The sequence below is a fragment of the Paenibacillus sp. FSL P4-0184 genome (assembly GCF_038004625.1).
Lineage (GTDB): Bacteria > Bacillota > Bacilli > Paenibacillales > Paenibacillaceae > Paenibacillus_AQ.
In genome coordinates, this window is the sequence record NZ_JBBORN010000002.1 from 230,687 (window position 1) to 346,029 (window position 115,343).

Sequence of the window (115,343 nt, forward strand, 5' to 3'; positions counted from 1 at the left end):
CAGGAGCAGATGCGGCATATCCAAAAATATCTACGGATACACGAACACCAAGTGGAGCAAGCTCTGCTTTTGCGTATTTTACAAAATTAGAAATGATATCTACGCGAGAATCACTGGTTTTTGTGTATTTAAGTGTGTCAGCACGTTTTTCGAAACCTTCAGGAAAGCGCACATAGTCGAATTGAATTTCTTTAAAGCCGAGTTTGACAGCTTCTTTGGCAATATCGACATTGTACTTCCAGACATCTTCATTATAAGGATTAACAAAGCTATCGCCGCCTTTATTCTTCCATACTGTGCCGTCTGCATTAACAAAGGATAATTGCGGGTTCTTTTTGGCAAGTATAGAGTCCTTAAAGACAACAATTCGAGCGATAGGATATACATCATGTTTATTCAATCTTTCCATCAGTTTGTTGATGTCGCCAATAAATGGCTGCGGATTACCAAGTTTCTGAAGTTCTGGATTATCGGTTTTATACGTGATGTAACCTGCATCATCCTTAATGTCGATGACCATAGAATTTAGTTCCGTCTGATCAAGTAAAGAAAGAAGCTTTTCCATTCGTTCTCCACCGGCACTGTATGCGGTAACATAGATGCCTTTTACTTTTGGCGCATCCGGCTGAGGATCTGCGTGTAGCATGCTTTGTGAGTCATTTGCTTCTGCTGTAGCATTTGGAGCTGGAGTTGAACCATTTGAATTATTATTTTGCGCAGCGATGATGGGGGGATTCATGGCGGACTTCAATGCAATTGCCACTTCAGCGTCATGTTGATTCTGTTGCACGCCTACACTTCCCAAGGCCATCATCAGTAGAGCCCAGGTGATGTTCATTCGTATTCTCTCCCTTTATGTACATTTCCTAAATTATATAGGAACGGTTGCTTCTAAAAAGAACAGTGTTGTAATAATGTTAGCTCAGATCGGGTCTGAAAAACCATCCTTGATGTATATAACCGGGACGCACAGATTCTAAACGTATTGTTAAAAAGTAAATGCCGCCTCAACACGGCAACATGGCCGAACTTAAGGCGGCAACTATCAAGACTTCTCTTGCGGCTTACTCATTGAAGATACGCAGAATTCTGATGTTCACAGATACTGTAATGGATGATATCCATGGCATCTGCAGGTTCCAAAATACTAAGCCCGTCACGCAGAACGATTACGGAATTTAATTCGTCCTGTTTGAGAAACGGCATCATATCAGGATACCACCTCATGACGATTGCTGACAGCTTTACCGTTTCCATTTCCACAAAAATCACCCTTTCCTTTTTCGATAGGTCTGAATGGAATTCAGTAATCATCGGAAAACGAAGTGCTTGGAAAAAAGAGGGGTAAATCTCAATCTTTATGAAATTGTTAGGGTTCTGCGTGATTATAATATATCACAATTCTGTGATTGGTGCATTTTCCAAATTAATACTTTTCATTGCCGATTTTATCTTTTTCGGAAGGAGCCCATAACACCAACTGTCTCGACAATATTTACAAATGCTTGAGGATCTGTCGTGCGGATAATACGTTGCAGTTCAGCAAGTTCGTAGCGGGTTGTTACTGTCATTAGCATGTCCTTTTCAACATGAGAATAAGCGCCTTCTGTTTTAATCTTTGTGACACCACGTTGAAGCCCCATTAGATGCTGAAGGAGCTCATCTGTACGATTTGTTACTATATATACGGTTACCTTTAAATGGCTGATGTGAATCATGTCCAGTACCTTACCAGTTACATATATAGATACCATCGATGCAAGAGCCAAGTTCCAGTTGTTATCAAAATATGCCGCGGCAAGAATAACGAGTCCGTTTAAGCTAACCACCACGTTTCCAACTGGGAAATCGCGGAATTTAGTGATGATGGATCCCAGGATATCAAAACCTCCGGATGAACCACCTGCACGGAAGCTGAAGCCACAGCCAATACCAACCAGCACGCCACCAAATACAGAAGAAAGCAGCATATCAGTAGCTACCAAATATTCGGGAATGATCGTCAAGAACCAGGTTGTTGCCACAACGGATAACATGCTTAGCATAATAAATCTCCGGCCTAGCTGGAACCAACCAGCTACAAGCAATGGAATATTAAAGAGAAAGTACAAGAGGCTTATGTTTAGTGGTGTAAAGTAACCCACTAACATCGAAAGCCCGGATACTCCTCCGCTGAGTAAGCGATGAGGGATTAGAAAAAGATTAAATCCACTGGCGATCAACGCTGCCCCAAAAATAACTGCAATACAATTCCAAATCTGTCTTAACAAGCAAATCCACCTCTATAAATAAATTTAAAAATAAACCATGTATGCAATGAAAAGAAAGGAACCCACTGGTATTCCTACTTAGAGTTGTGATATAATGTACAGGATATTCTTGAGTAGGACGTTACAATGGTATTTTTGCATTGCATCGGATGTAAAGCTACAGTTGCTCAGGTACAATGAAGTACCTGATGAAAGGGAGGCTTTTCGTCCCAAAAGCGCTATATCATGCAGAAAAAAGAGCATGATTGGACAGCATATAAATGTGTTTACCGCTACTTAAGAATACAGACAAGCATGTGGAATGTCCACTGTATAGAAGGAGCATGAATAATTTGAAAACATTCGCAGAATTTGGCTTGGAGCCAAAAGTGCTACAAGCAATCACAGAGTTAGGATTTGAGGAGGCAACACCGATACAGGAGCAGTCAATTCCATTGGCATTGACTGGGTCGGATCTGATCGGTCAAGCACAGACTGGTACAGGTAAGACTGCTGCTTTTGGTATCCCCCTCATTTCGAAGATTAATCGCGAAGACGAAAAAATTCTGGCACTTATCATGGCACCAACACGTGAGTTGGCCATTCAAGTATCAGAAGAAATCGGTAAGCTAAGCCGTTTTAAAGGTCTTCGTTCGTTGGCAATTTATGGCGGACAAGATATTGGTCGCCAAATCCGTGGTCTTAAGAAGAAACCACAAATTATTATTGGTACACCTGGACGTTTGCTTGACCATATCAACCGTAAAACCATTCGTTTGGATGATGTTCAAACTGTTGTATTGGATGAAGCAGATGAAATGCTGGATATGGGCTTTATGGAAGATATTCAGACAATCCTCAAGCTCGTTCCTGAAGAGCGTCAAACTATGTTGTTCTCGGCTACAATGCCTCCAAACATTCAACGTCTTGCACAGCAATTCCTGAACAACCCGCAACACGTCTCCGTTATTCCGAAACAAATCAGTGCTCCGCTGATTGATCAAGCATATGTTGAAGTACCTGAACGTCAAAAGTTCGAAGCGCTTAGTCGTTTGATTGATATGGAATCACCTGAGCTTGCAATCGTGTTCGGACGCACGAAGCGCCGGGTTGATGAGCTTGCAGAAGCTTTGCAAAAACGTGGATACTCTGCTGATGGATTGCATGGTGACCTGTCTCAGAACCAACGTGATGCTGTAATGCGTAAATTCCGTGATGGCAGCATTGATGTGCTGGTAGCTACTGACGTAGCGGCTCGTGGTTTGGATGTATCCGGCGTTACTCATGTAATTAACTTTGACTTGCCGCAAGATCCAGAAAGCTATGTACACCGTATCGGTCGTACTGGTCGCGCTGGTAAAGAAGGTACAGCTTGGTCTTTCGTTACTCCACGCGAAATGGATCACCTGCATTTGATCGAACGCGTTACTCGTCACCGTATTACTCGTAAACCATTGCCAACTATGGCTGAGGCTATTGAAGGTAAACAACGCGTAACAGCAGAACGTTTGCTTGAAATGGTTGAGAACGGTGAATTGAATGAGTACAAAGGTATTTCTATTCAATTGCTTGAGCAATATGATTCCGTTCAATTGCTGTCAGCTGCAATGAAGCTTCTGACTGGTGATAAGAAGGATTCTGCAATTGAATTGACTCCTGAAGATCCAATCCGTGCTAAACGTCGTGGCGGTAAGAACGACATTCGCAGTGGCCGCAAACCTAATGGTGGTTATGGTGGTAACCGTGGTACTTCCGGTGGCAGCACTGGTGGATACCGTGGAAACCGTGACAACAACGGTGGCGGAAGTCGTGGTGGCTACAGCAGCGGTGGCAGTAACTATGGTAGTGGCAGTGGCGGTTATGGCGGTGGCTATAAAGGCAACCGTGATGGCGCAGCTAGCCGTGATGGTGGAGCGAACCGCAGTGCGGACCGCAAACCATCTACTCGCCCAAGCAGCACAAGCACGCGTCCAGCAAAACGCGAAGATTTCGATAATTAATACTTGATCAGAACCCGCGGGGGATGATTTATCAAAATATAAGAAGACGAGATGCCGAATAGCGGTTCTCGTCTTCTTTTTGCTGAAATATAAGGGTGTTTATTGAATTAGCAGCTTATTTAAATGAAAGTACGAGTGATGATAACGAGCAGGATAAACAATACGAGGATCGTACCAGTGGAAGTCCAGCCGCCGTAGCCAACAGGTGAGGACATATAATAACCTCCTTTAGAATGTGGTGATTTTGGAAATTCTTATGGTCACAATCCCAATATATGGACTTTATAGACTTAATGTATAGACGATGACCTAGAATTCAGAAAGTTGGGCTATGGAAAAGAGTAGGTCAAATGAGGTATAGTTAAGATAAGCAGTATGCAAGAGACAGAGGAGGAAGGGAATTGGAGTTTAAAGGAGCAATGGGTGGTTTATACCGCATCACAGAATGGATTACACGTATCGCAGCTAGTAATATCTTATGGGCACTATGTTCCGCCCCGTTTTTATTTTTTGGATTGATGAAATTGATGATGCTTGGGACAAGCTCAGGTGGAGTAAATGAGCAGCTCACATTGAACTGGGCTATGGGGATTCTGGCGCCATTTACAGTATTTCCTGCTTCGGCGGCTTTATTTACCGTTGTGCGCAAATGGGTTATGGGGAACACGGATGTAGGAACTTTTCGTACGTTTTTTCAGGGGTATAAAGAGAATTATTTAAAAAGTATGCTCGGTGGAATTATCTACACATTGATGTTCGTTATTATGTACGTCGATGTAACGGTTTACATGACACAAATGCCTAACTTCAGAATTGTTGGTATTTTGATGTTAGTGCTCATGATTATTTTATCGGTGTCCATGTTTAACTTCTTTTCTATTGTCGTTCATTATCAAATGAGCTTTAAACAAGTGATGACTAACTCAATATTGCTGACTATAGCACGTCCAATTCGCGTGTTCTCAACTTTGATTGCAGCTGCAGTGCTAGCTTATATTGGTCTTAGATATCCAGCGCTGTATTTCATCTGTATTCCAACGTTGATTGCGATGGCTGCTTTCTTTAACTTCTATGCTACCTATAATAAACTGCAATTGCAGGTGGAGCAGAAGAAACTGAAAGAGGAAGAAGAGCGAGAAGCTGCTTTGAACGATCAAGAGGATGACGACGATGACGATGATGATTATGAAGATGATGTTGAGGATAAAGATGTAAAACGTATTTAACAAAGACGAGTATTAAACATTGGAAATCGTCAGTAATTTAATTCCAGTGTAAAATAAAGCGCATACAGGTTTACTTTTTCGTTAAAACGCAATATAATAATAACAAATCCTGCGATGTTCGTTACGGTTGCTCGTTGTTTTGAACCAATGATAATGTCTTGGGAGATCTACACGAAGCGCAGCTGAACAGCCCTGTCTATATGACTTGGGGAATTCAAAAACGTTTTCTGCGATCACCCACCTGCTCTAGCAGGTTCAGAAGACACTGTAGCCGGACGGCATAAGCGGGTTTTCTATTGTTTAGGCCAAAGCGCCCTGTATCCCGTGAAAGTTGGGAACGGGCGCTTTTTTGTGTGTCTGGAACAAGGAGAAAGTGAGTAATACCCTTTTGTTCCTGAGACAAGAGTGTTACACTTAGAATAATGAACTTGGGATTTGTAGAGGGGGAAGAATTTTGTCGTTAAAAAGAACCTTGGTCGGTTTATTCCGTAGTCATGATGGAACAAGCGACCGCGCAAAAGATCCGACATTAAAAACGCGTTATTACAATCTTACGAAAGACAAAGCTTGGGAGGAAGTTTCATCAACGCTTAAGAAGATTCCTGGATTCAAGGTGCTTCATGAAGTGGAGTCAGTAGGTGAGATCACTCTGGAGAAGAGAACGGCATTCGGCCGTACACTGGACATTACTGTCTCTGTGCTCAATACCACACCTGTTCGTTGTGGCGTAGATATGTACTCTGCATCTAGAGGTTCGCTAGGTGATTTGGGTGCTAATTACCGTGTCATTCAGCGGTTATATGCATCTTTGGACAAAAAATTAGGAAAATACAAAGCAGACTAATTTTCAGAGATTCTTACTAAACCTTCTTACTTAGGGATTGTATGAATGCGTTTACGCAAATGTTGACTGCTCTGGATATTATCGATAAATCTTTCTATTACAAAAAAAGCGGGAGAAGGATGGACCTTCTTCCGCTTTTTTCAAAATATAAGAAAGTATAAGTTCTACACCTATACTTTATGTCTTATATTTCTCGCATAAACACATTGTCGCCCTTGTAAGGACGACAAAGGCATTTATGCTCGCAGTGATAAGTAAGTATTGTCGAAAATGGCCGCTAACTTACTGTTCTAGAGAATTAGAGCAAGCTCTTCACAGCAGCTATAGCATCTTCGTAATTAGGGTGCTCAGTCATTTCACTCAAATATTCAACATAGGTGAGTGTGTTGTTCTTGTCTAGCACAAAAATAGAACGCATATCTAACCGGAATTCTTTGATTAGTACGCCATAAGCTTGTCCGAATGAGGCTGCTTTGTGATCGGATAGAGTGATTACGCGATCGATCCCTGCAGCGCCACACCAGCGGGCTTGAGCAAATGGTAGGTCCATACTTACCGTGAGGATAACTACATCGTCACCTAGCTCTGCAGCTTCGCTATTGAACCGGCGGGTCTGTGCATCACATACACCAGTATCTAGAGAAGGTACAACACTGATCAGCTTGATTTTACCGGCATAATCACTAAGAGACACTTCTTCCAGTAGATTCTTACTTAGAACAAAATCAGGAGCGGGATCACCAGCTGTAAGCTTGGGTCCTACGAGAGTGATGGGGCTGCTTTTGAAAGTAGCTACGCCTGTTCTTTCTTGCGTCATATCCTTGTTTTCCTCCTCGAATTGTAATATTGGCTCTTACTGCCACAATAAATTATAATCTTATTTACAGGGAGATGTCCAACAGAGCAAGATATAAATGTAAAGGGATGGGTGTAATGATATTTATTCGGTATGAAAATTGGAAAAGTTATCTCCGGTATTACCCGGTAACATGTCTTCTCATTGTAGCTAATGTGATTATGTTTATGCTCATGGCGTTCAATGGTGGATCCACCAATATACAAACACTTGTTAATTTTGGTGCTATAGTTGATGTTAGCCCGTATAAAGAGGAACTGTGGCGTTATGTGGCGGCTATTTTTTTACATAATGGGTTTTCCCATCTATTCTTTAATAGCTTCGCTCTACTGGTATTTGCACCGCCTCTGGAGCGCCTGCTTGGCTGGTGGCGATATGCAATTCTTTATGTGGTAGGTGGAGTTCTTGCGAATTTTCTAACGATTGCAATCAGCAGTCGCTCGGTATTAGAGGTAGGTACGGTCTCGGTAGGTGCTTCTGGAGCAATCTACGCCGTCTATGGCGCATTTTTATACATTGCTGTTATTCAACGGGCGATGATGGACGAAGGCTCACGAAAGACGTTATACGGTTTGCTTGTAATCGGGATCATAATGTCGTTTGCAACACCAAATGTGAATTGGGTTGCGCATATCGGAGGCTTGGTTTCTGGCTTTTTCCTATATGGACTTATTATTCGTATATTTAAAAAAAGCCTAAGACAGGGGCGATGATGGAGTGGAGCTAAGACAGCTGCAATATTTTCTAAAGGTAGCCCAAAAAGAACATGTAACAAGAGCGGCGGAGGAACTTCATGTAGCGCAGTCTGCGGTAAGCCGTCAGATTCATCAATTGGAGCAAGAGCTTGGGGTTGACTTGTTCATGCAAAAAGGGCGTAATTTGCAGCTTACGCCGGTTGGACAGCTCTTTTGCAAGCGGGTGGATAGTATTCTTAAGGAATTGGAACATTCGGTAAATGAAGTGCATGAATTTCTAGATCCGGAACGTGGAGAGATTCGTATAGGGTTTCCTCACAGTCTTGGAACGCATCTTATCCCGACTATCGTTGCAGAATTCCGCCAGCACTATCCCCATGTTAAGTTTCGCTTTAAGCAGGGCTCTTACCCTTCGCTGATAAAGGACGTATTATCTGGAGAGGTGGATTTAACATTTATTTCGCCTTTTCCGGAAAATGATGAGCATGTCTCTGGAGATATTGTTATGACTGAAGAGTTATTTGCAATACTTCCTCAGAATCATCAGCTGGCAGGAGAATCTGAGATCCGACTGGAGCAGCTTCAAAATGAAAAGTTTGTTCTATTCAGTCAAGGTTATTCTTTGAGACCGATCGTTTGGCAAGCGTGCTTGCAGGCGGGATTTCAACCACAGATTGCATTCGAAGGTGGGGAGACTGATACCATACGTGGTTTAGTGGCGGCAGGGATGGGTGTAAGCCTTCTGCCGGAGATGGCGTTCTATCAGACGAATCCTCTCCAGCCAGCTCAGGTAAGGGTTGTGGAGCCTGCTGTGACGAGGACGGTTGGTTTGATTTACCGAACAGATAGTAAGTTGCCGCTGGTTGCACGTTCGTTTCGGACTTTTTTGATATCCTATTTTAAAGCGAGGCAAAATAATACCCCGGTTGGCACTTAGCCTTCCGGGGTTTCTTTTTGTGCTGTATTGTTGTATTAGTCGCGGTTACCTAAAAAGACGGTAATCAAACGAAGCAGTTCGAGTAAGGAGACTAGCGCGGCGGCAACGTACGTTAATGCAGCTGCGTTTAGGACTTTGGCTACTCCGCGTTCCTCTTCGTTACGAATGTAGCCTTGCTCTACCATGACTTGACGTGCCCGGTTGCTGGCATTGAACTCAACTGGGAGTGTCACAAGCTGGAAGGCAACAGCGGCCGAGAAGAAAATGATACCAAGGCCTACAAGATTAAAGTAACCGAATATAAATCCTGCCATAAGCATGAATGGTGCTATACCTGATGCAAAATTAACTACTGGGAACATCCGGTGACGTAGTGTTAACATAGGATAACTTACTTTATGCTGAATGGCGTGACCCACTTCGTGACAAGCGACTGAGACTGCTGCGATAGAACTCTCATAATAAACAGGCTCAGATAAGCGTACAACTCTGTGAATCGGATCATAGTGGTCAGAAAGCGTACCTCTTACAGGCTCAATCGGAACATCGTGAAGTCCATTCGCGTCGAGCATGCGTCTAGCTGCTTCATATCCTGTCAGACCGTTTAAGTTGGCGACCTTGGACCATTTGCTGAATGTCCCTTTAACTCTGAACTGGGCCCATAATGAAAAAATAAAAGCGATAATTACTAATAGATACATTCCCATAGCTGCATTCCTCCACTGTATTGTAAATATGGTATTTACATTGGCGGTCCTTGCGTAAGCAATAGAAGCCGAATCGCCTCCATGCAGGCCACTCCTTGTGGGAGTAAGTTAGAGAGCGCGCGTTTGGCCTGTCCCGGCTTCAGACCGCTTATAATGGGTTCAAGTGCCTTTACTTCACGTTCTAGTCGTTGCATATGCTGCTCAAGCTCGACTAATTTATCAGATACGTCAGTTTCAGGAGTAGCCTCGCTCCATTTGCTCATCATGGATTTGATTTCTTCCAATGAATACTTGTCATGCTTTAATTGATTAATACGTTCTAAGTCGACCAAGGTTTCATGACTGTAAAGTCGGTAATTTTTGGTGCTTCTTGACTCTGGGGAGATTAACCCCAATTTCGTGTAATAATCAATGGTGCGCTCACTGATGTGAGCAGCCTTAGCTAATTCTCCAATTCGATATAGAATCATATCCCCATGCTACCTCGCCTCACTAATCGAATTCAACTGTCCATAAAGGATAGTCGTCTCCTATATTGGTGGTTTCTATTATGCTATCTGTAATGATAACAAACTGTAAACCATACAGTCAAACGTCATACTTTCATAAAGTATATGCATTAAAGAGAGGTTAATTCATGAAATGACATGCGTTGTTTATATACAATACACTCAAACTCCATGTGATATCAAATTTGAATCGATTATGTTCATTAATAAATCCTAACGATAAACATGACATTTAATGTTATGTTTATTGGAGAATCAATAAGGATGATTCGATAAAAAAGTAATATTAGAGCGGATCTTCACGTAGTTATTTCAATGAATTCATAGCTGTTTGGGCCTAAAATACTGAGATAGTCCAAGTGTACCATGGAGAATTTGTGAGTTTAGTGAAAATAAAATATAAACATTCCCAAAAATAGTCTTGTCAATTTACCTGACTTCTGATTATAATGACATTAAGAGTTTCACGCTTTGTTAGAAAATATAACATCGGGGAGTGGGGTAAAAATGAAAAAGAAATGGTTGATGATGTTACTGGCCATGATTACGCTGATGGTTTATCCGGTAAGTGCTTTTGCGGCGGACGGTCCAACAAATGCAGATTTGCAGGTCGGATTGGATACCGCGTTTACCTTCCTGGCATTCATCTTAGTTTTCTTTATGCAAGCAGGGTTCGCGATGCTTGAAGCAGGATCAGTTCGAATGAAGAATGCAGGTCACGTAGCCGGTAAGACGGTACTGACACTAGCCATTGCGAGTGTATGTTTCTGGGCTGTTGGCTTTGGACTTGGCTTCGGTAACGGTAACGGCTTCTTCGGTACTACAGGCTTCTTGTATGGCGGAGATTCAACAGCATCTTCATTTGAATCACTTGCATTTTCTGATGTTACTTTAAATGTTAAATTCTTGTTCCAAATGGCGTTTGCAGCAGTTTCCTTAGCTATCGTATCTGGAGGCATGGCAGAACGTGCAAAGATCAGTGTGTACATTATATTCGGAATTTTATTCTCAATCGTAATTTATCCTGTCGTAGCACACTGGGTATGGGGCGGCGGCTGGTTGGCTGAGCTGGGAATGCAAGATTATGCAGGTTCCACGGTTGTCCATCTTACAGGTGCCACTGCAGCGGTAGTAGCAACCATATTGCTTAAGCCACGACTTGGTAAGTTTAATAAAGAAGGTAAACCTGTTATTATTCCAGGTCATAACCAAGTATTTACTGTACTCGGTGTGATTATCCTCTGGTTTGGTTGGTTCGGATTTAATCCAGGTAGTGCTTTGTCCCCAATGGGAGGTTTTTTCGGTCATGTAGCATTAACCACTAATATCGCAGCAGCAGCAGGCGGTTTGGCGGCATTAATTGCTTCTTGGTTGTATTTTGGTAAATCTGATATTCCAGCAATGCTGAATGGTGTTCTAGCTGCATTGGTTGCGATCACTGGTGCATGTGCTTACGTTGAACCATGGGCGGCAATCATTATTGGTTTAGTAGCGGGTGCGTTCACATTCATGACTTCCCAATGGCTGGAACGTGCAGGACTTGATGATCCAATCTATGCTTTCTCGGTACATGGTATTGCGGGAATGTGGGGCGCGGTTTCCACGGGTCTATTCGCTGCACCGGATCTTATTACTAAAGGTGCTTTGGTAGGGGAAGCCGGATTGTTCTACGGTGGAGGTTTCCACCAGTTGGGTGTTCAAGTGCTTGGGGTAGTAGGAACATTTGCTTTCGTAGCCGTGCTTTCATTCATTATCTTATATGTAATGAAGGTAACAACAGGACTTCGTGTTACGGAAGAAGAAGAATTGATGGGCCTGGATATCAGTGAGCATGGTACTTACGGATACCCTGAACAAATGAAATTAATTGCAGAATCGGAATCCAAAACCCTTAAACAATAATATGAATCCTCAGATAGGGAGGCGGACCGTGTGGCTTCGATGGAGTTAACAGATAGGTATGATGAAGAAAGCTTTAGGACCATCGTTTTAGCCGGTTCGCCACAGGAACTTAGGGAGAGGCGAATTGCCTGCCAAAGTATTCTACTGGAACAGTTGAATGTAATTCCGATTGAGGAATGGATGTTTCGTGTGAATACAATGCATGATCTTATTGCAGAGACTGCAGTACTAATATGTGAGGCGCAGATGAAAGAGGCGGGCTATGGCCCGCCTCCCTGTGCTTATTCATTTATTGTGTTTGGCAGTAGTGGAAGGCAGGAAGCTACACTGTGGAGCGATCAGGATAATGGTTTGATCGTTGATGGTGAACCGGATGGGGAGAAGAATAGATACTTTGAGTTCTTTGGAATGATGTTATCCGATCTGCTTGAAGAAGTAGGATATGAGAAATGTGCAGGCAAGGTAATGTGCTCCCAAGGGATGTGGAGGAAGACGTTATCGGAATGGAAGGAGCAGCTGAAGGAATGGAGAACCCAGTTGGAATGGGAGCCAATTCGGTATCTTATCATTTCTTCAGATATGCGCCATGTTGTGGGAAGTACGGAGTTATCAGCATTGTGGCAAGAGGCTTTTTATGAGGGTTTTATTGACAATGAGGAGTTGTCTGTGGCTGTTCTTCGCAATACAGTCCGCCATAAAGCGACTTTAAATCTGCTGGGACAGGTGTTAACAGAGCGCTTTGGGGATTATGCAGGTGGATTTGACATTAAGTATGGAGTCTATATCCCGGTAGTGAACATTGTTAGACGCTTATCGTTATTGCATCATATTAGAGCTAGCTCGACCTTAGAGCGAATTGAAGAGCTTGAAAGACTTCACAAATATCAACATCTGGATGATATTCGGCGAGCTTTCTTATTGGCGATGCGGATGCGAGTGAACACGCCATTTAGTGTCCAGAATGGCTTGTTAATCAGCAGTGATTATATTGCTGAGAGTGAACTGAAGAATAAGCAGCTATTGTCTGAGCTGCGTGAAAGTCTGCTGCTTGTTAGACGCCTTCATCGGGCGTTGCAGCGTCAGCTCCGCTCAGCGGAAAGGTGGCGAACATGAGGGAGCCAAGCAAGAATGGAGGATTCTGGAACAACCTGAGACAAGGTGGAATGCCGTCGGCAATCGCTTCGATGAGAGGGGGAGAAACTGCTCATCAGACTGCGCAGCAAATGGCCTATATCCGATCTCTCATGCGTGAGAAGCGTCGTCCTGAGGTGCTGCGTACTCCGCTGTCTGAACTGGAGACGGTTATATTTGATTTAGAGACGACGGGATTTTCTCATCAGCATGGAGATGAAATTATGTCGTTTGGTGCAATTAAGGTTGTTGGAGAGGAAATTAAGGAAGATGAATGCTTTTACACCTTGGTGAATTGTCAGACGGCAATTCCAGAAGATATTACGAGGTTAACAGGGATAACGGAAGAAATGACACAATCCGCCCCTTCCTTAATTGATGGCCTTCATAATTTCATGTCCTTTGTGGGGCAAAATGTGCTAGTGGCACATGCAAGCTCGCATGATAAAGCTTTTCTCAATGCCGCGCTATGGAGAACTTCTAAAGTTCAGCTTACACACCGGGTGCTGGACACGATGATGCTTGCACGTTGGCTTGAGCCGCAGCGAAATAACTATACACTCGATGAACTGTTATTTGTTCATGAAATTCCGATTCATGGACGTCACAATGCATTAGAGGATGCCAAAATGACAGCCCGGCTGTGGGTGGCTTATCTTCGCGAAATTTCGGAGCGGGGCCAAGTAGATACCTTAGGCGATTTATATGCTTATTTAAGTAGAACGTGAAGCGGGGCTTGAGATAGTTCAGGGAAAGGGAAAGATGTTCCTTGTTCATTTGAATACCGCTCAATATAAAATCCATTCAGAAATGGAGAGCAGCTATCTTCAGGTCTGGGAGAACCAATAAGGTAGACCTTAAATTCAGGTCCAAGTGCTGCTAATCCTTTATAATCGGCAACCGAAGGTATAGGTTCTGAATTTGGGTGGGAATGAAATAAACCGATGAGTGTCGGCTCATTGTAAAGAACATGAATCCATTCTTCAGGGTGGGGAGTGAATGTGTGCAGCGGGTCTGGCGCTACGTTGCGCATAGGTACGTAAGTATCGATGAGCATGCCACCCGCTGCGGCAGCACCCAGCAGGACTCCGCATGCTTCATGCGGGTAACTGGACAGCAAGTGCTTCCCCAGTGCTTGCTGTACGGAATATTTCAGTCTTATAGGCTGGACATTTCCCTGTAATGCTGCCATTTGTTCACCCCTCTCTCTTCATTAGGGTTTCGTCGCTGACGATACCCTCTTTTTATTTTTCTTTTTGTCTAAAAAATGGATGGTTTGAAATTGAAGTTAATGAGGGTACAATAGTAGAAAACTATTCCATTCGAAAAGGAACAGATCCCTATGAAAGCAGTAAATAAATTGAATATCACGATAGTGATTCTTATTGTATGTGTAGCTGTGTTTGCGGTGTGGCATAATCGTGAGCCGAAGGCTACCGCTGTTTTTGGACAACAAGATGAGCCGCCAATGAAAATAGGACCTAAGGCTGGACTGCTCGCTCCCTCATTTTCACTCCAAGGAACGGATGGGACTACATATGTAGTTGACGGGCCGCGCGAGAAGGCAGTCCTCGTTAATTTCTGGGCTTCATGGTGTGATCCCTGCAAGGAGGAAGCTCCGGAGCTTAACACCATGGCCACTAAGTATAAGGATGTTCTAGATATTTACGGTATTAATGTGAGTAGTCAGGATTATAAACCCAATGCAGAACGTTTTATTAAGAAATACGGTCTTGTGTTCCCGGTTATGTTTGATGTGAAAGATGAGGTGTACAGCAAATATAACGGGGCAGTATTTCCTACCAACGTGCTTATTGACAAGAATGGAGTGATCTCAGAGATTATTCTGGGCATTCTTAGTCCGGAAGAACTGGAGAAAAAAATTATCAAGCTTACCGAATCATAAAGGATCTACACCAAAGAATTATAAAAGGCCCCCTTCATTACAGTTAAACTGTTGAAGGGGGTTCTTCGTCATATGAATGCTTATGAAAGGTATGAATTAATGATTTACCAGGCCTCTAGGTTCAGTACTTCCAGACTGTTCATTTTCCAGCGAGAGTTGATTCAGAAGTGCGTAGCGCATACTGTCAACAAGCGCTTCCCAGCTGGCTTCAATGACGTTACTGGAGACGCCTACCGTACTCCAAGTGTCTGTGAAGTTCTTGGATTCAATCAATACCCGTACTTTCGCAGCAGTCTGATCCTGTTCATCTATAACACGGACTTTATAGTCGGATAGATGCATTTCCTTCAATTGCGGGAAGTAGGTCTGCAGCGCTTTACGAAGAGCGTTGTCGAGTGCATTGACCGGACCGTTACCTTCAGCAGCGGTATAAAGGTTCTCATTGCCAACCTTCAGTTTAACGAAGGCTTCAGATACAACTGGATGCTCTGCGGTTTTTTCGACTAACATCTTGAAGGATTCAAAGGTAAAGGTTTCGTTCATCTCGCCAGTAGCTTCCCGAAGCAATAGCTCCAGCGAGGCATCGGCACCTTCAAATTGATACCCCTGATGCTCCATCGTTTTGATCTTCTCGATCACCCGGCGAGCTTGCTCGCTGCTTGGATCCAAATTTAAACCCATATCTTGCGCCTTGGAGAGCACATTGCTCTGTCCAGCCAGTTCAGAGACCAGCACACGTTGTTTATTCCCGACAAGCTCAGGAGCGATGTGCTCATAGGTCCGTGAATCACGCATGATAGCGGAGACATGGATTCCACCTTTGTGTGCGAAAGCTGCATTTCCGACATAAGGTTGATTTACCGGCAGATTAACATTGGCAACTTCACTAATATAGCGTGCTGTGTTCGTAAGCTGCGGTAAAGAATCACCAGGAATACAGTGGTATCCCATTTTGAGCTGAAGGGTAGGGATGATGGAACATAAGTTGGCATTGCCGCATCGTTCGCCGTAACCATTAATGGTACCTTGAACTTGCCGTGCTCCAGCACCGATGGCGCTAAGTGTATTAGCTACCGCCAGCTCACAGTCATTGTGAGTGTGAATTCCGAGATTTGCTCCAGGTAGCTGCCCAGCCAGAGCGGTAACAATCTCATGAATTTCAAAAGGCAATGTTCCACCGTTGGTATCGCACATTACAAGCCAATCTGCTCCGGCTTCCCGGGCTTTGGACAGAACGGCTGCTGCATATTCAGGATTGTTCTTGTATCCATCAAAGAAATGCTCGGCATCAAAAATTACTTCAAGGCCTTTTCGTTTCAAGTAGGATATGGAGTCGCCAATCATGGCGAGATTCTCCTCAAGCGTAGTCTGTAATGCAGTGTGTACATGAAAATCCCAAGACTTTCCGACGAGTGTAGCAGCAGGAACTCCTGCATCAATCATACGTTTTAAATTGTCATCGTTTTCGGCCAAGGAATTCTTCCGCCGTGTGCTGCCGAACGCTGTGATTTTGGCGTTCAGATGAAGCTCCTTGACTCTTTTAAAAAATTCAATGTCTTTATTGTTGCTTCCCGGGATGCCACCTTCAATATAGTGCACACCCAGATCATCGAGCTTCTTGGCAATCTTCAGCTTGTCGTCAGCCGACAGACTGATGCCTTCACCTTGGGTGCCGTCGCGTAATGTAGTATCGAAGATGGAGATGGACTTAGACATGAGTGTCCTCCTAAAAGTTTTGTAAGCTTCGTCTTCCGGATTCACTTCGTGCAAAACTCACATCGGAAGCATTGGCAAGGGAAATGAATTTATACATTATAGCATTTTTACGCGGGAATGTAACAAAGAACTTTACAGCCTCTTAAGTTGACCTAACCGCAGCGGAGAGGTATTCTAAATTGGACAATAGAGACCCTGAGGATAAGAAGGTAGATATTGTGCAGAATGTTGATCAGTATTATCCAACGAGTGGCAGGGTTATCCTGCATGTGGATATGAATGCTTTTTATTGCTCGGTACATGAGGCAGAGGATCCTGACCAATTCAGGGGTAAGGCTACTGCGGTTGCGGGTAGCGTTGAATTACGGAAAGGGATTATTGTTACTTGTTCGTATGTCGCCCGCAGATTGGGGATCTCGACGGGTATGCAGGTTCAGAAGGCGCTTCGTATTTGTCCATCGCTTATCGTTATTAAGCCGGAATTCCATTTATACCGCAAATATTCTAATGCGTTTATGCAGATTGCTTATAGCTATACACCATTACTGGAAGCAGTGTCGATAGATGAATGTTACTTAGATATAACTGGCTCCAGGCAATTCGGTACGCCTATGGAAATTGCGGAAACTATTCAGCGCCGTATAATGGAAGAATTGGGCTTGCCATGCTCCATTGGTATTGCTCCAAATAAGCTCCTGGCGAAGATGGCTTCGGATTTAAAAAAGCCAAATGGTATTTCGGTGCTGCGGCTGCGGGATGTACCTAAGATTTTATGGGATAAGCCATGTAATGAAATGTTCGGTATCGGTGGAAAAACGGCAGAGAAGCTCCGTAAGCTGGGAATTTACAGCATTGGTCAATTAGCGGCGTCTGATGAGAAAATGCTGGTTGAGAATTTTGGAGTTATGGGCTCCTGGCTAAAGCGTGCAGGGAACGGCATCGATCATGGGATAGTAAATCCTGAGAGAGAGCAAAGTAAGTCGATCGGACACACCACTACACTGCCGCGGGATGTTATTGGCCTTGCTGAGGTACGCCCCATTCTGCTGAATCTAAGTGATCAGGTAGCGCGGCGCTTGCGAAAGCAAGGGCTTGTGGCTTCAGGTGTGCAGCTTACCATTCGGACACCGGATATGAAGACCATTACTCGTTCGCGGCAGCTTGAGGCGCCTTCAGAGAGTGGAGAAGATATCTACAAGTCTGTCTGTGATCTTTATGTTCGACATTGGAATGGTGAGAAGCCCGTTCGACTGCTTGGTGTGACCTTGCAAGGATTGATCGCTAAAGAGGATTCTGCAATTCAGCTGGATTTGTTCGATTACGAACAGCAGCCTAAGAAAGAGTCACTGACCAAGGCTATGGATATGCTTCGCAATAAGTTTGGTGAAAATGCAGTTTTGACCGCTGGGATGTTAAGTGACACCCATTCTGCAAGGCTCCGTAATCATAAGGAACGAGGCACCTCACTGCAAAAGGATAATCTGTTGTCTGTTGAGTCAGATAAAGATTGAAAAAACGTGTCGAAATTGATACTATAGAATGCGTCAGAAATGCAAACGTATTGAAAATCAATTGAAATTGTATTCTTTTTATATTAATATGAGAAAAATAAGACGCTGGTTCAACAGCGCAGCATTGCTTAACGGGAGGCAGAGAAAAAAATGGCTAAGTACACTTGGGTCGAAAAAGACACTTGTATCGCTTGTGGTGCATGTGGCGCAACGGCTCCTGATATTTTTGATTACGATGATGAAGGTTTGGCAGAAGTTATTTACGAAAATGACAGAAACTGCGGTGTGACAGCGATTCCGGACGATTTGTTTGATGATCTCCAAGATTCCTGTGATGGTTGCCCAACCGACTCCATTAAAATTGCGGACGAACCTTTTAACAAAGAAGGTTAATTACTCGATAAAGAGTAACGTGCGACACCAGATAAAGACATCTTCTGCGAACATTTTGTTCGGCTAGGGATGTCTTTTTTGCTGTGTCTGACCGATATTAATAAAGTAGGAATTATAAACTCTCGGAGGTTCCGATGAAGAACTCACAGCACCTCAAAGCATATGTACAGATGCACCCAGATAACAAAATGGCATGGTACTTGCTGGGGAAGGAATACTATAAGAACGGTCAACATGGAAAAGCTAATTATTGCTTCAATCAGGCTGGTGAAGTGTATGAGGCTTTCGAGCATAGTAAGGTACCTGCTGAAATGCTGCGCGAATACGAAGATGGATTGCTGCAAGCGAGTCGCCAGCGTGAGCGTGGCCAACAAAGATTGAGATACATATCACTGGCGCTAATGCTTCTTATACTGTTATTGGTACCTTCAGCAGTGGCTCCGGGTATTGGTGTTACTGAAGAACAAGAAGTCCTTCAAGACACGGCAGCTCCAGAAGTCAAAGATCTGCCAGATCCAAAAGTCTCCGTCCAAGAGTCAGTTATTGAGGCGAAAAAAGTGATGTATACAGCGCAAGAAAATGCAACTGAGGCTTCGCAAGGAAAGTTAATGGCGAAAATGCTAATGCGTAAAGAACCTTTTGAAGCTGCTGCGTTAGGGATGGAGCGAGAGGGAAAATGGCTGCTCTGGAAAGAAAAGCTTCCGCTAAATTTCACACTGCAAAAGAATGGAAAGGGACGGATGGTATATCAGTCTTACGATCCTAAGGTATGTGCATGTGAGCCGCCAGACCAAGGGCAACTCGCCAAGGATGGAGCAGAATGGCAGGGTGACCAAGAGGAGCTCGCCACACTATGGAGTGCTATTCGGGCTTATCAAGATGCTAAAGGGAAGCTTCCAGATACATTAGCGGATTTGACACGATCTTTTCCTGAGAACTGGATAGGTGGGACGACCACCGTCATGAAGCGGGAATTCAGCCCTCTTAAAGCGGTGGCTAAGAACAAGATGGCACCGGGAACAGAAGACATAGCGGAGCCTTCAAGCTCATCTAACGATGGTGTGAGGACTATACCGACAGCATTAAGTGTGAGTGGAAGTGTTGCGAGTGACGTTCCTTTTTTTGATCAGCCGTTGAGGGTCGTTGTGGATAAACAAAATCACCGGTTGGCGGTAGTCAGCGGTTCTATTATTCTACGAAATTATGCGGTAGGACTTGGCGGAGATAAGACACCAGAGGGGAATTTCGTGATTACAGATAAAGTCGTCAATCCAAATGGTCGAGATGATGGGGATTTCGGCAGCAGAGGGCTTCAACTTTCGGACAGTAATTATGCTATTCATGGTACGAATGAGCCTGACAGTGTTGGTAAGGATGAATCCCTTGGATGTATTCGAATGGGCCGAGAAGATGTGGAGGAACTCTTCGCGCTGATTCCTAAAGGTACAACAGTAGTGATTAGTAAAGGGGTTCTGCCTGAAAAGCAGCTTGTGCCGGCTAAACGCTTCAGCTCTACTGCTAAGCATGATCAGACCAACCCCCACAAAGTATACCACTGGCTGAATTAGTTTCCTGCAACGATAAACAGAACGATGATTAGAAGAATTAGTAAAGTTAAACTGACGCCAATCCACATTAGCGCTTTACGGTTAACTTCTTCTTTCTTTTGCTGCAAAGTTGGTGGTTTACGTTTAGTAGACATACTGGGCATACCTTCTTTCTCTCTTAATCGCTGATTACACCTATATTGTAATGCGTTTACAACAAAATTACTATACTCTGCGTTATGTACTCAATATACTCGCACTGTAAAATACTTTTCTTTTGTTCAAGAAAAGGCTAAAATTAAGAAGAAACCTACAGAAACGGGTAGACACGTGGATTAGTGAAGTACCCCTTAAGGAGCGAGAACGGTGTTGTATCGTAATTTTGGTAAACCAATTTTTTTCAAGATTGATCCTGAGAAGGCTCACCATCTCGTCATAGGTGGATTGGATAAATCGTCATCAGTGCCAGGTGGAAGCGCGGCGCTACGTTTAATGTACGGAGTTCCTGAAACGGCGGATTTAGCGGTTGATCTGTTTGGCACGCATTTCCCGACGCCAGTTGGACTTGCTGCAGGTTTAGATAAAAATGCCGATGCGGTAGTCGGATTCTCTTCGATCGGGTTTGGATTTATGGAAGTGGGCACGGTTACTCCTAAGGGTCAACCGGGTAATGATAGCCCTCGTTTGTTCCGTCTTCCTTCGGATGAAGCGCTGATTAATCGAATGGGCTTCAATAATGAAGGGGCTGATGCTATGGCACAGCGTCTGAAGAAATTAAAGAATCGGAGAATTCCTATAGCAGTTAATATTGGCCGGAATAAGATAACTAGTAATGAAGCGGCTCATGAAGACTATCGTCAGTGCATCCGTACGCTTTATCCGTACGGTGATTTTTTTGTGGTCAATATCAGCTCGCCGAATACACCTGGTCTTCGCAATCTCCAGCATGGCAGTGAATTATCGTTCCTGCTGGCTCAAGTGAAGGAAGAAATGGAGATTCAGCGTAAAGCGACCGGGATTACCAAAAGCTTGTTGGTCAAGATAGCACCAGATGTAAGTGATGAAGAGCTGGAGTATATGGTTCAGACACTGACAGAAGCTGGTATGGATGGTATTATTGCTACGAATACTACATTGAACCGTGATGGACTTAGTCATGAAAAGGCTAATGAGACGGGGGGCTTAAGCGGTAAACCGCTGCGGGACCGCTCAACGGAGATCATTCGCAGTATTTATCGCCAGACGGAAGGAAAGATGCCGATCATAGGATCAGGCGGCATTTTCACCAGTCAGGATGCGTATGACAAGATAAGAGCAGGTGCGAGTCTGGTCGAAATTTATACAGCTCTCATCTACGAAGGACCGGAGGTTAACCGCAAATTGCATGCCGGATTACGGCAGCTATTACGGCGGGATGGATTCAGTCATATCTCTGAAGCAGTGGGCGCTGATCATCACTGAAGGAGACGAAAGGACAGGAGGACGAAGGCGATGGACGGCAGGGACTGGGGAACTTTTTTGCTTCCATATGAACAGACTGTGGAAGAATTGAAAGTTAAATTCAAAACAATGCGTTCGGAGTTGAAGAAAAGAGAGGAATACACGCCGATAGAATTCGTAACGGGGCGTGTAAAGCGGCTGTCAAGCATTCTGGAAAAGGCTAAACGGCTGAATGTGAAGATGGAAGATCTGGAGACGGGGATTGAAGACATTGCAGGAATTCGGATCATGTGCCAATTCGTGGAGGATATCCGCAGAGTGGCCGAATATATCCGGGCCCGTAAGGATCTTGAAGTACTCTATGAGAAGGATTACATCACTAATTATAAAGAGAGCGGCTACCGCAGCTTCCATATGATTATTAAATATCCTGTGCAAACAGCGCTTGGCCAGAAAATTGTGCTCGCGGAGATCCAAATTCGTACGCTAGCTATGAATTTCTGGGCTACCATAGAGCATTCCCTGAACTATAAATATCGGGAGAGTCTACCCGATGAAATGCGTGTTCGACTAAAGACGGCAGCTGAAGCAGCATCGATCCTCGACAGTGAAATGTCCAGTATTCGGGAAGAGATTCTGGAAGCACAGAAGACATTCGAGGAAAACTCGAATATGACCACTCAGATTCTCAAGGCCATTCATCAATTGTATTTCTATCACTTGGTGAATGAGGCTATAGATACGCAGGCTCGCTTTAACGAAATATGGCAGGTTCAGGATATGGAAGCGATGAAGGAACTTCTAGATCATGTGCGGGGACTTCTTTCCGCAGCTAAAAAGGATAGTTTGCCGGATGGCTTATGAACCATTGTACTTGGAATACCTAGTGTACTTTAATCGTGACAGGGATTATTTCGAATGTCACGAGGTACTCGAAGAACTGTGGCTTGCCCAGGAACGAGATCCTTTGTACAAAGCACTTCTCCAAGTAGCGGTAGGGTTATACCATTTTCGCAATCAGAATGTGCGCGGTGCAGCTATTATGCTGAGTGGTGCTTCTGCCAAACTGGAAGAATATCCAGCAGCGACACTCGGCATTAATCTGGCGAAACTCGTGGAGGAAGTGAAAGATTATGTTCGGCGCTTAGCATCATATGATGAGCGGCCATTTTCTTATTACGATCTGACCATAGAGATTGTTGATCCGAGTCTAGCGGACCAAGTGGAGAATGCAGCTGTAGCTATCACACCGAATAACCCTCAACGACGTGGTCCTCAGAGACCGACATCCTTTCATCGTAAGTAAAAGATCCTCTATATATGAGTATTGTATAAGGGACACCCGTAGGGGTGTTCCTTGAATCTTTAAACACCTAAATTTTTGCAATACTATCAGGAGGACGGCATCATGGCGGCACAATTGCCCAGTTCTTTCAGCGAGCGTATGATGGACATGCTGGGAACAGATTATAATCAATTTGCGGATTCTTATAAGGAAACCCCATACGGAGGCGTCCGTGTTAACACCTTGAAGATTTCCGTGGAGAGCTTAAAGGCTCTTTCTACTTTAGGACTGGAACCCATTCCTTGGTGTCCGACAGGATTTTATACTGAGAATGGGGCTAGACCTGGTAAACATCCTCACTACCACGCAGGTTTGTATTACATTCAAGAGCCGAGTGCGATGGCACCTGTGGAATTGCTTAATATTGAACCAGGTGATCGTGTACTTGATTTATGTGCCGCCCCTGGGGGGAAATCTACGCAGATTTCAGCCAAGCTGTTAGGGGAAGGATTGCTGGTTAGTAATGATCTTCATCCAGAACGGACTAAAGCTCTAGCCAAAAATCTGGAGCTGTATGGGGTTCGTAATGGTATTGTTTTGAACGAAAGTCCAGATCATATCGCGGCTGCATTCCCGCTTTTTTTTGACAAGATCTTGATTGATGCTCCCTGCTCTGGTGAAGGGATGTTCCGTAAAGATGAAGACATGGTAAAGCAGTGGGATTCAGGTACACCTGCCAAATATGCTTCCATGCAGCGGGATATTTTACGTTCTGCTGCAACAGCATTGGCATCGGGAGGTACACTTGTCTATTCCACCTGTACCTTTGCTATAGAAGAAAATGAGGAAATTATAGCGGAGTTTATTTCTGAACATCCACAGTTCTCAGTGGTAGCGGTAGGAGGTACAGGCTCATTCGCTCCTGGCTTCGGAGAACTCTCAGGTACAGCAAGACTGTGGCCGCATAAGGTGAAAGGCGAAGGACATTTCATGGCTGTATTGCAACATGGGGGAACTAAGCGCTCAATGGAGGAACGTGATCACTTAGAGGTCAAGTTAAACGAATCTGCAAGAGCAAGAACTACTACTCCAAAAAGTGCAGCACACGTTAAATCATCCAATAAATCAGAAGGAAGACGGGGGAAAGAAGGGAAACCCTCTCACAAACCTACTGGTGGTGCTGACCGTGGTCGGCAAGTTTCAGGTGACGAGCAAGCTTTGACTGCGTATGGAAATTTTGTGCGAGATCAGCTTGGTTGGGAACCGCAAGGATATCCGGTTCTGTTCGGTGACCATCTGTACATTTCTCCACTTCCTAAGGAAAGACTAAATGGATTAAAGACGATCCGCCCGGGATGGTATGTAGGACAAATCCGTAACGGAAGATTTATTCCAGGGCATCCAATGGCTACAGCTTTGCATCCGGAAGAAAGCTGCCGAAGTGTCTCACTCTCCAGTACGAATCATGAAGCTATTTCCTATCTTAAAGGAGAGACGTTGTCGATTTCTCAAGAACGTCTCTCTATTAGAATAGGAAGTGCCCAAAAGGGATACGTTCTGGTCTGCATTGATGGCTACAGCGCAGGCTGGGGTAAGTGGCAGGATGGCATACTCAAGAACGAATATCCCGCAGGCTGGAGGTGGATGTAACAATGAGCCAATCAGGTAAGCCCGCCAAAAAACAACGATTAGATAAAGTGTTGTCCCATATTGGAGTGGGGTCGCGCAGTGATATCCGTAAACAAGCTAAACAAGGCTTAATATTGGTGAACGGGACAGTGGTAAAAGATAGTGGGTTCCATGTGGATCCTTATGCCGATAAAATAGAGGTAGCGGGAGAGGTTGTTACCTACCGTGAATTCATATATCTTATGATGAACAAACCCCCGGGTGTCCTGTCAGCTACGGAGGACAAGCGGGATCGGACGGTTTTGGATCTTTTAAAGCACGAATATGCACAGTTTGAACCGTTTCCTGTAGGAAGGCTAGATAAGGATACTGTGGGACTGCTGCTGCTCACTAATGATGGGAAGCTTGCCCATGAATTGCTGTCGCCACGTAAGCATGTCCCGAAAACGTACGAGGCAACCATCGAGGGCGATGTAGACGCGGATGATGTCGCGGCTTTTGCAGCAGGGGTGGAGTTGGAAGATGGCTACGTTACTTTACCTGCACACTTAACCATTCTTGGAAGAGAGCGCGGCAGCAAAGTGATTTCCCATATTTCACTTATCATCACTGAGGGGAAATTTCATCAGGTGAAGCGTATGTTTCAGGCGGTAGGCAAAAAAGTCACTTTTCTGAAACGTGTATCTATGGGAGAATTGAAGCTGGATGAAAGTCTGCCGCTGGGAGCTTGTCGGGAACTGACGTTAGAGGAACTGGCACTCTTAGGCACAGAATCATCTCAAGGATAATATAGAAAAAGAAAGACAAGGATGGTGGAGTATGAGATACAAACTGATTGCACTAGATGTGGACGGTACGCTATTAAATGATGATCACCACTTAAGCTCTGAGAATAAGGAAGCTATTGCTGAGGTTACACGTCTTGGCGGTCAAATCGTATTGTGTACGGGACGCAGTCCACAGAACTCGATTCCTTTCATGGAGGAAATGGGGCTGACTGGTTACGTGCTTGGTCACAATGGAGCAGCGACGGTACGAGTGGAAGATCGAGAAGTGCTGCATCAATATGGTATGGATGCACGTGGTCTTGACCCCTATATTGACTATTGCCGTAAGCACAATATTCATTATGATGTGAATACTGCTTTTGATATGTATGTTGATAATGTAGAGAATCTGACTAAAGAAGCTAATTATATGTATGAGCACTTCCGTATTGTGCCAGCGACGCTACCAGCCTGGGAAGATTTCCGTGAACCGGTTGTTAAGTTTACTGTATTTACACAGCCAGAAATCCTTGACGAAGCTGAACGTGAATGGCGTACTTGGGCTCCTGAGTACAATATTTTGCGAAGTGGTGAATTTTTCGTTGATTTGATGCATCCCGAATCTTCTAAGGGCAACGCATTAAGAAATCTCGCTGTGAAGCTGGGAATTCCGCAAGAAGAAGTCCTCTCAATCGGTAATTATTTTAATGATATTTCAATGCTTACCTATGCGGGGATGGGCGTGGCGATGGATAATTCTCCTGTAGAGGTAAAAGCGGCAGCGAATGCTGTTACGGGTTCGAACAACGAGCATGGTGTGCGTGATGCGCTGGTTAAATATTGTTTATCCTAATAATGGAAAGCATAAAGCGGACTTGAGTCCGTTCTATGCTTTTTTTGTTATGAAGGAAATAAAAGAGATACATAACAGAATTGATTCTATCCAAAAATAACCCGCCCTTAGGATTAACTAGAAAGGGCGGGACAATAGATTAACTTCCTGTATTAAAGTTTAATTTCCTCGTTCCGGCTAGGATCGCTATATTTATAGATACCAGGGTTCAGTTCAATTTTTTCGTCGAAAGGAATATCTTTGTAGCTATCAATATTAGTTCCTGTAGATATCATGCCCTTAGGTGTAATTTCAGGCACCACTTCTTTGCCATTAATCCGTAACGTAGTTTGGTTAACGCTTTTGAAGTGAGGAGATTTGGATGATGATTCAACAATCAAATTTTCGCCTTCAGTATAGTACGTGAATTCAATTTCTAATCCATCGACATCAAGTGAAGTGAACTGTTTTTCTTCTTTAGGTTTGTTTATTGTGATCCAATTCTTGCTGGTATCACGTTTCTCAATGACAGCATCCTTTAATATAAGTTTCATTGGAACATCGGACCAGTCGTTATACCATTCCGGAGATTCGAATTGAAATAAATGCTGGTAGCTTTCGGAATGATCTCCTTTCAAATTCCAACCCCCAGTGATTGTTTTATCACCTATAACCAACTGAGCGGTATTATAGTGGACAATTCCCTTTTTAAGCGAATCATTTTCATCTATTAGAATTTGGATATCCAAAGGGGTAACCACTAGCTGATCTAAGGTTATACCGGTCTTTTCTTGAAATTCAGGACTGTTATACAGTTTCTTAGTGTAAATCGCTTCACTTGCTTTTTGTCCATCTGCTTTAAAATCGAACTTCCACGTACCTGAAATTCGTTTCGCTTCTTCAATGTAACTAAAATGAAGACTAGCTTCCTTCCAATCTGATTCAGTTATATTGAAAACCTGTTCAATAAATAAATCCGATCCTTCGTTAGGCATGATGGTTGGAATTGCCTCATTCTCTTGACCAGCAGTACTAACTACCAAATGTGGGTTACCCCATCCTAAGTCAGCTGGTGATGCAGCGACTTTGTAACGGATAATGGTTTGATTGGAAACTTGTCGAACGGATTCGATTTGAATGCTTGGGTATTGCTTAACTCCCGTATCAATTGTATCTCCTGCTTGATGATTAGATTGTAAGGGAATATTCCGATCACTGTAAAAAATGAGATTCCGTGCTTCAAACCTGTAGTCCTTTTTATCATCCTTTAATGTATCAGGTGTCTCATATACTCCAATGAGTTTCTGGCTTTCAGGATCGTATTCTAAATAACCGTATACCTTTGCCTTGGCACCGGATTCACTAGTCATAGTGTTTTCTTCTGTAGCAAATCCAGTATATTGGGATAGATCAGATTTAGTATCAAGTGATAACAGCATTTTCATTTTTTCTCCGTCAGTTACAACACCGTTCAAATTCATTGTTACTCCTGAACTGGAAGCTTGAAGATTATACTGTTGACCGATGCCATTATTTAATGCATTGCTCACACTTCGACCACCAATTTTATCCCAATTAATCGTCATACTAGCGAATACAGGAATGGCTACAAGTAAGAGGCAAGAGAAGACAATACTGATAGGAATAACCTTTTTATTAGACCTAGGAGTATTCTGGGAGGAATGCAGATTTCTTTGACGTGTATATGCTTCTTGTTCTATGGCAGTCCACATCAAATCATAATCCGGTCGGGGAATATGTTTATCTTTTTCAATATAGAGACTCATTACTATTCAGCTCCTTTAGTTGGGTTCCACCCATTCTATTTAGTATTTTAAGTCCCTTGTTCAGTCTGGATTTTACAGTTCCTTCGGGTATGCTCATAACTTTAGAGATCTCGGGTACAGTCAATTCGTTTATAAAACGAAGGACTACTACCATTCTGATTTTGTCAGAAAGCTGACTGTATAACCCTTGTAATTCTTTTTTAGTTTCCTGTCGATCCAAACGTTTTTCTACAGGGTTTGATTCCTCAGACCTGGATAGTAAATAATTACGTACTTCTTTCATCCACCCCGTCTTACGCCTTTTGATCACACTGTTGCACTCATTCGAAGCAATTCGTAAAATCCAAGCTTTCAAGTTTCTTACCTTCGACTTATCCGCTAAGATAACTTTTACAAATACCTCTTGGGAAATATCCTCCGCATCTGCCTGATTTTTCATTAAGTAGTAACAAAAATAATATACTTGTTCTTTATAGAGCTCGAAAATTTCCCGGTCACTCATTTTGCTGCACCCCCTGTCTTTGCTGTTCTCATTAATAAGACTTATAAGCGTATGTAATCGTTCATTTTTCATTTTGATTGTAGTATTTCTTCTGAGTATCATAGCGAATTCGAATGGAAGATAAGTCGTTTACAGGTAATTATAACCATGATAAAATTAGCGGTGGGACATGCGTCCGTAATCTATAAAACTAATTGAATGTCCGCGTTAAAGGTAAAATCATCGAAAGATGATGACACAAAGCCATGGGTCTAAAGCCTTTCGACAGAAGGAAATGATCGCCAGGCCGCCATAGGGATGTCTTATGAAGCATAAAGGATAGCTCTAAGAATATGTAGTCTATTTTGAGCTCTTTTATTATTTCGACCTATACGGCGTTACATTATCGCAAGGGGCCGAAAGGGGAAGTACATGAACAGTTTTTTCAAAACAATAGGTACTAGTTTGGCAGTAGGTGCTTTATTGCTGTCCGGAACGATCGGATGGATGTCTAATCCTGAAGTCGTGTCTGCAGCTACCACAACAGCAGTAACCGCGGATCAAATGATTAGCAAAGTAACGGCAGCCTCTAAAGCAATAAAGAATTTTCACTTAGATGTGATCAAAAAACAGGATATTCAGAGCGGTGGGGTACGTATCAGCAACACTAACACACTGAAGCTGGATATTAATCGACTGCCGAATTTTGCTGCAGCTGGCACCGTTGATAGTAGTCTTTTAGATACATCGTACAGTCTATATGCCAATGACAAGGAGTTTTACTATCTTGTAGACGGAAGTGAACTGATCGATGAATCTGAAGATGAAGGTTACGACGATGACGGCGAGCCAATCGATCCCGATGCACAGTATTGGATTGCACTGGAGAAGATGGAGTGGGATTCTTTTTACTCCAAAGGTCAATACGATCCTGTTTCCATGCTTGATTCGGTTAAAAATTATAAAAAATCTATGAAAGTCAGCACTGCTGGCGCACAGACTGTCCTGCAGTTCACGGTAACTGATCCGACAGCAGCTAAGGGAATAATCAAACTCTATGACCAGGAGAACCTATGGGATGGAGAGACTGTTCAACCTAAAAGCGTAACTTGGAAATTATTCGTTAATACTAAGACCTGGCAAACGGAAAAGCTGACAGTCGATCTGAGTTATGTACTGACAAGTGACGGAGAAAAAGATACATACAACACGAAAATCGAAGCTAAATATTCCAAGAATAACAAAGGTACAACCATTGTAAAACCGGCCGAACTAGAATAATAAGGTCGATATCATATTGAGCAAAAAGCGCTGTTCTGTAGAACAGCGCTTTTTGCTGTATTCTCTATTTTAATAACGTTTCTATTCCCTCTTTAAGATTGATGTCGTATGCTTCAACATTCGATTCATGAGATTTCGCCGCTCTGTTTTTATGTCGGTGTCGCTTCTCTTTAATGCGTCGCGGATGGGGATGATCTCTGTAATTTTCCTGCCACTTTTTATTCTTCGATCTACACAAGTCGGGATGTAACCTACGTTAGTTATACTCGTGTTTCCTTTTTCATCCTTCTTTATTTTAAGCGTAAGTATGATACCGCTTTGTGTATAAGGAATATTCATTAGTTTAGTAGAAACAAAATTCCCCAATGAGTAAATAACGAATTGTTTTTTTCCACGAAGCGCTAACGGTTGAAGAACATGTGGGTGAGACCCCAGTATGATGTCGGCGCCATTTTTAAAGAAGAGATTGACCAGCTCTTTTTGCCTCTTGTTTGGAGTGTAACGATATTCGCTTCCGAAATGCAGATAAATCAAGACTAGATCGACTTTCTTTTTTAAATCTCGAATCTCCTTAATGATCTTGGGCGTAGATATCCGATTAACCAGCCACGGCTTACTCACTGGTACAGGAATTCGGTTAGTTCCTGCTGTGTAGGAGAGGATGCCAATCGTAATTCCTTTGACGTTTTTAATAAGTGTTCTCTTGGATTCTTCTAATGATTTAGCTGTTCCCGTGTGGTCGATTCCATTACGGTCCAGAACTCGTAACGTCCGAACCAGACCCGGGGCACCATAATCCATGCAATGATTGTTGGCCGTTACTAATACGTCGAATCCGGCTTCCTTAAGTGCAGGGGCCAGTTCGTCTGGACATTTGAATATCGGACCGCCTGATCGGGGGCTTTTCCGGCATTCGGGGCCGCTTCCAGCAAAGGTGGTTTCGAGATTGCCAATCGTCAAATCAGCCTGTTTCAGATAAGGAGCTACTTTTGCAAACAGGGGGCTGAACGAATAGGTTCCGTCAGGCTGTTTAGCATCCGAAATAATATAACGTTTGACCATTAGATCTCCCACAGCAGCTATTTGTATTTCAGTCATGGATATCCACCTTTTTATTATTTTCATTAGGATATGGCATAAAGTTGTTATGGGTTATTCTTTCTTTAAGGCGAAGTGCAAACATTTGTGTGGCTTTTTATTTAAAATGTGACCCAACGCATAATCACTTTATTTAGATCGTCTAAATTTAAGGTATTCATTTTTTTTTTTTTTAACTTTTATAATTTGATTCAAATCCTCTTTTTTGTTTGGCAGCCATAATAAAATAAGGTTGTTGATAAACATTATCAATCAAACATTGGAGGTTAAAGAAATGAGTACACAATTCAAAAAAATCGCCGAGGATACTTACTGGATAGGTAAAATCGATAACCGCCAGGTTCCATTTCACCGCCTGATTCTGGCAAAAGGAACTACCTATAATTCTTATTTATTAAAAACAGGTAAGCCGACTGTCATTGATACCGTAGATATGGAATTCGGACGTGAATATGCCGAGTGTCTGGGTGAAATGATTGATCTTCTAGATATCCATTACATTGTAATTAATCATACAGAGCCTGATCACTCTGGTGGACTGGCAGCACTCGCCGCCAAGGCTGCAAATGCCACGATCGTATGCACCGAGATTGCTGTTCCCGAATTGCAGGAAATGTACAAGCTTCATAGCCGGAACTTCCTGGTGGTTAAAGACGGAGATAAGCTGGATATTGGCGGGAAAACGCTGCTGTTTAAAGAAACACCGTATCTCCATACCGCTGAAACGATGATAACCTATTGTATCGAAGATCAAATTTTATTTCCTTGTGATATTTTCAGCACGCATGTTGCGGTGGAAAATCTATTCAGCGATGAAGCCGGGTTTGATATTACGGAAGATTTCCAGGGCTATTACGCAGCTATTATACATCCTCATAGAAGATATGTAAGAACACTGTTAGAGGCGGTTAAGGATCTTGAGATCCGGATGATCGCTCCTTCCCATGGGTTTGTGATCCGGGAGGACATACGTAAATATATCGAGATGTACGCCACATTGAGCCGCGAAACGACGCAAGGAAAAAAGGCAACGATCGTATATACCACCATCAAGAACAGTACTAAGAAGATGGCCAAAATTATACAAGATTGCTTGCAGGAAAATAATATTGAGACAGAGGTCTGGGATGCAGATAAAAACAGTGCCAGCGATATTCTGAACAGCATAACGTCAGCAGACGCTGTCTTTATCGGCAGCTCCACTAAATACGCAGATATGATCGGGAACCTAGAGAATATTCTGAAAGAATTGCACCATATGAACCTGGAAGACAAGCTTGCTGCCGCCTTTGGCTCCTACGGTTGGAGTGGCGAGGCTATTGAGGTTATTCAGGATTATTTGAACGGAACAAACATGATGGTGCAAAGTACTTCGGAGGTTATTAAATCCACAGGGATGACACATGTAGAGTTTCCTGTAAGAATCAGATTTTCCCCAAAAGAGCCGGAGAAAGTTCAAAAAATTAAAAATGCGGCCGAATTTGTATCAGATTTGCTACTCAGTTCATTTTAGGGGGAGGAATATTGGATGACGAAACATTACGTTATTGTTGGCAGCGGAGTAGCCGCCGTCCATGCCGCCAAAGCTATCCGTGATCAAGACGCAGAATCGGAAATTACGATACTGGGAGAGGAAAACCAACTCCCCTACAACCGGATTAAGCTGACCAAAGGGCTGTTTACCGACCTGCACAGTGAGAAGGTGCTGATTAAAAAGGAAAAATGGTACCGCGATAATCGTATATCCGTAAAAACCTCGACCCGAATCCGTTCTGTCCACCCGGACCGGCAAATTGTTGTGACAGAAGATGGGCAGAGTGTTTTTTATCATAAGCTTTTACTGTGTATGGGAGCGAAGAATCTTACACTTTCCCTCGAGGGCTCCGGCCTGAATAATGTTCATACCCTCCGGGACATGAATGACGCGGACAGATTGAAAGAAAACCTGCAGGATGGCAGCCATGTAGCCGTAATCGGTGGGGGAGTGCAGGGAATCGAAACCGCTTGGGCGCTGCATGAAGCTGGATATCAGGTAACGGTGATCGAAGCTTTTCACCGATTGATGGGTAGACAACTTGATGAGAAATCCTCACAGCTACTTAAGGAGAACCTTGAAGAAGCAGGTGTGAAGGTTATTCTTCAAGCTGATGTAGCGTCTATAACAGGAACTGAATATGTTACCGGAATTACGCTGGATGACCAATCTCATTTTTCCTGTGACCATGTAGTCTACTCCATTGGTATTGTACCGAATACGGAACTGGTAAGTGGCTCGAATATTCAAGTCCGGCAGGGCATTATCGTTAATGAACAAATGCAAACAAATGATCCAAATGTGTACGCTGCTGGAGATGTGGCTGAAATTAACGGGCATGTGGAAGGACTGTGGGGCGGAGCGATTGAGCAGGGCCGGATTGCCGGCAGTAATATGGTCGCCAATCTGACGGCGTATCGTAGAGCTGTTCCGGTTACCTTGTTTAACGCCTTTGGTATCTCTTTATTTTCGATAGGCGACGTAGATGAACGATATTGCGATACGGTGGTGAGCGGAGATGACAATGGGGCGTATACGCGTGTCTATGTGAAAGATAACACAATGATTGGTGCGATATCCTGGCAAGGGGCAGCTGCTTCTCTGGGGTATAAAACCGCTGTGGAGCAAGGCATCCCCCTTATGGGGGTCGATGTTAACGGGAGTAGCATAGTGGAAATTATGGCTGAAGTTCAAACCAGATTGAACTAAACTATTAACTTTTTAGGAGATGACAAAGATGAAAAAATATATCTGTCTACCATGTGGTTATATTTATGATCCGGCAGTAGGCGATCCCGATGAGGATGTTGTTGCAGGCACTGCATTTGAAGACTTGCCTGAAGATTGGGTCTGTCCGGTATGCGGTGAAGATACCAGTCATTTTGCGCCGGTTGAAGACAAAAAACTTCTGTATCCTAAAGGAAAATAGGAGTTGTACAAAAAAATGAACAACAGGGGGAAGTTATGAAGGAGTATTCTTGCCAATACGCTGCTGAACCTTGTACCCGCAAGGTGCCTATTTTTGCTGCGTTAAGCGATGACGATCTCTCCCGGATCAGCGCCATGATTAAGCATCGTAAGTTCACTAAAGGTCAACCTTTAATTCTGGAAGGGGCGCCGTCAGATACGCTCTACATTATTCAGCGAGGGCATGTTAAATTATCCAAAACAACTCCTGAGGGCAAAGAACAAATTTTGCACATCTTAACGAACGGAGACTTTTTCGGGGAACTGAGTATTTTTAACAGCGATGAGTTGAGTAACTTCAGTGCTTATGCTCTGAAAGACACTAACATTTGCATGCTGACCCGAACGGATATGGAGCGGCTGATGAGGGATAATCCGGATATTTCGCTCAGGCTACTGAAGAGTGTGACCAAAAGACTAGCCCATACGGAAAATCTGGCGCAAAGCCTGGCAACCAAAGATCCCGAAATACGAATTGCTTATATGATCATGGAACTCAGCGACAAATATGGTAAGCAGCGTGGCGCTCATATTCATATTGACCTTCCGTTGTCTCGTGAAGAGCTGGCCAGTTATGTTGGGGTCACCCGCGAAACCATTAGCAGAAAATTCTCAAGGTTTGAAGATTCAGGTCTTATTGAGCTAATCGGAAACAAGCAAATGCTCATTATAGATCCAGCCGGTTTGGAGAGTTATATGGGGTATTAAAATAGTAATTAAAAATCTAAAATGATAAAGCGGCATTTCTACCATAGATTATGGTAGAGATGTCGCTTTTATTTCAGGGGCTCGCTTGAATTGCAGCTCGATTATTACTGGTTATACCCTAAAGAAAACACAAGCTCACTCATAGAAACCCCATATTGCAAGCGCTTTATTGTAGGTAGAATGAGGTTAGATTCATTCACTATTCGAGGAAATGGAGGAAAGCTGATGCCACATATTGAGATTAGGATGTACGAAGGCCGAACGAGTAAGCAGAAGGAGGAGATCGTTACTGTATTCACGCGGGAGTTATCCCGAATTATTGAACGGGAGGAACAGTTTATTACCGTCGAATTTCAAGAAATTCCCTTAGATGAGAATGCTCCAGCGAACCTGCTGAAAAAAGGACCTATAGGAAACGGTTATGAAGGCTAAGTTAACCGGGATTGACCTTATTAACTACAAAGCCGACACTAGAAGGTCCCTGCTATCAAACATGTGGAAATTCAGAGCGCTTTATGTGATCGCGATCCCCGGGATTTTGTACTTTATCATTTTCAAGTACTTGCCGTTGGCCGGGTCAGTGATTGCGTTTCAGAACTACAACATTTTTAAAGGCTTTACAGGCAGTGAATGGGTGGGGCTTGAGCACTTTAAGACCATGTTTCAATACCAAGATTTTGGAAGAATCTTAAGCAATACGATCCTGCTAGGCTTGTATGATCTCTTATTTGCCTTTCCGGCTCCGATATTGCTTGCGCTCCTGTTAAATGAGCTACGGCTTGTGTTTTATAAACGTTTTTTGCAAACAGTGGTTTATATGCCCCATTTCTTATCCTGGGTAATTGTGAGCGGCATCGCCTTGGGCATCCTCTCCCCTGGAACGGGGATTGTGAATCAAGTTTTACAAACCTTCGGCTTTGAACCGATTTATTTTCTTGGTGAAAATTCATACATCCGCACGATTTTGATCAGTTCCGGTATTTGGCGAGATTCCGGGTACGGTACGATTATTTATCTGGCCGCGTTGGCAGGAATAAACCCAGATCTTTATGAGGCTGCTGAAGTAGACGGAGCCGGACGCTGGAAACAAACCTTATCCATTACGCTGCCGTCTCTGATACCGACAATTATGATTTTGTTCCTTCTCCATATCGGGAGATTTCTTGATCTTGGCTTCGAGCGGGTATGGGTATTCCTGAACGCGCTTAATACCGGGAACGGGGAGATTCTGGACACTTATATCTATAAGGCGGGGCTGCTGTCTCAGCAATACAGTTATACAACAGCAGTGGGGCTATTCAAGTCGGTAGTTGGACTCATTCTGGTGCTCATCGGCAACATTTTGAGCAAGAAAACAACCGGTGAATCGCTGTATTAATCGCTCTTTATGGAGGTAGGGATGATGAAAGTACGCTATACTCGCGGCCAGAATCTATTTAATGTATTCAATCTTTTGTTTCTGACCACCCTAGCTTTGGCTATGTTTCTGCCGTTTCTGAATGTAATTGCCCAGTCTTTTAGCAGCTCTGAAGCAATTATTAATGGCAGTGTAGGTTTGCTGCCAAAGGAATTCACAGCGATTAATTATCAGTACGTTTTCAGCGATCATGCCATTTGGCGGGCGTTTGGTGTCTCTGTCTATATTACGGTACTGGGCACTGCCATCAATCTGATTGCAACAGCGTCTCTTGCTTATCCGGTGTCGCGACCGGAATTTGTAGGACGCAAATACATCGTCATGATAGTATTGTTCACTATGGTATTCAGCGCCCCTCTTATTCCGAACTTTATCCTGATCAAAAATTTAGGGCTTATGAACTCCCTGTGGGCACTCATGATACCTGGCGCCATCAGTGCTTTTAACTTTTTCGTGATGAGAAGTTTCTTTATGCAGCTCCCTCAGGAGCTGATAGATTCCTCCAGAATCGACGGGTGTGGCGAGCTGCGGATCATCATCAATATGGTACTGCCGTTATCCAAACCAGTAATGGCCTCATTGGGGATTTTCTACGCCGTCGGACACTGGAATACGTACATGAGCGCTCTGTATTATATCAACAAGCCGGCCTTATGGCCTCTGCAGGTGATGCTGAAGAAGCTCTTCGAGACGGATGATATCAGCGTTGACCCGGCTTCCTCAGTCTATAGTTCTTTGGCTCATACTTCACCTGAGGGCATCAAAATGGCTGTTATCATTGTCGCTACTATTCCGATTATCATGATTTATCCGTTTCTTCAACGCCATTTTGTTAAAGGAATGATGGTCGGATCCGTCAAATCCTGATCTAATATAGTGTGGTAGAATAGGAACGCGTTAAGCGAGACGAATCGGAAGGTGGTATCCATGGATGAGATGTGTATTAATCGTAGACGACGAGCCCATGATTCGAAAGGGACTGTCTATCATGATCCAGCAATGCAGCGAGCATCCGTATAATATCAAGCTGGCTCAGAATGGCGAAGAGGCAATTCAGCTCATTATGGAGGAACAGCCGGATTTTCTTTTTACAGATATCCGTATGCCCAAAGTAGACGGACTGGAGTTATGCCGGCGGTTGTCGGAGATGGGGACGGATATTCAGACTGTTGTCATCTCGGGTTATGGGGATTTTGAATACGCCCGCCAATGCGTGTCCTATGGAGTGAAAGAATATCTCCTGAAACCCGTGAGCAAAGGGAACCTTCAAAATGTGATCGCCAAACTGGAAGCGTATAGAAAGAAGCTGGAGAGTTTTGTTTCTGTCGCTAAGCTTGATGAATGGGTCATGGGTATGGATGATGCCATCTGGACCTTGGATAAAGAAAGGTTGTACCTTGTACTACAGGAATGGGAAACTGACTTCCTCCAGCGCAAGATGAGCCGAAGTCAGCAAAAAGAGCTTCTGGAAGAGGGCTACGCCTTGCTCGTGAAGAAGCTCCTTGTCAATTCGGTCATACCCGGTAAAAGCGTGTTAAACTTGTCCGCAGCAGCTGGACCTGAACAGTTATTCCACTGCTTCGCAGAAGCGTCAGCAGCTATTTTGGAAGAGCTCCGTAGAAAGCGCAAGGGCAAAGCGAAGGACCCGATAGAGGAAGCTAAAGCATTCATCGAAAAGCATCTCGCCCAGGAAGTATCGCTGGAGGAGGTGGCGGAAGTGCTTGGTCTAAATGCCTCTTACTTCAGCCAGATGTTTAAACACTCGACGGGAGAGACCTTTGTACATTACCGCATTAAACGTAGGATGGAGAAGGCCAAAAGGTTGCTTGCCGATGCAAGCTTTCGGATAACCGATATTTCCTATGAGGTCGGGTATGCAGACCATCCTCATTTTACGAAGACATTTAAAAAGTTTACCGGGCTGGCTCCTTCTGAGTATCGCAACCAGCTGGGGATCGATTGATGAGAAAAAGTCTGTCGAACAAGTTGTTTGCCTCCTTTTTGACCGTCATTCTTCTCTCCTTGTCCATGGTTGGATTTATCTCCTATTTTCAGGCTTCGGCTGAGCTGGATAAATCTTCAGAGAAGTCCATTGCCCAAGTCATCCGAAGCGCGTCCTATCAAACAGATCTGTATTTGCAAAATTATGAAAAGGCTAGCGACTCCATCCTGTCCTACAATCAAGTCAAAGAGTTCCTGGATATGGACCCGGAGGATAGCTACTCCTACTATCAATATACGAATGACATACAGAAGTATTTGTTTCGATCTTTGTTTATTCTGTATCCCCAGATTAATCTGATGTACGTTATCGGTGAACAGGGCAAGGCCATTAGCGACGATAACTTAAATCAAGCGCATAGCCTGAAGTTTCATCCGCAGGAACGCTACCGCTTCTTAAGCGAACATACGCCGGAGAGCGGCCGCATCACCATTCTCAACACGAATCTGATGAATGAAGGGGATAAGAACATTATTACAATGGTCCGCCGGATCAGAGGAGTCGCTTCCTATCGCCCGAAAGGTATAGTAGCCATTGAATTTAAGGCAGAGGATCTGGCCCGCATATGGGAACCTCTTGATCTGGGACAGGGCGGGTCCTATTTTATCATGGACGAATTCGGTAAGCTCCTATACCGGGCAGAAGGAAACAAGAACTATCCTGAGTTATCTGCTGAGCACATTCAGAACGTATTTCAACACCCAAATGACTCTGTCATGGAAAAGATAGGCGGGAAAGAGTATTTGTTCGTGTCGAGAAAATCCGATTATTCCAATTGGCAGCTTGTAGTATCCATACCGGTTGGCGAGCTACGCAAGCCTATTTCTACCATTCGTACGACCACACTGGTGGTGGGGGCTCTTACGCTTGTTGGCACACTATTGCTTGCCATCTGGTTCGGACGATCCATCACGAAGCCGATCCTGATTCTTAAGGAAGGGATGAGGGAGACGGAAAAAGGCAAGTGGCGCAGGCTTGAGATGAACGGTCGTCAGGATGAGCTGGGGGGATTGATGCGTAGCTACAATCTCATGGTGACCCGGTTGTCTGAAATGATTGAGCGGGTATACGAAGCGGAGCTTACAACCCAGAAGGAGGCTCTGGAGCGTCAACAGGCTGAATTCCAAGCACTCCAGCTGCAGATTAATCCACACTATCTATATAACACTTTAGAGACTATTAAATGCTACGCGGTTGTTCAGGATTCGGATGAAATTACAGAAATAGTGGAAGCTATGGCATTTATGCTGCGCTACTCTATTCAAACCAACCTGGAGGAGATTAGAATTGCCAATGAGCTTAATCATGTATTGAGCTACATGACAATTCTCAAACACCGGATCGGCAGGGAGTTCGAAATCGACGTTGTGATTCCACCGAAGCTGCTACTGGCTAAGATGGTCAGGCTGACACTTCAGCCCTTGATCGAAAATATTTTTCAGCATGCATTTCCCGAGGGAATTGAAGACAGGCATTATATTCGAATTGACGCCAGAATTGAGGGAGATCGGTTTCTAGTTTTCGTAGAGGATAACGGAGCAGGGATGTCACGTGAACGGCTTGTTAAACTTCGTGAGAAGCTGAATCTGAATCAGCTGGCGGATACGGAAGGAGATTCCCTCTATCATACCGGTGGGATCGGGCTCATGAATGTGCACCGGAGAATTCAAATGGTGTTCGGTGAACAATACGGATTAAGCGTCGAAAGCGTGGAGAATGAGGGAACTCGGTTGATCTTATCCATGCCTGCGGAGTGAGAAAATAGATATGTTCAGACAAGACTATTACTAGGAGGAAATTAGCAATGAAAATTGACTTAACGGGTAAAATTGCGCTTGTTACAGGGTCCAATGCAGGGATAGGCCGGCAAATCTTGCAGACCTTGGCTGCTTCCGGCGCAAAAGTGGTTGTAAACTATTTGCTTGGTTCTGCGGAGGAGACGGTCGAAGGAATCCGTCAGGCCGGAGGAGAAGCTTATGCTTTTCAGGCAGACGCAACAAGTCCAGCCCAACTGGACAATATGGTGAAGGAAATAGAGGAGCATTTTGGCGGAACCATCGATATCCTCGTCAACAATGCGGGCGGTATGATCAATCGGGTCCCCAATACTGAAATGAACGAAGAACATTACAATAAGGTAATGGACGTCAATTTTAAATCATGCGTGTTTGCCTGTAAAGCTGTAGCAGCGGGAATGATTGCCAAGAAAAGCGGAAAAATCATCAATGTATCTTCCCTCGCGGCACATGACGGCGGCGGACCGGGGGCTTCCGTTTATGCAGCAGGTAAAGCTGCAGTATGGTCTTATACCAAGGGACTTGCCAAAGAGCTGAGTCCTCACGGAATTAATGTAAACGCTATCTCGCCCGGATTTATCGGTCAGACCGCTTTCCATGCCACCTTTACCGCGGATGCGGCAAGACAGGCGACGATTGCGAAGATTCCGCTGGGCCGGGAAGGTGTCCCACAGGATGTGGGCAATGTGGCACTCTTCCTCGCTTCAGAGCTGTCGGATTATCTGACAGGCGAAATTATTGAAATTAATGGAGGCTTGTTCATGCGATGATGAACCTTAAGGAGAAAGCAGATACTTTTTCCTGGGTTGGTCTCGAGGTGGATAAATTGAAAATGGAGCTGGAACCCTTCTGGAAAGAAGAGATTCTGCTCCCGACAGAACCCGGTGGTTGGTGGCACCAATATGTGTGTCCCCAGCATCATACTGAGCTAATCTTCGATGCTATGGAGCAAGATGCGGTTGTCTTTTCTTGCCCGAAGGGCTGCAAGCTGGAAGGTGAACCCTACCGGGGAGCATGGTTGGTATACCGGCATCAGGCGATGGCGCGATATGCACTGCATGCTGCCGCGGTATTCGCCGCAGACGGGGAAGACTTCTATAGCGGCTTAGCCCAGAAGATTCTTGTCGGATATGCAGAGCAGTTCCCCTTGTATCCGGTACATCCGGATGCTCAACCCTGGATGCTCAGTGGCCGTGCCTTTCATCAGGCGCTGACAGAGGCTATCTGGTCCACCACGCTTATTCGGGCCTATCTGCTGCTTGTGGATCATGGAGTAACGTTCACTGGGGAGGAAGAGGTAAAGCTGCAAGTGTTCTTCTCGATGCTGGAGGAGAGTATGGAGCAATACCGCCACATCCTCATTTACGAGAAGAAGAATGCAGAGAACAATTATACCGCATGGCTGAACGCTAGCCTGGCTTGTGTATATGCCGCCAAAGGTACCAGAGAAAAGCTTGCTTCTTTGCTGGAGGGAGAAGGCGGATTCTATCATCATCTGTCCATTGGCGTTAAACCAGATGGCTTTGAATTTGAGGGCAGCACGTACTACCATATTTTTGTATTGCGGGCGTATCTCATAGCAGCCGAGATGTCCGGGCGCTTCGGGGTTGACCTCTATGCTGCCAAAGGTGATCAAGGACAATCTATCCGTGGCATGTTTCAGTTGCTGGTAGAGCTTAGCGGCGATAACGGGGAGCTTCCGGCCGTACATGATGGTCCTTATGCGCGCGTGCCTTTCGCCCGAGAAATTGCTGAAGTATTTGAAATAGGAAGTTCGGTTTACAAAGAACTTAACCTCCAGCCAATACTGGCGAATGCTTATAGGTATCTATACGGGCAGGGAGAACGGACTGGTCTGGAGGCGGTGCTGTACGGAGTAGGTGAGAGTAGGGCGCTTCAATCCACTTATACGGTGAGGGACTCTGTCCTACTGTCGGATTCAGGATTTGCCGTGCTCCGCCACCCTGGCAATCCGCTGTCCGTTCTGGCAGACTTCGGTGAGCACGGGGGATCGCACGGGCATTTTGATAAGCTTCATATCACGATTATGCACCGATGGGGGGAGGTTGCTCCCGAGCTGGGCATGGTTCCTTATGGATCTGTTTTGCGGAAGGAATGGTATTCCGAAACCGCGAGCCATAACACGGTTACCATCGGAGGTCGCTCCCAAGCTCCACATAAGGGAAGCTGCTGTCAATTCCGTCAGGAAGGCAATGCTACGTACTTATGGATTCGCTCAGACGGCGCCTATGAAGGAGCTGTTCTAGACCGGCATCTTGTATTGGCCGACTGTTGGCTGCTGGATTGGTTTCATGTTGAGCAGGTGACGGAGCGGGATCAGGAAGTAGACTTATGGTTTCATCCGACGGGACATTTGCTGTTACCGTTCGCCCCTCACCTTGTCCAGAGGGACTTTCCGACACTCCTTGGTCTGGAAGCGGGTTATGGCTCAGTAGAAGTACTGTCCGTAATGAAAAATGAGACGGATTGTGCGTTAAATACGGAGTGGAATATCCGTTATGATGGAGTGAGCACCGACCGGGAGTATGAAGTATCCACGAGTACCCTACTGGCACCCGGCTCCATTATGCATGAAATTTGCACACCGGGTAATGCCGAAGACCCGAGTAGATTGCTACGAGGTATTATGCTTCGGCACAAAGGTCCGTCGGTTGATTTTATTACGGTTTATCGGGACGGTCACGAACCTGCTGTATTGAAGCTTGTGAGTCAAGCGGGCGAACCGCCCCGAATCCAAATAGCAACAACTGGGCAACGAATTGACTATTGCCTTGACCCTAAAGCGGGACTGATTCAGGAAGAGTCCCGGAATACGGAGGAGTAGAGATGTTAGAACCTTTATTTCAACCTACCAGCGGCCTACTTGACCTGTCTTATGGACCAGATGAACATACAGATGTTGGAGAGAATCCTCCGCGGTTTACTTGGATGCCTGCTTGCCTGGAAGAGAGTATGTATGAATTGCAGATCTCCTCAAACTCAGAATTTGAACCTGAAGGCACGTTGACCTACAGTCGAATTCCCTATAATTTGTTTACCCCGGATAAGCCGTTGGTGCCCGGCTCGTATTATTGGCGATACAGTCTTATTGGGGAGAATGATATCCGTTCCGAGTGGAGTAAAGTAAGAGCTTTTGTGGTGGAGGATGACTTGCCGTTAACGCCACTGCCCTCCCGAACAGAACGATATTCAACTGTTTCCGCCAACCATCCGCGGCTTTGGCTTCAAGCGGAACAACTTCCGTCTTACCGGGAAGTTGTCCGCCAAGACCCCATTTCCACAGGCTGGGATGACTTCCTGAAGCATTCCGTTCTACCCTGGACAAAGCGCGAGCTTATTCCCGAGCCTGCACCGTATCCAGATAATAAGCGTGTCGCCACACTATGGCGGCAGATGTATATGGACTGCCAGGAAGTTTTCTATGCTGTCCGGCATCTTGCTATAGCTGGAGTTGTGTTGGAGGACGAGGTGCTTATCGCCAAAGCTAAAGAGTGGCTGCTTCATGCTGCTAGCTGGAACACGGATGGTACCACCAGCCGGGATTACAATGATGAATGCTCCTTTCGCATAGCCGGAGCGTTGGCATGGGGTTATGATTGGCTTCACGGCTCTCTTACGGAAGAAGAACGCCTTAAGGTAAGGCAGGCGCTACTGCGAAGAACCGGGCAGATCGCATTCCATGTCATCGAACGTTCCCGAATCCATCAAGTTCCTTATGACAGCCATGCTATCCGCTCTTTATCCTCTGTACTCGTCCCCTGTTGTATTTCCATGTTGGGTGAGGAGGAGAAGGCGCAGGAATGGCTTGATTATACGCTGGAGTACTTCTCCGCCATGTATACCCCATGGGGTGGCAAAGACGGCGGGTGGGCGGAAGGTCCGATGTATTGGACCACTCAGATGGCGTTCGTTACGGAGGCGCTCAATTTAATTCGCAAATACATGGCAATCAATTTCTATGACCGTCCTTTCTTTCGCAAAACCGGTGATTTTCCGCTCTATTGCTTCAGTCCTGATACCGTGAGGGCCAGCTTCGGCGATCAATCGTCGCTGGGAGATCCGGTCAATCTCAAGACGGGCTTCAATATCCGCCAATTTGCCGGTTTAACCGGAAATGGGCAGTACCAGTGGTATTTTGAGCAAACTAAGGAACTGAACCCTGATACCCAGATGATCTTTTATAACTACGGCTGGTGGGATTTCCGGTTCGATGAGATGGTTTATCGCACGGATTATCCGCAGATTTCTTCAGAGCCACCGGTGGCTGCAGAACCTCTGAAGTGGTTTCAGGATGTAGGATGGGTGGCCATGCATCATCGGATGGAGGATCCGCAGGAACATATCATGCTGTTGACCAAGAGCAGCCGTTACGGCTCTGTGAGCCATAGCCATGGGGATCAAAACGCCTTCCTGCTGCATGCCTTCGGCGAGCCCTTGGCTATTGAAAGCGGTTATTACGTTGCATTCAACAGTACGATGCATATGCAGTGGCGCAGGCAGACCCGCTCCAAGAACGCAATTCTTATTGACGGCAAAGGCCAATATGCTGGCACGGACAAGTCGAAGAACATGGCAGCCTACGGCAAGGTGTTGAAGGCGTACAGTACGCCCGGAATCAACTACACGCAAATGGATGCCACCGAAGCCTACCGCGAGAATGTACCCTATATCAAGCGTTATGTGCGGGAAATCCATTTCTTTGATAGCGCTTACTTTGTTATCACAGACAGTGTTGATCTGGAACGTCCAGGAAAATTGGATTGGCTGTTTCATACGCTTTATCCTATGAAGCTGAAGGATCAATCCTTTAAAGTAAATGGCAAAAAGGCTCAAATGGCGGGCAGATTTGTCTATAGTTCTTCGGGGGAAATGACACTTAGCCAAAACAATCAATTTACCGATGTAGATCCCAAGGAATGGGAAGGGCTGCCCGAGCATTGGCATTTGACTGCCTCTACCCAAGAGGCTGTAAGTCATCGGATCGTCACTCTTCTAATTCCCCAACAATCGGGAAGCCGGGATTACGTATCGTACTTTATGGACGATCAAGACCATGGGGTGCATGTCTATTTTACGAATCAGGGGATTACCCACCGTGTAGAGATTCCAAAAGCTTATTAGTCTTAAAATATCTTCATTTTATGTATGACACCCCATTGTACAAGGAGAGGGTTATATTATGAAAAAATGGATTGGCATCTGTCTGGCTACCTTAATGGGTGCTACCGTTATTGCAGGTTGCTCGAACAAGGACAAAGAAGAGACTGCCGGAGGTTCGTCAAATACGCCGCAGAAAACTGAATTCTCGATCTCGATGCGGACGCTGGCTTTTAACTATGTGGAGAAATCCCCCGACTTGAATAAGGACAAATGGGTGAAAAAGCTGGAGGAGATGACAAACACAGACTTGGATATTGTGTTGGTTCCTCATAAAGAGTTCGAGCAGAAAATGGTGCAGATGTTCGCCACTAATGATATTCCGGATGTCGTTCAAGGCTCGGGCGGCGTAAATGGCAAGGAAATGGCTGGTTCCGTTGAAGCTGGTGTGTTCATGCCCTTGGATGATCTGCTGCAGCAAAACGGCCAGAACCTTTTGAAAGTAATCCCGAAGGAAGCTTGGGAGAACGTCACCTATCAAGGAAAAATTTACGCAATACCGGAGTTTCTGTCCAATCCATCCCGCCGTGCGACTTGGATTCGTAAGGATCTGCTGGATCAAACCGGCTTGCAGATTCCAAAAACGGTTGATGAGTACTTGAATGTGTTACGTGCCTTCAAAAAGCTGGGGATAGAGAACCCTTATATGGGCCGTCAAGATTTCAAATATGCTGATGCGTTCTTTGGCGCTTATGATGTTTTTCCGTACCTGACTATGTTCGAGGAAGTAAATGGCCAGATTCAGCCGAAGTTTATGGATAGCGAAAATATGATGAAGGCGTTACAAACCTACAACACCATGTATACAGAGGGTTTGATCAACAAAGAATTCGCTACTATCAACCCGACCAACTACAAGAATGCGATCCTCTCAGGCAAAGCCGGTATGTGGACGATGAATGCAAACGAACTTCTACAATGGGAGCAGCAATTGAAGGCTTCAACGCCATCCGCCAAGCTGGAGATTATTGCTTCGCCAGTTGGACCTGACGGAAAAGGGGGTTCCTATTTGTACGGCTCCGCTACGCGCACCTACTTTATCAAAGAGGGGACGAAGAATGCTGCGGATATTGTGAAATTTTTTGACTGGATGCTGAGTGAAGAGGCAGAAACCTTCTTTACCTTTGGGATCAAGGATGAAACCTATAAGGAAGAGAACGGCAAAATCGTATACACTTCTCCTACGGATTCCGTTGCTGTAGATGAGGAGCGTTACCGTCAGTCTTTCCTCTGGTTGGTGCAGGATACTACGTATAACAAGGGTGCCCTTAATACGACAGAAGAAGGCAGAAGCTTGATCAATGTATATGATACTATTCTGGCTAATGAAGGCCGTGATGGAATTCAATTCGACCCGCGGCTTGATGCCTTGGTGAAGAATCCAGACATTGCACCTAACTCGGACACTGCTCCTCCGGTGCTGCTGACGCATATGGTAAAGATGGTATATGGGAAGGAGCCTATCAGCGACTGGCCGAAGGTTGTAGAAGAGTGGCTTTCCAAAGGCGGCAACGATGTCATCAAAGAAGCTACAGAAAAGTATAATAACAAAGTAGGCGTTACCATGCCACGCAGATAAATTTACCTTCCTGAGGAGCTGACGGTTAAACCGGGCTCCTCTTAAGGTTATAGAAGACGCAAACCATACATATTGAAGTGAGATCAGTATAGAATAGTTAAATATAAAGTTGACCTTCCAGTTCGTTAGATTTTGTTGTAACAATAGTACTGAAAAGGTATTATTAATAAGCAATATATTACATTTTTGAGAATTGACATGGCTTTTCATAGAATACTAGAGGAGTGTGAATGATGTTATCAACTACAGAGCTTAGCAAGCTGCACGAAGCGAATTACAGGGAGGATCGTTTAGAGGCACTTAATCATTTTTATGAGGATCTCTGTAATAAGAAAGTAGCCGATGGCTATATTTATTCTCTTAGTCGTTATGGAAAAATATTTGCTAATGGAGCGGGGGGACGCTTCAGTTACGAAGAAGATAGCGACCAAGAATTAAAAACGGATACTATTTTTCGAATCGCTTCTATTACCAAGCTGTTTACGGCAACAGCGATCTGGCAGCTGGCAGATGATGGCAAAATTTTTATGGGACAACCAGTTAGTTCTATTCTTCCGGAGTTTGATGCCGATCCTTTTAAGCCGATTACAATTGCTCATTTACTGACGCATACCTCCGGCATCGCACCTGATCATGGCACTATAAGTGATACCTACTATAAAAGTGCATGGTGGTATATTTATGAATCAGAGCTTGGAAAAGAAAACTGGATTAAAGCTGGACTTTCCTATGGCATTCGTTTTCCGGTAGGGACTCAATGGATGTATTCCTCGTTCGGATACGTGGTTCTTGGTGCAATTATTGAGAAAATAACAGGTGTTTTTGCAGAAGATTACATATTGGACAACATTGTAAAACCGTTAGGCATGACAGATACTTTCTTTGATATTCCGCCTGAGAAAGCTGGTAGGATCGCTATTCGTTCGGAAGAAGCCAAGGAATATCTTCAGAAGCTGCAAAACGGGGAAATTACGGATGAAGAACAAAGGTCTGAGGAAGAAATCAAGACTCCCGGAACGGGTGGGGGAATGTATTCAACCGTTAATGATCTACAAAAGTTCGGAATCATGCTGCTTAACCATGGGGAATACGAAGGTGGTCATATCTTAAGTCGGATGGCTGTTCAGAGAATGACCAAGCGGTTCAATTCTGAAAAACTTCCAAACTACGCATGGGGAGATGGAGGAGCGGATAGACCATACGGTCTTGGGCCAGACCTTCGCTATAATGAAAGTACATCTTATTCTGAAGGCACTTTTTTTCACGAAGGATGGGGGTCTTGTTCTTTGGTCGTTGATCCGGTAGAAAAGCTAATTGCCGTTTGGTATATCCCTTTTCATAAAAATATATGGGACGGTAGAGGGATTTTCGGTACAAACAATGTGATCTGGTCCGGACTCGAATAAGAATAAGATTATATGTTGTGAGATATCAAAGATAGGCAGGATGTGACTTATGTTTGAGAAGATAAAGCACCGCTTTCGCGTTATGAGAGCGGTTGCTTTTGTTACTTATAAGGAATGGAGTGCGTACAGAACGCATTCGATGGTTTCTATTTTTGTAGGCCCGGTATATTTTTTAGTGCAGTATTATATATGGAGCGCTGTTTATAGCGGGGAATCCTCTATTAACGGGATGTCGCTCTCTCAGATGCTCTCTTATTTTTGCGCCACGATGTTGATCAACTACTTGACCATGGATTTTGCCGATTGGAACTTGCAAATGCTCATTCGCACCGGGAAATTCATTACGTTCTCTTTAAGACCAATGAATCATATGTTCTATGCATTGTCTCAGAAGGCGGGGCATAGGGTACTTGGACTTCTATTTGAATTTATACCCTGCTTTATGATTTTCTTTTTTATTTTTCATATTGATGTTTTGCCAGCAAATTTACTTTATGCAATTCTTTCGATAGCAATGGCTTTTATGATGAATTTTTTTATCCATTATAGTATTGGAATGGTCGCCTTTTGGATGGTGCAGTCCTCTAGTATTCGTAACTTTTTTAGTCTTTGCGAGGGGATATTCTCAGGATCGCTGATTCCATTAGTCTTTTTTCCAAAATCCTTACAGATGGCTTCCTTTTTCTTACCGTTTCAATATACGACCTTTCTGCCTGCAATGGTCTATACAGGTAGCTATACTTTAGCTGATATAACCTTACCTATTCCCCAAGTTTTGTTGTTGCAGCTTGTAGCCGTTATTATTGCCGGAATAGTCTGCCGGGTGCTGTATGCGGTATCGCTTAAGCATTTTACGGGGGTGGGCGCATGAAACGTATGTATCTAATATACAAAACTTGTATGAAGGCGAATATAGCTTCTGCTATCACTTATCGTGTTAATTTTATTCTTAATAGTCTTATCATGCTTATAGGGAATGTGTTGTTTCCTCTAGTAACAGTATTCATTTATAATTCGAATGCTTCATTTGAAGGATGGACCTTTAAAGAGGCACTATTAATTCAATCTGTCTTCATTCTGTCTACGGCTTGTGCCGGGATTTTTTTCAACGGAATCATGTGGAATACGATGTCCCATGTAGTGGAAGGAACGTTGGAAGTGGTATTAATTAAACCAACCTCGAGCCTTTTTCTGCTGTTGGCCAGATCTTTTGAGTTCGAAAGTATCGGGCTTTTAGGTGGAGGAGTAGTCATGTTCGTATACGCACTTAGCGGAATCGATGGGATGACCATCGGCTCTTGGTTATTGTTCCTGTTGTTGTTTGGCGCAGGTCTGCTTGTTATGTTCGGCGTGGCGCTCATTGTGGCAGCAATTTCCTTCAAATGGGTAGCGAATTCCCGCTTGCCGGAGATGTTTGAGAGCATTAAGTCTTTTGGGCGTTATCCAGGGACGATTTTCCCTAAAGCAGTCGTAGCCGTAAGTTCTTTTCTTTTTCCGGTTTCCATGATTGCTTACTTTCCAGCATCTACTCTGATTGGACGATGGGAAGCCTATTTTTTTATAGCGATTATCCCTTGTGTGCTATTTGCTGCCTTCGGAATTTGGCTCTATACGTACATGCTTCGTAGTTACAAAAGTGCCGGAGGATGAATTTGTATGAAGGAGAATTACATTGGACATTATTACCGTCAAGAATTTAACTAAGCAATATGAAACGTATCACCGTGGACAAGATGCAAAAAGCGTATTTAAAAGTTTGTTTCACCGTGAAAAATCGATTATCACCTCTGTAGAAGATCTTTCGTTCAGTGTTGGAAAAGGAGAGATCATTGGCATTTTGGGTCCAAATGGTGCGGGGAAATCTACGACTATTAAAATGCTGACAGGTGTTCTCTATCCCACATCGGGAGAAATAAATGTTCTAGGATACAACCCTCATAAGCAAAAAAATCAATATGTAAAACAAATCGGAGTACTGTTCGGACAGAAATCGCAGTTAATATGGGACATTCCTCCTTTGGATAGCTTTTATATGAACAAGGAAATTTATGATATTCCTACGAATGACTTTCGTACAAGACTAGATCGATTTGTAAGTATGTTTGAGATTGGTGATATTATCACTAAGCCTACGCGCACCCTTTCACTGGGAGAACGAATGAAATGCGAGTTTATTATGGCAATGCTTCATTCTCCGCCAGTGGTTTTTTTGGATGAGCCGACGATCGGGCTGGATGTTATAGCTAAACAAAGAATCAGAGAATTCATTAAGCAAATGAATCAGGAAGGCACCACATTTATTCTAACGACACATGACTTGGAAGATGTGGAGCGTTTGGTGCAAAGAGTACTAATTATTCATCAAGGTAAAAAAGTATATGACGATAAGTTCTCCGAACTTCGACTTCATCTAGGCGCTAAAAAAGTGGTCAGGCTTTCTGCAGCTACAACGATTGGAGATATTGACCTGCCTGGGACTCTGATATCGGAAAGAATATCGGATTACGAAGTGGAATTAGAGATCGATACCAAGCAGTGTAAAATGGGTGAGTTTCTTCATATTCTTAGTGAAAAGGTAGAGATTCTTGATATATCCATTAAGGAGATCCAAATTGAAAAGATCATCAGCTCCATTTATGAGATGGATATGGGATAATATTTTTAAGCTTGGGAACGGATCATTTGCAGATTCAGATCTAGCATTGACCATAACTTTTCAGTAATTTCTTTTGCAGAACAAGGATTACTATGGGTAAACCACCATTCAATCACTCCGACAGTTGCCGAACTCAAAAATTGTACGGATATATCCTTACTTAACTTATCTAGGTTTAAATTGTTTTCTAAGAATTGTGTTTTGATTTGATTATTTATCATATCTTGTAATTGGTTTCTAAAGGAGAGCAAAGCTTTGTTTCTTAATAAAGTCTTATAAAAGAGAGCATTCTCCTCCAATTGTTCCAGCGTGCGGAGTAATGATGCCTTAGAGGGATTGGGTTCGGTTTCATCCTCCACTGCGGAGCAGCTTTCGATTAGTTGCTGGAGCTGAGCCGCCAGGCATTTATCCATCAGGTCATATTTATCCGCATAATGGGAATAAATCGTTCCGCGGTTTACATCAGCGCGCTCTGCGATTTCGTTAATCGTTATTTTTTCAAAATCTTTTTCAGCCATTAGTTGAATTAATGCATTCATGATGGCTGTTTGGTTTTTTTTAATTCTTCTATCCATGGTAATACTCCCTTTTTATTAAACAATGTATTGTATTTTGTTGAAAAACCAACAAAACCGATCAAACTAACGATTGAACCCTATCTGAGATGTGATAATCTGATTTTATCGAACAGATGATCGAAATTCAACAAATGTCTAAAAAGGGATAGAGGAGTTAAATATGAGAATATTAGTTTTCGGAGCGGGAGTTTTAGGCAGCTATCTTGCACATGTCCTGGTGCGTGGGGGAAACGATGTCACAGTGCTTGCCAGAGGGAAGCGTGCAGAGCAATTGACGAAAGACGGTCTTGTACTTCGCCATTATTTTCAATGTAAAAACACTATGGATTCTGTAAAAGTCATCTCAGAGCTTCAACCGGATGATCTCTATGATCTTATTTTTGTTGTTATGAAATATAATGATTTTCCATCTGTGTTACCTATTCTAGCTGAGAATCAGAGTCTGAATATAATTCTTGTGGGTAATAATGGCGATGCTCACGAAATGCAAAAGGATCTTCAGGAAATGAGCGATGTAAGAAAAAATATACTCTTTGGATTTCAGCTTAGCGCAGGAATTCGTGAAGCGAGCGGTCGAGTTATCAAAATACACGCAGGTGGGCAAATGGTACTTGGCAGTCTTGACGGTGAGATCCCAATAAAACACTTACTGGAAAAAGCGTTTGAGAACGCTAAGTATAAGCTAACTTATCATGAGGATATGGATGCTTGGCTCAAAAGTCATATCGTGCCTATAGTGGCTTTGAACTCCCTTAATTATCTTCATGACGGGGATTTAAAAAAGGTATCTAAAGATAAGAAGCTATTAAAACAAGCCATTTCAGTAATGGACGAAGGGTTTCAAATGATGGAGAAGCTAGACTATACGATCACTCCAGCAGGTCAAGTTGACTTTATTCGAAAACATAAACAGAGTGTATACTATGGTCTGAAAATAATTCATAAATTACCCTTTATGAAATTTGTAGATGGTTCTTTCAGCGAAATTGCAGCTTTGTTTAATTCGTTTGATAAATTGAAACAACAAGCAAACATTGCGACGCCCCATTGGGATCAACTTCAAAAACAAGCGATCTCGAAGTATAATGCAAAATAATCTTTTTTGGGAGGTGTACAATCGATGACTATATATTTTATACGGCATGGAATAGATGATGAAGGCTATCGTGGGGGGTGGAGTCAACGTGGACTTGTAGTAGAGGGCTATAGACAAGCCGAACGACTTGGTTGTTATCTTAAGGAAAATCAGTCTAGCTTTAACATCACTCGTATCCTTAGCAGTGATTTGCAGCGTGCGTTAGATACAGCAAATGAGATCGCCAGAGCGCTAAGCTTGCCTGTTGAAAGCAGTCAGTCTTGGAGAGAAACGAACAATGGTGTAATCGCTGGAATGCCCCATGAAATTGCAAATGAACGATACCCGGGTCTCTATTTCTCAGCATTAAGAATGGATGAGAGATTTCCAGGAGGAGAGAGCCCACAGGATTTTTTTACGCGAATTAATACAAGTTTCTCAAAACTATGTAATGAACTGGAGAGTACTGATCCAAAAGAAAATGTAATTGTGGTTACGCATGGTGGCGTAATTAATATTATTTATCATATTTTAAAAGGGCTAACGTGGACCAATAAGAATGCCCATTCCCCGACTTCATATACAAGTATTCATAAAATAGAGTATCAAGTAGATAAGTGGGTAGTTACAGCTGAAAATCTTACGGAACATATATCAAGTGATCAGGCTGCTGGTTTGTCCAATTGATTGGGAGGTACAAATATGGGATTATTGAATGCACTGATCGATCAAGCCAAGAACCCGAGAGGATTCGTGGGGAATATCATGATCAAGATCATGAACCGGGCACATTCCAGCATAACAACGTGGGGGCTTAAAAAAATAGAAGTGATGAACAACGCACCTATTTTGGACATAGGCTGTGGTGGCGGTCAAACTATACATATGCTTGCAAAACATAATAAATATCAGGAAATCTACGGCATAGATTATTCTCAGCAAGCTGTGGAGACATCCAATCAAAAAAACAATGAGGCTGTTGCCGCAGGTAAGGTGAAGATTAGTCAGGGAGACGTATCGGCTTTACCGTTCAATGATGAATTTTTCGGGACGATCACGGCTATTCAGACGCATTATTTCTGGCCAGATCTTGAACAAAATATAAGTGAAGTGTTTAGGGTGCTGAAGTCAGGCGGAACGTTTGTTATTATTTCTGAGGTCTATAAAATCAATTATCACATGAAACAATACACAAAAAACGAAGAGATAAATCAGTTATTTCGGAAAGTTGGCTTTCAAACGGTAAATATTCACGAGAACAACAAATGGAGATGTTATGCTGGAAAGAAATAAAGCGGCCGCACCGCCCTACACAGGACGACACAGCCGCTTTAATTTCACCGTCTAATTAGCCGGATTGGTATTAAACGAACAACGAACGGGAAATGATTACGAGCAAGATAAAAAGTACCAAGATCGCTCCAGTCGAAGTGAAGGCTCCTCCATGAAATTCACCCATGTTAATTCCTCCTTACCATATATCTTTGTTCTCAAGTGCTGCGGCGGGTGTCGCAGCTTTCTGAGATAATGACATCATATGCCAAAGTGGACTGGATGTACTGGTCTATGGCCTATTGCTCGTCAATATGGGCTTTTAAGATGCGAAGTCCTTTAGGAAGATGATTCTTAAGTTGGCCTGCACTTGCTTTGCCCCAACTTATCGGCAATCCATCTAAAGTTACAAGTGTCCATCCATGTAATTCCACCGGCACTGGTAAGCTTTCTCCCCGGAGCCAAGCATGTATTTCCAGCCCCCCACTACTGAGATCAAAACTACGTGTTACTTGTGTGTGCTGAATCGCCATCGCAAGGGCGTGAGCAGGCTCAATCCGATTTTTCTTCAAATGGGCAATATGTAACCCGGCTCTTGGAATACGCAAACCATCCAGAAGCCCAGTATGGAGGTTGCCATTAAAGGATTCAGGCAGTAAATAAAGGGATTCTCCGAATAGCAAAGGGACGCCTTGATATGAGAAACCAGGAAGCTCTAACGAAGCCCAGTCTTGGAATAACTGGTATGCATCGCGAACGGAAGAATTAATTTTTGGGTTGCTTTTGCTTCGACGCTTTTTGGTGCTGCGTTTGGCGTCATCGTTAACATCGTTTTCGGTGACACTGTGCTTACGTAGGAGTGCAACAAAGTGGCCTTCGCCTTTTTCTAAATGTGGCCAAAGGCGCTTGTGGGTGATTAATTCCATATCGGGGTAACGATCCGTCAATCGGGCAATGATCTCCTCATTTTCTTGACGGTTAAAGGTGCAAGTAGAGTAGGCTAGAGTCCCCCCAGGCTTAAGCATAAGGTAGGCGTCTTGCAGGATGTCCCATTGTCTCGCCGCACACATAACCACATGGTCAGGAGACCACTCTTGAACGGCATTTGGATCTTTTCGAAACATGCCTTCTCCTGAGCAAGGAGCATCCAGCATAATTCGGTCAAAAGCAAGTGGAAAGCGCGAAGACAGCTGCTCTGGCGTTGCACAGGTTACGAGGGTATTCTTAATGCCTAAACGTTCTACGTTCTCTGCAAGAATTTTTGCGCGCTCTGAATGGATCTCATTAGAAATTAAGAGGCCTTGTCCTTGCATTAAACCAGCGATATGCGTAGTTTTACCCCCAGGAGCTGCTGCAAGGTCGAGGACGGTTTCACCGGGTTTAGGTGCCAGCAGTTCAGCTGCGGACATTGCGGAAGGCTCCTGAATATAATATAGTCCAACAGCATGGTAAGGGTGCCTGCCTGGTCGAGCGGGCTCTTCATAATAATAACCATCAGGGCACCATGGGATAGGTTTCAGATCAAACTGTGAGACTGTGCGTTCTACTGCGACTTGACCTGAATCTGAGATACTTTTCAATGGATTAAAGCGAAGTCCCTGCGTTCGTGGAGCTGAATAACTTTCTAGAAAAGCATTTGCCTCTTGCCCCAGCATTTCTTGTATATATGCGGTGTAAGAGGCAGGCAGCTGTTCTTCCTTCATAGATCATTCTCCTTTTTCTTAGTTGCTGTTTCATGTTTATACCGATAAAATCAAGGTATGGGGAACGTAATCGTACCTGAAATTCTACATATACACAACTATATCATAATTGCCAAGTCTTACTGTACGTAAGGCAATTGTAAAGGGGATGTACCATATGAATTTGCTGCAAGCGCTCTTCTTCCCACCGGAGCAACCCGGTGGTGTATCGTCCATGATCCCTTATCTTCAGGAAAGGTTCCGTTCAAGCCGCTGGGAGATGGATTTGTTTTGGTTACCTAAGCGGATTCGCAACAAGGGACATGAAGAAGTCATATTCGAGACCTTTGATTGGACCCGGTTTGGCGAAAGTCAGATCGTTCAGAAATATATTCAGACCTACCGTGATTATCTATGGTGGACTAAACTACGAATGAGCAAGACATATGATCTTATCCATTCCCATCATCCAATTGCTGGTTTAGCAATGAAAAAAGTATTTCCAAATACTCCGTTAATTCAAACCTTACATTCCAGTTATGAGCGAGAGCTGATTCTGAATGGAGCTATTTCTGAAGGTGGGCTGGAACATCAGTTTCTAGTTTCGCTATACCGCGAACTTGAGCATGTTAGTGATCGGTTAATGACTGTGTCGCAAGCTTTTGCAGAGTATGTGGCGCCTTATATTCTAGATCCTTCTAATATAGGAGTAATACCGAATGGTTTTGATGAGAAAAGGTTTAAGCCAGTCCCGCATGACAACGCTGTACCACAGCTAGTGACTGTGACACGTCTAGTTCCAGCCAAAGGAATTGATACTTTACTCAAGGCCTGTGCTGAGCTTAAAAATCGCGGCCATGAATATGTACTGCATATTATTGGAGATGGACCTTCCCGTGCGGATTTGGAAAACATGGCTAAGCAATTAGGGATTTATAATGAAACAATTTTTTATGGATATACGCTTCATCCGGAAGAATTCATGCCTTTCTTTGATATTTTCGTACTGCCTTCTCGAGCGGAGGCCTTCGGATCGGTGTTTGCAGAAGCAGCGCTTAGCTGCTTGGCTTTAGTTGGGACGAATGTAGGCGGGATACCGGAGCAGATTGAAGATGGTGTGAATGGCCTGCTCGTCAGTCCTGATGATGAGATTGCTCTTGCTGACGCTTTAGAGAAGGTGATATCTGATCCGGCTTATCGTTATGAGCTTTCTCGTTCAGCTTGGGATAAAGCGAAAAGCTTGTACTCGCTGACTCGTGTCGCTAATGAACTTAAAAAGACATACTTACAGTATCCCTCAGGAACGAAGGGGTGAGCAGCTATGATTCCATTTCGATTTCTACATGCTGCTGACTTACATCTGGATAGCCGTTTTGCTGGGCTGGCGCATATTTCGCCAGCCATTCGTTCTTATTTACGTGAGTCAACCTTCGCCGCCCTTGGGCGGCTTGTCCGCGTTGCCATCCAAGAGAATGTTGATTTTATCGTCATCAGTGGAGATGTATACGATGTTTCTGACGCTTCCTTACAGGGTCAACTGCGATTTCAGGAAGCACTCAAGGAACTGGGTCAGCAAGGAATACACGTGTTTCTGATCCATGGCAATCATGATCCACTTGACGGATTGCGTCTGACTACAGAAATGCCCAGCCATGTAACCGTGTTTGGAGGAGAGAAGCCAGATCTCGCTACGGCTTACCGTCGCAAAGATGGTCAAGAAGTGGCTATTGTTAGTGGAATCTCCTATCCGACTGCGAAAGTTACGGACAACACTGCAGTGACCTTTTCTCGAAAGCCTGGCAGCCGTCTGTTTCATATTGCTATGCTGCATGGGAATGTAGACGGTGATTTACTGCACGAGACGTATTCTCCTTGCAGTCGTAGGGACCTTATCGAACGGGGTTTTGATTATTGGGCACTTGGACATATCCATAAACGTAGTGTATTGCATGAAAAACCGGCGATTATATACCCGGGCAATATACAAGGACGTAGCATTAAGGAAACCGGACCAAAGGGTTGTTATGTTGTGGATGTTGATGAGGCTGGAAGTGCCACGCCCCATTTTCATGAGCTTGATTATGTTCGCTGGCAGGTACGGGATCTGTCCATTGAGGGATTGAGTAATGAAGCAGAATGGATACAAAGGGTGGAGCAGGAGATTGACGATATCAAGGAGGAGCTCCCGGAGCTGATGTCAGTGGTCAGATTTCGTCTGATCGGACGCGGGGACGTACATAAAGTATTAGCTGAAAAAGGAGCGGTAGAGGATCTGCTGTCTGAACTCCAGCGCCGTGAGGCGGTACGTGCTGAGCGTAAAGATTATAAGGGACTTGTCTGGGTGGAAGGATTCGCTGTAGAATCCGGGTTAGCTATTGACCGTGAACGGTTATTAGAGGAGGATAGCTTTCTTGGAGAAATGCTGCGAATTACAGAGCGTACGGAACATTCAGCAGAAGCGCTTGAAGAATTAATAAACAGTGCGCTTAAGCCGCTCATGGAGAATCAGGAGCTGCGACAGCTGCTCTCGGTGACAAGTCAAGAGGAGAAGCTAAGTTGGCTTCGTAGTGCAGCAGAACAGGGAATCACAATGCTCGGTGGAATGGAGGGTGCTCCAGAAGATGAGAATTGAACATTTGCAGATCCATGGCTTCGGACGTTTGCATAACCGAGAGATTGAACTATCGGAAGGAGTTACTATACTCTATGGACGTAATGAAGCAGGAAAAAGCACGACGTTACAGTTTATTCGCTCCATGCTGTTTGGAATTCCAAGTCGTGGTAACCCTGCGGAGAGGTATGAACCTATGCAAGGCGGATTACATGGGGGAATACTGAAGGCACGTGATAGTAATGGTGCCCTGTGGACCATTCGTCGCCATACAGCTGGTGGTGAGGGCTCAGGAAGAAATGAGAAACTGAACATCACGGTTAACCATCCGAATGGAACAACGCAAGAGCTAGGGCAAGCTGAAATGGAGCGTCTTTTGCTTGGTGGTATCTCTCGGAGCATGTTCCATCAATTGTTCGCGGTCTCTCTCGATGAACTGCAGGAGCTTGCTGCGCTTCAATCAGAAGAGATGGGCAGCTTTCTCTTTCACGCGGGTATGGGCGGTGGTGGAACGATCATGCGGGCGGAACGCCGATTGGTACAGGAAGCTGAGAAGCTGTATAAACCTCGGGGCAAGCTTCAGGAAGCTGCTAAAATCGTTCAGGCTATTGAGAAACTAGAGCGTCAGATGGCGGAGAGCCGCTCTTATCTTCCACGTTATAATGGTAATATAGCAGCTTTAAAGGTTACGGAATCTGAGCTAGATCAACTGGACCAACAACGTAAGCTTACTGGAGACAAGCTCGTGATGCTTCGCAAAGCTCAGGATGTTCGTGAATTGTGGTTAAAATGGAGCGATGCGCAGCTCGAGCTGCAAGACCTGCCAGTGATTACAACCTTTCCTGAAGATGGAGCGATTCGCTATCAGGCGCTTGAAGGTGAAATTCGGAATGCTCAGGGAGCAGTAACTCGTTATGAACGTCTGCAAAGTGAGCTTACGGCTGAGCTGGCGCAGAATCCGCCGGATGCGTTGTTAACAGCGCAGGGGCCTGCCCTGGAGCGGCTGGATCGCCATCGGAGCAGCTATGAAAACCTGCGATCGGAAAGAGAGCGGCTAGAAGGTGAATTGACCGCGCTGAATGAGCATGTGCAGCGAATTCTGCGAGGCATTGATGTCAGCTGGAGCGCGGCAGAGCTGACTGCATTTTCGGGTGCAGCGGCGGATCGTGAAGCTGCACGGAGGTTTGCGGCGGCGTTCGCAAGTTATGATCGCCGCATGGAAGCGGAGGGCGCAGCGCGGCAGACGCTGCGTTCCCGCTTGGCCGCTGCCTCAGCTTCGCTGCAGGCAGCAGAACGGGCGCTGGCGCGTGAACACGCAACCGGCGCCGAATCTTTTGCGCAGCTGGCTCCGCGCAGCGCCCGAGAAGTGCTGCAGCTGTGGGACGAGCTGCAGCAGGCGGCCGAGCGCTGGCGCGAAGCGCAGCTCAGCGAAGGGCCGCAGCGCGGCCCCGGCGCCGGAAGTGACGGCCCTAGCGCGCAGCGCATGGCCGCGCTCTACCGGCGCCTGCTGTGGGCTGGGGCAGCACTAACCGTGCTGCTGCCCACAGCGCTGTGGCTGACCGGTGCTCCGCCGGTCAGCGCAGTGCTCGCGATCGGCCTGCTTGGCGCGGCCGATCTGGCCCTTTGGGCCGGCCTCAGCGGAGCGCGCCGGCCGGAAGCGTCCCCGCCAGGGCATAGCGGGGACGTGGGCACAGCCGCAGCCGAGATGCTGCGGCTGCGGGGGCAGCTGCTCTCCGGGGCGGAGCCGGAGAGCGCTATGCCGGGGCGGCGATCGGCCGCCCCGGGGTCCAGCCCTGACGCAGGCGGGCTGGAAGCCTCCATGAGGGATCTTCGCAGGCTCATGGAGGCTTGGTCAGCTTGGCGGCAGCGCATTGAACGCTATGCCGCCGAGCGGGATGCCTGCCGCACGGAGCTGGAGACGCTGGCAGGCCAAGAGAAGCTGCTCGCGGAAGAAATGAGCCTGGCGGAGACGGCTTTTACGCAAACTGCTGAGCACTATGAAGAATGGCTGCGTGAGCGCAGATTGCCCGAAGGGTTGTCTCCGGAAGGGCTGCCGGATATCTTCGCTATGGTGGAGCAGGGGAACGAACTGCTGCGCCAAGAGAATAAGCTCTCTTTACGACTGAAAGAGCTGGAAGATGAGTGTAACGTATTCGAGGAGGAGCTGCTTACTCTCATTTATGAATCTGGTACTGACCCTTTAGACGAGTCTGGCGTAGCGGCAACTAGCTTTGATATGGATCCGCACGATGGACAGCGACGATCTGCACTAACTTTACTAAGCTGGCTGGAACTTCGAAAAAGAGCTTGGGATGAACTGAAAAAGGACCTGGTTCGCCGGGAAGGCATTCAGTCACGGTTACAAGAGCTTCTGGAAGAGCTTAAGGAGAGCCATAGGGTATTAGGTGAGTTAAGAGAACAGCGTGACCACCTGTTGGACGAAGGCGGAGCAACAGGCGGGGAGGATTTCTTAAGGAGATCGGCTGCTGTACAGCGGCGTAGTGAGCTGAATAAATCCATTCGCCAGTGGGAGCTAGCCATGTTTGGAGGCTGGGAGGATGAGCGAGTTAACGCCTTGCAGTTATTATTAGATCATCATGATGCTTCAGCACTCCAGAAGGAACGTACGGCAGCTGAAGAGCTAGCTGAACGGGAAGAAGAACTGTGGAACACCCTGCTGGAGCAACGAGGAAAGCTGCTTCAGGAAAGGGAGTATTTGAAAGAGCGTTGTATGGAGGACTCTGTTATTCAGCAATTGGAAGAGCAGAGAGCTGCTCTGCGAATCGTGGCTGATAAGTATGCGGTAGCAGCATTAACTGCTGAATTAATCGGAAGAACCCGCCGTATTTATGAACAGGAGAAGCAACCGCAGGTACTTTTGCTTGCATCTGACTATTTCTCCAAGCTGACCGAAGGGGAATACAAAAGAGTAGTTATGACTCTAGGTCATAAAGAACTAAAAGCGGAACACAAAGATGCTGGACTGCTGGACAGCGGTCTGCTCAGCCGTGGGACGGCAGAACAGTTGTACCTTTCCATCCGCTTGGCACTTGCAGAGACGATGTCTCGGCAAGTATCGCTGCCACTGCTGTTCGATGATCTATTCGTCAATTTTGACGAGGCTCGTCTTCATGCTGCGCTTTCACTGCTTGGTGAACTGTCGGTCTCCCGCCAGATTGTGATGATGACCTGTCACAAGCATGTGGCGGAAGCGGCAGCACGAATCATTCCAACAGCAGCAGTTATTTCCGTGTAACTGGTTTTATGGATACAAGGCTGTTCCCTTTTCCACTCGAACCCGATGAAGAATCGCTACGTGGTGGAGTAGACCATGGCGTACGTAGTAGCATGACAGCCCAGACCATCGACAAAGCTCCGAAGATCGGGTAGAACACGGAGAGTAGAGAGCTAAAGCCAAATTGGCTAAGTAAATAACAGACAAACATCAGAATCGGCGTAATCAATGCGGGTTTAACTGGAATTCGTTGTTTAAGCTGCATGGTGACACCATAAATGTCGGCGACAAAAGTGCTAAAGATCTCCAAAAAGATCAGCAACAAATATATAGTTTGTACTACAGTACCCAACCGGATGGCGATGTTGCCCATAGGGATTTCAAATTGGAGAATATCAGGCATCTGGGAGCTCATCGCGAAATGTGCGGCGATCAACATAAAGCCGATTCCGGCACCACCAATAATACCGCCCCAGACAAGAGATTTTTCTTCATCCGTATGTCGAGCCATGGGAACTAATACGGCTTGAGCCATACCTAGATTGAAGGCGGTGTAGAGCAACGGCGACATCCAAGCGCCAAAGATTGTCCGATCCGTTTCTAGGAATAAGAACCGCTGAGCTCCTGGAATTTGAAAGGTATTAAAAATAATGATGAGTGACAGCGTAAGCATTAATGGGACGATCAGACTGTTCATTTGCAGAATACCGGAAATTCCCCGTTTAAGCAGAAAATAAGAACCAACCAGCGTGAGTATTAGCCCTGTTTGATAATGAAATCCAAGATGCTCTTGAAAAATAGCGCCCGCGCCTGCAAGCATAATACTGTTGACACCGATTAAGATGACCATCGTGAACAAACTGATGGTGCTTCCGACTTGGTCGCCGAAGAGGTGTCGGTTAAAGTCTTCATAAGACTCTGCTTCTATGCGCCGAGCGATGACCATCATTTTCGTACCCAGCCATATAAACAGTATAGTAGAGAGCAGGATGGTCAGGACTGCCCAGTGTCCGTAACGAGTGAAGAATTTTAATATTTCTTGTCCGGTGGCGAATCCGGCTCCTACAATGGTGCCAATGTAAGTGAATGCGATCTGTAATGTTCGGACATGTGATTTCATGGCTCCCCTCCTAATAGTTTTAAGAACAAAAGAAAAATCATAATGCGTGCTATGCAGGATTGCCTTGTGCACTCTATATAGTACAGGTTATGATGAGGATCAGTAGGACATGACTTCCGTGATTCATTTGTACGGAACGTCTGCGATTATAAAGGGTATTGGAGGTTCAAAGTCATGGAAGTGTTGAAACAGCGGATTTTGGAGGAAGGTGTCGTCGTTTCGGATGAAGTGCTGAAGCTGGATGCACTGTTGAATCATCAGGTAGATCCGCAGCTTACGATGGAAATGGGACGGGAGTTTGCCGGGAGGTTTGCGGACTGCGGAATTACACGTATTGTGACCGTGGAATCCTCGGGCATTGCCGTGGCATTTGCCACCGCATATGAGTTAAAGGTGCCGTTAGTTTTTGCACGTCGCAAAAAAACACTGTTAGCAGATCCGGACGCACTTTGTGAAAGAGTTCCTTCTTTTACGAAAGGTATTGTTACCGACATTATGTTGTCTCGCCAATTCATCTCTCCAGAGGATAAAATCCTCTTTATCGATGATATTATTGCTAATGGTGATGCAGCACGTGGATTGATTAAGATCATCGAGCGCTCTGGCGCTGAGCTGGTAGGTCTTGGCGTTGTAGTGGAAAAAAGCTTTCAGGCTGGAGCTCGGACGATCAAAGAACAAGGCATCCGACTGGAGTCACTCGTAAGAATTACTTCTCTTAGTGGAGGCACCATTGAATTTGGGGAATAACCCGTTTTTGAGATAAGAACAGGCCTATTTTTCAAACAACTGCTTTTCACCCTATTGATTTTCCTTTATAATAAAATCAGACATAGGGAGGAGGCGTCACAATGGGGAAAGAACCGGTGACTGAGCAATTTTTTATTGATAAATTAACCGAGGCCAAGGATCACTTCGAGCGTGCGCTGGATTGCAAACACACGGAATTCGACGATCTGTATCCCTATATGATTGAACATCCTCAGTTTTTTTGGTACAAACGCTATGTAGCTTGGTCAGAACTTCTGACAATCAAAGGTTTATGTGAGGAACTTTCCTTCCCTTGGAGGGAGAAATTCACAACAAACCAAGTGGAGTATCTGGAGCAACGTGTGATGTCCGCTAAAGTTCTTGATTTCTGGTTTGAGAAGAATGAAGCGCTGATATAAGAATGCTTTAGTAGACATGCAATTGGTCAATTACTTATACGAGACCCAGATGATTTTTCATTTGGGTCTTTTTTCTGGAAATATAAGAAAGTATATATTCTATGCTATACTTTATCCTTATATTTCTCGCAGAACGGATTCTTGCAAGCGATATTTTTTATCGCTCCTTCGGAAGCATTGCGCCCTTTAAAGGAGGGCGTATCCGTTTCTGCTTGATGAAAATAGGATAAGCTATACAGAGGGAGGAATTCATGATGATTAGCGATGAACAATTGGATGCATACCGAATTTCCGGCGAGAAAATTCGTGTGGTGCGGGACGGCATAGAAAGTAATGATGTAAAAGGGATTGTTCTGGCTTGGGATGATTCACAGGTGATGATACGTCGTCAGAATAGACGAGTAGTAAAGCTGGATCGGAATTATTTATTCCAACCCTTCAGCGAACCAAGGAAAGAACCTGATAATATATAGTTTCCGCAGCAAAAACAGCTCCTTACCCAAATTGGGTGGGGAGCTGTTCTGCTTACATATATGCCTCTGACGGATTAAATACTTAAAGCTAGTTGGGAGTCACTTTCTTCTCTGGAGAGTATGGAGAGCTCTGTGGACAGTCCGAGATACGCACGCATTCGCAGCATCATCTCTCTACGGAATCCTGGCCATAATATATTTATCTCACCTTGATATCCTCTACAGGAGTACAAGGCCTCGACTCCTCGTTGATCTTGGCGAACGGTTGTGATCTTCAGATCACGTGAGCTCAATTCACGCGTAACCTCTTGAAGCATTAGTGAGGTCTTCTTAGTGGCACCAGATAAGAGCTCCATATAAAGCTGAGGGGTCTTAAATAGACCACTTTTGCTGATTACACGGCAGTCACGCTCGAAAACTTTATGAATAAACGTTAGCAGCAAATAGCTTCTGACAAGGGACAGTTCTTCTTTAGTAACATCTTCATCAACAATGGATGTCTTCAACTTCGTAGTCGCCATTATAAATCACCTCATTTATATTATGCGAACTTTTGTTCTTATTATACCTTATATTCGGAATTAAAAGCAATAATTATCCATAAAATAATGATCGATAAGAAAAGCTGGAAAATATATTGACGCTTTAATCTCAGCATGGTATGATCTATCTTGTGACCGCAAGTTTGATATGTAGTCATTATGATGTGCGGTCGTGGCGGAATTGGCAGACGCGCACGGTTCAGGTCCGTGTGGTAGCAATATCGTGGAGGTTCGAGTCCTCTCGACCGCATCACAAGAAACTCCCTTGAGAAATCAAGGGAGTTTTTTTTGTGAATATAATTAATCGAAGGTAACTTTAGCATACTCGTATCTAGATCGATAAATATCGAATTAACCCTAATAGAGCGAAGGCGAGCAAAACTGTTCCAGCACCAATGCCTGTAATTGCACTGTTTGCGACCTTAAGTTTTTTAGATATGAACAGTGATACGATAGAGATTGCAACCAGAAGGGCTGCTAAAAGGTATAAACTGAAATCGTTAAACACACTTTTTAAGCCAATAAAATGAATCCCTACAATAAAGGCAATCCAAGGAGCAACATAATCATTATACTTACATTTCATCAATATAGAAGCTCCAGCACCAGCCAACAATAATTCAATATAGACAGAAATTAGATAATTATCAAAAGAGGTCTTGTCATTTAATACGGAGGGAGCATCCCAGTTCGTCACACTTAAATAGACACCAATCAAGCAGACGAGAAGGGATACACCAGAAGCTATGCCAATATATTTTCGCCAGCTGGATCTGGGGTTTTCTTGTGCCCAACCAAACCAACTAAAACTAAACATACCGAATATAGAAGCATACATGGCGTAATCCCTCACATAATCCATACAGTACCCCCTATAAATATTAACAATATTCCAGGCAGAGTCTTATACTGTAGACTTCCGAAGCATCCAAAACGATAAGAGTGCATACAAGACCGTCAAGGGCATACTCCACAAGGCAAGTTCAAATGCGGTATGGCTAGCCAACCAATTAAATACATCTACCCACCACTGATAATATGTCATTAACAATCCAGCGACACTGTACAGAATAAACATGACTGCCGCGAAAATGAACAGGCCACTTCTACCAAATCTACGGAAGATGCTGGATATAACAAATCCCCAATAAAACATATGCAACAAGATCATGAAATAGATCCACAGCTGCTCTAGGACAGTACCATCATTCAAGTATGGTAGGTGAAAATAATGTAGCTGCACACCCCATCCAGATGTTAATTTGGTTTCTACAATAGATAGCAGGAACAGAAGAAGTGAGAAGCCGGCACTTGTTATAACGGCCATCAAGGATGTGCCGAAGAAATAATCTGTCCTCCGTAGGCTTAAGCCCAAGGCAAAGGGGAAAGTCTGTACTAAAATGATGATACCTATGACAAACATATAAATAAAGATTGAGACTAGACCGCCGGTATACATTGGTTCTTGCAGGAAAAAAGCTATGACAAGATTAACCAAAAAGCTGGACAATAATATAATCCAAGGCATAAACAACCAAAACCATTTATCCTTGTAGTGCATTTTTAATATCCCTGTCATTTGGTTCATTGCACTGCAACTCCCTTCCCTTGGGATTTTCTGTTGGTAAGATGAACAATTAACTGTTGTAAAGATATCGGGGAGATCTCCAGACCAAGCATCTCAGCACGTGATAGATCTGTTGAGTTTAAGCCAATAACAGTGGCAGAAAGTAATCCGCCAAAGGATTCACGAGAGATGATCTCTTTACCGGTGATTAAACCTTCGACCTTCGCAGCCGCACCGATAACTTTAGCAGCCCGCCCGCGAAGAGCTTCAGCATCCTCATTGATAATCAGCTTACCGTTGTCAATAACAATGACATGCTCTAATAGCTGGCTTACCTCGTCAATTAAGTGTGTAGACAAGACAACTGTTCGTGGATATTCTGAATAATCCTCAATTAGTCGATCGTAAAACAGGCTTCTTGCTACAGCATCGAGACCTAAATAAGGTTCGTCAAAAATAGTCAGCGGAGCGCGGCTAGCCAGGCCTACTACAATGCCCACCGCCGAGAGCATTCCTCTGGACAGCTTCTTTATTCTTCTTTTTAAGGGGAGATTAAAGTCCTTGATTAAGGAGTGGGCGTAGTCCCGATCAAAGTTAGGGAAGAATAACTCGGATACCTCTAGAACATCGATAATACGGTAAGTATCCGGATACTTTTGGCTTTCCTTAATAAAGCAAATCTGATTGAGTACGCGGTTATTCTCGTAGGGATGTTCCCCGAACACCTTTAAATCACCGCTTGTAGCAAATAACTGTGCTGTAATCATGTGCATGATCGTTGTTTTTCCTGCACCATTTCTGCCAAGCAGACCATAGATTTTGTTCTTTTCTAAAGAAAAACTAATGTCTTGGATGACGGTTACCTTTCCATACGACTTGGTCAGTCCCTTGATCTCAACGATTTCATTCATGACCGATTATCTCCCCTCTGAATCATCTTCGTTAATTGATCCAACGTAATTCCTAATTTCTCTGCTTCACGGATCATAGTTACAACATATTGCTCATAAAATTGCTCTTTTCTCTTCTCCATCAATACTGTGCGCGCTCCAGAAGCTACAAACATGCCGATACCTCGCTTTTTGTATAAAATTCCTTGGTCGACAAGCAAATTCACACCTTTCGCAGCCGTCGCCGGATTGATCTGGTAAAAAACAGCAAATTGATTTGTTGAAGGAACCTGTGATTCCTCCAAGAGTGTTTCTTCGATGATGTCATTTTCTATGCGTTCGGCGATCTGCATAAATATCGGTCGAGTATCATCCATTAAGCTTCCCATGTATTCACCGCCATGTTCATTGGTTAGTTAGTTGTGTAATTAACCATATATGCAACAGACCTATTTGTCAATCATTACTATGTGGATTTTTTGATCCCATTGAGCCCAAATCCAGTGAAGTGGCGTATCAGCATAAATAAAAAGGCAGTTCGGATTCACACCGAACTGCCTTTTATTTTAGTTGGATGTCTGCTATGATTTTGTCCTATCAGAAAACAAGAGAAGGGTGAAACTATGAATGAATATGGTCCGGATTTATTTAAAGGTACGGCAGTGTACTATTCAAAATATCGACCGCAGTATCCTTCATCCCTTATTCGGTTCTTAATTCAGAAGTTTTCGCTTAACGGAGAAGGCCGTCTGCTTGATTTAGGGTGTGGTACGGGTCAGCTGGGACTAAGATTTAGTGATTGGTTTGAAGAAATGATAGGTGTAGATACGGAAAGTGGAATGTTGGAAGAGGCTAATCGTCTATCAAAAATCCATAGGATTGATAACGTTAGTTGGATGCTTGGTAGAGCAGAAGAGTTGCAGAACGTCTGGGGTTCCTTCCGTCTTACCATCTTAGCCAAAGCGTTTCACTGGATGGATAGATCGTCTATTCTTGAAATCCTATACCACAGTTCGGACAATAATGGCGGTCTAGCAATTATTGATACTTTTAATGTAGGGCAAGAGCCATTATCTTGGCAGCTTAAGGTAAATGAAGTAGTGAAACGCTGGTTAGGTAACGAAAGAATCGCAGGAAACAGCATCTATACTCATCCTAAAGAAAGGCATGAGGATATTGTTGCGCGATCTAGCTTTAAGGATGTGGAAAGATTGATTTTACCGAGTTATTCAGTGACATGGACGGTGGATTCGATTCTTGGTAATTTGTATTCCACATCCTATGCTTCAAAGCGCTTATTTGGAAATCACTTAGAACGATTCGAAGCGGATTTAAAATCTTCTTTATTAGAAATTGAGCCTACGGGTAAATTTACTGAAGTGTTATCAGTTTCTGTTATCACAGCTTTAAAGAAGGAAGCAAAATCACAATAAGAATCTCGCATTGATCTCACCAGAGCCCGCTGTGTTAGGGGGGAGTTTCAGAGAGAATGTGTTCTTTTTTAGTATGGATTTCACTTGCTTAGGAGTTAGTGAGGGATTTCTCTGCAGCAATTGAGCAATGACACCAGAGACTATAGGTGTTGAGACACTGGTACCGGACAGCACAAAGTAATTTTTAGCGATCCGCAAGTAAGGAAGCTCGCGATCTAGCTTGGAATGAGGCGCACGAAGAGAGATAATGGTTTCGCCAGGAGCTACGAGGTCTGGTTTCTTTCGCCCTCCCGGTGCAGGTCCACGGCTTGAATACGAGGTAATCCGGTCGTCCTTTTGTGTGAGCGTGCGACGGTCATCTACTGCACCTACGGTAATTGCAGAAGGACTAATACCAGGAGATTCTATCGTCCTGCGTCCAGGGCCGCTATTTCCAGCTGCAATCACAACAGTGAGTCCAGCCTTTATTGCTTTTTCTACGGCTTGGCACAACGGGTCGTCTGCACAAGGTGAATTTACCGTACCCCCTAATGACATCGAAAGGATACGTAGTTTTAGTCGCTTTCGATTCGCAATACACCACTCAATTCCTTTAATGATCGTGGAGTCATATCCGTCACCATTTTTATCGAGTACTTTAACACCAACGATCCCTGCCTTTGGAGCAGGGCTTTTGTATTTTCCTTTACTCATCCATCCGTTGCCTGCCGCGTCCCCTGCGATATGAGTCCCATGGCCGTTATCGTCGTAGGGAAGTTTTCTGTGATTGATAAAATCTTTAAAAGCTACGATACGGTTACAGGGCTGAATCAGATCAGGGTGCCTATACACTCCTGTGTCAAGAATGGCAATGTTGATTCCTTTTCCGGTAAGTCCCTGTTTCTTTTGGACGGATGTAGAACCGATGGATGGTGTCGCTATATAAAGTGATGTTTTTTTAATTCCGTCAACATAGATTTTATCGATTCCATGCCAACTGCATATCTGTTTCAGACAGTTCATCGAAACTCGTGATGATACAGAATTTAGTATGGGGAGATGATGTTTGATAGGAAAGTCGTGTGATTCTAAATGTTTTTTTAATGACTTCAGCTGTGCTGGGGTCATTTTTTGTTTGAATTTGATAATGATAGGAATTTTAGCGGATGTACCGCGACGGACTTGGGAGTGTTGAATTCTTTTTCTTAGCGCGCTATGGATTCTTGAACTATATTGCTCTAGCCACAATTGTCGGCTCATTTATTAATGGATCACCTCACAAGTGCATTATATGCACCACTGATCCAGTGGGTACGAATCTATGAATCTAGGAATAAAGTACATTTCTAGAATAGTAGGTAAAAGTGAGGTCAAACATTCCAAATCTTGCATTTACTATCGTATCCTAAAAAGAAAGTGGTGAAGGAAAATGGCAATGATTAAGAAGCCAGTCAATAAGCAAGCCGTTATGGCGGCCAAAGCCCTCGCGGCAAAAAGAGTGAAAGCAGCTGCAACCCGGAAGAAACGGAGAATCAGACAGACATTGGACAGATTTATTGTTCTCGCTATTGGTACAAATGCAACTGGAACACCTAAAGACACTACAGGGTGGACCGCTTCATTATTGAGAACTGGAAATCCAGCTATAGTTGCTGATTTCGATGAATTTGGTGTAGCTAGATTCCCAACAGTTAGCACACTAACAACGGTGCCGTATCTTCTTACATTAAGAGATGAGAACGGAAATGCTATAAAAAGCTTTAATGTACCGTCAGATCGAGAATTCTATGTAGCTAGGTTCTAAATTTGGACTAGCTTAGCTATACTCAAGTTAACAACAGCACGTGTCGATCCTATATCGCTGCGTGCTGTTTTATTTGTCTTATTTTAGATCATGCAGATTTTAACCATACTTGAATCTCATAAACCCACTGAAACATTCCGGTGAAAATGACTGTCTGGATGACAAATGGAATCTCCGTATTATATTCGGCTTTAGCATATGCAGCGATATTCTGCATCGTTACCATTCTCTGCTCCTCCGAGCAATAACCATAGAGATAAATTCCTTTAGGTAATATTGAAATACAGCCGGCCTGTTCAGGGTACTTCTCACAAACTACAAAGAAGACAGATGGATTCTCACTAGGCTCCAACGTAGTCATAATATTTGCACGAAGATCAAAAGCGAATGCATCTCTTGGCTCATCTTCAAGCTGTTGATTTAGTGCATTCTGCAGTTGATGGAAACTTTCGAGGTTGGGTTTCTGTAGGGAGTGGATTTTTACGATCGCTCTATCTCCCAAAGCCTTAGTTAAAAAATGGGTGGGGGATAGAGGGACATCGGATAAATAAGCTTGATTTTCATATTGTTTTCGTAAAGCTTTAAGCTGTGATTTTGTCTTATTCAGCTGCTTGATTTCCTGTTCAATTTCCTCGTCCTTTGTTTTAAGAAAATTAATAATATAATCGAGATTATCATTCGTAAAAACATCTTTAATCTTATGAAGTGGCATATTCTTTTTTTTGCAGAAGTTGATGACATCAAGATAAATAAGCTCTTTATCTGAATAATAGCGATAACCGGAGGAGGGATCTACTTTTGCGGGCTTGAGCAAGTGAATTCGGTCATAATGCCGCAAGGTTTCGATAGTTGTGTCTGCTAGTTTTGCTGTTTCACCAATAGAATAATAGTTGTTCATTTGCATCGTTCTCCCGTTGACTCTTGTGTTACACAAGAGATTATAGTGTTCATTGTACTGATTTTTATCTAAAATTTCAAAACAGTGAATGGAGAATGACAAGATGAAGACAACAGAACTCAATGTATTAAAAGATCCAATTTCCAAACTATTTCGCGGTTATGCAATCCCCGGGATCGTAGCTTCACTTTCTATGTGTCTGTACGGAATTATTAACGGAATCATTTTGGGACGTTTTGTAGGACCTAATGCGCTAGCTGCAGTGAATATGGCTTCACCGATTTTTAATATTATTTCGTGTATAGGGATCTTAATTGCCATTGGGGGAAATACATTAACCGCTATTAGTCTGGGAGAGCAGAACAAGGGGAAAGCCAACCACTACTTCAATAATGCTTTTTACACACTGCTCATGATAGCCGTAGTTATTTTCATAATGGTAGTTTTTTTTCCTCATGTACTGGCTAGAATAGTTGGAGCAAATGCAGTGCTTTTTCCTATGGTTGTTGATTACATACAGACTTTTGGTGTATTTGTCGTGCCTGTAATTTTTAATATTTTACTTGGTATTTCATTGCAATCTATGGGGAAACCTCAGCTTTATATGGTTGGTAATTTACTGAGTGTAGTCTTGAATATCATCTTGGATTTGATTTTTATCTGCGTTTTCGATATGGGGATTACCGGTGCTGCTTTGGCATCTGGGATCAGTGCAACGATTGTTTTTATATTATTTTTCTCGAATTTTATCTCAAAGGATAGCTTTTTAAGAGTGGGTAGATGGAAAGTGGATTTTAAAGCAATCGGAAGGATGGTCTATAACGGTTCCTCGGAAGCGATTACGCAATTCAGTGCGGGTTTTTCTTCTATGATCTTCAACTGGATTTTGATCTCTAAATTTGGTGAAATAGGGGTATCTTCATTTGCGGTAGTTCAGTATATCTCACTTGTAGTTAATGCAGTTATCATGGGCATGTCGAGAGGGTTAGGAGCCATTAGCAGCGTGAATTACGGAGCGAAGGAATATAGCCGTATAACGGAATTGATTACCATGGCGATTAAAATAGTGACATTAGTTGGTGTGGTTTGTACAGCGATATTGATTATTTTTAAATCTCCCTTAATTTCTCTTTTTGTAAAAGACAATCTTCAGGTCATGACTACATCAAGTGAAATCATCACATTTTATAGCTTTAATTTTATCTTTGTAGGGGCAAATATTATAATTAACGCTTTGTACACAGCCATTAACAATCCAAGAACATCCGCGATTTTAGCGATTTTACGGTATGTCTTGTTGATGGGAAATTTCTTTATCCTTCCTTTAATGTTTGGAAACATCGGCCTTTGGCTTTCCTTTGTAGTGGCAGAGATAATCTGTGTCGTGGTAAGCTATGTTTGTTTGAGGAAGACAATGCAAAAGTGGAGTATCAACTAGTCAACAGCAGAATAATAGAGGAGTTTTGAAGTGAAAAAGTGGTACAAACTTGATAACGCAGCAAAACTATTTCCATCCGTTACAAATACAAAAAACACTTCCGTTTATAGGATCTCAGCTGTTCTGACAAATCCTGTAGATGTGGATGCGTTGCAGCAAGCCGCCGATACGGTATTCGACAGATTTCCGATGTTCACTGTGAAGCTTCGCAGGGGTGTGTTTTGGAATTATTTAGAGTCTAGCACGGATAAAATTGTGATCGCTGAGGATCAGCAGTATCCTTGTCGCAACATTGATCCAACTACAAACAATGGATATTTATTTAAGGTTTTATACTACAAAAATAGAGTCTCTGTTGAAGTGTTCCATGCGCTTACGGATGGTAATGGGGCTGTCGAGTTTTTAAAATCACTGCTGTACTATTATCTAATGTATATGGGACATGAAATTGACACTGAGGACCGGATTTTACTCGCTGATTCAGGAGTGGATATCCATGATATGGAGGATGCTTTTCGCAGATACTACAAGGATTGTTATGTTGAATCGGTTAGAAACAGCCGAGCGTACCACATTAAAGGTACAGCTTTCGAACAGTTCGGAAATAACGTGGTACACGGGGTCGTAAGTGCCTCCCAATTGAATGCCCTCGCTAAGCAGAAAGGTAGTACGATCACTGCTTATTTATCTGCATTACTGAGTTATTCTATTTATCAAACAAGAATCAAATATAGCAAAAGTAACGCTCCCGTGGTTATCGCAGTGCCTGTCAATTTGCGCAAAGCATTCCCTTCACGTACTCTTCGTAACTTCTTTGGCGTAGTTAATCTTGGCGCGCGAATTACGGAAGATACCACACTGGATGAATTAATTTTTAGAATGAATGAGATGCTGAAGTATAAAACGGGGAAAGAAAATTTGCAAAATATCATTTACAATAATGTGGCGCTTGAACGGAACAAAGCTACGTTGTTTGTCCCGTTATTTTTGAAGAACTGGTTCGTGAATTTAGGGTTTCATATGCTTGGGGAAAGTAAAAGAACACTGACCTTGTCCAATATCGGCAATATTATGTTGCCACAGCAAATGTACAAGCACGTAGAGTTAATCGAGGCATTAGTTTATCCATCCAATAAAAGTCCTATGAACTGTGGGATCAGCTCAGTCAATGATAAGCTGGTGATCACGTTTACCAGAAATATAGTGGAATCCGATATATTGCAATATTTCTTTTCGACCTTAGCGGGTGAGGCTGGACTTGAAGTTAAAATCTACTCAAACGATTGGGGGATTAGCGAATGACCAAATGTATTCGTTGCAACGTGACGGTTGATAATCAACATTATCGTTGTCCACTATGCTCCAAGCCACTTAAGATCAGGGGAGAGAGCACGACAGAATACCCGTCCTATAAAGAGATCTATCAGGAAGCCAAACCATTTACGGTAGCTAAATTGTTCCTCTTTTTGACTATATCTGCGATCGTGCTTTCGATTACAATTAATGCGTTGACCTATCATATCAATCCGAGAATATGGTCAATTATCGTAAGTACAGGTCTTATCTATGCGTGGATCGTTGTTAAAGATACCATTTTATCTAATAAACATATTGGCAGGAAAATTTTATATCACTATGTCATGTTGTCCATTTTCCTTTTGGTGATCGATATATTTGTTGGTTTTAGGGGATGGTCTACCAACTATGCAATCCCACTGTTTGGAGTGGCAGCTACATTTATTATGACTGTGCTCGCAATTGTTCAAAAATCATTATGGCGTCATGATATAGGCTATATTTTAGCGATGTTCTTTATTAATTTATGTCCTATGCTTCTGTTTGTATTTAATTTGTCTCATGTCATTTGGACCAGCGTTTTCTCTATCGTATACTCACTCCTAACCATTATTGGGATGATAATTTTTTCTGACCGGAAATTTATAAGCGAAATCAGAAGAAGATTCCATTATTAATAATCGAGATAGATTTATTTCAATCTATAATTAAATATTTAGGTTTATTATGCATAGTAACCACGTCCTTTGGATGTGGTTTTTTTGTGTATTTAAGAAAGTGAAGGGTTCATACGACACCGAATTCCTATTTTTCTACAAGAAAGGTTGTCCTTTTTAATGGGATGTTTAAGGTGTTTTTGCTAGTTTAAAATTTAAATAAAATTCTTGACACTTCCCAATGATAACCATTATCATAGAAATCGTAGATGAAAATGAAAATCATTATCACTACTTGGAACGTATAATTATACATACTCGGAGGGATAGATTTTGAAGAAATTATTAGTACTTCTGGTTGTTGCAGCGCTTACTGCAATGACTGCATGTTCGTCCACCAATACAGCGGACAATCAAACCAAGAATGAAGCCGTAACGAATACAGCTGCTAATGAAACGAAAGAAGCAAATGCAGCGAATACAACAGAAGCAGCGAAAACAGCGGATGCTGGAAAGGAATACAGTCTGGAAAATGATGGTGTAGATGAAGCATTGTTCAATGAAGCATTAAGCCAGTTTCCAGCCACAGTTCCACAGCGAATTGTAACTACATCTGTACCATTAACAGAAATGCTCTATTTGCTTGGAATCACACCAGTTGGGGTGCCAACCTCCACCAATCCAATCCCTGCTGATTTTGAATCGATAGATAAAATTGGATCGCCAATGGCACCGGATCTTGAAGTAGTAACAAAGCTTGAGCCAGACTTGCTGCTGGGAGCAGAATCACTTCGAAGCACACTGGATAAGACACTGGAAGGCATGGATTTGCAAAAAGCATATCTACGCACAGAATCCTTCGAGGATTTAAAGCTTAGCCTTAAAGTATTAGGTACTTATTTTAATAAAAAAGATGAGATGAATGCGGCTTTGAGTAAGATTTTGGATAAAGAAAATGAGCTAAGTAAATTAGCCGAAGGAAAAGAACTGCCGAGCGTGATGCTCGTTATTGGAACCTCTGATTCCTTCATGGTTATGAGTGAGAAATCTTATCTAGGTAGTTTGGTGAAAAAGCTTGGCGCTGATAACATTGCTACTTCTGTACTTAAAGTTACAGATACTTACTCTCCTATTAATATGGAGAACGTCGTAGCCGCTGATCCTGACGTCATTCTCGTATTGGCTTCAGGTGACCACGGAGCGACAAAGGACAAATTTAAAAAAGAAATAGAGAAAAATGAAACTTGGACGAAGCTCTCTGCTTATAAAAACGACAAAATCCAGATTTTAGATTACAGTGTGTTCGGCGTAACCTCGATCATTAACGCAGAAACAGCCCTAACTGAAATCGCAAAATACTTCTATGAATAATTAAAGGAGACAGCAAGTGATAAATACATCTCGTAGCAGAGTAGTTGTTATTGTAACGGTTCTATTAGCGCTCGTTGCCGCGATTATTGCCATCGGATTAGGCTCTGTTTTCATTCCGGTATCAGACATACTAAGCACGATCTTTGGTTCATCGTCTAAGGCGGTGAATACCACCATCATATGGGATATTCGATTGCCACGTGTGTTACTGGCGATGATCATCGGAGCGAATATAGCGATCTCGGGCGCACTGCTGCAAGCTGTGATGGGTAACCCACTTGCTGATCCTGGATTGACGGGTGTAACTAGCGGCGCGGCTGCATGTGTTCTTGTCATAATGCTTGCTGCACCACAGTATACTGAGTTCATTCCGATTGCCGCTTTTGTTGGAGGGCTAATTGCTGCTGGTATTGTATATGCATTAGCGTGGAGACGAACCGGTATTTCACCGATTACTATTATTTTATCTGGTGTTGCTGTGAATGCGCTTTGCGGAGGACTTATTGGACTATTAACAATCATGTACAGCGATAGACTCCCTGCAGCGGTTCAATGGCTTAACGGCAGTCTTGCGGCAAAAGGGAATAATGCGTTAATGATGGTCTTCCCATATGCGATTGCAGGTTGGATCCTATCGTTCTTTGCCATTCGTAAGGCAAATATCATTCGTCTGGGTGATCAGGTGGCTTCGAATCTGGGTGAAAATGTGAACCAAATTCGTATCCTGCTCTCCTTGCTGGCAGTATTTCTAGCGGCTATTTCTGTAGCAGCTATTGGAATGATCGGATTTGTCGGTCTAGTTGTACCTCATATGGCGAGAATGCTCGTGGGTTCAGATTACAAATATCTTTTACCGATGAGTATGGCTCTAGGTGCATTGGTTCTGTTAATTGCGGATACAGGTGGACGTACCCTGTTTGCACCCCTGGATATCCCTGCAGGTATCCTTATGGCTGTGATTGGCGGACCATATTTTCTATACCTGATGAGAAAGAAGGCGTTCTAACATGTTTACTGTCGATTCCATTTCGATTCGGTATGAGCAGAAAAGCGTGATTAACAACTTCTCTTTTTCCGTAAAAAAGGGTGAGATCGTCTCCATCATAGGACCGAACGGTTCCGGTAAATCCACTTTGCTCAAAGCGGTATCACGGCTAATTCCTTATCACACGGGTACGGTCATACTCGATGGTACGGATCTGAAGACCATGAGCGCCAAACAAGTCGCACGAAAAATGTGCATGCTGAGCCAGAAGAATCAAGCACCGAGTGATATGACTGTGATCGATCTGGTCTCGTATGGCAGATATCCACATAAAAAGTGGTTTGAAAGATTGAACCAAGAGGATATGGACATTGTTCATTGGGCCCTTGAAAAAACACATTTGATGGAGTATAAGGACCGAGCCGTAGCTTCATTGTCAGGTGGTGAATCACAGCGTGCCTGGATTGCAATGGCATTAGCACAGCGTCCACTCATCATGTTGCTTGACGAACCAACCACGTACTTGGACATCTCTCACCAGCATGAAGTGCTTGAGCTTGTTCGCGAGTTAAATCAAGACATGGGCATGACCGTAGTGATGGTGCTGCATGATCTCAATCAAGCTTCTACGTATAGCGATAGTATCGTTGTAGTGCAGGCGGGTGAGAGGGCGATGTATGGCACACCGAATGAAGTCATGACAACCGATATGATAAGGGATATATACCGGATGGACTCGGAAGTCCAGTATGTGCCCACAGAGAAGAAACCTCGTATTCATTTGTTGAGTACTGTTCGATAGATTCATAGTGTGACACAACCTATTCATGGAGGGATTTTAAATGAAGAAGCCTGTAGATGTGGAGAAAAATAAAGAAAACTACTTGCAATTTATTAATAAACGTAAGAACCTGATTTTGAGTTTGATCGATGATGAAGGTAAGCCCTTTATCAGTTACGCACCTTTCGTAAAGAAAGACGGCAAGCTGTATATCTATATTAGTAAGATCGCAGAGCACTATGACTATATGGAAAATAATGATTTTGTGGATGCCTTTCTAATTGCGGATGAGTCTGAAACAAACAATAAATTTGCAACTGAGCGTGTGCGCTGGAGTTGTACCTCAAGCAATATCGGCAATGATGGATATGAGGATATTTTTGAATTGTTCAATGCTGACCATGGTGAGGCCATGCTGAAATTGCTGAGAGGACTGGATTTTTCATTGTTCGAACTAACTCCGTTGAAGGGGCGTTATGTTGTAGGTTTTGGATTGGCGTTCGATATTGATGTAGATGCGAATGTATTTAATCACGTTGTTATTGATAAGAAGAAAGACGAAGAAGCAGCTGTGCAAGGGAGCAAATAGCCGATGACTATTACTTCAGTACTGCCCATCTGGCAAGCGGTTCAAGAGCGATTTCATAAAATGGTGAAGGCATTGCCGGAAGAAGATTTAAATCTTAAATTAGGAAATTCATCCATCGGAGGTTTGATTTCTCATAATGCCGAGGTAGAATTTATGTTTGCAGAGTGGTTCTTTGGTAGACCTAAAACTCAAGCCGATGACGCGGCGTATACTACATTAAGTGAACTGGTGGATCTGCTGTCTGCTTCCAACGAGAATCTGATTGCAGCGATGCGGGAGCTTCCGGAAGATGCTTGGCATGTAAGCGTAGAGTCGTCTTTTGGCACATCTACTCCGCTTGAAGCGGTAGGAAGACTTATGTATCACACAGGTATTCATGCCGGACAGATTTCTCTAATACAGAAAAATGCGGTTCGAAGTGAAGTATAGTAGGTAGAAGAATAGAGTAGAGTAGACATGGGGAAACGGCAGAAATGCCGTTTTTTTGTGTAGATAAGGAGTTTTAAATTGTCCCGATTAATTATTGGCTCTATTTTGATACCCTCTGTATTATCTGGATTTTGGTATAATATAGGGAATTCCAAGGGGGCGTATATCATGACGGAATACTTGCGAGGCCAAATGGCCAAGATGGCAAATGTGAATATGGAAACACTGAGGTATTATGAGGAACTGGGTCTAATTAGTACGCCTTTACGTTCGGAAGCCGGCTACCGTCTTTATTCTGAAGAAGCACTAAGTCGACTTACGTTTATACATAATGCTAAGCAATGTGGATTCACCCTAAAGGAAATTAAAAAGGCATTGTTAAAATCGGAAAGCAGTGGCATTAGCATAGATGATTTTGTGAAAGTTGTAGATAAAAAAATGGATCGAGTCCGCAATGAAATTGCAAAGCAGGAGATAAAGCTTGCTTCTCTCGCAGACTTGAGAAAAAATTTATTAGCCACGGATAAACACCCTGGAGTACAGTCAACGCTAGAAATCCTGAAAATGGAATCTTAACTTGACCTTGTAGTCACCTACAGGCTTTACACTTTGAGTTGAAAAGACCTGTAGGAGGGATTATCGATATGGAAAAGACGAGTATAGAACAGCTTGCAGCGATCAAAGATTACCTGAAACAAACCAATCGGTTTGAAAGTAAGTCTGTAGAGCATATCCGGCAAGAAATGGTTGAGGCGGCTGCGAATATGCCTAGTCATACGGATGTTACAGTCGAGCGGGTCAGGGTTGGGCCATTAAGCGGAGAGTGGATCATTCCTGTGGAAGCAGCTCCACCTGATGATAAAGTGATTCTTTATTTTCATGGTGGTGGTTTTGTTTCAGGAACCTGTGAATTTTATCGGGATCTAGCAGCACGAATTGCAAAGGCGAGTGGCATGAAAGTACTAATTATTGAGTATCGCCTTGCACCCGAGTATATCTATCCCGCCGCTAATGAAGATTGTATAGGGGCTTACCGGTGGTTGCTTGCAAATGGATATTCTGCCAGTGATATCGTGTTTGGAGGAGACTCTGTTGGAGCCAGCCTTGCGCTGATGACACTGATTACTTTGAGGGATGAGGGGAGCGAGTTACCAGCAGGTGCTTTTTTTATCTCGCCGCATACAGATCTTGTTCATTTGGATGGTGAATCGTATCAGAGTCGTGCGGAGCTTGATCCGACAGGTAGCTTGGAAGGGAATAAACGGATACTTGAAGCATATGTAGGTACTCGAACCGAGTGGGCTTCAATATTATCGCCGTTAAGAATGAATTTGCAGGGATTGCCTGATTTACTTGTTCAAGTAGGCAACCATGAGGTGCTATTAAGCGATTCAACGAGGTTGGCTGAACGGGCGAGAGGAGCGGGTGTTCATGTGGAACTGGAAATATGGGATAATATGTGGAGTGTTTTTCATTTCTTAGCGTACATGCTCCCAGAAGCAGAGCAGGCGATTTCGAAGATTGGCAAGTTTGTTAGGGCGAAGCTGGACGAGTGAGTAAGTAGATAAAAGTAAGGAACCTTCTTGAGAAATCAAGGAGGTTTTTTGTTGTTGGGGGATGGTAAGTACTCAGCGGCTGATGAGAATTGGATACTAAAATGTGGATCTTAGTTTGATAAGTTTGTGCACGTATATACTGATATTGATTCTACAAATGACAAAGTAAGATTATTGTCAGTTCGTTTTTGAATATTATATGCTATGATAAGTACCATCAGAAATAGAGCGAGGGGAAATACCAATGTCGAATGATCTTCCATTATCTAAAGAAAACATTTTGGATGCGGCTGAACAAGTACTCCGGCGTTTTGGCCCGGATAAGACTTCAGTTGTTGATGTAGCGAGGGTACTGAAAGTTAGTCATGGTACGCTATATAGACATTTTTCCAGTAAAGCAGCTTTGCGCGAATCGGTAACCGAAAGATGGTTGCATCAAAATATTTTAGCCCCATTGAAGGACGTTACTGAGCAATTTGATGGGAATGCCAAAGAGCAGCTACGTTTGTGGTTAGATACTCTAATTCGCAGTAAACGGAGCTATGCTGTAGATGATTCCGAAATGTTTGCTATGTACGCCTCTGTAACTTTAGAAGCCGTAGATATGATTACCCAACACGTAGATCAATTAATTGGGCAACTCGCACGCATTCTTGAAAAAGGTATACAAACCGGGGAGTTTAAAGCGTTGGAATCAGAGGTTACGGCGAGAGCTATTTTTAATGCAACATCACGATTTCATCATCCTGCTCACGCGAAAGAGTGGCAATCGGGTTCGATTGATCAGGAGTTTGCCTCGGTTTGGGATTTGATGCTTTCCGGAATTTCGTCATAAATTGTTATAGCATATTTCATAATAGAAAAATGATGGACAAAACCTTTTGATGAAGATCGGAAGGTTTTTTGCGTCTGGAGAATAATTGTGTTGAATGACAAAAAATAATAATTGTCACTTGTTATTTGTGAGTGTTCGATTTATAATCAGACCAACAAGAAAGGCAAACGAATAGGAGGAATAAATGATGGATCAGAATTTGGTTGGAAAAGTTGCATTAGTGACTGGAGCTTCAAGAGGTATGGGACGGGAAATTGCGGTGAACTTGGCGTTACATGGTGCGAAGGTTGTTGTTAATTATGCAAGAAGTCCAAGCAAGGCAGAGGAAGTTGTGAACGAAATTAAGCAAAAGGGTGGAGAAGCTATCGCTATCCGAGCGGATATCAGCCAAGTGGCAGAGCTAGAACAATTATTCCAAGCCACATTGGAAGCTTATGGACAAATCGATATTCTCGTTAACAACGCAGGCATTATGATCACAAAGCCGATTGCGAGTATGACGGAAGAAGACTTCGACAAACAGTTCGCCATCAATGTGAGGGGTACCTTTTTTGCTTGCCAGCAAGCGGCTAAACATATGAGTGAGAACGGACGGATCATTAATTTCTCGACATCGGTTACAGGCCAGATGTTCCCAACCTACAGCGTTTATGCAGGAACAAAGGGAGCAGTGGAACAATTCACTCGTCAGTTAGCTAAAGAATTTGGACGAAAAGGAATCACCATTAATGCGGTTTCGCCAGGTCCTGTTAATACGGAGCTTTTCACAGTTGGGAAGTCAGCTGAAGAGATTACGAATGTTGGGAGTATGAATTCTTTTGGACGCTTAGGTGAGCCTGAGGATATCTCGAGTGTAGTACTGTTTCTAGCCAGTAAGGAATCACAGTGGGTTACGGGCCAGACGATTCGTGTGAACGGCGGATTTATTTGAGACAAAAGTCTATAGCATCTTTTTTTATAGCCAGTCTGAAGCAACACTCCTTAGAATAAAAGAATATACAAAAAGAGGAGTGAAACCATGACGCAGATCTTATGTTCACCGACTAAATATATTCAGGGGTATGGCGAGATTCGTAAGCTGGGAGATTATTGTTTGCAGCTAGGATCGAACAGAGCTTTTGCAATTATAGATCCTTTTATTTTTTCCGTGTACAAGGAGGATATCTTACACAGCTTTGAAGTGAACGATATTCCCCTTATAATGCGCGAATTCAAGGGTGAGTGCAGCCGTAAACAGGTGGATGAGATAGTGCTAGAACTTGGCCTGAAGGACGCTGAAGTTATCTTAGGAATCGGTGGCGGCAAGACCCTAGATACGGCAAAAGCAGTAAGCCACATGGCGGATCTCCCGGTAGTTATTGTACCCACAGTGGCCTCGACGGATGCACCATGCAGCGCTATATCAGTGTTGTATACGGACGAAGGTGACTTCGACTGTTACCTTCCATTAAAAAGAAATCCTGATATGGTGATCGCAGATATCGATATCATCGCTAAAGCTCCTACAAGATTGCTGGTGGCTGGAATGGGTGATGCTTTGTCCACCTATTACGAAGCAAGAGCTTGCCGTCAATCAGGAGCGGTTACTCATGCAGGCGGGACTAGCACAATCGCAGCGTTCTCTTTAGCACGTGCTTGTCTGGACACACTTCTTGCTGAAGGTGAATCCGCACTCCTGGATGTTAAACAGGGGATCATCTCTTCTGCTGTGGAACATATTGTTGAAGCTAATATTTACTTGAGCGGCGTTGGGTTTGAGAGTGGTGGGCTTGCTGCAGCCCATGCTATTCATAACGGACTGACCCTGCATGAGGAATGCAGGAATGTGCTGCATGGTGAGAAGGTTGCCTTTGCTACAATCGTGCAGTTGGTCTTGGAGAAGGCTTCAGAAGATGAGATCGCTCAGGTCATTGCTTTCTGCAAAACAGTCGGCCTTCCCGTTACACTTAAGGAGCTTGGGATTACCAGTAGCGATATGGATAAATTAATGGTGGTGGCAGAAGCTAGCTGCTCCCAAGATAGCCCAATGAAGAATATGCCATTTGAAGTTCAATCTGTGGATGTGCTGGAAGCAATCCTTGCCACAGACAAGCGCGGGCATTAGCAACAGCTCGATTGTAAATTTTTGCGAACCCTCCCCGTACATATTTAACCTTCGTGAACCAAACAATGAGAACAATTGTTTAAGACGAAGGAGGCGTTCCTCTTGATGAAGGACAGTCGAAAGGTTAAACGTTACTTACTGAATTGGCTTGCTGTTGCCGCAGTATTGATTACCACAATTGTTCCGGCTACGCCGGCTGTCTCTGCTGCCACGTCTAAAGACAACGCTACAAATACGCAGCTTGAAGAGAGTGCACCCAAACGTGATAAGGTCGCTATCATTATTGACGATTTCGGCAATGGCATGAAGGGGACAGATGAAATGTTCTCGTTACCGATAAAGCTTACTGTAGCCGTCATGCCTTTTTTACCTACATCCGTAAAGGATGCCACCCGCGCCCATGAACGCGGAGATGATGTTCTGGTTCATTTGCCGATGGAGCCGCGCCAAGGTAATCCTAAATGGCTTGGACCAGGAGCCATATTGGCCAAAATGTCCGATGAGGAAGTGCGACAAAAGGTTGAGGCAGCACTCGATAATGTTCCTTATGCGATCGGGATAAATAACCATATGGGCTCGAAAATTACCGGGGATGAGCGGATTATGGCGGTGATCTTATCTGTATGCAAAGAAAGAGGATTATTTTTTGTAGACAGCAAGACCAACTACCGTTCCGTTGCTGGCAATATGGCTTATCGGATGGGATTGCCACGCGTAGAGAACCATATCTTTTTAGATGATACACATACAGCAAGTCATGTTCTGAAACAAATGGGTCTCGTCAAAGACATGGCGAAGGATCAACGATTTTGTGTAACGATTGGCCATGTTGGTGTATTTGGGAAAGAGACCGCCGCAGGAATCCGCAGCGGTATTGAACAGATGAAAGACAATGTTGAGTTTATAGGGATTTCTGATCTGGTTAAAAACGAGATGAAATGGAGCTCCCAACTTAAACTTCCATAAGATAAGCTACAATACCATCAGCGATGGCTTCAGCGATTTGTTGCTGCCCTTTAGGGGTGCATAACTTTGCGCGGTCAGTCGGACTGCTTACAAAACCCGCCTCAACGATAACAGTTGTGGCGGTTATTTTGTTGAGTAAATAAAAGGGCTTGCCTGGTCTTGGATGAGCCTCGACATCGTAAAGATTGTTTAGCTGATGCTGAATGGACTTAGCAAGGATGAAGCTACGGCCCTCTTGACGGTACAATACAAGTGGACCATGTTTGGATGGGGAAGGCGCCCAGTTAATATGGATGCTTACCACTACAGTAGCAGGTAATGTCTCAGCAAGTTCTTTACGCTGTGCAAGATCCCGCAGATGTCGAGATTTACTACGCAGCCAGCGGTTCTCATCACTTGGGGCATAATCTCCATTGCGATTTAAAGCAACGTCAAAACCATCGCTACTCAGAAGTAGAAATAATCGACGTGAGATATCTAAGGTGATATCTTTTTCAAGAATATTACCGTAGGAAGTTCCACCGTCGATGCCTCCGTGTCCCGCATCAATTAGGATCATACGGTGTCCGTGACCTAATAAATGCTGACGGTCATCCTTCATCACGGGTTTCTCTGGTGTCGCAGAGGCTAAGGAGCTGCCCATAAACAACATTAGTAGTCCTAGGGTAGTTAGAGTGATTCGAAAGCCACATAGAGCAGCTGCTGTTCTGGGAAAGGGTTGTTTTCTCCAGTTGTTCAAGTGAAACGCCTCCTTGCAAGTGAATAACGTCTTCTGGATTCTTTGTTAGATTGTGCTTTAATAGGTAAACCTATTCGACAAATCAGAAGTCTGTAGTGTTTAGATCCAAGTGGAGTGGTGCACACTAAGACCATGGAACGGATGCTGATAATCTGAATTCACTTACATTTTTAGGAGGTGTTAAAATGGCTTCCGGTGGCGATGAGCTTGTAAAGTATATAACGGAGAAGGTAGTCGTATATATCGAGGATCCGCGTGCCATTCATGCTCGTAGAGCGGCTACGAAGCAGCCGTGGTCACAAAAATGGTTTGGCATGCTCCCGCTTGGGTGGTCTATCTGGCGAAGCAAGTGGAGTCATGGCAAAAAAGAATAAACGTATAGATAGCAAATAACCTTCCAGTGCCATTATTCATGGGTGGCAGTGGAAGGTTATTTGCATTTGTTTAAATATAAGAATTTATATGCTTACGTTATAAATTATCCTTCTATTTCTCGCATAAACACTTACCGTCCTCATAAGGACGCCGAAGGCGTTTATGCTTGTGTTAACGATTATATCCGAGTGCTTTGGTCGTTCTGTCTGGCAGCTTATGCAGTGTTCCATTATTTTGTAGTGCAGTGAGTGGTAAGTATCGTTTTCCCTCAGGGCCTGAGGCCGCGTATACGGTAGTTTTATTGTTCTCAGCTTGACCTTGAGAAGACTGCCAGCTCTGATAGCCTGTAATCATAAACGGTGCCCCGACAAGGTCGTTTCGCCCAGCAGCTTGATAAGCGATGCTTTCCTTAGGTCTGATCAGAAGTGCGATATTGTCGCCGCTCACTGTAGTTAGTTTAGGAGCAGTCAGCCATAGGATATCTTCGTAAGGATCATCTGACCCTCCACTATTGAAGGCCGATAACGGTGATACATCAGGATTAAGATTAGTAATTACATCTGTTGCTGGAGGCTGCTCTTTAAGGACTTCTTCCGCCTTGCTCAGTGTCCAAGGTAAAATTTGCGGTACGGAAGCATTGATGTAAACCGTCTTTTCATCAATGGTTATTTTCCAGACCGGTAGAAGTGGTGCATATAAAGCAGTAAGGTTTATTGTTCCTGAAAAAGATGATGTAATGAGACCTTTCTGCACCAAAAACTGGCGCAGATCATTTAAACTGTATGGGAGTCCGTAAGTGCCGGCTCCATATTCACTTAACATATATCCGCCTGTATCGGTGGCGGAAATGATCATGTATCCGATCCGTTCTTCGCCCTTCATTACATTTACAAGCCAGCCATGAGTACCTGGACCAAGGGGATAATATTCTATCCTTGCATCCTTCCAGGCTGTAAATGGAGCTTCTGCAGCGAGCTTGTTCAGTGTAGCCTTAGCGAATTCTTGGACCGTACTGGGTGAAGGTAAGGTACTCATCTTCAATACAGGAGTTGCATCCTGCGTGACTGACTGGATCACACTTACTCTAGCCAGCGCCAGCGCTGAAGGGGAACCAGAACTGGATACAAACAGTCCAAAGCTTAGAAGCAGGAGGAGGCATCCTTGACCCGCAAGTTTCAGCCTCCGCCGCAAACTTATTTTCATGGCGTCGATCACCTTTCTTTGTTAAGAAATGTCAGGAAAGTTAAGCTTTACTCTATTGTAGTGGACAGGCTATAAAAAGGCTGTTGCTTGCTGTCGCGCTTGAAGGCGGAAGTTCTCTTGTTTTTTTGCCTGCTTTTAGCGAGTAGGGTCGCATTCTATAGGCTTCGCAGATGAAACAGTCCGTAGGTTATCGCAGAAACTGCAATTTGCGGCTCATATTGCCAAATGGTCTCCTGTCGACGACGGTTATACTGCTCTTGAGTGCCTAAACGTTTTTCTTCATCAGGCTCTTTCAGCAGCTCTCCGTAATAAATATCAATGATAGCCAGCTCGATTCTAAGACGCTCACGTGCCTGTTCTGCCCAAGTGTAATCGAGTTCGGCAAGATGAGAGGTAAGATGAGCCTCTAATAAATCTGTAGCGGCTGTCACTGTTAATTCATAAGGCTGAATATGGACGTTTTCTGGTAAACGGGGGATCATCTCCCGCGAGGCTATCTTAGCGTTAAAGTCATCAATGATGGTCCCTTTTGTCAGCGATATTCCAAGATAATGCAGTTCTTCCCGTTTCAAATCGCAGCTCATCTCCACTTTATAGCAGACGCCGAGCCACGGTTCATAGGCTGCAGAGAAGAGTGTATTCCGCTGCCTGCTACCGGGATCTTCAAATAAGTAAAGGCATTTCCCTTCATCTTGGGCCGCACTCCAAATTTGCTGCAGGCGCTTGCTACCATAGATGATATCTTCACGTCTTATCATACCGGGCCCAATTCGGGGCAATGCAGGTACAATACCGAAGTAGCGGGCTAGGATGCTATCTTCTGGATTTGAGGAGGGGACATGAACCACATTAGATTCAGGTGATGTTGGATTCAATAGATCTGCGCTAGCCTCAGCATCTGTTGTGGCGCCCATCGCTGGGTTTCCGGTAATTGGCGGATTCAATGCTCCGATGCTGCGATTTACCGTTGGCGGAACTTCTAAAGCTGCCTGGCTGTCGTATTTTTCCGGATCAAATACAAAGGTGAAAGAGAGTGTCTCCGGATCAACACCAGTACGCTCCACGAATCCCCAATAATAAGGTCGATCTGTTAGCATTCTGTCAGCTCTTGGCGATAGCTTTACAGTTACGTGAATGGGCGATACTTCAATAATGGAGCATTCTGTCGCCTCCAGATAATCCATTACATGTTTGCGTACTTCCTGTGAGTTGAGGGTCATGTCGCAGTCTCACTTTCCTTTTTAATACCCTGAGTCAACTCACTTAGGGATTCACCGATATGATCTAACTCATGTCGCAGTTCTTCATCGGAGCGGGATTCAAGCATGATTTTGTATAAACTTTTCTCCAGTGATTCTTTCTTCTCAAAACGCTCCAGAATCACATCCAGCCCGCCAATGACCATTTCGAACATATTGATCTTCTCGTGTAGCAGATGAAGGATATGTTCTTCAATCGTACCTTGTGTGGACAAATTATAGATAATCACGTCATTTTCCTGACCTAACCGGTGCACCCGCCCAATCCGTTGTTCTACTCTCATGGGATTCCAAGGCAGATCGAAGTTGATCATATGGTGACAGAACTGCAGGTTAATGCCCTCACCACCCGCCTCAGTAGCGATCATGACTTGAGCACGACCGCGGAAGAGGTCCATCATCCAGTCCTTTTTACCACGATTCATCCCGCCGGAATAAGAAACACACATTAGCCCATGTTCGCGGAAATACTGAAGCAAATATTCTTGAGTCGCGCGATACTCCGTAAAAACGATGACCTTTTCATTCATTTCTTGAATGAGAGATAGTGTTGTTTCGGCTTTGGTATTGGTCTTAACCGTACGAAGTGTCTGCAATAGCTCCATCATCCGATCGCGTTTCGGCGAATCAGCAGGCAGCTTCTTGATCAGATTAACTAAAGTGATGAAGACGGCATCCCTACTGCTGCACACCTCACGCTGAAGCGTTACCAAGGAAAGCATGCTGCTAAGATTGCCGCCTGATTCCTGATACTGATCTTTAACAAAAGAAGTGACAGCGTCATATAATACTCTCTCTTCCTGTGAAAGAACTAGCGGAATATTACGGACTTTTCGTTTCGTAAAATTAACTGGACCTTCGCCACGCCGATTGCGGATCATCACCTTCGATAGCTCGTCCCTTAGCTGACCTTCATTCTTAGGTTGGCGTTTATCAACGACGAAATTCGAAGCAAAATCACCCTGATTTCCTAATTGCCCCGGTTTCAGTAAAGTGATCAAATTAAATAGCTCGCCCAGATCATTCTGAACGGGAGTAGCGGTTAGGAGCAGGCAATATTTTTTGCGTAATTGCTGTACAAATAGATAATTGGTCGATTTCTTGTTCTTCAGCTTATGCGCTTCATCAATAATCAACATGTCATATTCATTTTCCAGCAGCATCTCTTTATGAGGATCGCGCTTCGCGGTATCCATAGATGCGACGACAATCGCATTCCCCCAGGAATATGCTTTTTTCTGTGCAACAGCAGAGATGCCAAACTTGGCATTCAGCTCGCGGACCCACTGCAATACGAGGGAAGCGGGTACCAGAATAAGCACTTTAGAGACTAGACCGCGGACAAGATATTCCTTGAGTACAAGTCCTGCTTCAATCGTCTTTCCTAGTCCAACCTCATCTGCAAGAATCGCGCGGCCCGACATCTCAAACAAAACCTTATGCGCGGTATCGAGCTGATGAGGAAGCGGGGATAATCCGGATAAATGCTTCATGCATTGCAGCTCATCGAAGCTGGTTACTAGACCCGTTTGTTCACCTTGCACAGCAAGCTTGGACAGACGGTAGTCTCCCCACGGACCACCTTTATCTAGTTTGAGTTCTAGATCCTGCAGCCAATTCCGGTCAAAAGAAAGAGGAACAGGCAGTATAGGCGCTGACTTTCCACCTTTGTGAGGTAGAGAATTACGGAATAATTGCGTCATGGTACAGCCTCCTCAGGTGCTATTTCATATCATCATTCGTAGGAGTAGTATGCTCTTAAACAAGAGAATTCATAACCTTCTATTTTTCTTGATAGCCTTTAAAAAAGAGAGTAAAAGCGAGAAAACGCGGCAAGGTTTGCGATATTTCGGCTGCTTGACTCTATTTTCGAAAAAGACCTTCGATACAATATGTGGTATAGTTTAAAAGCTGACGCACACAATATATTGTGACAAAAGCATGAAAATGTGATTTTTTTAAAGTGCGTAGCTGCTATTTGTTATTGACAAGATGAACTTCCTACATACACCCGTAAGACGGAAGATAAGTGTAAGGAAGTTTTTGTTGTGGGTCACAAAATGTACGCCCACACCTGAACTGGAACTAATATTTACTACATTGCGGGAGGTTTTTCTATTGGGTAAAGTGGAACGGAAGCAACGCCTTGAAGGGCTAAGTGAAAAAATATTTTTGGATCGTTATGCTTGGAAGGATGCCGACAGCAATAATGCTAAAGTGGGCGATGTTGTACTCGTTCTAACAAAAGATGATCCGAAGTTTCCCACGAAGGAAGTCGGAGAGATCGTAGAACGTAACGGCAGAATCGTAACCGTGAAGACGCGCAGCGGCGAACTTGTGAAATCAGATGTTGAAAAGCTGACGCTTAATATAGAAAAAACACCAGAGGAAATGTGGGATCGTCTGTCTACAGCTATGGCTTCTGTGGAGAAGACGCCTGAGCTTCAAGAAGAATGGGCGGGTAAATTCCGTTCGATTCTGGATGATTGGAAGCTCGTACCGGGTGGACGAATTGCTGCTGGTGCAGGCGCTAGTGAAGAACTAACCCTGTTCAACTGTTATGTAATTCCTTCTCCAAAAGATAGCCGTGGCGGCATTATGCAAACGTTGGCTGAAATGACAGAAATTATGGCTCGTGGTGGCGGTGTAGGGATTAACCTATCCTCTCTACGTCCACGCCGGGCAATTGTGAGAGGTGTTAATGGTTCTTCCAGTGGTTCTGTATCTTGGGGCGGTCTGTTTAGCTATACCACTGGATTAATTGAACAAGGCGGTAGCCGTCGTGGTGCACTTATGCTCATGATTAATGACTGGCATCCAGATGTGGAGGACTTTATTACCGTAAAGCAAACGATGGGTCAAGTTACGAATGCGAACCTTTCGGTATGTGTGAGCAATAGCTTTATGAAGGCTGTAAAAGAAAATCTGGATTGGGATCTCGTATTTCCGGATACTACAGATCCAGAGTACAACGATGTGTGGGATGGCGATCTAGACAAGTGGAAGGCTGCGGGCAAAAACGTTATTCATTATCGCACCGTTAAAGCGCGTGATGTGTGGCGCACCATTATTGAATCCGCTTGGAAATCCGCTGAGCCAGGCGTTGTGTTCATGGAATACTACAATCAGATGTCCAACAGCTGGTATTTTAATCCGATCATTTGTACGAACCCATGTGGGGAGCAAGGACTGCCAGGCTGGGGAGTCTGCAATTTGTCTGCTGTGAACCTATCCAAATTCTACGATGAGAAGAATCATGATGTAGACTGGGAAGATCTCGCGACTACGACGCGTTATTCCGTACGTTTCTTGGACAATGTCATTGATAAGACGCCTTATCATTTCCCGGAAAATGAAGCGAATCAGAAAAACGAACGCCGTGTGGGTCTCGGAACAATGGGTCTTGCTGAGCTTATGATTAAATTGAACATCCGTTACGGTAGCCCGGAATCTTTGGCGTTCCTGGACAAGCTGTACGGCTTTATGGCTCGTGAAGCGTATCTTGCATCCGCAGAGATTGCTGGTGAGAAGGGATCTTTCCTCGCTTTTGATACCGAGAAATACTTAATGAGCGGCTTTATGAAAAATATGCTCGAAGAGTATCCAGAGGTTGGCGAAGCGATTCGCAAACATGGCATGCGTAACGTTACAGTAATTACTCAAGCGCCTACAGGTAGCACAGGTACAATGGTAGGCACCTCGACAGGTATTGAGCCTTATTTCGCCTTTAAATATTTCCGTCAAAGTCGCCTTGGCTACGATGAACAGTTCGTTCCAATCGCTCAAGAATGGCTTGAAGCTCATCCAGGTGAAGAGCTGCCAGATTATTTCGTGACTTCGATGGATTTGTCAGCTAAGGATCATATTCGTGCGCAAGCAGCGATTCAACGCTGGGTAGATAGCTCGATTTCCAAGACAGCCAACTGCCCGTCTGACTTCACAGTAGAAGAGACAGCTGAGCTATATGAAATGGCTTTCGATTTGGGCTGTAAAGGCGTTACGATCTACCGTGATGGTAGCCGTGATGTACAAGTTCTGCAAACCTCGAAGAAGGAAGATGCAGTAGAAGAGGTAGCTCCAGCAGTTGAAGTTGCAGCGACTCCTGAAGCAAGTGCAAGTGTTGTAGCGGCAAGCCCAGCACCTCATGCTCCTACTAAAGAGCTGGATAAACAATACAAGAAACGTCCGCAGGTTCTGCGCGGAGCAACCTATAAGATCAACACACCTTTTGGTATGGCGTATATTACGATCAATGATCTAGATGGCACACCGGCAGAAATCTTCCTGAATGTAGGTAAAGCAGGTTCTGATGTCTTTGCGATGGCAGAAGCACTCGGTCGTGTCTGCTCCTTGTTCCTCCGTTATGGAGATCATGGTGAGAAGGTAGAATTGTTGATCAAACATCTGAAAGGTATCGGCGGATCAGGTGCAATCGGCTTCGGTGCGAATCGAGTAGAATCCATTGCAGATGCTGTAGCTAAGGCATTGGAGACTCATGTACTGAATAACGCTCATGATGATCATTTGCCTGCACCAATTGCAGCAACTTTGGAGCTAGAAGATTTCAATGAAGCTTTAAATGCGGAGTTGAAAGCGAGTGTTCCTGCGGCAGCTTCTATTGAAGATGGTCAGGGCGGACATGGCGCGCATAACCATACTTCTGCTTCCCGTGACCTTTGTCCTTCTTGCGGCGGCGCTTCGCTGATTAATATTGAGGGCTGTAAGACTTGCGGCAATTGCGGTTATAGTCGCTGCGGGTAAGTATTTGACACAAAAAATTGAATAACTTAGTGTGATGTTTCATTTTAAACGAGAAAAATCATTGATATTCAAGTGTGTGCATGCTTATGCATTAGAACAAAGTTTTTAAAGCCGGTAAGCCTTTCTGTTAGGTTTATCGGCTTTTTATATTAAGTCTAACAGAAACATGAGTTGTAGTTGTTTTGTCATTGAATATAAAGTACTAAGCGGATAACCTGCCCTTAGTTGCAAGAATTAATACATCTAGAATAATATTTGGAGAATTGCTTTTGAAATACTTTCTAATGGCAATCCCTTTGCCAATGGTGAAAAGGCTATGGATACTATTCCTTCCTCCCTCAATACATCCTGCAGCCCATTTTCTATCCATCTATCGAACATTTCTATATTGCTGAGCGGGCCAACCTCGTCACTGCCATATTTAGCCGTCCAGATGAGGATCGGAGCCGTCCTAAATTGGCCGGAGGTACCATTATTAAAGATTTTTTCCGTATGAATGTCAATAAAATGAATATCATCCCATACGCCATTCCCTTGTCATGATCCACGCTGACGCCCCGATAGCCCTAGATCACGTCAATATTCATAAACCAAATATCGCTGCCCGCTGCCCGTCCTTGGTACCAGCAGATTCGGTAAAGGCAACCGAATTTTTGTATACGACATCCGAGGGGCCCCTTTTATTATTATATAGCCATAATACATATTCCATAGGGCGTACTAAAGCTTTACGATAGGTGCTGCTGTCCCCGGATCGGGCGAATACTTCTCGGGCAGGCTTCAGGTTGACCTCTAGGACATAGATCCTTCCTTCACGATCGATGGCTAGATCAAGAGCTAATTCATATAATACACCAAAGCTTTCCTCTAGAAAGACAGCGGCCTAAAGACCTAGCTTTTCGGCAGTTTTCATAACCTTCTCGGTTTTCACTGTGCTACCTAGCCACTCTTTCAATAAGGTCTCTGCACGAACCGCGTGACCACCACCATGAAGATTAGAGGTTATGCTTCGTGCAGCACCAACTCTTGCGGCCATTCCAGTTAGCTCCCAGACCCTTGCCCATTCTTCTGAACAAGTATACGGTAATCATGAAAACGTCCGCCAGGTAATTGTAATGGAATGCCCTGTGGAATGAGGAAGCTTCCTCCGATACACCATTGACGAACAATCGATTCCAGTCGTGAGGCTGAGACCTTTCGAGGGGCTATGATACGGCGATCCTGCCGACGGCCTTGGATATCAAAGACGCCTTGTTTATTCTTCATTTTCTCGATTCTAAGAAAACCACGTCCACCCACGTACCGTTAGCCGGTTTGATATAGACTACTGGTGTCTGTTTTAGCGGTACTATATAGATGTGGGAAAATATTCAAAAGATTCTCGCCGTAGCAATAACCAAACTATCGTGTTGGTTATTACATGTATTTGTAACCAGCTTTACGATCTATACAGCTTTTCTAAGTAATTTGAACTCAACAGGTCTAATGAAAAGGGTTGTACTTAACTTCTACTTTGTTCTTTGTTCATAAACTTTAAATTAGTTCAAATAAATTATCTAATCTTGACTCGGAAGAGGGGTTTACTATTATTTTCCGCCTTGATATTCCCGATGATTCCATTATAAGGATATTTAGTGGTTTAGTTAAAATTAATCCATATAATTTCAGGGGTGGTATATAGGTGTTTGAAGTAAGAAGAAATTCTCGATGAGGGGTGATGATATCATTAGAGCATTAAGTGAACGAATGGAAAGGGGATCGAAAGATGAAGTCATTCAAGACAGGACTACAAGCCATACTTTATGTACTATTGGTGGTTGGACTGCATCTGATCTTAATCTATTTTTTTAAGATAAGAATAGAGGGATGGGGAACGGAGTTATTAAACTTCTCATTTAAGGTGTACTTTATACCACTTTTATTATGTTTTATAAATTCTTTTTTGTTTATAAGGACTCAGAGGATAAAATACAATGCCTTTTGGTTTTTGGTAACTATGCTATCCAGCCTCTTACTTCTTTTATTTTTCAATGCAATACAAGGTGACAGTGAGTATGGAGTTGTCGTTTCTATTGAATTTTTTCCGAAATATCAAGTGGAAATGCTCATTCTACTTCCTTGGAGTATTTCTATTATACAATTTATCTTAACTCTATATTATCTAATCAAAATAAGAAAAAACCTAATCGTTAGAAATAATAAAGGGGGAATGTAATATGAAAAGAATATTTTCATTAAGTATAATTATTACAGTTTTTGCTTCTTTATTTAGTCCAAATGGAAAGCTCCAAAACTATACATATGCTAATTCAGTTCATGAATCTGTATACAGCAATAATCCAGTCCAACAATCTTCGATCGGAATATTGAGTACATCAGTATACCCAGATAATGCTGTCGTGAAATATGGAGAAAAGATATACATCAATTATAGTTTCAATGATAAGGCTCACCCGGTACTCATTAATATTTATAAAGATGGAATAATATTTTTACCTGGAATAATGGGAAGTGAGTTGTTTCTGGGCGATGAGCAGGTATGGGGAAAAAGAATCAAAAATTATAGATAATCATTGAGAGGTTTTAACTATATGAGTTTGATAATTAGTGTAATTCAAAAGGGAAGTATAATTGTAGATACTAATTTTTTGGAGGAGCAGGTACCCGCACCACATAATAATTTGTTTGGTTTCGAATCATGCAGAAAAACTCTCTGGGGAAATGATTTAATTAGTGAACTCGGATGTGAGTTAATATATTCTTTAAAGAATACGAATATTTTTGCATTTGATGAAGGAATAGAAAAACTGGAAAGTGAATTCCTTATTTTGCTTGATAATTTAGATACTATAGAACTACATACAGACTATGATAAAGAATTTATTGAATTTAGCGTAAGAAATGCTTTGGAAATGATAAAGGTAGTACTTAAAGAAAAAGATAAGGTTGGAATTGCGATTTGGTAAGTCACAACGTATTTACGCGGTGTGTTTGGTCTGTGATCTCTGTGTTCTTACTAAGCTTTTAAACACAAAAACACGCGTACTTGTCTAACACAGGTACACGTGTTTTTGATATTCCACTATGGTAGGTATTATTTTTACATATCTAAGTTTTTGAATGCGTAAGGCAATAAATCCCTTAAACTCAGCTCTAAGATTTCTTTTTTCTCATTGGTTAAATAGACAGGCATGTCGGGCAAACAGAATTCCGATAATACTTGTCTGCAGATACTGCATGGCGGCAGAAAATCCATTGTGTCACCTGCTACAGCTATAGCCTGAAAATCACCTTTAGTATAGCCCTTTGTAATAGCTGTGAAGATTGCTGTTCTCTCTGCACAGTTAGTAGCACCAAAAGATACATTTTCTACATTTACTCCATTAATAACATTTCCATCTTTAAGTAATAAGGCTGCTCCAACTGGAAATTTAGAATAAGGGGCATAAGCAGCTTTCTTTGTGTTACGTGCGCTTTCCATTAATTCTTCTTTATTCATAATACTCACCCTTTTTAAATAAGAATGAACCTTTCGGTCCCCTTATCGCCAACTTTAAGGTTGGCAGGACTTCTAATATTATAGTCAGACCAAATGGTTGTCAACATTAAAATCTAGAAGTTCCGCCTCCATGATGTACTACTCGATAAGTACCAATAGGGAATCATAGCTTTAAAATATAACTAGATATAGTAAATATAAGTTATACATATTAAGCCTGCCATGGTAGCCTTAACTTAAAAGAGACGTGTAGAGGAGTTTTTTATTTTGGGAGCGGCAGAGAGTACATTTAAACAAAAAATATTGAGCAAGAAACCTGGTATTTTAACATATGGGATGACACCACCAAAGGCAAGCCATTCACCAGAAAAGATATCAGAAATTGCACAGAAACAGGTTGAAAGACTTAAAAACGTAGATTTAGATGCTTTAATTCTTTACGACGTCCAGGAGGAAGCAGAAAGAGTTGATCATGAAAGACCTTACCCATACTTACCAACGATTGATCCGGCTATCTATGGTGATAAATATCTAAGACAAGTGGAGGTCCCGAAAATAATTTATCGGTGCGTCGGTAATGATACAAGAGCTTCGTTCGCGGATTGGATTAAGACTGACGAAAGTGAAGACAGATTTTCCGTGTATGTGGGCGCTTCATCAAGTAAGCAAGAGGTGAAATTGAATTTACCAGATGCTTATAAGCTAAGCAAACAGTTAAATAGCAATTTGAATTTTGGAGGAGTTGTCATTCCTGAAAGACATATAAAAAAGAATGATGAGCATATACGGGTTGTCGAAAAGATTAACAATGGATGCAACTTTTTTATCACTCAGGCAACTTATAATATAGAGGCGTCAAAGAATTTATTGTCTGATTTATATTATTACTATACAAATAAGGGTTTTGAAATGGTTCCTATTTTATTTAATCTTGCACCATGTGGCACAGCGAAAACATTACAATTTATGAAATGGTTGGGGATCAGTATCCCGGGATGGTTAGAAAACGAGTTGAAATACTCGAACGACATTTTGGATAAATCAATTCAGCTATCTCAAAAAATATTTGAAGAACTATTTGAGTTCGGGCTGGAGAAGGGAATTCCAATTGGATGCAGCATTGAAAGTGTTTCAACAACTAAGTTGGAAATTGAAGCATCCATTCAGCTTGCTAAAGATGTAAAGGCATTTCTAGATAAAAAGCTGTTGAGTCTAGAAAGTAGATGATTTATTGTTTTAAGGAGATTAGAAATATTAACGTTATCGCATTGAATTTTCTAACAGTGAATTCTCGTTTAAAATGAAAAACCACAAAAATTAACTATTCATTGAGCCGGTAATCCTTTCTGTTAAGGGTTACCGGTTTTTATAAGTTAATAGGGACATGATCATCATCTCAATAGCTTTTCTAGTATCTTTCTTGCATTATTGTAGCTAAATCCTTCATCGAGGATGGTTATGTCATTGGATAATATGGATCTTCGGGCGTTACCACATGCTGTCGGTGGTGAGAGATTCTGTACAAGCTAGTAGATTTCGGCTACGATTCTTATATAACAGATTGACTGAATGGATGGTAGAAATATGTATTGTAAACTGTCAGAAGCATCACCAATTACCATCGGACTGCTAGCACATGTTGATGCCGGCAAAACCACCTTCGCAGAGCAGCTCCTATATCATGCTTCCGGAATTAAGACTCGGGGGAGAGTCGATCATCAGGATGCCTTTTTGGATAGTCATGAGATGGAGCGGGCACGGGGGATAACGATTTTTGCTGACCAGGCGGTGATGAAATATAACGAACAATCGTATCAGCTCATTGACACACCGGGGCATGTCGATTTTTCAGCTGAGATGGAGCGCGCTTTACAGGTCATGGATTATGCGGTAGTCATCTTAAGTGCTGTGGAGGGCATTGAAGGGCATACCGAGACGGTCTGGCAATTGCTACAGGAATATGGCATACCCACTTTTATATTTATTAACAAAATAGATCGTACCGGTGCTGACGTCCAGCGTGTGCTAAAAGCGTTAAGGCAGCAATTTTCGCCGGATATGTTGTATTTGGCAAAAGGTCTGGATCAGAGCATGCTGCCTGAAGAGGTCATTACCGCCGTTGCTGAGCGAGATGAAACCTTGATGGAGGCATATCTCGAAGACAACATTTATCCTGGGCAGGTATTGGCTACGCTGAAACAAATGGTTAAAGAACGGGTGGTTTTTCCCGTTATGAGTGGAGCAGCTCTATTGGATCAGGGGATTGCGGAATGGATGCAGACGATGCAACTACTAATGGAATCGACTTATGAAGTAAACGCAGTGTTCAGGGCACGAGTATATAAGGTGCGTCATGAGCTGCAAGGCACGCGACTGACTTTTATGAAGATATTAGCTGGAAAGTTACGGGTACGGGAGGATCTCTGCTATAGCACTTCAGAACATGAGGAGTTAAGCCAGAAAATCACTTCTATTCGTATCTATCATGGGGGGAAATATTCTTCATGCGATGAGGCCTCCGCGGGACAGCTTATTGCCGTTACGGGCCTAACCGATGCAGCCATTGGACTGGGTATAGGTAATCATTCAGATCAAGTAGAATCCCGTCTTGTGTCAGCGTTGAAATCCAAAGTTGTATTCAATTTGGGGATATCATCCAGAGAAGTGCTACGCTATTTCATGATCCTGCAAGCCGAAGACCCTACGCTGCAAGTGACATGGGAGGACAAGCTGGAGGAGATTCATGTTCATGTGATGGGAATGATCCAGCTAGAGGTACTTCAGCAGGTGGTGTTAGACCGTTTCCAGCTCAAGGTATCGTTCTCCAATCCAGAGATATTATACAAAGAGACGATCGCAGACATTGTGATTGGTTGTGGGCATTTCGAACCTCTTAAGCATTATGCAGAGGTGCATCTCCGGCTTGCGCCTGCGAAACGTGGTGAGGGAATTACATATCGCAGTACATGCCATGTTGAGCAGCTCAGCACAGGGTATCAGCATCTCGTCGGTCAGCATTTACTTGAAAAGGACCATCGTGGAGTTCTTACCGGCTCTCCCGTCACCGATCTGTATATAACGCTCTTAACCGGGGCAGCGCATCAGAAGCACACTCATGGCGGTGACTTTCGGGAGGCGACACTGCGGGCACTGCGGCAGGGATTGGAGCAAGCGAACAAGATTCTACTGGAACCCTATTATCAATTCAAAATCAAAGTCGATGCAGAGCTTATCGGACGCGTAATGTCTGATATACAGCTGGCCCATGGTGAATTTGACCCGCCAGAAATGCTAGGTGAATCGATGTTTATTCAGGGACGTGCGCCTGTCGCGACGTTCATGCATTATGCAGTAGAGCTTGCTTCATTCACGAAGGGAAAGGGAGCAATCTCGATGAAGTTAGGCGGTTATCAGCCATGTCATAACCCAGAACAGATCATCGCAAGGATTGGATACGACCGCAGCGCTGATCCTGAGTACACCTCCAGCTCTATGTTCTGTGCAAAGGGAGCGGGATATAGCGTTCCTTGGGATGAAGCGCCTTCGTATATGCATTTGGAGATTCAGGAATAGGAGTGAGAAAGCAGTCTAGGAATTATCCTTCACCCTAATATTTCTTTGTCCCCATTCAACAACGGATTCAATTAAAGGCACTAATTCTTTTCCAGATGAAGTCAGAGAATACTCAACTCTTGGTGGCACTTCGTTATACTGCTCCCGATGAATGATTCCATATTCTATAAGATCCCTCAGTGAGTTGGTTAAGGTAGTCCCTGTTATTCGATGCAGTCTTCTTTTTAACTCGTTATAGCGTATGTTGTCGTTCTCACTAAGAATGGCTAGGATCGGGAGGTTCCACTTTCCGCTGATTACATGGAATGCGAAGGTTGCAGGACATAATTGATCAAGTCTAAATTCGTATTTCATACATAACTCCTGTCCAATAGTATTATTAAAGATACTTAGTATTAAAAATAAACGTACTTGTTTGAATTTGTATTGGTATTATAATACTCCCATACAAAGAACTTCTACAAGAGGGCACTTTCTTTGATTCTCCAGCGAAAGGTGATTTATATATGAATAATTCAAATATGATGTGTGACCTTAAAACTGGTGTCTGTGGGCCAGGGGATGAAGAACAAATGGAAATAATCGATTTTAATCTACAGTCCCCCAAAATTACACTTTACTATGCAACAGATCCGATCTGTTCCCACTGTTGGGCGCTTGAGCCGGTACTCAATCGTTTTATTCTGCAGTATGGTCAATATTTTAACGTGAAGACGATTATGGGTGGTTTGCTTTCTAGCTGGCATGGTTTTGCAGATGTCTCCAATGGCATTCAACAGCCTTCAGATGTTGCGGAGCATTGGAGAGAAGTCGGTTTACATTCACGTATGCCTATCGATGGTTCTTTGTGGAAAAACAATCCGATTCTTTCTTCGTACCCGCCATCTAGAGTATACAAGGTTATACAAAATATAAATCCGGGTAAAGAAAATGAGTTTTTGCGTCAGGCAAGAGAAGCTGTATTCGCCTTCAATCAGAATATTGGAGAGGAGAAAACATTAGTTGATATAGTCAACAACATTGGGCTAAATGGCGAAGAAATAGTGGCGGAAGCGGAAGCTGCTCTTGGATCGGCACAAGATTTGTTAGAGCAGGATTTTGAGTTAGCAGGCAGACTTGGTGTACGTGGATTTCCAACCATTATCATGGTGAATGAAGAAAATAAAGGTGTAAAAATTGTGGGGGCACGATCATTAGAAGCCTATGTCGACGGACTTCAACAAGTTTACAATGGAGATGTAAACGCTGAAAATGTTCCATCTCTCTCTGAACTTATCAAGGAAGGAAACATTTTGTTCTCCAAGGAAATTGAAGTGTTGTATGATATTGAATCTAGTGATATGGAGTCATATATAGCCACGGAAATGATAGAGGGGTCATACAGTATTAAGCATGTTTTAGGTGAATCATACGTCGTATCTTGATTATAATGAAAGAAGCCAGTAACCCAAAGAACTTTGGAATTACTGGCTTCTTTGGCACAGTTGCTTTCTCTACAGTTTTGGCACGTATCGTTGAATTTGCTTGCTTTATCATCCACTCGATCAAATCAAATATAAAGTTTAGGTTACCTTCACATGATATGGTTCAGCGTAATTTGATTAAGGATTTTTTGAGGTATACACTACCCGTCCAAGGAAATTATATTGTTTGGGGATGCGCATTAACTGTTACATCTGCAATTATTGGACATGTCAATGCAGATATGGTCGCTGCAAATTCAGTTGCCTCGGTCGTTAAGAATCTGGTTATTGTATTATGTGGAGGTATTGCAAGTGGTGGCTCCGTACTTGTTGGTAAATATCTAGGCAATGGCGAAATTGAAATGGCTAAAAGAGCTGGGAAAATATTAAATGTATATGCTATCTTGTTTGGCATCGTTGCAGGTATTACTTTACTATTATTGAAGCCTATAGTGTTTCTACTTGTCAATTTGGATGATCAAGCACAAATATATTTGAGTGGAATGCTTCTTGTCTGTGCTTATTGTTGTATTCCGAAATCGATAAACTCCACGACGATTGGAGGAATATTTGTTGCTGGAGGAGATTCTAGATTTGGCTTTTGGTGTGACACGATTGTAATGTGGGGCATCATATTACCATTAGGATACATGAGTGCATTTGTGTCGCATCTCTCCCCTCTAATGATATTTATTATCATCAATTTAGACGAGGTTATTAAAGCCCCGATTGCCTTAATGCGTTATTTTAAATTTAAATGGCTTAACGATATTACGAGGGATTATGTTCGCAACTAATATATGTAGTGACGGAAAGGAGATTTTTATGAAAATTGAACATATTGCTATGTATGTACAAGATTTAGAAAGCTGCAGACAATTTTATAGTCATTTCTTTAATGCTAAGTCAAATCGACAATACCATAATCCCAAAACGGGATTAAGAACCTATTTTCTCACGTTTGAAGGCGGCGCGAGATTGGAGATTATGAGCAGACCGGATATGGTAGAAGGAGTTCATGATCTCTTGCGGACGGGCTTAACTCATTTAGCTTTTAGCTTAGGCAGTAAGGAACAAGTCGATCTGCTGACCAAGCAATTGGCAGAAGCGGGATTTAGAACGTTAAGTGGACCACGGACCACAGGTGACGGATATTATGAAAGCAGTATTTTAGGGCCAGAAAATATTCAAATTGAACTTACTGTCTAAAAACTAAAAGAGGTGAAGAATTTGACAGAAGAAGAGCGAATATTCAAAGGGATATTATACAATCCAGGTAACACAGACCTAAAGCGTAAAAAGCTTCTTGCCCACAATTTGAGTAGTCAATATAGCCGAACATTTGAGGATCAGACAGAGGAGCGGGAAGCGATATTGTCACAGTTACTTGATAGCATAGGGGAGCATTGTTTTATCCAAGGTCCCATTTTTTTTCATTATGGTGTTCATACAAAAATCGGTAATTGTTTTTTTGGAAACTATAACCTTACAGTCCAAGATGATGCACAGGTTACGATAGGTGATCATGTGAGTTTTGGACCTAATGTAACAATCGTTACGCCTATTCACCCATTCGTTGCCTCCGAGCGTAGACAAATGCTTGATCAAAATGGTGATGCTGCGTCTTTATGCTATGCTAAGCCTGTTAGCATTGGTAACGATGTTTGGCTCTCAGCAAATGTAACTGTATGTGGAGGTGTTACGATTGGTGATCGATGCGTAATAGGTGCAGGTAGTGTCGTGACTCAGGACATCCCAGAAAATTCTTTTGCTGCAGGTGTGCCGTGTAAAGTAATCCGTAAAATAACCAATCAGGATAGCATGCGCCATAAACCGGAAATACTTTCAGATTGCGATATAATCGAGTAGAAATGTAGCATCCCATTCAGTGACGGTACCAACATGACAAATGGTTCTTCCAACAACGTTATAGGCAACTGTTTTTTAAAGGTCAATATCCGTTTCCAGAGAATATCCCTTATTCTTTGGATGATTATTTTTTTAAACCAGCTGCAAAGTAGGGGCCATTAACTGTAATGGTTGTTAGGATACGGGCCATTTCTAGAGGAGATTCTTTCGTGCCACTTTCCAACCATTGTTGTATGACCGCTATGATTGCAATTCCCATATAAGCAGCTAAATATTGCTCTGGAACAAGAAGATTTTCCTCCTTCATAAATGCGTTTGGATTATTTCCTGAAAGGCATTGAGAATGATTGGATGGATACGCCTCGGGTACGCTATGAGGTCAGCGAGAAATTTTATAAGGGACACATTCGCATTGCAAATGAATGGCCGATCGCCCAAACCCAATATTCCGAATATTATCTGAATGGAGAAGAAATGTCTTTGCAGCACACTCCCGTTCAGAACGAATCCAAACTTACCTATAATGCTGAGCCCGGTCAGACAGAAAACAGTGATTTACGGTTTAAATTTACCGCTGACGAGGACATGGAGCTCACCGGAAATATGAAGCTTAAGCTCTGGGTCTCCACCGATGACGCAGATGATATGGATCTTTTTGTCGGCATTAAGAAGTTCGACAGACGCGGCAATGAAGTGTACCTGCCTGACTTTAACCATCTTGAAAACGGTCAGGTGGCTAGCGGATGTTTGAGGGTTTCCCATAGAGAGCTGGATCCTGTAAAATCTGCTCCTTATCAGCCTGTACTTAAGCACAAGAACTTGTTGAAACTTAATAAAGGCGAGATTGTACCGATAGAAATTGAAATATTGCCTTCAAGCGTATTCCTCAAGAGTGGGGAAAGTCTAGTGCTGGTCATAAAAGGCAGCGACATAATTGTCGATGACAACCCGACAGGCTCAAGAGGTTATGGGCATAGCGACACAGTGAACAAAGGAACTCATAAGGTTTATGCCGGAGGAAAGTATGATTCTTTCCTTTTGGTACCGTTGATTCCCTTGAGAGATTAGTGAAAGTTCCAAAACATAAATATAGACTATTTTTTGATTAGAACCAAAATTATCTACCAGAAAACATTTTGGTTCTAATTAAATTAGGGTATTTAGAAGAGATAGCTTACTATGGTTATTTTTTTAAAAATTTTAATCCTATAGGTCTTTGCTGGGACCAGCAATCGAAATGTCAGAGTACCATGCCATAGGAGCTTGGTTTCCAGCAGCATTTGGATTTTTATTAGGTGGGTTATTTTTATGGGGAATTGATAAAATCATACCTCATCTTCATCCAAATACGCCTCATAGAGAATCGGAAGGGCTTCATCCTAAAGAAAGAAAAAGAAGTACATTGTTGGTCTTTGCCATCACCCTTCATAATATCCCAGAGGGATTAGCGGGCGGTCGGGATTGCATTCGGTGCACTTGCCGTCTCATTTATTGAACCATCATTACCTTATGCATTGAGCTTTGCAGCTGGAGCAATGATATTTGTAGTAGCTGAAGAAGTGATTCCAAGCTCACAAGAAAAAGGAAATAAGGATCTGGCTTCTATGAGTTTAATGGTTGGTTTTGTATTGATGATGATTCTTGATGTGGCTTTGGGTTAACTTGAATTTTCACTTGCGTAATAACTTAGATAAGTAATTGAAAGGAGTGATGTAGGATGTTGATTACTACTCTAGCGAAAGAAGAAACGCAGCACTTCATCTTTGGAGAAAGCAAGATCTGAATTTTTTAATCTCGCGATTTTAATTTACGGAATTTCGAGATGAAATAATAGGAATTATAGATGAATTGTATTCTAAGGCGCCAAATAATGAGATTCGGAGGTGTTTTGCTTTATACGATTAGATAGTCGTGGTTGGGTTCCAGTGATAAATTCTGAACAAAATCAAATCACTTTACATCTGAAGATGAAACTAATTTCAATTGTCCTTCATCAGCCTCTGTTCTACCAGTATTATTAGATTTTTCAGAACTATAGGACGAAAGAGATATTGTTAAGAAGATTATTATTACAGCATTAACACATAAGAATAACTCAGTGCGAGTAGAAGTTGCGGAAAGAGTCCAATACTCCGGGCGTAAATTAAGGAAATCCATATGGGAGCTGAGCGTAAGAACATAAAAAATATTGTCTTCTGGTATACAGAAAACGATAGAACACACATAATAGTTTACCAATGAGTGAAGAGGAGAACCAGATCTAACGTATACTTGACTCGGAAAGTGAAAACATAAAAGAAAGCGTTGACATTTTTATTGGAGCATTCTTATAATAGATTTGAAATCGATTACATTGATGCCTTATTCGCTTCAACTGTTTTTTTCGGGTTTGAGAGAGGGAAGGAATGGGAGGAGCTTTTCTTTTTTTATCTCTAAAATGAAATCGATTTCAAGAAAGTGAGAGTCCAAAAGAGTCATATTACATTGGATGACTTACGCGCTCAAACTGTTTTATACGATTTTAAAAGAGGGGGAATGAAAAAAAATTGTTTTCTTTTTTTCTCGAGTATGAAATCGATTTCAATATGAAAGTCGAAAGGAGTCATATATGCAGTCCATAAGCACATCGGTAAAGCGAAAGCTGGGGCATAACAAATATTTTGCGGCGACCATGGTACTGTGTTTGCTGTTCCCGGGCATATTCGGGGGAATGGCACGAGATATCGCTTACGCGCAGGAGACGCCAACGCAGACGCAGACAGACAGCAAGTGGTATCAGAACTTTGAGCATGCCGGGGAGGGGAGTACCTATGGAATTTCTGCCGTTGGCACCTCATCAACAGCGTCGGTTACAGATCGGACACCGGGCGGCGGAAGTCGGGGAAGTGTCCGCCTGATCCAGACGAACGATAATAATCCCGGCGGTGGAGCCTGGAACACTGATGTATACGGATTCACGGTATCGCCGCAGAAAGATACAGTTACCGAAGAGACCTATTATGATGCTTCTGCCTATAACTATTTGAATTTTTACATTCTGGACGCCGATGTTCATAACCCGAATGTTGTCATCCGGGATGCAGACGGGAGAGTATGGAATGCCAATACGGACCAGGCGCTGTCCGTGAAGGATGAATGGACGAGGCTTTCGATTCCGCTCGATAAGACAAAACTCGATTTTTCGCGGATTGTCTCCATTTCGCTGGGTGAGTATTGGGGCTGGGGCAACATCTATTATTTTGACGAGTTGTACTTTGCCAAATCTGCTGCCGCTCCGCCGCCCGCTTATCCGGATGATGGCGTGGAGCCATCGGCGCCTGTCATGTACCAGAGCTTCGAACAACCTGGCAGTGATGGTAGCTATGGCTTGGCAGGTCAGGGAAGAGCGACTGTCGCCCAGCGTGTCACTGCGGCTGCTGCTTATTCCTCAAGCTCCGGCAGTCTTAAAATGGTGCAGAATACCTATACGGACGGGGAAGGGAAGGAACGGAACGAAGCCTGGAACACCGGCGTTTATGGAGCCGGAATTAAACCTGAGGGCGGCTTGACCGTATCTGGTGCGACGTATATGGACGCTTCCCCCTTCAGTTATCTGATGTTCTACGTCAAGGATACGACAGCGGCCGCCGGATCCAGTATTCATGTTGTATTCAAGGATGCCGAAGGCGGGGTCTGGGATACGGAAACAAACGCAGCGGTCAAGACCGAGTCGAAGCAATGGGTGAAAATGACCGTAAAGTTGGACAAATCGAAAATTGATTTGTCCAGACTGCAGCAGATTGAGCTCGGAACGTACTGGGGTTACGGTAATGTGTACTACTACGATGATCTTTATCTGGCTCAGAACGAAACAGATCCTTCGCCTGCCTTTAAGCCAGAGCGCACAGTCTTGTTCAATGATTTCGAGAGCAAAACCGGCTACTCCGCTGGCAGCGCTACCACTGCCGAAGCCTCAGGTGAAATAGCTAACGCAGCGGGCATGGCCGGTGTCATGGTCACAACGAGCAAAAATGACTGGCCTTATTCAGCCGGGAGTTATTTGAGCGTACAGCCCAAAAAAGGCGGTGCGTTCGATGCGTCGGCTTATTCATACCTTGCTTTCTATCTGAAGGACACCCAGGGCAGCAATGGAGTGGAATTCCGCATCAAGGATGCCAACGGGGGCGTCTGGGACACGTGGGGAACCTCCAAATCGACCAAGAATAAGTGGGTCAAAATGCAGCTTTCGCTGAAAGGAGCCTCGAAGATTGATCTGACAAAAATTGTATCGGTCGACGTCGGATTTTACAATGCCGGAGTGTATTATCTCGATGATATGTATTTTGCCATGGCCGAAGACGATGTACTGTCCGGCTTCATCAGCGGAACCCAGAATATCGGAGCGGTCTGGTATCAGAATTTTGAGACGAGAGGGCAGGACGGAAGGTACGGGATTACGGCCGGTACCGGGGTGAGCACTGCGCTCAGCATGGAGAAGTCTGCGAACGCATACAATTCTGCGAGCATTCGGGCTGTGTTGTCCCAGGATTCGCCCAACCCTGGTGTGAATGGCATAGTCGTCAGGCCTCAGGCACTCGAGGAGTCCCCGGACAAGAACCTGCCATACGACTATCAGCCTGAGTTTGATGCAACAAATTTCAGCCATCTGATCTTTTATGTGTGGGATGAGCAGGGCGGTCAGACGCTGTCAGTACAGTTGAAGGATGCTGGCGGCAAAATGGTAGACTGGCAGACCGGAGGGACGACAGCAGGCGGATGGAATCGGATCGTTATGCCTTTGGACAAGAGCGTGAATTTCCAATTTGCACGCCTTAGCGCTGTGACGGTGACGCCGGTGAAAGCGGGGACCTATTATCTGGATGAATTTTATTTCGGTAAAAACGAAAGCACAGGCTTTCCGAATGCTGGCTTTACACAATTGGTACTGAAGGATGTGGACGGCGAAGCGATGCCTTATTTGGGCAGTCTGCCGCTGGGTTCTTTCGAGAAGCAGCTGGACAGAACGTACCTCTCTTTAAACGGGGACTGGAAAAAAGAAAGAACCACCCTGGATTCCCAGCTGTCAGCAGCACCCCGGGACAGCGCCAGAACTGCCGGACTAGAGGAAGAGGCGGGCGGCAGACAAGAGATTGGTTACAACGACTCCGGCTGGGCCGGCAAGACGCTGCCTCTCCCGGAGGATGAGAGCGCGATTTACGAATCTCCGAGTGGACCGGAGAACAAGAGTGACAAGTCGGGTTATCAGGGCGGGGTATGGTACCGCAAGCATTTTGAGGTGAATAGCTCTCTTGAGGGGCAGCCTGCACAGCTTACTTTCCTCGGCGTCAACTATTTTGCGGATGTGTGGATCAATGGACAATATGCGGGCGGACATCAGGGCGGCTACACGCCGTTCGCACTGGACGCTTCCGGTCTATTGAACTATGGCGGCGACAATGTGATCGCGGTGCGGGTCGACAATCCGAAATGGGACACGTTCAATAACGGTGAAATACTGCCGTACGCGACGTCCGACTGGTTCAACTACACAGGAATCCTGCGGGACGCCTACGTTGAATTTATGCCGGACACCTATGTGGTGCGCAGTGATGTGCGTACGCTGAATACGGATGGACATCTGTCGGTCCGCACCTTTCTGAATCATACGGGCAAAACGGCGGAGCAGATTCAGCTGTCCTATACAGTCTACGAAGCGGAGATCGGAGAGGGTAACAAGCTCAGTGAATATGCGCAGGACCTGACGGGTATGGAAGCCGCTGTGCTACAAGGAAGCACATTTACTGTTCCGGCCAGCGGGCAGGCGGTACAAACAGTCGAGGTGAAAGTACCTGCACCGAAGCTGTGGAGTCCATCTGAACCGAATCTGTATATTTTAAAGGTAGAGCAGAAGAGCGGTGGAGCAGTAACGGACACCTTTTATACCCAGTTCGGTATCCGTACACTGGAAGCGGAGGGTGTACAGCTTAAGCTGAACGGAGAGTTGGCTCCGTTTCTCACCGGGGTCGGTTATACGGAGGACAGCAGCGACAAAGGACCGTCGCTGGATGATGCAACCCGGTACAGCGACCTGCTGAAGATTAAGGAGGAGCTGAAGGCGAATTTCGTCCGGACTGGGCATTTCCCGCACAGCTTGCCGACCTATCAGTATGCCGACCGGATCGGCCTTGCTGTTTGGCAGGAAATTCCAGTCTATTGGTTCAGCGGAGAAGCCTTCGACCTACAGCGTCAGCGGGGCCAGGCCAAGCAAATGATGGAGGAAATGATCTTGAGTAATTACAACCGGCCTTCCGTCTGGTTTGACGGGGTCAGCAATGAGTCAGGCGGGCAGCTGGAGCGTGTCAACTTTATCCAAGAACTGCGCGACACTGCACATGCCATCGACGGAACAAGACTAGTCGGACAGTCCGCCGTGGCGAATCCGTACAAAGGCGTGAGCGATCATTCACATTCCCCTGCGGATATCATCGGAATGACTATGTATTTCGGCGCCTTCTACGGTGCGAATTCAGACTTGGAGACACAGGAGGAAATCGAGGCCATACATGCGCTGCATCCGGGCAAGCCGATCATCGCCACAGAGTACGGCTACTGGTCGGGTGACGAAACCCCATCGGACACAAAGCAGACGACGCTGTTCACCGGCACCTTCAATGCCTTTACCCGCACAGCTACCCGGGCAGAGGACGGGACACCGAACCCGGACGGACTACTGAGCGGTGCGGCCTGGTGGACTGCATATAACTGGTATACCAATATTACGGGCCTGCAGACGATGGGCCTGTATCATATGGACCGGACAACGCCGAAGCAAGTAAAGGATATTCTGGCGGAGCGGTATAACCGGTATAACCGGATTTCGGCCGGAACGCAGCCGAAGCCGGCCGGGATTTCGACTTGGTTCCAAAGCTTTGAGTCGGGCCGGGGTTATTTATCTTCATCTGCTCAGCTGCAGCTGGAATCAGCAGCAGACAGCGCGGCAGGTAACGGTACGAAGAGTCTCAAGATCACAGCCGGTTCCGGAGCGGACGGGACTTATGCCGCATTTGTTCCGCAGGGCGGCGCGATCAACAGCGATCTGACAGGCTACAATTACCTGAACTTCTACGCTAAGGACAGCATGGGGGACAGAACTCTTTCCATTACGCTCGTGGATGCCGAGGGACGTTCCTGGACAACGGAGACGGAAGGGAAGACGGTGAAAGATACATGGACGCGACTGAGTGTTCCGCTTCTGAAGGCGCAGGGCGTTCCACTGTCCGGCCGGCAGCTGAATACGCTGGCGATTACCCAGATCAGGATCGGCATGAACGCTTCTGAGCAGCTATGGGTCGACAACTTCTTCGCTGCAACCTACAAGACCGGCGCGGAGCCCGCTTCGTATCCTGTTGGTGCTAGCGGCTGGTTCCAGTCTTTTGAGGAGACAGACGTGCAGGTAGGCCAGGGTGTGAATGCCGTCGCGGCAGTTGACCGGACGTTTGGGGTCAATCCTGGAGGAACGGGAAGTGTGAAGCTGGAAGTAACCGGAGACGGCGGCTCACCTGGAGCGGATAAGCAATCTGTCATCATTAAGCCCCAGGGCGGCGCAGCTTCCATAGATGCTTCCGGCTTCAATTATCTGGCTTTCTATGTTAAGGATATGCAGGGATCGAACACCATCCACGTTACCTTTGTGGATACAGACGGCACGGTCTCCGTGAATAACTGGACCGATGTAGGTTCAGTCAAGGGGCAGTGGACGAAAGTATTTCTTCCACTGATGAAGACATCTGCCGATATCAGCCGTCTGAAGGAAATCCGGTTGTCGGAGTGGAATCCCGGCACTTATTATTTTGATGATCTGTACTTCGCTGAATATCCGTCTGATGAAATTCCCGCCACGTATACGGAAAAAATTCCGGAGAAGAACCGTCCGGAAGGTCAAATCAAGGTGGCAACGGTTGGCGATAGCATCACAGCAGGAGCCGGGCTGAAATATGCCGGGGTAACGAGTTATCCGGCACAGCTCCAGTCGCTGCTCGGGAGCAACTTTGCCGTCAAGAACTTCGGTGTCAGCGGCCGTACGCTGCTAAAGGACGGCGACGATCCATACTGGAATGAAGCAGCATTTGCCGCCAGCCAGACTTATGCTCCAGACGTCGTGGTTATCCAGCTTGGTACTAATGACACGAAATCCTGGAACTGGAAGGAGGGGCAGAACCAGTTTCTGAGCAATTATAAAGAGCTGATTCAATTGTACCAGGCACTGCCAAGTCATCCGAAGGTCTTTGTCAATCTGCCACCGGCAGTGTTCAACGATGATCCGAACCAGGCTTATGGCATTGTCAACTCCGTCCTGCAAAATGGGGTCATTCCTCTGATCCGGCAGGCGGCTGAAGCGACAGGCGCAACCCTGATTGACGTGAACGCGGCCACAGCCGGAAGCCGCAGCGACTTCCCGGATAAGATTCATCCGAATCCAAAAGGAGCCTGGACTTTAGCCGATACTGTGGCCAAAGCCATCCGGGGCACACTTTACAGCATCGGGGATACGGAGATCACCACCTGGAAAGACGGCAAGGCCGGCGCGTATTCGATTATGTACGATGATGGTATCTACAAATCCGCTTTACGGTTTGCCGGATTGCATGAAAAATACAGCCTGAAGGGAACGCTGGCCCTCATCAGCGGCTGGATCGACGATGGTTATAATGACACTGGCGCTTCCACGGGCACGTGGGATCAGTGGAAAGCACTGCTCGATAAAGGGATTTTCGATGTAGCGAGCCATACGGTTACTCACCGGAATCTGACCACGCTCAGCGGGTCAAATGTGTCCTCCGAGTTCAAGGATTCTGTCGCCCGGATCAAGGAGAAGACAGGTTATAAGCCGGAATCGCTGGCGCTCCCGTACAATACGGGCAATGCGGCGGTTGCGGCAGAAGCAGCCAAGTATTTCGTTGCCGCGCGCCAGGGAGGCAACAATGCCGGCAACGCCAGCAGTACAGAGCAGTATTACAATCTGAGCAGCACAATGGTTGAAAGCACGACAACGGCCGTCCAACTGGATGAGTGGACCGACTTTGGCATCGCCAAGGGCAACTGGCTGATTCTGACCGGCCATGGCAATGATGGTGAAGGCTGGTCTTCACCTCCGCTCAGCCTGTACGACAATCATTACGGATATGTAGCCCAGCGGATAGATGCTCTTTGGAACGGTACCTTTGCCGAGGTGGGCAAATATTTGCGTGAAAGACAGAACGCCACGGTTAAGGCTACTAAAGCAGCTTCCGGTACAATTGAGGTTAAGCTGGAGGGCACACTGGACCCGGCAGTTTACAATGAGCCGCTGACCTTGAGAACGAAGGTTCCGGCAGAATGGAGTGAGGTTACTCTCACACGGGGAGCCACTTCTTATAACCTGAAGCCAGTCCGTGAGGGTGAAGGTGCATTCGTGTATTACGAAGCCTTACCTGGAACGCAAATGCTGGTTATCAGCAAGAAGGGAACTTCTGTTACCAGCCCTGATACCGGAACCGGCACACCGGCCTCTTCCGTCTCCGCAGGCGCAACAGACGGTGCGAAGTCTGTTCTTGCTCCCGGCACAGCGGAGCTTACGAAGGCGCTCGCCGCCGCTCCGGCGGATACCAATGGAGTGCGGACGCTTACATTTAAGGCCGGATCAGCTGCGGGTAAGACAATATTCGAATTGCAGCTGCCTGCCTCATATCTGGCTTCGATGAAGCAGGTGCGGATCCAATTTATTACCCCTGCAGGTAGCCTGCTACTTCCGGGCGATATGTTTGCGGGCATGGCTAAAGAAGCAAAGCAGATTGCTGTGTCCGTTAAGCTCGCGGATCTGTCCGGTGCGGATGAGGACGTCAAGCAGGCTGCGGGCAGCCGTCCGGCTGTCGAACTGGGCGCTGCCGTGGACGGAAATCCTGTCAGCTGGCAGAACAATCTAGCGACCGTTACGTTCCGCATGCCTTACCAGCTTTCCTCCGCTGAAGCGCTCAACCCGTCTCAGCTGACGTTCTGGCAGATTGGTAAAGACGGAAAGGGACAGCCGGTAGTCAGCGGAAGATATGACAGCGTAGGCGGTGAGATGCTATTCACCACACATCGCTTCAGCCGTTATGCAGTTGTCTCTGTAGCCAAGAGTTTTAGCGATCTGGGCCGCTACGGCTGGGCGCAGGCAGCGGTGGAAGCTCTTGCCTCTAAGGGCGCCCTCCGGGGAGTCTCGCAGCATTCGTATTCGCCTGCGCAAACTATTACCCGCGCGGATGCGGTAGTCATGATCATGCGATTGTTTGATCTGCGGGCGCAAGCCTCCCATTCCTTTACGGATATAACGCAAGCTGATTATTACTATGAAGATGTGAATGCTGCGCGGACGCTGGGCATTGTGCGCGGCTCGGGCAGTGGTGAGTTCCGGCCGGAGCAGCCGGTAACCCGTCAAGAAATGATGATGATGCTGGACAGCGCCATGCTTGCCGCAGGCAAGGAACGCTCCGTGGTCAGCGGGGAGGCATTGCCGGAATTTAGGGATGCTTCGCAGGTATCCGCTTATGCTAGGGAAAGTGTGGCCCGTGCGGTTTCGGCCGGTTTATTCCAGGGCTATAACGGTTACTTGCAGCCCGTTTCGCCGATCACCAGGGCGGAAGCTGCTGTTACACTTTACCGGTTGTACGGAATAATGTACTAGTTGAATTGGCGGGTCGTTTCGGTGAACGTTTATTGCTGAAGAAGGCCCGATCCTTCGAAAGGAAGAACAAAGATCAGGCATAGCTTGTGCGGTGCCTGATTTTTTTTGCCTGAAACCGTAAAGAAATGAGAGCTTGCAATGATTGTTGAGATAACAAGTGGAAAGATAGAAGGGCTGCAGAAAGGCAGATTGTGCGTTTTCAAGGGACGAAAGGATATTGAAATCGATTTCATTGATAGTTATAATGGATTTATCAACCCTCGAAAGTATGTGAACTGATGAAGAATAGCAAAATTATCGATGTTGCCCGGATTGCCAATGTCTCGCCCGCGACGGTATCCCGCGTATTGAACGACAGTCCGCTGGTAACTAAGGAAACGCAAAGTAAGGTATTGAAGGCCATTCAGGAATTGAACTATACACCGAATGCCATGGGCAAGCAACTCCGATCCAGGAAGACCATGACGCTGGGCGTCGTCGTACTCGATATCGGGATATCCTATCATGCCGAGATTATCAAGGGAATTGAACAAAGGGCAAACGCAATGAATTACAAAATTCTCATCTGTAACTCGCAAAATGAGAAGAAGAAGGAACTGGAGTATTTGTCGCTGCTTCAGAACCGGACAGTAGACGGCATTATTCTGGTGGCACCGATGCTGAGCGACGAAGAGATCGCGGCCTTCGCTGGTGAAGGGTACACGATTGGGGTTATCGGACGCCGGCTTGGACATCCTAGTATTCCCTGCTCCACTACGGATAACTGGAAAATCGGTCGTGATGTGGTCACTCATCTGGCGGCGAACGGGCACCGGAGGATTGCCTTTTTGAACGGCTACGAGGAGGCGCTCGACAGCATCGAGCGGCTGCAAGGGTTCAAGGAGGGGCTGGCTGCGGCGGGACTTCCTTTTCTGTCAACTCTGGTTGAGAAAGGAGATTTCTCCGAAGATGGAGGATATGCAGCTTTCTGTCGGTTATGGGAAGAAAGCAATGATTTTACAGCGGTTTTTGCCGCCAATGACGAGATGGCATTAGGTGTGTACAAAGCTTGCTCTGAGTATGGCATTGCGATTCCGGACCGCATGGCGGTGGTAGGCGTCGACAATATCCGGATCACCAATTATGTATCGCCTAAGATCAGCTCAGTTGAACAGCCGCTGTACGAGTTGGGGGCGCTGCTGGCGGACAAGGTTATCGATCAGATCAATGGCAATCTCCAGCAGGGTCAAGGAAATTTTATGGTTGATTCCAGGCTGGTTGTCAAAGGTTCTTCCCAAAAAGGGGCTGATTCGAAATGAATGCCCACCTACAGGGCTGGAATAACACTATCCTTTGGTGGGGGAATCATGCATGAAAATGCCGCATAGAAAGGTAGAACGCTACTTCGGGAAGTTTTTTTCCGTAATGGTAGTCACGATTTTTCTGACAATTTCCATCCTGTCCATCATTCTTTATATGAATTTTGAGAAGATTGCGCTCCGCCAATCCTATGATCAGACGATGGGTAGTCTGGCGCAGACGACTCAGGAAGCCTCCGTGATGGCTGTGACCGCCGCCACGTTCGCCAAGCAGATTTACAACGATCAGAATGTCGCCAATCTGCTTAATTTTCCCGACGTCAGTGCGCTGGACATCGCCGTTTCCATCCGGCAGCTGACCAATTACCGTGAAACCTCGCCATTTATCGAATCTATCTATGTTTACAATGCCGAGGCACGCACCTTTTATGTCACTTCTGATATGAACGTACCTTCTGTGTTCACCGAGACGGAATTTTACGACCAGGAGCTGCGCAGCATGCTCCAGGATGTAAACGATTACAACACGCTAATGCCGATTCCCCGCAAGTTGAGGATCGATGGGCTGGTCGGAAACATCGCTGAGCGGGAACGCGATACGTATACTTTTTTGCTATATGACACGCTCAGCAAGAAATCGAGGAAGAATGCGGTCGTCGTCAACATAAAGGAGACGCAGCTGCATAAGCATATCGACGGTTCTCTGACGAATGCTCCGACGAATACCTTTCTGATCGACGAAAACGGCACACTTGTCACGAATAGCTGGAAGACGCCGATGCTGAGCAGCCTTAAGGGCACGACGTATATAGACCGGATA

General features: G+C 44.3%; 105 protein-coding genes, 1 tRNA gene, 1 other RNA gene, 3 pseudogenes and 1 riboswitch (2 of these 111 running past the window's edge). Of the genes and pseudogenes, 78 read left to right on the forward strand and 32 right to left on the reverse strand.

Features of this window, described 5'->3' with window-relative positions; all coding sequences use genetic code 11:
- The 3 genes from MKY52_RS22740 to MKY52_RS22750 all read right to left on the reverse strand — a co-directional run.
- Positions 1-838 carry the 5' portion of a putative glycoside hydrolase gene (locus MKY52_RS22740; RefSeq protein ID WP_341053676.1) on the reverse strand. It extends 371 nt beyond the left edge of the window, so only the first 838 of its 1,209 coding nucleotides appear in the window; its start codon is at positions 836-838; its stop codon lies off the left edge, out of view.
- Between the two features lie 230 nt (positions 839-1,068).
- Positions 1,069-1,257: a hypothetical protein gene (locus MKY52_RS22745; protein ID WP_036689649.1), complete on the reverse strand. Its 189-nt coding sequence runs from the start codon at positions 1,255-1,257 to the stop codon at positions 1,069-1,071.
- A 191-nt stretch (positions 1,258-1,448) separates the two neighbouring features.
- Positions 1,449-2,270, reverse strand: coding sequence for a YitT family protein (locus tag MKY52_RS22750; protein ID WP_076283172.1), 822 nt, complete (start codon positions 2,268-2,270; stop codon positions 1,449-1,451).
- A gap of 332 nt (positions 2,271-2,602) precedes the next feature.
- On the opposite strand from MKY52_RS22750, the gene MKY52_RS22755 reads away from it, so the two are divergent.
- On the forward strand, positions 2,603-4,249 hold the full coding sequence (locus tag MKY52_RS22755) for a DEAD/DEAH box helicase (RefSeq protein ID WP_076283171.1): 1,647 nt from the start codon (positions 2,603-2,605) through the stop codon (positions 4,247-4,249).
- 119 nt (positions 4,250-4,368) lie between these two features.
- On the opposite strand, the gene MKY52_RS22760 is transcribed toward MKY52_RS22755, so the two are convergent.
- On the reverse strand, positions 4,369-4,464 hold the full coding sequence (locus MKY52_RS22760; RefSeq protein WP_042186834.1) for a hypothetical protein: 96 nt from the start codon (positions 4,462-4,464) through the stop codon (positions 4,369-4,371).
- Positions 4,465-4,650: 186 nt separating this feature from the next.
- Here MKY52_RS22760 and MKY52_RS22765 point away from each other — a divergent pair, with 186 nt between their 5' ends.
- The 3 genes from MKY52_RS22765 to MKY52_RS22775 all read left to right on the forward strand — a co-directional run bounded on the left by MKY52_RS22765 (position 4,651) and on the right by MKY52_RS22775 (position 6,319).
- Positions 4,651-5,475 carry a YesL family protein gene (locus MKY52_RS22765; RefSeq protein WP_341053677.1) on the forward strand — a complete coding sequence of 275 codons (825 nt, stop codon included), beginning with the start codon at positions 4,651-4,653 and terminating at the stop codon, positions 5,473-5,475.
- Between the two features lie 103 nt (positions 5,476-5,578).
- A non-coding RNA gene (gene ssrS / locus MKY52_RS22770) (6S RNA) lies at positions 5,579-5,770 on the forward strand.
- 159 nt (positions 5,771-5,929) lie between these two features.
- Positions 5,930-6,319 (forward strand): DUF1499 domain-containing protein, encoded by a 390-nt coding sequence (locus MKY52_RS22775; protein ID WP_042186839.1) that lies wholly within the window; start codon positions 5,930-5,932, stop codon positions 6,317-6,319.
- A 298-nt stretch (positions 6,320-6,617) separates the two neighbouring features.
- Here the strand turns inward: MKY52_RS22775 and tpx are convergent, their stop codons facing one another.
- Positions 6,618-7,136 (reverse strand): thiol peroxidase, encoded by a 519-nt coding sequence (gene tpx, locus MKY52_RS22780; RefSeq protein ID WP_042186841.1) that lies wholly within the window; start codon positions 7,134-7,136, stop codon positions 6,618-6,620.
- A gap of 116 nt (positions 7,137-7,252) precedes the next feature.
- On the opposite strand from tpx, the gene MKY52_RS22785 reads away from it, so the two are divergent.
- Together MKY52_RS22785 and MKY52_RS22790 are read left to right on the forward strand one after the other, a co-directional pair.
- The gene (locus MKY52_RS22785) at positions 7,253-7,888 is read left to right on the forward strand and encodes a rhomboid family intramembrane serine protease (RefSeq protein ID WP_341053678.1); all 636 of its coding nucleotides are present in this window, start codon (positions 7,253-7,255) and stop codon (positions 7,886-7,888) included.
- Between the two features lie 4 nt (positions 7,889-7,892).
- Positions 7,893-8,807 carry a LysR family transcriptional regulator gene (locus tag MKY52_RS22790; RefSeq protein WP_341053680.1) on the forward strand — a complete coding sequence of 305 codons (915 nt, stop codon included), beginning with the start codon at positions 7,893-7,895 and terminating at the stop codon, positions 8,805-8,807.
- 35 nt (positions 8,808-8,842) lie between these two features.
- On the opposite strand, the gene MKY52_RS22795 is transcribed toward MKY52_RS22790, so the two are convergent.
- Positions 8,843-9,514 carry a zinc metallopeptidase gene (locus MKY52_RS22795; RefSeq protein WP_042186846.1) on the reverse strand — a complete coding sequence of 224 codons (672 nt, stop codon included), beginning with the start codon at positions 9,512-9,514 and terminating at the stop codon, positions 8,843-8,845.
- Positions 9,515-9,549: 35 nt separating this feature from the next.
- Positions 9,550-9,984 (reverse strand): MerR family transcriptional regulator, encoded by a 435-nt coding sequence (locus tag MKY52_RS22800; protein ID WP_341053681.1) that lies wholly within the window; start codon positions 9,982-9,984, stop codon positions 9,550-9,552.
- 546 nt (positions 9,985-10,530) lie between these two features.
- Between MKY52_RS22800 and MKY52_RS22805 the strand changes: the two genes are divergently transcribed.
- The 3 genes from MKY52_RS22805 to MKY52_RS22815 are packed head-to-tail and all read left to right on the forward strand — an operon-like array spanning position 10,531 to position 13,784.
- On the forward strand, positions 10,531-11,925 hold the full coding sequence (locus tag MKY52_RS22805; protein WP_042186849.1) for an ammonium transporter: 1,395 nt from the start codon (positions 10,531-10,533) through the stop codon (positions 11,923-11,925).
- 39 nt (positions 11,926-11,964) lie between these two features.
- Positions 11,965-13,038 carry a DUF294 nucleotidyltransferase-like domain-containing protein gene (locus MKY52_RS22810; protein WP_341055605.1) on the forward strand — a complete coding sequence of 358 codons (1,074 nt, stop codon included), beginning with the start codon at positions 11,965-11,967 and terminating at the stop codon, positions 13,036-13,038.
- Complete coding sequence (locus MKY52_RS22815) at positions 13,035-13,784, forward strand: exonuclease domain-containing protein (protein ID WP_340968695.1); 750 nt, start codon at positions 13,035-13,037, stop codon at positions 13,782-13,784. Before MKY52_RS22810 ends, MKY52_RS22815 begins: the two co-directional genes overlap by 4 nt.
- Here the strand turns inward: MKY52_RS22815 and MKY52_RS22820 are convergent.
- The gene (locus MKY52_RS22820; RefSeq protein WP_149643955.1) at positions 13,766-14,248 is read right to left on the reverse strand and encodes a M67 family metallopeptidase; all 483 of its coding nucleotides are present in this window, start codon (positions 14,246-14,248) and stop codon (positions 13,766-13,768) included. The genes MKY52_RS22815 and MKY52_RS22820 overlap by 19 nt on opposite strands.
- A gap of 150 nt (positions 14,249-14,398) precedes the next feature.
- Here MKY52_RS22820 and MKY52_RS22825 point away from each other — a divergent pair, with 150 nt between their 5' ends.
- The gene (locus MKY52_RS22825; protein WP_076283167.1) at positions 14,399-14,962 is read left to right on the forward strand and encodes a TlpA family protein disulfide reductase; all 564 of its coding nucleotides are present in this window, start codon (positions 14,399-14,401) and stop codon (positions 14,960-14,962) included.
- A 96-nt stretch (positions 14,963-15,058) separates the two neighbouring features.
- Here MKY52_RS22825 and cimA read toward each other — a convergent pair whose 3' ends face one another.
- Entirely contained in the window at positions 15,059-16,678 is a 1,620-nt protein-coding gene (gene cimA / locus MKY52_RS22830) for a citramalate synthase (RefSeq protein WP_042186855.1), read from the reverse strand.
- Positions 16,679-16,857: 179 nt separating this feature from the next.
- Between cimA and MKY52_RS22835 the strand changes: the two genes are divergently transcribed.
- The 3 genes from MKY52_RS22835 to MKY52_RS22845 all read left to right on the forward strand — a co-directional run bounded on the left by MKY52_RS22835 (position 16,858) and on the right by MKY52_RS22845 (position 20,150).
- Positions 16,858-18,189, forward strand: a complete 1,332-nt coding sequence (locus tag MKY52_RS22835; protein ID WP_445671030.1) for a DNA polymerase IV — start codon at positions 16,858-16,860, stop codon at positions 18,187-18,189.
- Positions 18,190-18,339: 150 nt separating this feature from the next.
- Positions 18,340-18,582: a ferredoxin gene (locus tag MKY52_RS22840; RefSeq protein ID WP_042186857.1), complete on the forward strand. Its 243-nt coding sequence runs from the start codon at positions 18,340-18,342 to the stop codon at positions 18,580-18,582.
- Between the two features lie 134 nt (positions 18,583-18,716).
- Positions 18,717-20,150 (forward strand): L,D-transpeptidase family protein, encoded by a 1,434-nt coding sequence (locus MKY52_RS22845; RefSeq protein WP_341053683.1) that lies wholly within the window; start codon positions 18,717-18,719, stop codon positions 20,148-20,150.
- Here the strand turns inward: MKY52_RS22845 and MKY52_RS22850 are convergent.
- Complete coding sequence (locus MKY52_RS22850; RefSeq protein ID WP_167348489.1) at positions 20,147-20,284, reverse strand: hypothetical protein; 138 nt, start codon at positions 20,282-20,284, stop codon at positions 20,147-20,149. The genes MKY52_RS22845 and MKY52_RS22850 overlap by 4 nt on opposite strands.
- A 211-nt stretch (positions 20,285-20,495) precedes the next feature.
- Between MKY52_RS22850 and MKY52_RS22855 the strand changes: the two genes are divergently transcribed.
- From MKY52_RS22855 to MKY52_RS22880, 6 genes are all read left to right on the forward strand, one after another.
- Entirely contained in the window at positions 20,496-21,590 is a 1,095-nt protein-coding gene (locus MKY52_RS22855; RefSeq protein WP_341053684.1) for a quinone-dependent dihydroorotate dehydrogenase, read from the forward strand.
- A 30-nt stretch (positions 21,591-21,620) separates the two neighbouring features.
- Positions 21,621-22,433, forward strand: a complete 813-nt coding sequence (locus MKY52_RS22860; protein WP_042126350.1) for a GTP pyrophosphokinase — start codon at positions 21,621-21,623, stop codon at positions 22,431-22,433.
- On the forward strand, positions 22,423-22,875 hold the full coding sequence (locus MKY52_RS22865) for a DUF309 domain-containing protein (protein WP_042186863.1): 453 nt from the start codon (positions 22,423-22,425) through the stop codon (positions 22,873-22,875). Before MKY52_RS22860 ends, MKY52_RS22865 begins: the two co-directional genes overlap by 11 nt.
- 102 nt (positions 22,876-22,977) lie before the next feature.
- Positions 22,978-24,504 (forward strand): RsmB/NOP family class I SAM-dependent RNA methyltransferase, encoded by a 1,527-nt coding sequence (locus tag MKY52_RS22870; protein ID WP_341053685.1) that lies wholly within the window; start codon positions 22,978-22,980, stop codon positions 24,502-24,504.
- A 2-nt stretch (positions 24,505-24,506) separates the two neighbouring features.
- The gene (locus MKY52_RS22875; protein WP_341053686.1) at positions 24,507-25,271 is read left to right on the forward strand and encodes a pseudouridine synthase; all 765 of its coding nucleotides are present in this window, start codon (positions 24,507-24,509) and stop codon (positions 25,269-25,271) included.
- Positions 25,272-25,302: 31 nt separating this feature from the next.
- A complete protein-coding gene (locus MKY52_RS22880) occupies positions 25,303-26,103 on the forward strand; it encodes a Cof-type HAD-IIB family hydrolase (protein ID WP_042186870.1) in 801 nt (266 codons plus the stop codon).
- A gap of 152 nt (positions 26,104-26,255) precedes the next feature.
- On the opposite strand, the gene MKY52_RS22885 is transcribed toward MKY52_RS22880, so the two are convergent.
- Positions 26,256-27,869 (reverse strand): DUF4179 domain-containing protein, encoded by a 1,614-nt coding sequence (locus MKY52_RS22885; protein WP_341053687.1) that lies wholly within the window; start codon positions 27,867-27,869, stop codon positions 26,256-26,258.
- Complete coding sequence (locus MKY52_RS22890; RefSeq protein ID WP_341053688.1) at positions 27,853-28,371, reverse strand: RNA polymerase sigma factor; 519 nt, start codon at positions 28,369-28,371, stop codon at positions 27,853-27,855. The genes MKY52_RS22885 and MKY52_RS22890 overlap by 17 nt, the downstream gene beginning before the upstream one ends.
- 202 nt (positions 28,372-28,573) lie before the next feature.
- Positions 28,574-28,665, forward strand: a riboswitch (cyclic di-GMP riboswitch).
- Between the two features lie 117 nt (positions 28,666-28,782).
- Here MKY52_RS22890 and MKY52_RS22895 point away from each other — a divergent pair.
- Complete coding sequence (locus MKY52_RS22895; RefSeq protein ID WP_341053689.1) at positions 28,783-29,631, forward strand: DUF6612 family protein; 849 nt, start codon at positions 28,783-28,785, stop codon at positions 29,629-29,631.
- 81 nt (positions 29,632-29,712) lie between these two features.
- Here MKY52_RS22895 and MKY52_RS22900 read toward each other — a convergent pair whose 3' ends face one another.
- Entirely contained in the window at positions 29,713-30,729 is a 1,017-nt protein-coding gene (locus tag MKY52_RS22900) for a CapA family protein (RefSeq protein WP_341053690.1), read from the reverse strand.
- 274 nt (positions 30,730-31,003) lie between these two features.
- Between MKY52_RS22900 and MKY52_RS22905 the strand changes: the two genes are divergently transcribed.
- From MKY52_RS22905 to MKY52_RS22985, 17 genes are all read left to right on the forward strand, one after another.
- A complete protein-coding gene (locus tag MKY52_RS22905) occupies positions 31,004-32,242 on the forward strand; it encodes an FprA family A-type flavoprotein (RefSeq protein WP_341053691.1) in 1,239 nt (412 codons plus the stop codon).
- Between the two features lie 15 nt (positions 32,243-32,257).
- Positions 32,258-33,472, forward strand: coding sequence for an NAD(P)/FAD-dependent oxidoreductase (locus tag MKY52_RS22910; protein ID WP_341053693.1), 1,215 nt, complete (start codon positions 32,258-32,260; stop codon positions 33,470-33,472).
- A 28-nt stretch (positions 33,473-33,500) separates the two neighbouring features.
- Positions 33,501-33,692, forward strand: coding sequence for a rubredoxin (gene rd, locus MKY52_RS22915; RefSeq protein WP_149643966.1), 192 nt, complete (start codon positions 33,501-33,503; stop codon positions 33,690-33,692).
- 35 nt (positions 33,693-33,727) lie between these two features.
- Positions 33,728-34,438 carry a Crp/Fnr family transcriptional regulator gene (locus MKY52_RS22920; protein ID WP_188114448.1) on the forward strand — a complete coding sequence of 237 codons (711 nt, stop codon included), beginning with the start codon at positions 33,728-33,730 and terminating at the stop codon, positions 34,436-34,438.
- A 225-nt stretch (positions 34,439-34,663) separates the two neighbouring features.
- On the forward strand, positions 34,664-34,870 hold the full coding sequence (locus MKY52_RS22925) for a tautomerase family protein (protein WP_149643967.1): 207 nt from the start codon (positions 34,664-34,666) through the stop codon (positions 34,868-34,870).
- Positions 34,860-35,816 carry an ABC transporter permease gene (locus MKY52_RS22930; RefSeq protein ID WP_341053695.1) on the forward strand — a complete coding sequence of 319 codons (957 nt, stop codon included), beginning with the start codon at positions 34,860-34,862 and terminating at the stop codon, positions 35,814-35,816. Before MKY52_RS22925 ends, MKY52_RS22930 begins: the two co-directional genes overlap by 11 nt.
- Before the next feature lie 24 nt (positions 35,817-35,840).
- Entirely contained in the window at positions 35,841-36,722 is an 882-nt protein-coding gene (locus MKY52_RS22935; RefSeq protein ID WP_149644547.1) for a carbohydrate ABC transporter permease, read from the forward strand.
- 64 nt (positions 36,723-36,786) lie between these two features.
- Positions 36,787-37,818, forward strand: a complete 1,032-nt coding sequence (locus MKY52_RS22940) for a response regulator transcription factor (RefSeq protein WP_341053696.1) — start codon at positions 36,787-36,789, stop codon at positions 37,816-37,818.
- The gene (locus MKY52_RS22945) at positions 37,818-39,614 is read left to right on the forward strand and encodes a cache domain-containing sensor histidine kinase (protein ID WP_341053697.1); all 1,797 of its coding nucleotides are present in this window, start codon (positions 37,818-37,820) and stop codon (positions 39,612-39,614) included. Before MKY52_RS22940 ends, MKY52_RS22945 begins: the two co-directional genes overlap by 1 nt.
- Positions 39,615-39,661: 47 nt before the next feature.
- Positions 39,662-40,423 (forward strand): SDR family NAD(P)-dependent oxidoreductase, encoded by a 762-nt coding sequence (locus tag MKY52_RS22950; protein WP_076283149.1) that lies wholly within the window; start codon positions 39,662-39,664, stop codon positions 40,421-40,423.
- Entirely contained in the window at positions 40,420-42,498 is a 2,079-nt protein-coding gene (locus MKY52_RS22955) for a heparinase II/III domain-containing protein (RefSeq protein ID WP_341053698.1), read from the forward strand. Before MKY52_RS22950 ends, MKY52_RS22955 begins: the two co-directional genes overlap by 4 nt.
- A gap of 2 nt (positions 42,499-42,500) precedes the next feature.
- Positions 42,501-44,795, forward strand: a complete 2,295-nt coding sequence (locus MKY52_RS22960) for a DUF4962 domain-containing protein (protein ID WP_341053699.1) — start codon at positions 42,501-42,503, stop codon at positions 44,793-44,795.
- 58 nt (positions 44,796-44,853) lie between these two features.
- Positions 44,854-46,410 carry an extracellular solute-binding protein gene (locus MKY52_RS22965; protein WP_341053701.1) on the forward strand — a complete coding sequence of 519 codons (1,557 nt, stop codon included), beginning with the start codon at positions 44,854-44,856 and terminating at the stop codon, positions 46,408-46,410.
- A gap of 230 nt (positions 46,411-46,640) precedes the next feature.
- Entirely contained in the window at positions 46,641-47,816 is a 1,176-nt protein-coding gene (locus tag MKY52_RS22970; protein ID WP_341053702.1) for a serine hydrolase domain-containing protein, read from the forward strand.
- A 49-nt stretch (positions 47,817-47,865) separates the two neighbouring features.
- Entirely contained in the window at positions 47,866-48,687 is an 822-nt protein-coding gene (locus MKY52_RS22975; RefSeq protein ID WP_341053703.1) for an ABC transporter permease, read from the forward strand.
- Entirely contained in the window at positions 48,684-49,466 is a 783-nt protein-coding gene (locus tag MKY52_RS22980) for an ABC transporter permease (protein ID WP_341053704.1), read from the forward strand. Before MKY52_RS22975 ends, MKY52_RS22980 begins: the two co-directional genes overlap by 4 nt.
- 22 nt (positions 49,467-49,488) lie before the next feature.
- Positions 49,489-50,472 carry an ABC transporter ATP-binding protein gene (locus MKY52_RS22985; RefSeq protein ID WP_341053705.1) on the forward strand — a complete coding sequence of 328 codons (984 nt, stop codon included), beginning with the start codon at positions 49,489-49,491 and terminating at the stop codon, positions 50,470-50,472.
- A gap of 5 nt (positions 50,473-50,477) precedes the next feature.
- Here the strand turns inward: MKY52_RS22985 and MKY52_RS22990 are convergent, their stop codons facing one another.
- Positions 50,478-51,047 carry a TetR/AcrR family transcriptional regulator gene (locus MKY52_RS22990; RefSeq protein WP_042186879.1) on the reverse strand — a complete coding sequence of 190 codons (570 nt, stop codon included), beginning with the start codon at positions 51,045-51,047 and terminating at the stop codon, positions 50,478-50,480.
- A gap of 163 nt (positions 51,048-51,210) precedes the next feature.
- Here MKY52_RS22990 and MKY52_RS22995 point away from each other — a divergent pair, with 163 nt between their 5' ends.
- Genes MKY52_RS22995 through MKY52_RS23005 form a run of 3 tightly spaced genes read left to right on the forward strand, consistent with a single transcriptional unit; the run spans position 51,211 to position 53,418 of the window.
- Complete coding sequence (locus tag MKY52_RS22995; RefSeq protein WP_341053706.1) at positions 51,211-52,146, forward strand: ketopantoate reductase family protein; 936 nt, start codon at positions 51,211-51,213, stop codon at positions 52,144-52,146.
- 24 nt (positions 52,147-52,170) lie between these two features.
- Positions 52,171-52,812 (forward strand): histidine phosphatase family protein, encoded by a 642-nt coding sequence (locus tag MKY52_RS23000; protein ID WP_341053707.1) that lies wholly within the window; start codon positions 52,171-52,173, stop codon positions 52,810-52,812.
- A 15-nt stretch (positions 52,813-52,827) separates the two neighbouring features.
- Positions 52,828-53,418, forward strand: coding sequence for a class I SAM-dependent methyltransferase (locus tag MKY52_RS23005; protein ID WP_341053708.1), 591 nt, complete (start codon positions 52,828-52,830; stop codon positions 53,416-53,418).
- 70 nt (positions 53,419-53,488) lie between these two features.
- On the opposite strand, the gene MKY52_RS23010 is transcribed toward MKY52_RS23005, so the two are convergent.
- The gene (locus tag MKY52_RS23010) at positions 53,489-53,584 is read right to left on the reverse strand and encodes a sporulation protein YjcZ (protein WP_197069771.1); all 96 of its coding nucleotides are present in this window, start codon (positions 53,582-53,584) and stop codon (positions 53,489-53,491) included.
- A gap of 112 nt (positions 53,585-53,696) precedes the next feature.
- The gene (locus tag MKY52_RS23015) at positions 53,697-55,100 is read right to left on the reverse strand and encodes an RsmB/NOP family class I SAM-dependent RNA methyltransferase (RefSeq protein WP_341053709.1); all 1,404 of its coding nucleotides are present in this window, start codon (positions 55,098-55,100) and stop codon (positions 53,697-53,699) included.
- 157 nt (positions 55,101-55,257) lie between these two features.
- On the opposite strand from MKY52_RS23015, the gene MKY52_RS23020 reads away from it, so the two are divergent.
- Genes MKY52_RS23020 through MKY52_RS23030 form a run of 3 tightly spaced genes read left to right on the forward strand, consistent with a single transcriptional unit; the run spans position 55,258 to position 60,946 of the window.
- The gene (locus tag MKY52_RS23020; RefSeq protein ID WP_341053710.1) at positions 55,258-56,394 is read left to right on the forward strand and encodes a glycosyltransferase family 4 protein; all 1,137 of its coding nucleotides are present in this window, start codon (positions 55,258-55,260) and stop codon (positions 56,392-56,394) included.
- 6 nt (positions 56,395-56,400) lie between these two features.
- Entirely contained in the window at positions 56,401-57,711 is a 1,311-nt protein-coding gene (locus tag MKY52_RS23025; RefSeq protein WP_341053711.1) for a metallophosphoesterase family protein, read from the forward strand.
- Positions 57,701-60,946, forward strand: coding sequence for an AAA family ATPase (locus MKY52_RS23030; protein ID WP_341053713.1), 3,246 nt, complete (start codon positions 57,701-57,703; stop codon positions 60,944-60,946). The genes MKY52_RS23025 and MKY52_RS23030 overlap by 11 nt, the downstream gene beginning before the upstream one ends.
- On the opposite strand, the gene MKY52_RS23035 is transcribed toward MKY52_RS23030, so the two are convergent.
- Entirely contained in the window at positions 60,933-62,045 is a 1,113-nt protein-coding gene (locus MKY52_RS23035) for a YkvI family membrane protein (protein ID WP_341053715.1), read from the reverse strand. The two genes, MKY52_RS23030 and MKY52_RS23035, sit on opposite strands and share 14 nt — an antisense overlap.
- Positions 62,046-62,219: 174 nt before the next feature.
- Here MKY52_RS23035 and MKY52_RS23040 point away from each other — a divergent pair, with 174 nt between their 5' ends.
- From MKY52_RS23040 to MKY52_RS23050, 3 genes are all read left to right on the forward strand, one after another.
- Entirely contained in the window at positions 62,220-62,792 is a 573-nt protein-coding gene (locus MKY52_RS23040) for a xanthine phosphoribosyltransferase (RefSeq protein ID WP_076283133.1), read from the forward strand.
- A gap of 101 nt (positions 62,793-62,893) precedes the next feature.
- Complete coding sequence (locus MKY52_RS23045; protein WP_036689410.1) at positions 62,894-63,211, forward strand: hypothetical protein; 318 nt, start codon at positions 62,894-62,896, stop codon at positions 63,209-63,211.
- Positions 63,212-63,465: 254 nt separating this feature from the next.
- Positions 63,466-63,684, forward strand: coding sequence for a hypothetical protein (locus tag MKY52_RS23050; protein WP_042186900.1), 219 nt, complete (start codon positions 63,466-63,468; stop codon positions 63,682-63,684).
- 74 nt (positions 63,685-63,758) lie between these two features.
- Here MKY52_RS23050 and MKY52_RS23055 read toward each other — a convergent pair whose 3' ends face one another.
- A complete protein-coding gene (locus MKY52_RS23055; protein ID WP_341053716.1) occupies positions 63,759-64,205 on the reverse strand; it encodes a hypothetical protein in 447 nt (148 codons plus the stop codon).
- Positions 64,206-64,392: 187 nt separating this feature from the next.
- Between MKY52_RS23055 and MKY52_RS23060 the strand changes: the two genes are divergently transcribed.
- Positions 64,393-64,476 (forward strand) — tRNA-Leu (locus MKY52_RS23060).
- A gap of 81 nt (positions 64,477-64,557) precedes the next feature.
- Here the strand turns inward: MKY52_RS23060 and MKY52_RS23065 are convergent.
- The 4 genes from MKY52_RS23065 to MKY52_RS23080 are packed head-to-tail and all read right to left on the reverse strand — an operon-like array spanning position 64,558 to position 67,072.
- Positions 64,558-65,088 carry a hypothetical protein gene (locus tag MKY52_RS23065; RefSeq protein ID WP_149643984.1) on the reverse strand — a complete coding sequence of 177 codons (531 nt, stop codon included), beginning with the start codon at positions 65,086-65,088 and terminating at the stop codon, positions 64,558-64,560.
- A gap of 42 nt (positions 65,089-65,130) precedes the next feature.
- On the reverse strand, positions 65,131-65,814 hold the full coding sequence (locus tag MKY52_RS23070) for a hypothetical protein (protein WP_149643985.1): 684 nt from the start codon (positions 65,812-65,814) through the stop codon (positions 65,131-65,133).
- On the reverse strand, positions 65,811-66,704 hold the full coding sequence (locus MKY52_RS23075) for an ABC transporter ATP-binding protein (RefSeq protein ID WP_341053717.1): 894 nt from the start codon (positions 66,702-66,704) through the stop codon (positions 65,811-65,813). Before MKY52_RS23075 ends, MKY52_RS23070 begins: the two co-directional genes overlap by 4 nt.
- A complete protein-coding gene (locus MKY52_RS23080; RefSeq protein ID WP_042186911.1) occupies positions 66,701-67,072 on the reverse strand; it encodes a GntR family transcriptional regulator in 372 nt (123 codons plus the stop codon). Before MKY52_RS23080 ends, MKY52_RS23075 begins: the two co-directional genes overlap by 4 nt.
- Before the next feature lie 234 nt (positions 67,073-67,306).
- Here MKY52_RS23080 and MKY52_RS23085 point away from each other — a divergent pair, with 234 nt between their 5' ends.
- Positions 67,307-68,116, forward strand: coding sequence for a class I SAM-dependent methyltransferase (locus MKY52_RS23085; RefSeq protein ID WP_341053720.1), 810 nt, complete (start codon positions 67,307-67,309; stop codon positions 68,114-68,116).
- Here the strand turns inward: MKY52_RS23085 and MKY52_RS23090 are convergent.
- Positions 68,108-69,118 carry a S8 family peptidase gene (locus MKY52_RS23090; RefSeq protein WP_341053723.1) on the reverse strand — a complete coding sequence of 337 codons (1,011 nt, stop codon included), beginning with the start codon at positions 69,116-69,118 and terminating at the stop codon, positions 68,108-68,110. The two genes, MKY52_RS23085 and MKY52_RS23090, sit on opposite strands and share 9 nt — an antisense overlap.
- Before the next feature lie 406 nt (positions 69,119-69,524).
- Here MKY52_RS23090 and MKY52_RS23095 point away from each other — a divergent pair, with 406 nt between their 5' ends.
- The gene (locus MKY52_RS23095) at positions 69,525-69,899 is read left to right on the forward strand and encodes a hypothetical protein (protein ID WP_076298521.1); all 375 of its coding nucleotides are present in this window, start codon (positions 69,525-69,527) and stop codon (positions 69,897-69,899) included.
- A gap of 88 nt (positions 69,900-69,987) precedes the next feature.
- Here the strand turns inward: MKY52_RS23095 and MKY52_RS23100 are convergent, their stop codons facing one another.
- Positions 69,988-70,797, reverse strand: coding sequence for a MerR family transcriptional regulator (locus MKY52_RS23100; protein ID WP_341053727.1), 810 nt, complete (start codon positions 70,795-70,797; stop codon positions 69,988-69,990).
- A 103-nt stretch (positions 70,798-70,900) separates the two neighbouring features.
- Between MKY52_RS23100 and MKY52_RS23105 the strand changes: the two genes are divergently transcribed.
- The 14 genes from MKY52_RS23105 (at position 70,901) to MKY52_RS23170 (ending at position 83,803) form a co-directional block, all read left to right on the forward strand.
- Positions 70,901-72,235, forward strand: a complete 1,335-nt coding sequence (locus MKY52_RS23105; RefSeq protein WP_341053730.1) for an MATE family efflux transporter — start codon at positions 70,901-70,903, stop codon at positions 72,233-72,235.
- A gap of 30 nt (positions 72,236-72,265) precedes the next feature.
- Entirely contained in the window at positions 72,266-73,537 is a 1,272-nt protein-coding gene (locus tag MKY52_RS23110) for a hypothetical protein (protein ID WP_042186921.1), read from the forward strand.
- Positions 73,534-74,208: a DUF6320 domain-containing protein gene (locus tag MKY52_RS23115; protein WP_341053732.1), complete on the forward strand. Its 675-nt coding sequence runs from the start codon at positions 73,534-73,536 to the stop codon at positions 74,206-74,208. The genes MKY52_RS23110 and MKY52_RS23115 overlap by 4 nt, the downstream gene beginning before the upstream one ends.
- 312 nt (positions 74,209-74,520) lie before the next feature.
- Complete coding sequence (locus MKY52_RS23120; protein ID WP_081382743.1) at positions 74,521-75,558, forward strand: ABC transporter substrate-binding protein; 1,038 nt, start codon at positions 74,521-74,523, stop codon at positions 75,556-75,558.
- Positions 75,559-75,574: 16 nt separating this feature from the next.
- Positions 75,575-76,564: a FecCD family ABC transporter permease gene (locus MKY52_RS23125; protein ID WP_341053734.1), complete on the forward strand. Its 990-nt coding sequence runs from the start codon at positions 75,575-75,577 to the stop codon at positions 76,562-76,564.
- A 1-nt stretch (position 76,565) separates the two neighbouring features.
- Positions 76,566-77,345: an ABC transporter ATP-binding protein gene (locus MKY52_RS23130; RefSeq protein WP_341053737.1), complete on the forward strand. Its 780-nt coding sequence runs from the start codon at positions 76,566-76,568 to the stop codon at positions 77,343-77,345.
- Between the two features lie 40 nt (positions 77,346-77,385).
- On the forward strand, positions 77,386-77,913 hold the full coding sequence (locus MKY52_RS23135; protein ID WP_341053739.1) for a HugZ family pyridoxamine 5'-phosphate oxidase: 528 nt from the start codon (positions 77,386-77,388) through the stop codon (positions 77,911-77,913).
- 3 nt (positions 77,914-77,916) lie between these two features.
- A complete protein-coding gene (locus MKY52_RS23140; protein WP_341053741.1) occupies positions 77,917-78,342 on the forward strand; it encodes a DinB family protein in 426 nt (141 codons plus the stop codon).
- A 168-nt stretch (positions 78,343-78,510) separates the two neighbouring features.
- Complete coding sequence (locus tag MKY52_RS23145) at positions 78,511-78,918, forward strand: MerR family transcriptional regulator (RefSeq protein WP_341053742.1); 408 nt, start codon at positions 78,511-78,513, stop codon at positions 78,916-78,918.
- A 68-nt stretch (positions 78,919-78,986) separates the two neighbouring features.
- Positions 78,987-79,898 carry an alpha/beta hydrolase gene (locus MKY52_RS23150; RefSeq protein ID WP_341053743.1) on the forward strand — a complete coding sequence of 304 codons (912 nt, stop codon included), beginning with the start codon at positions 78,987-78,989 and terminating at the stop codon, positions 79,896-79,898.
- A 244-nt stretch (positions 79,899-80,142) separates the two neighbouring features.
- On the forward strand, positions 80,143-80,733 hold the full coding sequence (locus MKY52_RS23155; RefSeq protein WP_341053744.1) for a TetR family transcriptional regulator: 591 nt from the start codon (positions 80,143-80,145) through the stop codon (positions 80,731-80,733).
- Between the two features lie 187 nt (positions 80,734-80,920).
- Positions 80,921-81,664: an SDR family oxidoreductase gene (locus tag MKY52_RS23160; protein ID WP_341055609.1), complete on the forward strand. Its 744-nt coding sequence runs from the start codon at positions 80,921-80,923 to the stop codon at positions 81,662-81,664.
- An 87-nt stretch (positions 81,665-81,751) separates the two neighbouring features.
- Positions 81,752-82,837 carry a glycerol dehydrogenase gene (locus MKY52_RS23165; RefSeq protein WP_341053747.1) on the forward strand — a complete coding sequence of 362 codons (1,086 nt, stop codon included), beginning with the start codon at positions 81,752-81,754 and terminating at the stop codon, positions 82,835-82,837.
- Between the two features lie 105 nt (positions 82,838-82,942).
- The gene (locus tag MKY52_RS23170) at positions 82,943-83,803 is read left to right on the forward strand and encodes a divergent polysaccharide deacetylase family protein (RefSeq protein WP_081382741.1); all 861 of its coding nucleotides are present in this window, start codon (positions 82,943-82,945) and stop codon (positions 83,801-83,803) included.
- Here the strand turns inward: MKY52_RS23170 and MKY52_RS23175 are convergent.
- On the reverse strand, positions 83,790-84,542 hold the full coding sequence (locus MKY52_RS23175) for an N-acetylmuramoyl-L-alanine amidase (protein ID WP_341053749.1): 753 nt from the start codon (positions 84,540-84,542) through the stop codon (positions 83,790-83,792). The two genes, MKY52_RS23170 and MKY52_RS23175, sit on opposite strands and share 14 nt — an antisense overlap.
- A gap of 185 nt (positions 84,543-84,727) precedes the next feature.
- On the opposite strand from MKY52_RS23175, the gene MKY52_RS23180 reads away from it, so the two are divergent.
- Positions 84,728-84,916: a YqzE family protein gene (locus tag MKY52_RS23180; RefSeq protein WP_076283115.1), complete on the forward strand. Its 189-nt coding sequence runs from the start codon at positions 84,728-84,730 to the stop codon at positions 84,914-84,916.
- Positions 84,917-85,088: 172 nt separating this feature from the next.
- Here MKY52_RS23180 and MKY52_RS23185 read toward each other — a convergent pair whose 3' ends face one another.
- The 3 genes from MKY52_RS23185 to MKY52_RS23195 form a co-directional block, all read right to left on the reverse strand.
- Positions 85,089-86,120, reverse strand: coding sequence for a hypothetical protein (locus MKY52_RS23185; RefSeq protein ID WP_341053751.1), 1,032 nt, complete (start codon positions 86,118-86,120; stop codon positions 85,089-85,091).
- 155 nt (positions 86,121-86,275) lie between these two features.
- Complete coding sequence (locus tag MKY52_RS23190) at positions 86,276-87,340, reverse strand: YqhG family protein (protein WP_341053753.1); 1,065 nt, start codon at positions 87,338-87,340, stop codon at positions 86,276-86,278.
- Positions 87,337-89,082: a DEAD/DEAH box helicase gene (locus tag MKY52_RS23195; protein ID WP_341053754.1), complete on the reverse strand. Its 1,746-nt coding sequence runs from the start codon at positions 89,080-89,082 to the stop codon at positions 87,337-87,339. The genes MKY52_RS23190 and MKY52_RS23195 overlap by 4 nt, the downstream gene beginning before the upstream one ends.
- A 415-nt stretch (positions 89,083-89,497) precedes the next feature.
- Here MKY52_RS23195 and MKY52_RS23200 point away from each other — a divergent pair, with 415 nt between their 5' ends.
- Positions 89,498-92,140 (forward strand): adenosylcobalamin-dependent ribonucleoside-diphosphate reductase, encoded by a 2,643-nt coding sequence (locus MKY52_RS23200; RefSeq protein WP_341053756.1) that lies wholly within the window; start codon positions 89,498-89,500, stop codon positions 92,138-92,140.
- A 583-nt stretch (positions 92,141-92,723) separates the two neighbouring features.
- Here the strand turns inward: MKY52_RS23200 and MKY52_RS30420 are convergent.
- Positions 92,724-93,406 (reverse strand): annotated as a pseudogene (locus tag MKY52_RS30420) (YheC/YheD family protein).
- A gap of 950 nt (positions 93,407-94,356) precedes the next feature.
- Here MKY52_RS30420 and MKY52_RS23215 point away from each other — a divergent pair.
- Both MKY52_RS23215 and MKY52_RS23220 read left to right on the forward strand, forming a co-directional pair.
- A complete protein-coding gene (locus MKY52_RS23215; protein WP_341053761.1) occupies positions 94,357-94,710 on the forward strand; it encodes a hypothetical protein in 354 nt (117 codons plus the stop codon).
- Between the two features lie 21 nt (positions 94,711-94,731).
- Positions 94,732-95,106: a hypothetical protein gene (locus MKY52_RS23220; RefSeq protein WP_339802522.1), complete on the forward strand. Its 375-nt coding sequence runs from the start codon at positions 94,732-94,734 to the stop codon at positions 95,104-95,106.
- Positions 95,107-95,240: 134 nt separating this feature from the next.
- On the opposite strand, the gene MKY52_RS23225 is transcribed toward MKY52_RS23220, so the two are convergent.
- Entirely contained in the window at positions 95,241-95,639 is a 399-nt protein-coding gene (locus tag MKY52_RS23225; protein WP_036689594.1) for a cytidine deaminase, read from the reverse strand.
- Positions 95,640-95,906: 267 nt separating this feature from the next.
- On the opposite strand from MKY52_RS23225, the gene MKY52_RS23230 reads away from it, so the two are divergent.
- Both MKY52_RS23230 and MKY52_RS23235 read left to right on the forward strand, forming a co-directional pair.
- Positions 95,907-96,866: a methylenetetrahydrofolate reductase gene (locus MKY52_RS23230; protein ID WP_341053763.1), complete on the forward strand. Its 960-nt coding sequence runs from the start codon at positions 95,907-95,909 to the stop codon at positions 96,864-96,866.
- Between the two features lie 357 nt (positions 96,867-97,223).
- Complete coding sequence (locus MKY52_RS23235) at positions 97,224-99,212, forward strand: translation factor GTPase family protein (protein WP_341053764.1); 1,989 nt, start codon at positions 97,224-97,226, stop codon at positions 99,210-99,212.
- Positions 99,213-99,227: 15 nt separating this feature from the next.
- Here the strand turns inward: MKY52_RS23235 and MKY52_RS23240 are convergent, their stop codons facing one another.
- Complete coding sequence (locus MKY52_RS23240; RefSeq protein ID WP_341053767.1) at positions 99,228-99,566, reverse strand: winged helix-turn-helix transcriptional regulator; 339 nt, start codon at positions 99,564-99,566, stop codon at positions 99,228-99,230.
- A gap of 152 nt (positions 99,567-99,718) precedes the next feature.
- On the opposite strand from MKY52_RS23240, the gene MKY52_RS23245 reads away from it, so the two are divergent.
- The 4 genes from MKY52_RS23245 to MKY52_RS23260 are packed head-to-tail and all read left to right on the forward strand — an operon-like array spanning position 99,719 to position 102,544.
- Positions 99,719-100,636 carry a DsbA family protein gene (locus MKY52_RS23245; RefSeq protein WP_341053769.1) on the forward strand — a complete coding sequence of 306 codons (918 nt, stop codon included), beginning with the start codon at positions 99,719-99,721 and terminating at the stop codon, positions 100,634-100,636.
- Between the two features lie 5 nt (positions 100,637-100,641).
- Positions 100,642-101,472 carry an MATE family efflux transporter gene (locus MKY52_RS23250; protein WP_341053771.1) on the forward strand — a complete coding sequence of 277 codons (831 nt, stop codon included), beginning with the start codon at positions 100,642-100,644 and terminating at the stop codon, positions 101,470-101,472.
- A 28-nt stretch (positions 101,473-101,500) separates the two neighbouring features.
- Complete coding sequence (locus MKY52_RS23255; RefSeq protein WP_341053773.1) at positions 101,501-101,884, forward strand: VOC family protein; 384 nt, start codon at positions 101,501-101,503, stop codon at positions 101,882-101,884.
- Between the two features lie 12 nt (positions 101,885-101,896).
- Positions 101,897-102,544 carry a sugar O-acetyltransferase gene (locus tag MKY52_RS23260; protein ID WP_341053775.1) on the forward strand — a complete coding sequence of 216 codons (648 nt, stop codon included), beginning with the start codon at positions 101,897-101,899 and terminating at the stop codon, positions 102,542-102,544.
- 124 nt (positions 102,545-102,668) lie between these two features.
- On the opposite strand, the pseudogene MKY52_RS23265 reads toward MKY52_RS23260, so the two are convergent.
- Positions 102,669-102,851, reverse strand: a pseudogene (locus MKY52_RS23265) (TetR-like C-terminal domain-containing protein); the annotation flags it as partial.
- 44 nt (positions 102,852-102,895) lie between these two features.
- On the opposite strand from MKY52_RS23265, the gene MKY52_RS23270 reads away from it, so the two are divergent.
- From MKY52_RS23270 to MKY52_RS23290, 5 genes and pseudogenes are all read left to right on the forward strand, one after another.
- The gene (locus MKY52_RS23270) at positions 102,896-103,612 is read left to right on the forward strand and encodes a CocE/NonD family hydrolase C-terminal non-catalytic domain-containing protein (RefSeq protein WP_341053778.1); all 717 of its coding nucleotides are present in this window, start codon (positions 102,896-102,898) and stop codon (positions 103,610-103,612) included.
- Positions 103,613-103,748: 136 nt separating this feature from the next.
- Positions 103,749-104,205, forward strand: a pseudogene (locus tag MKY52_RS23275) (ZIP family metal transporter); the annotation flags it as partial.
- A 947-nt stretch (positions 104,206-105,152) separates the two neighbouring features.
- Positions 105,153-113,225 carry an S-layer homology domain-containing protein gene (locus MKY52_RS23280; RefSeq protein ID WP_341053780.1) on the forward strand — a complete coding sequence of 2,691 codons (8,073 nt, stop codon included), beginning with the start codon at positions 105,153-105,155 and terminating at the stop codon, positions 113,223-113,225.
- Positions 113,226-113,503: 278 nt separating this feature from the next.
- A complete protein-coding gene (locus MKY52_RS23285) occupies positions 113,504-114,523 on the forward strand; it encodes a LacI family DNA-binding transcriptional regulator (protein ID WP_341053781.1) in 1,020 nt (339 codons plus the stop codon).
- A 52-nt stretch (positions 114,524-114,575) separates the two neighbouring features.
- Positions 114,576-115,343, forward strand: the 5' end (the start) of a protein-coding gene (locus tag MKY52_RS23290; protein ID WP_341053783.1) for an AraC family transcriptional regulator. Its footprint extends 1,533 nt past the window's final position; the window shows 768 of its 2,301 coding nt (coding positions 1-768); the start codon lies at positions 114,576-114,578; its stop codon lies beyond the right edge, outside the window.

Excerpts from the sequence above, each read along its gene's own strand:
- MKY52_RS22965 (WP_341053701.1), top strand. The coding sequence starts at position 44,854 with ATGAAAAAATGGATTGGCATCTGTCTGGCTACCTTAATGGGTGCTACC.
- MKY52_RS23020 (WP_341053710.1), top strand. The coding sequence starts at position 55,258 with ATGAATTTGCTGCAAGCGCTCTTCTTCCCACCGGAGCAACCCGGTGGT.
- MKY52_RS22860 (WP_042126350.1), top strand. The coding sequence starts at position 21,621 with ATGGACGGCAGGGACTGGGGAACTTTTTTGCTTCCATATGAACAGACT.
- MKY52_RS22920 (WP_188114448.1), top strand. The coding sequence starts at position 33,728 with ATGAAGGAGTATTCTTGCCAATACGCTGCTGAACCTTGTACCCGCAAG.
- MKY52_RS23235 (WP_341053764.1), top strand. The coding sequence starts at position 97,224 with ATGTATTGTAAACTGTCAGAAGCATCACCAATTACCATCGGACTGCTA.
- MKY52_RS23030 (WP_341053713.1), top strand. The coding sequence starts at position 57,701 with ATGAGAATTGAACATTTGCAGATCCATGGCTTCGGACGTTTGCATAAC.
- MKY52_RS23155 (WP_341053744.1), top strand. The coding sequence starts at position 80,143 with ATGTCGAATGATCTTCCATTATCTAAAGAAAACATTTTGGATGCGGCT.
- MKY52_RS23225 (WP_036689594.1), bottom strand. The coding sequence starts at position 95,639 with ATGAATAAAGAAGAATTAATGGAAAGCGCACGTAACACAAAGAAAGCT.
- MKY52_RS23190 (WP_341053753.1), bottom strand. The coding sequence starts at position 87,340 with ATGACCCTCAACTCACAGGAAGTACGCAAACATGTAATGGATTATCTG.
- MKY52_RS22955 (WP_341053698.1), top strand. The coding sequence starts at position 40,420 with ATGATGAACCTTAAGGAGAAAGCAGATACTTTTTCCTGGGTTGGTCTC.
- MKY52_RS23170 (WP_081382741.1), top strand. The coding sequence starts at position 82,943 with ATGAAGGACAGTCGAAAGGTTAAACGTTACTTACTGAATTGGCTTGCT.
- MKY52_RS22980 (WP_341053704.1), top strand. The coding sequence starts at position 48,684 with ATGAAACGTATGTATCTAATATACAAAACTTGTATGAAGGCGAATATA.
- MKY52_RS22850 (WP_167348489.1), bottom strand. The coding sequence starts at position 20,284 with ATGTCTACTAAACGTAAACCACCAACTTTGCAGCAAAAGAAAGAAGAA.
- MKY52_RS22745 (WP_036689649.1), bottom strand. The coding sequence starts at position 1,257 with ATGGAAACGGTAAAGCTGTCAGCAATCGTCATGAGGTGGTATCCTGAT.
- MKY52_RS22905 (WP_341053691.1), top strand. The coding sequence starts at position 31,004 with ATGAGTACACAATTCAAAAAAATCGCCGAGGATACTTACTGGATAGGT.
- MKY52_RS22800 (WP_341053681.1), bottom strand. The coding sequence starts at position 9,984 with ATGATTCTATATCGAATTGGAGAATTAGCTAAGGCTGCTCACATCAGT.
- MKY52_RS23245 (WP_341053769.1), top strand. The coding sequence starts at position 99,719 with ATGAATAATTCAAATATGATGTGTGACCTTAAAACTGGTGTCTGTGGG.
- MKY52_RS23250 (WP_341053771.1), top strand. The coding sequence starts at position 100,642 with ATGAAAGAAGCCAGTAACCCAAAGAACTTTGGAATTACTGGCTTCTTT.
- MKY52_RS22875 (WP_341053686.1), top strand. The coding sequence starts at position 24,507 with ATGAGCCAATCAGGTAAGCCCGCCAAAAAACAACGATTAGATAAAGTG.
- MKY52_RS23080 (WP_042186911.1), bottom strand. The coding sequence starts at position 67,072 with ATGGGAAGCTTAATGGATGATACTCGACCGATATTTATGCAGATCGCC.
- MKY52_RS22975 (WP_341053703.1), top strand. The coding sequence starts at position 47,866 with ATGTTTGAGAAGATAAAGCACCGCTTTCGCGTTATGAGAGCGGTTGCT.
- MKY52_RS23220 (WP_339802522.1), top strand. The coding sequence starts at position 94,732 with ATGAGTTTGATAATTAGTGTAATTCAAAAGGGAAGTATAATTGTAGAT.
- MKY52_RS23195 (WP_341053754.1), bottom strand. The coding sequence starts at position 89,082 with ATGACGCAATTATTCCGTAATTCTCTACCTCACAAAGGTGGAAAGTCA.
- MKY52_RS22910 (WP_341053693.1), top strand. The coding sequence starts at position 32,258 with ATGACGAAACATTACGTTATTGTTGGCAGCGGAGTAGCCGCCGTCCAT.
- MKY52_RS22895 (WP_341053689.1), top strand. The coding sequence starts at position 28,783 with ATGAACAGTTTTTTCAAAACAATAGGTACTAGTTTGGCAGTAGGTGCT.
- MKY52_RS23070 (WP_149643985.1), bottom strand. The coding sequence starts at position 65,814 with ATGAACCAAATGACAGGGATATTAAAAATGCACTACAAGGATAAATGG.
- MKY52_RS22865 (WP_042186863.1), top strand. The coding sequence starts at position 22,423 with ATGGCTTATGAACCATTGTACTTGGAATACCTAGTGTACTTTAATCGT.
- MKY52_RS23040 (WP_076283133.1), top strand. The coding sequence starts at position 62,220 with ATGGAAGTGTTGAAACAGCGGATTTTGGAGGAAGGTGTCGTCGTTTCG.
- MKY52_RS23180 (WP_076283115.1), top strand. The coding sequence starts at position 84,728 with ATGGCTTCCGGTGGCGATGAGCTTGTAAAGTATATAACGGAGAAGGTA.
- MKY52_RS23025 (WP_341053711.1), top strand. The coding sequence starts at position 56,401 with ATGATTCCATTTCGATTTCTACATGCTGCTGACTTACATCTGGATAGC.
- MKY52_RS22880 (WP_042186870.1), top strand. The coding sequence starts at position 25,303 with ATGAGATACAAACTGATTGCACTAGATGTGGACGGTACGCTATTAAAT.
- MKY52_RS22795 (WP_042186846.1), bottom strand. The coding sequence starts at position 9,514 with ATGGGAATGTATCTATTAGTAATTATCGCTTTTATTTTTTCATTATGG.
- MKY52_RS22885 (WP_341053687.1), bottom strand. The coding sequence starts at position 27,869 with ATGAGTCTCTATATTGAAAAAGATAAACATATTCCCCGACCGGATTAT.
- MKY52_RS23095 (WP_076298521.1), top strand. The coding sequence starts at position 69,525 with ATGGCAATGATTAAGAAGCCAGTCAATAAGCAAGCCGTTATGGCGGCC.
- MKY52_RS22995 (WP_341053706.1), top strand. The coding sequence starts at position 51,211 with ATGAGAATATTAGTTTTCGGAGCGGGAGTTTTAGGCAGCTATCTTGCA.
- MKY52_RS23160 (WP_341055609.1), top strand. The coding sequence starts at position 80,921 with ATGGATCAGAATTTGGTTGGAAAAGTTGCATTAGTGACTGGAGCTTCA.
- MKY52_RS23075 (WP_341053717.1), bottom strand. The coding sequence starts at position 66,704 with ATGAATGAAATCGTTGAGATCAAGGGACTGACCAAGTCGTATGGAAAG.
- MKY52_RS23085 (WP_341053720.1), top strand. The coding sequence starts at position 67,307 with ATGAATGAATATGGTCCGGATTTATTTAAAGGTACGGCAGTGTACTAT.
- MKY52_RS23285 (WP_341053781.1), top strand. The coding sequence starts at position 113,504 with ATGAAGAATAGCAAAATTATCGATGTTGCCCGGATTGCCAATGTCTCG.
- MKY52_RS22825 (WP_076283167.1), top strand. The coding sequence starts at position 14,399 with ATGAAAGCAGTAAATAAATTGAATATCACGATAGTGATTCTTATTGTA.
- MKY52_RS23115 (WP_341053732.1), top strand. The coding sequence starts at position 73,534 with ATGACCAAATGTATTCGTTGCAACGTGACGGTTGATAATCAACATTAT.
- MKY52_RS22945 (WP_341053697.1), top strand. The coding sequence starts at position 37,818 with ATGAGAAAAAGTCTGTCGAACAAGTTGTTTGCCTCCTTTTTGACCGTC.
- MKY52_RS22840 (WP_042186857.1), top strand. The coding sequence starts at position 18,340 with ATGGCTAAGTACACTTGGGTCGAAAAAGACACTTGTATCGCTTGTGGT.
- MKY52_RS22815 (WP_340968695.1), top strand. The coding sequence starts at position 13,035 with ATGAGGGAGCCAAGCAAGAATGGAGGATTCTGGAACAACCTGAGACAA.
- MKY52_RS23145 (WP_341053742.1), top strand. The coding sequence starts at position 78,511 with ATGACGGAATACTTGCGAGGCCAAATGGCCAAGATGGCAAATGTGAAT.
- MKY52_RS22820 (WP_149643955.1), bottom strand. The coding sequence starts at position 14,248 with ATGGCAGCATTACAGGGAAATGTCCAGCCTATAAGACTGAAATATTCC.
- MKY52_RS23000 (WP_341053707.1), top strand. The coding sequence starts at position 52,171 with ATGACTATATATTTTATACGGCATGGAATAGATGATGAAGGCTATCGT.
- MKY52_RS23105 (WP_341053730.1), top strand. The coding sequence starts at position 70,901 with ATGAAGACAACAGAACTCAATGTATTAAAAGATCCAATTTCCAAACTA.
- MKY52_RS22925 (WP_149643967.1), top strand. The coding sequence starts at position 34,664 with ATGCCACATATTGAGATTAGGATGTACGAAGGCCGAACGAGTAAGCAG.
- MKY52_RS23280 (WP_341053780.1), top strand. The coding sequence starts at position 105,153 with ATGCAGTCCATAAGCACATCGGTAAAGCGAAAGCTGGGGCATAACAAA.
- MKY52_RS23100 (WP_341053727.1), bottom strand. The coding sequence starts at position 70,797 with ATGAACAACTATTATTCTATTGGTGAAACAGCAAAACTAGCAGACACA.
- MKY52_RS22970 (WP_341053702.1), top strand. The coding sequence starts at position 46,641 with ATGATGTTATCAACTACAGAGCTTAGCAAGCTGCACGAAGCGAATTAC.
- MKY52_RS22950 (WP_076283149.1), top strand. The coding sequence starts at position 39,662 with ATGAAAATTGACTTAACGGGTAAAATTGCGCTTGTTACAGGGTCCAAT.
- MKY52_RS23130 (WP_341053737.1), top strand. The coding sequence starts at position 76,566 with ATGTTTACTGTCGATTCCATTTCGATTCGGTATGAGCAGAAAAGCGTG.
- MKY52_RS22890 (WP_341053688.1), bottom strand. The coding sequence starts at position 28,371 with ATGAGTGACCGGGAAATTTTCGAGCTCTATAAAGAACAAGTATATTAT.
- MKY52_RS23270 (WP_341053778.1), top strand. The coding sequence starts at position 102,896 with ATGGATACGCCTCGGGTACGCTATGAGGTCAGCGAGAAATTTTATAAG.
- MKY52_RS22990 (WP_042186879.1), bottom strand. The coding sequence starts at position 51,047 with ATGGATAGAAGAATTAAAAAAAACCAAACAGCCATCATGAATGCATTA.
- MKY52_RS22935 (WP_149644547.1), top strand. The coding sequence starts at position 35,841 with ATGAAAGTACGCTATACTCGCGGCCAGAATCTATTTAATGTATTCAAT.
- tpx (WP_042186841.1), bottom strand. The coding sequence starts at position 7,136 with ATGACGCAAGAAAGAACAGGCGTAGCTACTTTCAAAAGCAGCCCCATC.
- MKY52_RS22900 (WP_341053690.1), bottom strand. The coding sequence starts at position 30,729 with ATGACTGAAATACAAATAGCTGCTGTGGGAGATCTAATGGTCAAACGT.
- MKY52_RS22845 (WP_341053683.1), top strand. The coding sequence starts at position 18,717 with ATGAAGAACTCACAGCACCTCAAAGCATATGTACAGATGCACCCAGAT.
- MKY52_RS23045 (WP_036689410.1), top strand. The coding sequence starts at position 62,894 with ATGGGGAAAGAACCGGTGACTGAGCAATTTTTTATTGATAAATTAACC.
- rd (WP_149643966.1), top strand. The coding sequence starts at position 33,501 with ATGAAAAAATATATCTGTCTACCATGTGGTTATATTTATGATCCGGCA.
- MKY52_RS23215 (WP_341053761.1), top strand. The coding sequence starts at position 94,357 with ATGAAAAGAATATTTTCATTAAGTATAATTATTACAGTTTTTGCTTCT.
- MKY52_RS23050 (WP_042186900.1), top strand. The coding sequence starts at position 63,466 with ATGATTAGCGATGAACAATTGGATGCATACCGAATTTCCGGCGAGAAA.
- MKY52_RS23165 (WP_341053747.1), top strand. The coding sequence starts at position 81,752 with ATGACGCAGATCTTATGTTCACCGACTAAATATATTCAGGGGTATGGC.
- MKY52_RS23065 (WP_149643984.1), bottom strand. The coding sequence starts at position 65,088 with ATGGATTATGTGAGGGATTACGCCATGTATGCTTCTATATTCGGTATG.
- MKY52_RS23140 (WP_341053741.1), top strand. The coding sequence starts at position 77,917 with ATGACTATTACTTCAGTACTGCCCATCTGGCAAGCGGTTCAAGAGCGA.
- MKY52_RS23090 (WP_341053723.1), bottom strand. The coding sequence starts at position 69,118 with ATGAACTGTCTGAAACAGATATGCAGTTGGCATGGAATCGATAAAATC.
- MKY52_RS22960 (WP_341053699.1), top strand. The coding sequence starts at position 42,501 with ATGTTAGAACCTTTATTTCAACCTACCAGCGGCCTACTTGACCTGTCT.
- MKY52_RS22940 (WP_341053696.1), top strand. The coding sequence starts at position 36,787 with ATGAGATGTGTATTAATCGTAGACGACGAGCCCATGATTCGAAAGGGA.
- MKY52_RS23015 (WP_341053709.1), bottom strand. The coding sequence starts at position 55,100 with ATGAAGGAAGAACAGCTGCCTGCCTCTTACACCGCATATATACAAGAA.
- cimA (WP_042186855.1), bottom strand. The coding sequence starts at position 16,678 with ATGTCTAAGTCCATCTCCATCTTCGATACTACATTACGCGACGGCACC.
- MKY52_RS23010 (WP_197069771.1), bottom strand. The coding sequence starts at position 53,584 with ATGGGTGAATTTCATGGAGGAGCCTTCACTTCGACTGGAGCGATCTTG.
- MKY52_RS23135 (WP_341053739.1), top strand. The coding sequence starts at position 77,386 with ATGAAGAAGCCTGTAGATGTGGAGAAAAATAAAGAAAACTACTTGCAA.
- MKY52_RS22805 (WP_042186849.1), top strand. The coding sequence starts at position 10,531 with ATGAAAAAGAAATGGTTGATGATGTTACTGGCCATGATTACGCTGATG.
- MKY52_RS22930 (WP_341053695.1), top strand. The coding sequence starts at position 34,860 with ATGAAGGCTAAGTTAACCGGGATTGACCTTATTAACTACAAAGCCGAC.
- MKY52_RS22870 (WP_341053685.1), top strand. The coding sequence starts at position 22,978 with ATGGCGGCACAATTGCCCAGTTCTTTCAGCGAGCGTATGATGGACATG.
- MKY52_RS23185 (WP_341053751.1), bottom strand. The coding sequence starts at position 86,120 with ATGAAAATAAGTTTGCGGCGGAGGCTGAAACTTGCGGGTCAAGGATGC.
- MKY52_RS23035 (WP_341053715.1), bottom strand. The coding sequence starts at position 62,045 with ATGAAATCACATGTCCGAACATTACAGATCGCATTCACTTACATTGGC.
- MKY52_RS23055 (WP_341053716.1), bottom strand. The coding sequence starts at position 64,205 with ATGGCGACTACGAAGTTGAAGACATCCATTGTTGATGAAGATGTTACT.
- MKY52_RS22810 (WP_341055605.1), top strand. The coding sequence starts at position 11,965 with ATGGAGTTAACAGATAGGTATGATGAAGAAAGCTTTAGGACCATCGTT.
- MKY52_RS23255 (WP_341053773.1), top strand. The coding sequence starts at position 101,501 with ATGAAAATTGAACATATTGCTATGTATGTACAAGATTTAGAAAGCTGC.
- MKY52_RS22785 (WP_341053678.1), top strand. The coding sequence starts at position 7,253 with ATGATATTTATTCGGTATGAAAATTGGAAAAGTTATCTCCGGTATTAC.
- MKY52_RS22760 (WP_042186834.1), bottom strand. The coding sequence starts at position 4,464 with ATGTCCTCACCTGTTGGCTACGGCGGCTGGACTTCCACTGGTACGATC.
- MKY52_RS23005 (WP_341053708.1), top strand. The coding sequence starts at position 52,828 with ATGGGATTATTGAATGCACTGATCGATCAAGCCAAGAACCCGAGAGGA.
- MKY52_RS23240 (WP_341053767.1), bottom strand. The coding sequence starts at position 99,566 with ATGAAATACGAATTTAGACTTGATCAATTATGTCCTGCAACCTTCGCA.
- MKY52_RS23150 (WP_341053743.1), top strand. The coding sequence starts at position 78,987 with ATGGAAAAGACGAGTATAGAACAGCTTGCAGCGATCAAAGATTACCTG.